Source organism: Bacteroides finegoldii DSM 17565, from assembly GCF_000156195.1.
Lineage (GTDB): Bacteria > Bacteroidota > Bacteroidia > Bacteroidales > Bacteroidaceae > Bacteroides > Bacteroides finegoldii.
Genome location: NZ_GG688325.1, coordinates 52,145 through 161,514 on the forward strand (window position 1 = coordinate 52,145; position 109,370 = coordinate 161,514).

Annotated in this window: 73 protein-coding genes, 1 tRNA gene and 3 pseudogenes; 49 read left to right on the forward strand and 28 right to left on the reverse strand. The window is 41.1% G+C overall.

What is annotated here, in order from left to right; translation table 11 throughout:
• Positions 1-229 precede the first annotated feature (229 nt).
• Both BACFIN_RS08415 and BACFIN_RS08410 read right to left on the reverse strand, forming a co-directional pair.
• Entirely contained in the window at positions 230-1,336 is a 1,107-nt protein-coding gene (locus BACFIN_RS08415) for a tyrosine-type recombinase/integrase (protein ID WP_032532373.1), read from the reverse strand.
• Positions 1,337-1,432: 96 nt separating this feature from the next.
• A complete protein-coding gene (locus BACFIN_RS08410; RefSeq protein WP_007754216.1) occupies positions 1,433-2,047 on the reverse strand; it encodes a TetR/AcrR family transcriptional regulator in 615 nt (204 codons plus the stop codon).
• Between the two features lie 390 nt (positions 2,048-2,437).
• On the opposite strand from BACFIN_RS08410, the gene BACFIN_RS08405 reads away from it, so the two are divergent.
• The 15 genes from BACFIN_RS08405 to BACFIN_RS08335 all read left to right on the forward strand — a co-directional run bounded on the left by BACFIN_RS08405 (position 2,438) and on the right by BACFIN_RS08335 (position 31,303).
• Positions 2,438-2,525, forward strand: a tRNA-Ser gene (locus tag BACFIN_RS08405).
• Positions 2,526-2,704: 179 nt separating this feature from the next.
• Positions 2,705-5,470 (forward strand): heparinase II/III domain-containing protein, encoded by a 2,766-nt coding sequence (locus BACFIN_RS08400; protein WP_032839650.1) that lies wholly within the window; start codon positions 2,705-2,707, stop codon positions 5,468-5,470.
• Positions 5,471-5,667: 197 nt separating this feature from the next.
• The gene (locus BACFIN_RS08395) at positions 5,668-6,225 is read left to right on the forward strand and encodes a DUF3575 domain-containing protein (protein ID WP_032839651.1); all 558 of its coding nucleotides are present in this window, start codon (positions 5,668-5,670) and stop codon (positions 6,223-6,225) included.
• A gap of 30 nt (positions 6,226-6,255) precedes the next feature.
• Positions 6,256-8,310, forward strand: coding sequence for a tetratricopeptide repeat protein (locus BACFIN_RS08390; protein ID WP_007754225.1), 2,055 nt, complete (start codon positions 6,256-6,258; stop codon positions 8,308-8,310).
• Positions 8,311-8,313: 3 nt separating this feature from the next.
• Positions 8,314-10,668: a hypothetical protein gene (locus BACFIN_RS08385; protein WP_032839672.1), complete on the forward strand. Its 2,355-nt coding sequence runs from the start codon at positions 8,314-8,316 to the stop codon at positions 10,666-10,668.
• A gap of 188 nt (positions 10,669-10,856) precedes the next feature.
• Positions 10,857-14,933, forward strand: coding sequence for a hybrid sensor histidine kinase/response regulator transcription factor (locus BACFIN_RS08380; protein WP_007754232.1), 4,077 nt, complete (start codon positions 10,857-10,859; stop codon positions 14,931-14,933).
• Between the two features lie 62 nt (positions 14,934-14,995).
• Positions 14,996-15,358 carry a hypothetical protein gene (locus tag BACFIN_RS08375; protein WP_007754242.1) on the forward strand — a complete coding sequence of 121 codons (363 nt, stop codon included), beginning with the start codon at positions 14,996-14,998 and terminating at the stop codon, positions 15,356-15,358.
• A gap of 260 nt (positions 15,359-15,618) precedes the next feature.
• Positions 15,619-16,149 carry a sigma-70 family RNA polymerase sigma factor gene (locus tag BACFIN_RS08370; protein ID WP_007754243.1) on the forward strand — a complete coding sequence of 177 codons (531 nt, stop codon included), beginning with the start codon at positions 15,619-15,621 and terminating at the stop codon, positions 16,147-16,149.
• Between the two features lie 48 nt (positions 16,150-16,197).
• A complete protein-coding gene (locus BACFIN_RS08365; protein ID WP_007754244.1) occupies positions 16,198-19,458 on the forward strand; it encodes a SusC/RagA family TonB-linked outer membrane protein in 3,261 nt (1,086 codons plus the stop codon).
• Positions 19,459-19,482: 24 nt separating this feature from the next.
• On the forward strand, positions 19,483-21,240 hold the full coding sequence (locus BACFIN_RS08360; RefSeq protein ID WP_007754245.1) for a RagB/SusD family nutrient uptake outer membrane protein: 1,758 nt from the start codon (positions 19,483-19,485) through the stop codon (positions 21,238-21,240).
• A 41-nt stretch (positions 21,241-21,281) separates the two neighbouring features.
• Positions 21,282-22,484, forward strand: a complete 1,203-nt coding sequence (locus BACFIN_RS08355; protein ID WP_007754247.1) for a DUF5013 domain-containing protein — start codon at positions 21,282-21,284, stop codon at positions 22,482-22,484.
• Between the two features lie 20 nt (positions 22,485-22,504).
• A complete protein-coding gene (locus tag BACFIN_RS08350; protein ID WP_007754250.1) occupies positions 22,505-24,559 on the forward strand; it encodes an IPT/TIG domain-containing protein in 2,055 nt (684 codons plus the stop codon).
• Positions 24,560-24,630: 71 nt separating this feature from the next.
• Positions 24,631-25,944 carry an alginate lyase family protein gene (locus BACFIN_RS08345; protein WP_032839652.1) on the forward strand — a complete coding sequence of 438 codons (1,314 nt, stop codon included), beginning with the start codon at positions 24,631-24,633 and terminating at the stop codon, positions 25,942-25,944.
• A 16-nt stretch (positions 25,945-25,960) separates the two neighbouring features.
• The gene (locus BACFIN_RS08340; protein ID WP_007754254.1) at positions 25,961-27,385 is read left to right on the forward strand and encodes a glycosyl hydrolase family 28 protein; all 1,425 of its coding nucleotides are present in this window, start codon (positions 25,961-25,963) and stop codon (positions 27,383-27,385) included.
• Positions 27,386-27,805: 420 nt separating this feature from the next.
• On the forward strand, positions 27,806-31,303 hold the full coding sequence (locus tag BACFIN_RS08335) for a family 78 glycoside hydrolase catalytic domain (protein WP_007754255.1): 3,498 nt from the start codon (positions 27,806-27,808) through the stop codon (positions 31,301-31,303).
• A 403-nt stretch (positions 31,304-31,706) separates the two neighbouring features.
• Here the strand turns inward: BACFIN_RS08335 and uxuA are convergent, their stop codons facing one another.
• Both uxuA and BACFIN_RS08325 read right to left on the reverse strand, forming a co-directional pair.
• Complete coding sequence (uxuA, locus tag BACFIN_RS08330) at positions 31,707-32,894, reverse strand: mannonate dehydratase (RefSeq protein WP_007754256.1); 1,188 nt, start codon at positions 32,892-32,894, stop codon at positions 31,707-31,709.
• Between the two features lie 35 nt (positions 32,895-32,929).
• The gene (locus BACFIN_RS08325; protein WP_007754258.1) at positions 32,930-33,745 is read right to left on the reverse strand and encodes an SDR family oxidoreductase; all 816 of its coding nucleotides are present in this window, start codon (positions 33,743-33,745) and stop codon (positions 32,930-32,932) included.
• Between the two features lie 120 nt (positions 33,746-33,865).
• Here BACFIN_RS08325 and BACFIN_RS08320 point away from each other — a divergent pair, with 120 nt between their 5' ends.
• Positions 33,866-34,747 carry an AraC family transcriptional regulator gene (locus BACFIN_RS08320; RefSeq protein ID WP_032839653.1) on the forward strand — a complete coding sequence of 294 codons (882 nt, stop codon included), beginning with the start codon at positions 33,866-33,868 and terminating at the stop codon, positions 34,745-34,747.
• Between the two features lie 70 nt (positions 34,748-34,817).
• A complete protein-coding gene (locus BACFIN_RS08315; RefSeq protein WP_007754260.1) occupies positions 34,818-36,770 on the forward strand; it encodes a glycoside hydrolase family 97 protein in 1,953 nt (650 codons plus the stop codon).
• A gap of 237 nt (positions 36,771-37,007) precedes the next feature.
• Here the strand turns inward: BACFIN_RS08315 and BACFIN_RS08310 are convergent, their stop codons facing one another.
• Positions 37,008-37,850 (reverse strand): aldo/keto reductase, encoded by an 843-nt coding sequence (locus BACFIN_RS08310; RefSeq protein ID WP_007754261.1) that lies wholly within the window; start codon positions 37,848-37,850, stop codon positions 37,008-37,010.
• A 236-nt stretch (positions 37,851-38,086) separates the two neighbouring features.
• Here BACFIN_RS08310 and BACFIN_RS08305 point away from each other — a divergent pair, with 236 nt between their 5' ends.
• The gene (locus BACFIN_RS08305) at positions 38,087-39,703 is read left to right on the forward strand and encodes an alpha/beta fold hydrolase (RefSeq protein WP_007754263.1); all 1,617 of its coding nucleotides are present in this window, start codon (positions 38,087-38,089) and stop codon (positions 39,701-39,703) included.
• 25 nt (positions 39,704-39,728) lie between these two features.
• Here the strand turns inward: BACFIN_RS08305 and BACFIN_RS08300 are convergent, their stop codons facing one another.
• Complete coding sequence (locus tag BACFIN_RS08300) at positions 39,729-40,112, reverse strand: DUF3037 domain-containing protein (protein WP_004305884.1); 384 nt, start codon at positions 40,110-40,112, stop codon at positions 39,729-39,731.
• A complete protein-coding gene (locus BACFIN_RS08295; RefSeq protein ID WP_004305885.1) occupies positions 40,090-40,872 on the reverse strand; it encodes a HipA family kinase in 783 nt (260 codons plus the stop codon). Before BACFIN_RS08295 ends, BACFIN_RS08300 begins: the two co-directional genes overlap by 23 nt.
• Before the next feature lie 164 nt (positions 40,873-41,036).
• Between BACFIN_RS08295 and BACFIN_RS08290 the strand changes: the two genes are divergently transcribed.
• From BACFIN_RS08290 to BACFIN_RS08240, 11 genes are all read left to right on the forward strand, one after another.
• Positions 41,037-42,971, forward strand: coding sequence for a glycoside hydrolase family 127 protein (locus BACFIN_RS08290; protein ID WP_007754266.1), 1,935 nt, complete (start codon positions 41,037-41,039; stop codon positions 42,969-42,971).
• 15 nt (positions 42,972-42,986) lie between these two features.
• Positions 42,987-44,912 carry an alpha/beta fold hydrolase gene (locus BACFIN_RS08285; RefSeq protein WP_032839655.1) on the forward strand — a complete coding sequence of 642 codons (1,926 nt, stop codon included), beginning with the start codon at positions 42,987-42,989 and terminating at the stop codon, positions 44,910-44,912.
• Between the two features lie 21 nt (positions 44,913-44,933).
• Complete coding sequence (locus tag BACFIN_RS08280) at positions 44,934-47,201, forward strand: heparinase II/III domain-containing protein (protein ID WP_007754268.1); 2,268 nt, start codon at positions 44,934-44,936, stop codon at positions 47,199-47,201.
• Positions 47,202-47,437: 236 nt separating this feature from the next.
• Positions 47,438-50,266, forward strand: coding sequence for a ligand-binding sensor domain-containing protein (locus BACFIN_RS08275; RefSeq protein WP_007754269.1), 2,829 nt, complete (start codon positions 47,438-47,440; stop codon positions 50,264-50,266).
• 703 nt (positions 50,267-50,969) lie between these two features.
• On the forward strand, positions 50,970-51,485 hold the full coding sequence (locus BACFIN_RS08270) for an RNA polymerase sigma-70 factor (RefSeq protein ID WP_004308586.1): 516 nt from the start codon (positions 50,970-50,972) through the stop codon (positions 51,483-51,485).
• Positions 51,486-51,554: 69 nt separating this feature from the next.
• Entirely contained in the window at positions 51,555-54,857 is a 3,303-nt protein-coding gene (locus tag BACFIN_RS08265; protein ID WP_007754293.1) for a SusC/RagA family TonB-linked outer membrane protein, read from the forward strand.
• Between the two features lie 10 nt (positions 54,858-54,867).
• Positions 54,868-56,619: a RagB/SusD family nutrient uptake outer membrane protein gene (locus BACFIN_RS08260; protein ID WP_007754305.1), complete on the forward strand. Its 1,752-nt coding sequence runs from the start codon at positions 54,868-54,870 to the stop codon at positions 56,617-56,619.
• A gap of 48 nt (positions 56,620-56,667) precedes the next feature.
• Positions 56,668-58,104 carry a DUF4979 domain-containing protein gene (locus tag BACFIN_RS08255; RefSeq protein ID WP_007754308.1) on the forward strand — a complete coding sequence of 479 codons (1,437 nt, stop codon included), beginning with the start codon at positions 56,668-56,670 and terminating at the stop codon, positions 58,102-58,104.
• Between the two features lie 7 nt (positions 58,105-58,111).
• Positions 58,112-59,467, forward strand: coding sequence for an alginate lyase family protein (locus tag BACFIN_RS08250; RefSeq protein WP_007754310.1), 1,356 nt, complete (start codon positions 58,112-58,114; stop codon positions 59,465-59,467).
• Between the two features lie 205 nt (positions 59,468-59,672).
• A complete protein-coding gene (locus tag BACFIN_RS08245) occupies positions 59,673-61,319 on the forward strand; it encodes a glycoside hydrolase family 43 protein (RefSeq protein ID WP_007754315.1) in 1,647 nt (548 codons plus the stop codon).
• Positions 61,320-61,360: 41 nt separating this feature from the next.
• Positions 61,361-62,581 carry a glycoside hydrolase family 88 protein gene (locus BACFIN_RS08240; protein WP_007754317.1) on the forward strand — a complete coding sequence of 407 codons (1,221 nt, stop codon included), beginning with the start codon at positions 61,361-61,363 and terminating at the stop codon, positions 62,579-62,581.
• 94 nt (positions 62,582-62,675) lie between these two features.
• On the opposite strand, the gene BACFIN_RS08235 is transcribed toward BACFIN_RS08240, so the two are convergent.
• The 4 genes from BACFIN_RS08235 to BACFIN_RS08220 form a co-directional block, all read right to left on the reverse strand.
• A complete protein-coding gene (locus BACFIN_RS08235) occupies positions 62,676-63,152 on the reverse strand; it encodes a copper resistance protein NlpE (RefSeq protein WP_007754320.1) in 477 nt (158 codons plus the stop codon).
• A gap of 53 nt (positions 63,153-63,205) precedes the next feature.
• Positions 63,206-64,492: a hemolysin family protein gene (locus BACFIN_RS08230; protein ID WP_007754323.1), complete on the reverse strand. Its 1,287-nt coding sequence runs from the start codon at positions 64,490-64,492 to the stop codon at positions 63,206-63,208.
• A gap of 182 nt (positions 64,493-64,674) precedes the next feature.
• A complete protein-coding gene (locus tag BACFIN_RS08225) occupies positions 64,675-65,460 on the reverse strand; it encodes a M48 family metallopeptidase (RefSeq protein WP_007759054.1) in 786 nt (261 codons plus the stop codon).
• A gap of 19 nt (positions 65,461-65,479) precedes the next feature.
• Positions 65,480-67,858, reverse strand: a complete 2,379-nt coding sequence (locus BACFIN_RS08220) for a TonB-dependent receptor (RefSeq protein WP_007754327.1) — start codon at positions 67,856-67,858, stop codon at positions 65,480-65,482.
• A gap of 190 nt (positions 67,859-68,048) precedes the next feature.
• Between BACFIN_RS08220 and BACFIN_RS08215 the strand changes: the two genes are divergently transcribed.
• Complete coding sequence (locus BACFIN_RS08215) at positions 68,049-68,861, forward strand: alpha/beta hydrolase (protein WP_007754329.1); 813 nt, start codon at positions 68,049-68,051, stop codon at positions 68,859-68,861.
• Between the two features lie 91 nt (positions 68,862-68,952).
• On the opposite strand, the gene BACFIN_RS08210 is transcribed toward BACFIN_RS08215, so the two are convergent.
• Both BACFIN_RS08210 and BACFIN_RS08205 read right to left on the reverse strand, forming a co-directional pair.
• Entirely contained in the window at positions 68,953-69,825 is an 873-nt protein-coding gene (locus BACFIN_RS08210) for a DUF4595 domain-containing protein (RefSeq protein ID WP_007754331.1), read from the reverse strand.
• Between the two features lie 11 nt (positions 69,826-69,836).
• Positions 69,837-71,306 (reverse strand): S41 family peptidase, encoded by a 1,470-nt coding sequence (locus BACFIN_RS08205; protein WP_007754333.1) that lies wholly within the window; start codon positions 71,304-71,306, stop codon positions 69,837-69,839.
• A 176-nt stretch (positions 71,307-71,482) separates the two neighbouring features.
• Here BACFIN_RS08205 and mnmA point away from each other — a divergent pair, with 176 nt between their 5' ends.
• Positions 71,483-72,550 (forward strand): tRNA 2-thiouridine(34) synthase MnmA, encoded by a 1,068-nt coding sequence (gene mnmA / locus BACFIN_RS08200; protein ID WP_007754334.1) that lies wholly within the window; start codon positions 71,483-71,485, stop codon positions 72,548-72,550.
• A 173-nt stretch (positions 72,551-72,723) separates the two neighbouring features.
• On the opposite strand, the gene BACFIN_RS08195 is transcribed toward mnmA, so the two are convergent.
• The 9 genes and pseudogenes from BACFIN_RS08195 to BACFIN_RS21820 all read right to left on the reverse strand — a co-directional run.
• Positions 72,724-73,383 carry a response regulator transcription factor gene (locus BACFIN_RS08195; protein WP_007754337.1) on the reverse strand — a complete coding sequence of 220 codons (660 nt, stop codon included), beginning with the start codon at positions 73,381-73,383 and terminating at the stop codon, positions 72,724-72,726.
• An 89-nt stretch (positions 73,384-73,472) separates the two neighbouring features.
• The gene (locus tag BACFIN_RS08190; protein ID WP_022275085.1) at positions 73,473-74,063 is read right to left on the reverse strand and encodes a DUF4251 domain-containing protein; all 591 of its coding nucleotides are present in this window, start codon (positions 74,061-74,063) and stop codon (positions 73,473-73,475) included.
• A 67-nt stretch (positions 74,064-74,130) separates the two neighbouring features.
• On the reverse strand, positions 74,131-75,558 hold the full coding sequence (locus tag BACFIN_RS08185) for a Na+/H+ antiporter NhaC family protein (RefSeq protein WP_007754342.1): 1,428 nt from the start codon (positions 75,556-75,558) through the stop codon (positions 74,131-74,133).
• Between the two features lie 126 nt (positions 75,559-75,684).
• Positions 75,685-76,119: a hypothetical protein gene (locus tag BACFIN_RS08180; protein WP_007754344.1), complete on the reverse strand. Its 435-nt coding sequence runs from the start codon at positions 76,117-76,119 to the stop codon at positions 75,685-75,687.
• Positions 76,120-76,188: 69 nt separating this feature from the next.
• The gene (gene pbpC / locus BACFIN_RS08175) at positions 76,189-78,534 is read right to left on the reverse strand and encodes a penicillin-binding protein 1C (RefSeq protein ID WP_007754346.1); all 2,346 of its coding nucleotides are present in this window, start codon (positions 78,532-78,534) and stop codon (positions 76,189-76,191) included.
• Between the two features lie 33 nt (positions 78,535-78,567).
• A complete protein-coding gene (locus tag BACFIN_RS08170) occupies positions 78,568-84,168 on the reverse strand; it encodes an alpha-2-macroglobulin family protein (protein ID WP_007754347.1) in 5,601 nt (1,866 codons plus the stop codon).
• A gap of 57 nt (positions 84,169-84,225) precedes the next feature.
• Positions 84,226-84,624, reverse strand: a complete 399-nt coding sequence (locus BACFIN_RS08165; protein ID WP_007754348.1) for a LytTR family DNA-binding domain-containing protein — start codon at positions 84,622-84,624, stop codon at positions 84,226-84,228.
• A gap of 148 nt (positions 84,625-84,772) precedes the next feature.
• Positions 84,773-85,873 carry a helix-turn-helix transcriptional regulator gene (locus BACFIN_RS08160; protein ID WP_007754355.1) on the reverse strand — a complete coding sequence of 367 codons (1,101 nt, stop codon included), beginning with the start codon at positions 85,871-85,873 and terminating at the stop codon, positions 84,773-84,775.
• A gap of 313 nt (positions 85,874-86,186) precedes the next feature.
• A pseudogene (locus BACFIN_RS21820) lies at positions 86,187-86,351 on the reverse strand (GGGtGRT protein); the annotation flags it as partial.
• Positions 86,352-86,497: 146 nt separating this feature from the next.
• On the opposite strand from BACFIN_RS21820, the gene BACFIN_RS08155 reads away from it, so the two are divergent.
• The 5 genes from BACFIN_RS08155 to BACFIN_RS08135 all read left to right on the forward strand — a co-directional run bounded on the left by BACFIN_RS08155 (position 86,498) and on the right by BACFIN_RS08135 (position 91,560).
• The gene (locus BACFIN_RS08155; RefSeq protein ID WP_007754364.1) at positions 86,498-87,712 is read left to right on the forward strand and encodes a site-specific integrase; all 1,215 of its coding nucleotides are present in this window, start codon (positions 86,498-86,500) and stop codon (positions 87,710-87,712) included.
• A gap of 78 nt (positions 87,713-87,790) precedes the next feature.
• Entirely contained in the window at positions 87,791-88,789 is a 999-nt protein-coding gene (locus BACFIN_RS08150) for a hypothetical protein (protein WP_232281656.1), read from the forward strand.
• 248 nt (positions 88,790-89,037) lie between these two features.
• The gene (locus BACFIN_RS08145) at positions 89,038-89,526 is read left to right on the forward strand and encodes a hypothetical protein (RefSeq protein WP_007754370.1); all 489 of its coding nucleotides are present in this window, start codon (positions 89,038-89,040) and stop codon (positions 89,524-89,526) included.
• 68 nt (positions 89,527-89,594) lie between these two features.
• On the forward strand, positions 89,595-89,771 hold the full coding sequence (locus BACFIN_RS08140) for a hypothetical protein (protein WP_007754371.1): 177 nt from the start codon (positions 89,595-89,597) through the stop codon (positions 89,769-89,771).
• Positions 89,755-91,560 carry a DEAD/DEAH box helicase family protein gene (locus BACFIN_RS08135; RefSeq protein ID WP_007754381.1) on the forward strand — a complete coding sequence of 602 codons (1,806 nt, stop codon included), beginning with the start codon at positions 89,755-89,757 and terminating at the stop codon, positions 91,558-91,560. Before BACFIN_RS08140 ends, BACFIN_RS08135 begins: the two co-directional genes overlap by 17 nt.
• A gap of 152 nt (positions 91,561-91,712) precedes the next feature.
• Here the strand turns inward: BACFIN_RS08135 and BACFIN_RS08130 are convergent, their stop codons facing one another.
• The gene (locus tag BACFIN_RS08130; RefSeq protein ID WP_007754384.1) at positions 91,713-92,531 is read right to left on the reverse strand and encodes a helix-turn-helix domain-containing protein; all 819 of its coding nucleotides are present in this window, start codon (positions 92,529-92,531) and stop codon (positions 91,713-91,715) included.
• 208 nt (positions 92,532-92,739) lie between these two features.
• Positions 92,740-92,985 (reverse strand): hypothetical protein, encoded by a 246-nt coding sequence (locus BACFIN_RS08125; RefSeq protein ID WP_007754387.1) that lies wholly within the window; start codon positions 92,983-92,985, stop codon positions 92,740-92,742.
• A 760-nt stretch (positions 92,986-93,745) separates the two neighbouring features.
• Here BACFIN_RS08125 and BACFIN_RS08120 point away from each other — a divergent pair.
• The 4 genes from BACFIN_RS08120 (at position 93,746) to BACFIN_RS08100 (ending at position 97,134) form a co-directional block, all read left to right on the forward strand.
• Positions 93,746-94,771, forward strand: coding sequence for a DUF3871 family protein (locus BACFIN_RS08120; RefSeq protein ID WP_007754390.1), 1,026 nt, complete (start codon positions 93,746-93,748; stop codon positions 94,769-94,771).
• 283 nt (positions 94,772-95,054) lie between these two features.
• Positions 95,055-95,690: a recombinase family protein gene (locus BACFIN_RS08110; protein ID WP_007754395.1), complete on the forward strand. Its 636-nt coding sequence runs from the start codon at positions 95,055-95,057 to the stop codon at positions 95,688-95,690.
• Positions 95,691-96,268: 578 nt separating this feature from the next.
• Positions 96,269-96,682, forward strand: a complete 414-nt coding sequence (locus BACFIN_RS08105) for a lipocalin family protein (protein ID WP_007754398.1) — start codon at positions 96,269-96,271, stop codon at positions 96,680-96,682.
• An 80-nt stretch (positions 96,683-96,762) separates the two neighbouring features.
• Positions 96,763-97,134: a hypothetical protein gene (locus BACFIN_RS08100; protein WP_007754401.1), complete on the forward strand. Its 372-nt coding sequence runs from the start codon at positions 96,763-96,765 to the stop codon at positions 97,132-97,134.
• Between the two features lie 362 nt (positions 97,135-97,496).
• On the opposite strand, the gene BACFIN_RS08095 is transcribed toward BACFIN_RS08100, so the two are convergent.
• Together BACFIN_RS08095 and BACFIN_RS08090 are read right to left on the reverse strand one after the other, a co-directional pair.
• Complete coding sequence (locus BACFIN_RS08095) at positions 97,497-98,507, reverse strand: GGGtGRT protein (protein WP_007754403.1); 1,011 nt, start codon at positions 98,505-98,507, stop codon at positions 97,497-97,499.
• A 19-nt stretch (positions 98,508-98,526) separates the two neighbouring features.
• Positions 98,527-99,228: an iron-sulfur cluster assembly scaffold protein gene (locus BACFIN_RS08090; protein ID WP_007759112.1), complete on the reverse strand. Its 702-nt coding sequence runs from the start codon at positions 99,226-99,228 to the stop codon at positions 98,527-98,529.
• An 888-nt stretch (positions 99,229-100,116) separates the two neighbouring features.
• Between BACFIN_RS08090 and BACFIN_RS08085 the strand changes: the two genes are divergently transcribed.
• The 7 genes and pseudogenes from BACFIN_RS08085 (at position 100,117) to BACFIN_RS20840 (ending at position 106,560) form a co-directional block, all read left to right on the forward strand.
• The gene (locus BACFIN_RS08085; RefSeq protein ID WP_032839677.1) at positions 100,117-100,617 is read left to right on the forward strand and encodes a DMP19 family protein; all 501 of its coding nucleotides are present in this window, start codon (positions 100,117-100,119) and stop codon (positions 100,615-100,617) included.
• A gap of 82 nt (positions 100,618-100,699) precedes the next feature.
• Complete coding sequence (locus BACFIN_RS08080) at positions 100,700-101,488, forward strand: hypothetical protein (protein WP_022276093.1); 789 nt, start codon at positions 100,700-100,702, stop codon at positions 101,486-101,488.
• Between the two features lie 32 nt (positions 101,489-101,520).
• Positions 101,521-102,066 (forward strand): Yip1 family protein, encoded by a 546-nt coding sequence (locus BACFIN_RS08075; RefSeq protein ID WP_007754408.1) that lies wholly within the window; start codon positions 101,521-101,523, stop codon positions 102,064-102,066.
• 10 nt (positions 102,067-102,076) lie between these two features.
• Entirely contained in the window at positions 102,077-102,529 is a 453-nt protein-coding gene (smpB, locus tag BACFIN_RS08070) for an SsrA-binding protein (RefSeq protein WP_007754410.1), read from the forward strand.
• Positions 102,530-102,542: 13 nt separating this feature from the next.
• Positions 102,543-105,290 carry a methionine synthase gene (gene metH / locus BACFIN_RS08065; protein WP_007754413.1) on the forward strand — a complete coding sequence of 916 codons (2,748 nt, stop codon included), beginning with the start codon at positions 102,543-102,545 and terminating at the stop codon, positions 105,288-105,290.
• Positions 105,291-105,402: 112 nt separating this feature from the next.
• On the forward strand, positions 105,403-105,528 hold the full coding sequence (locus tag BACFIN_RS23610; protein ID WP_007754416.1) for a symporter small accessory protein: 126 nt from the start codon (positions 105,403-105,405) through the stop codon (positions 105,526-105,528).
• Positions 105,525-106,560: pseudogene (locus tag BACFIN_RS20840) on the forward strand (sodium:solute symporter family transporter). Before BACFIN_RS23610 ends, BACFIN_RS20840 begins: the two are co-directional and overlap by 4 nt.
• A 3-nt stretch (positions 106,561-106,563) precedes the next feature.
• Here the strand turns inward: BACFIN_RS20840 and BACFIN_RS08060 are convergent.
• Both BACFIN_RS08060 and udk read right to left on the reverse strand, forming a co-directional pair.
• Positions 106,564-107,955, reverse strand: a complete 1,392-nt coding sequence (locus tag BACFIN_RS08060; RefSeq protein ID WP_007754426.1) for an MltF family protein — start codon at positions 107,953-107,955, stop codon at positions 106,564-106,566.
• Between the two features lie 17 nt (positions 107,956-107,972).
• Entirely contained in the window at positions 107,973-108,584 is a 612-nt protein-coding gene (gene udk / locus BACFIN_RS08055; protein ID WP_007754428.1) for a uridine kinase, read from the reverse strand.
• A gap of 100 nt (positions 108,585-108,684) precedes the next feature.
• On the opposite strand from udk, the gene BACFIN_RS08050 reads away from it, so the two are divergent.
• Positions 108,685-108,984 carry a Dabb family protein gene (locus BACFIN_RS08050; protein ID WP_007754429.1) on the forward strand — a complete coding sequence of 100 codons (300 nt, stop codon included), beginning with the start codon at positions 108,685-108,687 and terminating at the stop codon, positions 108,982-108,984.
• A gap of 17 nt (positions 108,985-109,001) precedes the next feature.
• Positions 109,002-109,370 (forward strand): annotated as a pseudogene (locus BACFIN_RS23330) (protein-disulfide reductase DsbD family protein); the annotation flags it as partial.

The following is a 109,370-nucleotide window of genomic DNA, read 5'->3' on the forward strand; positions in this document are numbered from 1 at the left end:
CATACTACGTGTGCCTGAAACGATAAATAAGTCTATACAATCTGCAATCGGTGTTGCATTCTCCACTATATCAGAATAGATATACCGTTGTTCGTTATTCGTACAACAGTAAACTTGAAAGTCGTCTATATTTTTAATATCGTCTATATTCATACTTTGTCAGAATTACCATTAATTTTTCGATAAACGCACCTTATGGTGCAGTTCCTATTCACTATTAAATCACTGCCTAATCATCATCTAAACAATCCAGCGGATTGGGTATTTTGGCTTTATGGGCGTTCGACACGTGCAGGTAAATTGCTGTTGTTTTTATGTCGGTATGTCCCATAAGTTCCTGTATGGTTCTTAGGTCAGTCCCTTGTTCAAGTAGGTGGGTGGCAAATGTATGCCGGAGCATGTGCAGGTGTACCCGGTGCTTTATTCCGGCTTTTCTTGCCGCTTCTTTCAACACCTTAACCAGTGCGCTGGGTGAGTATTGTTCGCCCGACTGTTCGCCCTCAAAAAGCCATTTCTGCGGTCTGTATTCCCGGTAGTAAGCCCTTAATTCGTTGAGCAACTTTTCCGACAGCAAGGAATATCTGCATTTCTTCCCTTTCCCGGCAATCCTGATTAGCATACGTTCGCTGATGATGTCTTTCGGGGTAAGGTTCAAAAGTTCGCTTCGGCGTAGTCCGGCAGAGTATATAAGAGAAATCATACACCGATGTTTTCGATTGGGCAACTGTGCGAAGATGCTTTTCATTTCTTCCCGGCTTAATACTTCGGGCAACGCCTTGTACTCTTTCGCACGGGCTATCCCGCCATAATATTGCCGCCTGCCTTTCCGCACTTTCTCGTAATAGAACTTGATAGCATTGATACGCATATTCTGCTGGGTGGCGGATATATGTTTTTCCTTTACCATATGGAGCATATAGCTGTTGATGTCCTCGACCGTCAGCAGGTCAAGGTCATGCCCCTTGTGGTATTCCATGAAGTCGCTGAAATAGATTTTATAGGCTTTTATGGTGGAAAGGCTGTACCGCTTCTGTTCCAGCAGTTCCAAGTAGCCTTTCGGCAGTGTGTATTCCCTTTTGGGTTTGGGATGCCGCACGTAAACCCGGCTGTAATCAATATAGGCGTGGGGTGAATAGCGGTCGTAGAAATCCGGCAGGCTGAAAGCGGCTGACGCTATGTATGCAGAGCCGTTACCAGCCATTTCCATGCCCGTGTCTTGGGCGAGCAGCAGGGCGACAGCCTGACTGTTCGCATATTCTATCCGTATGTAGTCCGTACCGTCCCTTGTTTCTTTGTGTAGCACGATGCTTCCTCTTTGTTTCTGAACCTTATTCATGTCGCTGAATTTTGCTTCGCTCCAAAGATAAGATAAAAATACCATTATTTGAACATCTGTTCAAAAATAATCGAGGTTAAAAAAAACAAAAGAGTATCAGGCTTTAAGCAGCGAATAGATATGACGAAAATTTTCTGCCAGTTCGTCCACGTTCAAACCGTTTAGAAATGCTTGTTCGTATGACAGTCCTAAAAACATTTGCCGGAACATGATAGCCGTTTTCTTCACGTCCGTGTTGCTCCTGATTTCCCCGCTTTCTTTTGCCTTCTGTATGACTTTCTCCCATAGGTCATAGTCTTGTCGGTAGATTTTCTCAATTTTCTGCCTGATGTCCGGATAGTACATGCGCACTTGTGACAGAAAGTGAAAGTAGTAGAAGTTAGGACTACAATCATGCGGGCTGCTATTATCGCCAATTAGTTCAACAATCCTTTTCATGGAAGCGGCTACCCCCGCCACGTATTGCCCGATGAACTCCGCCAACGTATCGGCAGGAGCGGCAAACTTGTTTTCCGGTTCGTGCATTTGCAACACGTATTTGTCCGCCACAGCCATGAATAAATCCAGCTTGTGCGGAAAATAATAAACGATACCCGTTTTTGTCACCCCGCAGGCTTTGGCAAGCATGATAATGCTTGCTTTCTCGTAGTTCATCCTGACAAATACGCCGAACGCTTTATCTATTACTTCTTCACGGTTAGTTATTATCATACACGTTTGTTTTTAATCGGTTACGAAGATACGGATTTTGTTTTAAGCATTTGTACCCCAGTGCTTTTTTTTAGTGCAAGGTGCAAGTATATATTTATATATATAGCTTGCACCTTGCACTAACCCAAAAATATTTATTATCAGATATTTGCGAGTTTCAAAAGAAAGCCGTATCTTTGAACCCGAAAGTTAGGCAGACAAACAGCGGTCAAAGTTGGACAAGCCCAACATCTGAAAATCGTTACTGTTTCGTTACCTATTTGAAATTTTGAAAGCAAAGTAGCTGAAATATAAGCGGTTAGATTTGTAGGTTCAAAACCCTGTCTCTCCGCTGAAAAGCAGCAAGTTAGCTGCTTTTTTATTTTATAGGGAAGCGAATTTTCCTCTTAAGGAGAGGTGCTCGAGTGGTTGAAGAGGCACGCCTGGAAAGCGTGTATACGCCAAAAGTGTATCACGAGTTCGAATCTCGTTCTCTCCGCATTTTCATTATTTTTTTGATTATTTGATGAAAACGGCTGTCTTGATTTGTCAGGAGAGTCGTTTTTTGTGTTGTATAGAGATACCGGGAAAATAAACCTGCCTTTGGCGGGGACTTTAGGTAAATAAATGTTTATCTTCGTATTTAATAGGTAGCAAACCTAAAAAAGATATTGAAGTATGAGACGAATTTTACTGGGACTATGTTTTTTATCTTTCCTCAATAGTGCGTCCGGACAAGAAATTCCCTTGCCGGAGAGTATGCCGCAGGCTCATCCGAGAGTGCTGACTACACCGGAAGGGAAGCAGGAAACGTGGAACTTGATTAAGACCGAAGAATGGGCAAAGGATGTTTTCGATAAGCTGAGAGAGCGTACGGAGAAATATACCGATCTGACGGCCACCCGGCCGGATTGGTTGTTGTCGCGTCTGGCTATGTATTGGAAATCCCATGCTACTGAGGTATATATAAAAGGTGAAACTTTCGACCATGCGGGCGGTGAGAAAGCTCCGTATCCTACCGTGCGCTATACGGGAACACGTGGAACTGCCGCTACTCACGGCCGTCCCCGACTGGCGGATATTGTGCCGTACGATGATGATGATAACGGGAATGTGACATTCTGTAATAATGCGCTTCCCGACCGTCCTATGGAGAGTGTGCATCCGTCTAAAACCGGGCGTAACATCGAAAGTCTGAATTGTGAGATATTGGGAATCGCCCGTGATGCTGCTTTCCTCTATTGGATGACGGAGGAGGAGAAATTTGCAAAGTTGGCAGCCGGAGTGTTCGATACTTATATGACGGGTATTTATTACAGAAATGTTCCGGTTGATCTGAATCACGGCCATCAGCAGACACTGGTGGGACTGACTTCCTTTGAAGTGATCCATGAAGATGCGTTGCATATCGCTGTCCCTCTATACGACTTCCTGTATGATTATCTGAAAGCAAACTACCCGCAGAAGATGGAAATCTACGCCGGAGCATTCAAGAAATGGGCGGACAATATCATAGCGAACGGAGTGCCGCATAATAACTGGGATTTGTTGCAGGCACGGTTTATCATGAATGTGGGGCTGGTGCTGGAAGACAACAAGGCGTATGCCGACGGGAAAGGACGGGAATATTACATAGACTATGTGATGAACCGTTCCAGCATTCGTCAATGGAGCTTGACGCGTCTTGCCGAATATGGTTTTGACTCTAAAACGGGTATCTGGGCGGAATGTCCGGGATATAGCAGTGTGGTGATTAATGATTATGCCAATTTTGTGAATCAGTTTGACAACAACCTGCGATATGATTTGGTGAAGGCGATGCCTGTATTGTCGAAAGCGGTAGCGACAACCCCTCAATATCTGTTTCCCAACCGTATGATTTGCGGTTTCGGAGATACGCATCCGGGGTATCTGAACACTAATTTCTTTGTCCGTATGATACAGAATGCACAGGCAAACGGGAAGAAGGAACAGGAAGACTATTTCACTGCCTTGTTGAAATGCCTGAATCCCGGTGCCGGAAATGAGAAAGCGGAAAAGAAGAATGTGCGGGTGTCTGTCAATTCTTTTTTTGAAGATAAGCCATTGACGCTGAATCCGGAGGTGCAGGCGGGAAAGATAGAAGAATATGTCTCTCCTTTGTTCCATGCGCCTAACGTCTCTTGGCTGGTGCAGCGAAATGGTATGGATCCGCGCAGCAGTCTGATGATTTCGCAGAATGGAAGTGAGGGCAACCACATGCACGCCAACGGCATTTCTATGGAACTTTACGGAAAAGGATATGTGCTGGGACCCGATGCGGGTATCGGTCTTTTCCTGTATAGCGGGTTGGATTATGCGGAATATTATTCTCAGTTTCCGAGTCATAATACGGTTTGTGTAGATGGAATATCGAGTTATCCGGTGATGAAAAGCAATCATTCTTTTGAGTTGCTCTCCTGTTTCCCGGCTTCGGCGGAACCGGGTGGGGAGTTTACCTCTGTCACATACAGCAACCTCTATTTCCGCGAACCGGAAAGCAGGGCGGATCAGACGCGTATGATGAGTATCGTCACCACTGCTCCGGAAACGGGGTATTATGTGGATGTGTTCCGCAGTCGGAAAGAAAAAGGAGGGGACAAGATGCATGATTATTTTTATCATAATCTCGGGCAGACGCTCACATTGACCGCTGCCGACGGAACGGATCTGAATCTGCAGCCTACGGAGGAACTGGCGTTTGCCGGTGCGCATCTTTATGCCTATTCTTATTTATATGATAAGAAAGTGGCGGCTACCGGCAAGGATGTGAAAGCGACCTTTACCATTGATATGAAAGATAAGGGAGGCGATGATATATCCATGAATCTCTGGATGAAGGGAGAACCGGACCGTGAAGTCTTTACGGCTCTGTCGCCTATGACCGAAGGGTTGAGCCGTACACCCGGTATGCCTTATAATATAAAGGAGCAACCTACATTGACTTTTGTTGCCCGCCAGCATGGAGAGGCTTGGAACCGTCCTTTTGTCGCTGTTTATGAACCGAGTACACGGAAAGAGCCGTCGGCCATTCAGGCTGTGTCCTACTTTGATGCGGAGGAAACCGCTCTGACGGATTTTGCCGGAATCTGCGTGAAAAGCAAGAATGGGCGTACAGATCATATCTTCTCGCTTTCCGACGCTACGCAGACGGCTACTTATCAAGGGATGAAAGTAAAAGCGGATTATGCGGTAATCAGTAACCGGTATGCGGGAGATAACCGTACGCTGTTTATGGGTAACGGAACGCAACTGATAGCACCGGGAGTCAGTATCCGTACTTCTGTTCCCGCCAATGTTCTGCTCGAACAGAAGCAAGGGAAATGGTATATCTTGTCTTCCGCTTTTTGCACGGTGGTGATCGGCGGCAAGAAGATGAAAGTGGAAGCTGCACAGAAGACAAAAAGATGTATATCCTGTCCATAGATTGATAATATTGTAATGTATTGGCAGACTGCTAAGGAAATATTGCAATAAAAAATAAAAAAAACGTAGGCAAACGTTGTGAATACCATATTTTTTCTAATTTTGCGGTTTCTTGTCTGATTCGGAAGAAACGGACAAGAAGTCCTTATTTATATAGGGCGGATATTTAGTGGGAAATATTTAGTGGGAAAATAATTATGGTATATGCACTGAGAAATGGTCGCAGAGTGGTCGCTCTGTTGTCATTTCTGTTATTGTGTTGTGGGGTACATGTACACGCACAACGAATGGCTGTGAAAACGAACACGTTGGGATGGCTGACTGCCAGCCCTAATGTCGAGGCCGAATTTGTTTTGGGTCGTCATATCTCTCTCAATATGGGAGTCGCTGCGAATCCGATCAGTACAGACAATTTTAAAACTACTTTCACACATTTTCAGCCGGAAGTACGTTATTGGTTAAACCGTCCGATGGTGAGCCATTTTCTAGGTGTCACCGCTTTCGCGAACAATTTTAATATGCTGGTTAAAGATGTGCATCACAAAGGCGATGCGCTGGCAGTCGGTTTGACGTACGGTTATGCTTGGGTGCTGAACGATCATTGGAATATTGAGGCGACGGCAGGTATCGGGGTGATGCGCTACCGTCAGTTTAAGTACGACAAGGGTGCTCCGAAACCGGATGCGGCGAATGACAGTAAGACAACGCTGGCGCCAGTGAAGCTGGGAGTGTCTTTTGTGTATATTATCCGGTAACGGAACGAACATTTATAGTTAGAAAAGAGAATGAAAATCAATTGTAAACGTGATAGATTAATCGGAATCCTCCTGGCAGCCATGCTGCTACTCGGTGCGGATGCGTACGCCCAACGTATGCGTGTGCAAGGACACGTCACCAACCAACAGGGAAAAAGCATTCCGAACGTGAATATTATAGATCCTGTGACGAATGAACGCATTGAAATCTCCGATGAGGACGGACGCTACAGTGTGCTGGCGGAACGACACGGATCGTTGAAATATACTTGTGTCGGGTATGAAGACAAGACGGTCAAGGTGGGCGGAAAGCAGATTATCAACGTGGTGCTCAAAGATGCGGTCATTGAACTTGACGAGGTGATTGTGATTTCAAAAGTGAAGGATAAAGTGGTGCCCGAGCCTACGGACATTGAGATAAAAGGCAATTACTTCCATCTGAAAACCCGTGTGCCGGTGCCTAAGGAGATGTTCACTTCCAACCGCCGTTTGGTGTTGCAACCTTCTATCTATGATGTGACACAGAAGAAGCGTTTGCTGTTACGTCCCGTGGTGTTCGACGGAGGTACGTATAATACTACCCAGCGGCGTATGTATGATTATAATATCGAACAGGACCCGCTGCACGAATACATACAGGTGAAGACTACTTCCTCGCGGAACGGGGATATTATCGCCTATCATGATTCTATCTATATAGAGTATCTGCAACATGATTATCGTGCGGATGTACATCTTGCGATGGAGAATTACCGTGCTATTATCTATCGGGATTCTTTCTCTATCGCACGCGGTACTGTCAATCCGTTGCGTTTCCTGGAATATAAATTCTCCGCTTTCAATCTGACGGATAAGAAATATCTCCCCAAACCTGTGATGCAATTGAGGGATACCAAAGGAGAAGTCAACTTGACTTTCGTTGTGGGAAAAGCTGATCTGGATGATAAGAATCCACAGAATCAGGTGGAACTGAATCGCTTGAATCAAGAGTTGCACGCTATCGAGATGAATCCGGAGGCTTCATTGAAAAGTTTCCATATTACGGGTGTCGCTTCACCGGACGGTTCGTATGAATTGAATCTGCGACTGGCTAAGTTGCGTACGGACAAGGCGCTGGACCGTATCTTGTCGCAACTCGACCCGGAGACCCGCAAACTTCTGGAGGTGAAATCGGACGCGTCGGTCGCTTCGTGGAAAGAAGTGGCGGAGTTGCTGCGGAAAGATTCTGGACAGGATACGGCCGACGAGATCACGGAATTGATTAAGCGATACGGAGAAAAGAATTACCAGTTGAATCGCGCGCTGAAATCGAAACCTTTTTATAAGGAGGTTGCTGCTGTGTATCTGCCTAAGTTGAGAAAAGTGCAGTACACTTACGGATATTCTATTTTCCGTTCTTTGACGGATGAGGAAATTATGCAGCTCTATAAGAAAGATCCGAAGGAGCTGACACGTTTTGAATATTACCGGATGATTGCAACGGCTAAAACGCCGGATGAAAAAGAGAGGTATTGTAAAGAAGCTCTTGAATTGTACGATAACTTTACGTATGCGGCGAATGAGCTGGCTGTGTTGAATATTCAGAAAGATACGCCGGACTCCAAGATTCTTGAACCGTTCGTCAGCAAGTCGGCTCCGGTGGAATTGCTTTCCAATCAGGCGATTGCCCTGTTGCATGAAGGTAAATATACGAAGGCCGATTCTGTGTTGACACTGCTTCCGGAGGGAGTTGTTGCCGATGATTTGCAGGCGATCGTTCAGGCGATGGCAGGCTATTACGACGATGCGTTTGAGAAAGTGGCGGCTACCAGCCCTTTCAATGAAGTGATCATGTTGCTGGCGATGAAGAAGAATAAGGAAGCATGGGAGAAGGCTTCGCAGCTGGATACGGGCTCGGCTCGCGAGTATTATGTGAAGGCTATCGCTGCCAACCGTATGGAAAAGGTGGGTGAAGCACTTATGTATATTGAGAAAGCTTTGGAACTGGATCCTTCCTTGCTGGAGACCGCGAGAGTGGACGGTGACATTATTGACCTGTTGCCCGAAGAGCAGAAAATAAAGAATGATAATACAACGAAAGAGTAAATGATGGATATCCTTAGAATCAAAAATAAATATGCGGCAGTGGCATTGTTCTTGATGTTGTCTGTTGCTTTGCAGGCACAGGATTATGGTGCATTGAAATATATGTTGCAGAAAAGACCTGCCAATGAGAGGTTTGAAAGTAATAAATTCAATGAACACCTCTTTTTCTCTGCCGGGCTGGGACCTTACGGTTTGCTGACGAGCGGAGGACAGGATGGCATGGGAATGACAGCCAATGCTTTTATAGGCAAATGGTTCACTCCTGTTCACGGGGCGCGTCTGGGAGCGACTTTGGGCTATTTGCCGTCGGAAGTATATAACAGTAAGATAAAAATGGTAGGAGGCAGCTTCGACTACCTGCTGAATATATCTTCTCTTACATTCGGATACAACGAACAGCGCAGGTTCGAACTTTTGGGTATAGCGGGAGTTGAAGCCGGCTATTCCAGGGCCAATGACAATTCGGCCGGTGATAATCCGGCTGTGAAGAATGGACATGAGTTCTATTATGGTGTCCGTATGGGATTGCAGGGGAATATCCGTCTTTCACGGACACTCGATTTATTTGTCGAACCCCGAATCGGATGGTACAACGATGGATTGGGGCATACGGAAAGTTGGAGAAACTATAAAATGGGAGGATCGGTCTTGGTGGGTCTGACCTATATGCCTGCTGCGGCGATGGGTAGGAAGATTCATTTTGACAACTTCGATAACAGCTCATTCCTCAATCATATGTTTGTCTCGTTGTCCGGTGGAATCAGTACGCTGAAAATGCCGGGGATAAAGAATACACTCAAAGGATTCGGACCGCAGTTCTCTGCCGGAATCGGTAAATGGTTCAGTCCGTCGTCGGGAGTACGCTTGTCCGGAACCGTTGGCTACAGCGATACGCCTGCCGGTAGTGCGAGCAGCTATTTCAAGCATATAGACCTGCATGCCGATTATTTGCTGAATATCAATAATATACTTTGGGGATATGACGAACAGAGGCTTTTCACTTTGATCGGTATAGCCGGTGTCAATCTGTCCGGGACAAAAGGAGTGGCGCAGACAGCCAAGTATGCACCGGGATTGGGTATCGGGCTTCAAGGAAGTTTCCGGTTGAACCGTTCCGTAGATTTGTTTGTGGAACCCCGCCTTAATGTTTATCAGAAGAGATATGCCGGTGGATGTGGTTTCGGTAGTACAGACCAGCTCGGAGAACTGAACTTCGGTGTGACGTATCACACAATAGACCGTGCAGCCCGTCCTCAGAATGGATTCTCAAGCAATCATATTGCCGACAATCTATTCATGACGTCAGGTATCGGGGCACAGTTATTCCTGAATAAGACTAATCTGAAACATCTCGCTGCATGGGGACCGCAACTTTCCGCTTCTATCGGAAAATGGTTTACTCCGTATTCCGGTCTGCGACTGGTAGGGACGGGAGGTTTCTTCTCCAATTATTTGCTTCCGACAGATATGGAGGCGGAGAGACTCAGACATATCACCGTAACCGGAGGATTGGATTATTTATGGAATATCACTTCTACCATGAGCGGATATGATCCGGAACGTATTTTTGAACTGATCGGTTCGGTAGGATTTAATCTGGCTTATACGTCGAATTCAGAGCATAAGTTCCAGCCGGGACTCAATGCGGGGGTACAGGGAGTATGGCACATCAATGATTTCTTCGGTTTGTATCTCGAACCGCAAATCCGCCTGTATCGTGATAAGTTTATCGAAGGAAATCTGGGTTTCATACAGAAGGATGTGATGGTGGGGATCAATGCCGGTTTCCATTATCGTTTTGTTCCTTATTCCAAAGCGGCCAATCGCAGTGTGTTTGAGAAAGATGACAAACGGTATTTCATATCGGGAGCATTGGGCGTAAGCAGTCTGCTGGTTGCCAATCGGGATTTGGTAAAGAATATGGGGGTGGAAGCTAAGGGTAGTATCGGAAAATGGTATACTCCGCTTTCTGCATGGCGTGTGAACGGAACAATCATGTATAAGGCGAAAACACCGGATAAGTTGAATCTTCATTATGCTGGGTTAGGAATGGATTATATGATGAGTCTCGCTACTTTGGCGAAGGGATATAGCCGGGATCACGCGATAGATGTTGTTCCTTTTGTCGGAGTGACAGCCGGATTGGTACGTCGTAGAGGTGAATTTAAAGCAGTTCCGGGAATTGACGCCGGTGCGCAAGTCAAACTGAAACTGGGCTCTTCCCTCGATTTCTATGTGGAACCCAAAGTAGGCATTCGCACGGACACGTATGATGGTATGGATCAGGGAAGACCCGACCGCGTTACTTCTATGGTGGGAGGATTGATTTACAAGTTTAAAATGCCTACTTTTAAATAAAGTTAGCATTCTACTTACAAAAATACAGCTGTATATTCGATAAAAACAAATTCAAGAGTGAAAGTTTTGTCGCTCTTTATTTGATTTTGCCTGCTGACTGTTATCTTTGTTTCAAAATAATAGTGGAGTAGGATAAGGGGATTTCATTTTTCGTTCGTACTAATAATAGTACTACAAAAAAGAAAACTATGAAGATTCGAATATGCATATTGATTATTATATGGGGGATATTATATCCGGAGTATCTGAGCTCGCAGGAATCCCCTTACGTATTCCGCCAGATCGGAGTTGTCGAAGGATTACCGGATAACTATGTAAAAAGCGTTTTTCCCATTTCCGACGGACGTATCGGTGTGCGAAGTACTGTGTTATTAAGCCTGTATGACGGTGCGAACTATTCAAATTTTCCTTTCAATATTCATGGTGAATATCCGATAGTATATAACCACATCATTCCCGAACAATATATTGATACCGATAAACGTTTGTGGATGAAAGAACGTAAAAGCCTGCGCGTTTTTGATTTGACTACCGAACAGTATATCTATAATGTAGATTCGCTGTTTCTTCAGTTCGGGCTGAAAGATAGGGTGGAGGATCTGATTATTGATTCCGAGAAGCGTTATTGGTTTCTCACGCCGGGATCTTCTGTCTATACGTATGATACGGAAACGAAATCGGCAGAATTGGTTTGCAGGAATGATGAGTTTATGGAATATTATGGCGGACTGTTGGGAATAGAAAGTCACGGCAACTATAGTTGGATGGTGCATCAGAAAGGGGCTATCCGTTGCTATGATTGGGAGAAGAAACGTTTTATTCAGGAACTCGATTTCTTGAAAGGACAGCTGAAACCGGATGACCGTGTTGTCTTACGGATACTCGATAACGGTGACTTCTGGCTAATGTGGGATCGGGGGATAGGTTACTATGATGTTTATAATAAAAAATGGAACCCGATTTCAAGTATCCGGTTGGGACATTATTCATGGTTCACCTCAATGGATGTGGATAAAGGTGGAAATGCATGGGTAGGAACCGTTATCGATGGATTTTATGTAATTGATATGCATAATTTCTCCATAACTCACACATTGGATATACCTTTGTTGTCAGGCAACAGAGTGAGAAATGCAGTTCAGAGCATTTATTGCGATCATGAGAATAATTCCGTCTGGATGGGGCTTTACAATCAGGGAATGTGCTATTACCATCCCAGCATGAACAAGATAATGCTGTGTAATAAGAAAATGATTCGCGGAGACTGGAAAGGAGAGGAGATCCGTTGTATGTTGGAGACTTCGAAAGGCGAGATTCTCATGGGAACCGCTTCGGGACTGTATCGTTACGAACCGGCAACACGGAGCTTGAACAGGCTGTATAATGAATTCAATCAAAAGAATTGCCGTGTCCTCTACGAAGACAAAGAAAACCGTATCTGGGTGGGGACCTATCATGACGGATTATATTGTATAGAACACGGGAAAGTAAGATCTTATGACTATCCGGACACGGATTATCAGAATGAGTTGGATTTCAGTAATATACGTGTTATGGTTGAGGATCCTTCCGGACGGTTGTGGGTGAGTATATACGGAGGTGTAGGCTTGTTCAATCCGGAGAATGGGCAGATAAAACTATTATCCGAACAGTTTCCCGAGCTGAAGAAATATAAAGTAGCCAATGCGTTGGCTATTGACGACCGGTCCCGATTGGTAGTGGGTAGCGATAATGGCTTGTATATCTATGATCCTGCAAAAAATACAATCTGGATATCCGAACAGGATGGACAAGCCAATTCAATCTTTAATCAAGGAAGTATGAAGTATAACCAGATATTGAAAGATCATGAAGGTACTTTATGGTTTGCTACCCAATACGGTTTGAATGTCCTTACCCATCATGGGCAAAGTTATACATTGGGTAAAGAAGAAGGGTTGTCACAAGCTATCCTGAATGTGGTGGAAGATAAAAATCATGATATATGGATATCGACAGTCACTTCTATCTATAAGATAAAAGTAGACCGTAAGACAGATAAATACAGTTTTCACGTTGTCAGTTATTTGTCCGAAGATGAGATCCGGCAGGATGATTTATATAGCTTTCCTTCTCTGATAACCCGTGACAATCAACTCTTCTTAGGCTTGATGAATGGATTTATTGTCTTTTCTCCTGAGAATATGGTTGATAACCAATGCCTCAATCGGCCTTTATTCACTTCATTCCGCCTGTTCAATGTTCCGGTAGTGTCGGGAGAGGAATATAATGGGCGCATATTGTTTGACAAAGCATTGAGTTATTCGGATGCAGTGCAATTGGAATATGATGAGAATTATGTAACACTTGAATTTTCGGGACTGAACTTCTCTAATCCTTCTCAGACTTCTTTTCGTTATCAGTTGGAAGGCTTTGATAAAGAATGGATTGAAACATCGTTTGAGAATGGACAGGGACGTGTTGTGTATAATAATCTTCCGTCTGGCGAATATGTTTTCCGTGTGTCCGCAGCCGGAAACGACCGGATATGGGGACCGGAGTCTGAATTCAGAATTGTGATTCATCCTCCGTTTTGGGATACATTGGCTGCCCGCATCCTCTATGCCGTTTTGGGTATTTTGTTGGTCTTCGGTCTTATTTATGTGATTAACCGCCGTAATCATCGGAAAATGATCCGTATGCAAGAGGAAGAAGCCCTGAAACAAAAAGAAGAATTAGATCAGATGAAATTCCGTTTCTTTACCAATATCAGTCATGAGCTGCGTACTCCGCTGACACTGATTATCACTCCGTTGGATATGATGATACGCCGTTTGACGGATGATGCAATGAAGAAACAACTGAATACTATCTATAAGAATGCCCAAAACCTGTTGTCATTGGTAAATCAATTACTGGATTTTCGTAAACTTGAAATGAAGGGTGAGAGATTGCATTTGATGAATGGCGATATGGAGGAGTTTATTGTTTCTGCCTACAATAATTTTATGCCGATGGCTGTAGAGAAGCATCTTAACTTTGTAAACCAGTCGGAACACAGAGCGCTTTATATGTTTTTCGATCGGGATAAAGTACATAAAATTGTAAATAATCTCTTGTCCAATGCCTTTAAGTACACTCCAGAGGGAGGAACCGTGAACTTATTACTTGCGACGGAGGAAGTGGAAGGGAGAAACTATGTGAGAATATCGGTATCCGACACAGGAATCGGAATATCCGAGTCCGATCTTCCCTACATCTTTGACCGTTTCTATCAGGTTGGCAATGAAGGGGATGAAAAGATAGGCAGTGGTATCGGACTCCATCTGGTCAGGGAATATGTGAATATTCACGGTGGGCGTATAAAGGTTGACAGTCAGATGGATCGCGGGTCGGTCTTCACCGTTTGGTTACCTATGGATTTGACACCTGAACCGGATGAACTGCCGGATGAAATAACTGATATGGAATCGACGGGTATGAAAGAAAAGGAAACCGTTGTATCTGCGTCAGATGAGAATATAAAGAAATTGTTGTTGGTAGAAGATAATCAAGAGTTCCGTACTTTCCTGAAAGAGCAGTTGGAAGATTTTTATCAAATCATTGAAGCGGCGGATGGTGAAGAAGGGGAAAGAAAGGCGATTGAAGAAAATCCCGATCTCATTATCAGTGATATCATGATGCCGAAAGTGGATGGTATCGAACTTTGCCGCCGAATCAAGACGAACGTGCAGACATCCCATATACCTGTGATATTATTGACAGCCCGTACTGCCGATGATATCAAGATAAACAGCTACGAAGTAGGAGCCGACTCTTATATGTCGAAACCTTTCAACTTTGATATGCTGATGGTACGCATTGAGAAGTTGATAGAACAGCAGGAAAGGAGGAAACAGGAATTCCGTAAGAATATAGAAGTAAATCCGAGTGCTATCACAATTACTTCCGTAGACGAGCAATTGATACAGAAATGCTTGGAATACATAGAAAAGAACATGGACAATCCGGAATATGGTGTAGAGGAGTTGAGTGGCGATTTGGGGATGGTACGCATGAGTCTTTATCGTAAGCTGCAATCCATAACCGGACATACCCCGACGGACTTTATCCGCAGTATCCGTTTGAAACGGGCAGCGCAATTATTGCAAGGAAGCCGATTGCCGATCATCGAAATAGCGAATCGGGTAGGATTCAGCTCTTCCAGTTATTTCTCGAAGTGTTTTAAAGAAATGTTTGGGATGTTGCCTAAGCAATATGCAGAAGAGACTGGAAAAAAAGAATGACATTATAGTTACGTTTATTAGTTTAATTATTACATTTGTGCCAATTTATAATAAATAGTGATATGAAAGTATTAGTTTTAATTTCATTGGTAGGAGGTTTGTTGTTGTCCTCTTGCGGAGGTAGTTCAAAAAATAGTGCGAACAGTCAGGAAGTAAATCCGGCAGATACAATTTATCTGGGTGATTTACGTGAGAAGTTTGCAGGGGATAGTATTTTCTTTAAAGTAGTGGCTCCGGATCTGATGTTGATGGATTATCAATATTTCTGGGCAGCGACGGAATCGGATGCAATAGAAAAAGGTCTGACGAAAGAATATTATAAGCGCGTCAAGAAAGAAATCACCGAAACAAATGAGGCCATTAAAAAAGGTGTCATGAAAGGTGCGGATGTGAAACGTATTCCGGATTTTCAGGCTGCGCAGTAAAGCAAATACCAGAGATAATCTGCATCTGTGGCGAATCATGCCACAGACTTATGCAAAGTACAGAACAGGGGAGTCGCCAAATGTAACGGCCTCCCCTTTTTTTTGTTACTATGAAACCTGCATTTATGCCGATGGAATGGGGATATTTTGCAAAAAAACACGCTTGTTACCATAGTTTTGTTTTCTGTTACTTTTGTGCTATTTGTTTTTAAAACTTGTTTTTACTTTTGTAACATCGTTAAACGGATAAATTTAATGCCATGAGTAAACAACAAGCTACATTTGACGACTTCTTTTCAGAGTGCTACCTGAAATATCGGGAGCATATCAAAAACTATATCGCTCTTCGTATTTGCCGTCCGTATGAAGCGGAAGATTTGGCACAGGATGTTTTTGTCCGCTTGTGGGAATACAGAATGTTTGTAAAACCCGACACTGTCTGGTCTTTGCTTTTTACGATTGCCCGTAATATTGTGACTGATCAGATACGCCGTTATTATAAGCAGGAAGATTTTGTTGCTTATATATATAATAAGGTGAACGACTCTGATAGAAACACGACGGAGGATGTAATCTGTTATCGTGAACTGAAAGAAAAGCATGAGGAGGTGGTGAAAAGTCTTCCTGCCAAGCGCCGCCGGATTTACGAGTTGAGTTTTAATCATGAGCTATCTTGCCCTGCTATTGCAGGAAAATTGTCTTTGTCTCCTCGTACGGTAGAGTGTCAGTTATTGTTGGCGCGTAAGACTGTACGTGGTTGTTTGCGGAATGAATTTTCCCAAGTCGGTTAAATACCGTCTCGGAATAAAGCATATTAACTTTAATAATTTAATAGTATTATGGAAATTAAATCCAAATTCTTATGTAGTAGAGGAGTTGCATTGGCTTTTGCCATATTGCTGGGTGGTTCACCCGGTGTATTGCTCTATGCGAATGATTCTGTAGAAGAGAGTTTGACTGTAGCCCAGACAGGACGTACTATCAAAGGATTTGTTACAGATGTGAATGGCGAACCGCTGATTGGTTGTAATGTAGTGGTTGTAGGAAGTAATGCAGGAGTAATTACCGACATCGACGGTCGGTTTGCATTGAACGTGCCTGCGGATGCTAAGCAAATAAAGATTAGCTATATCGGTTATGTAGACCAGATTATTACTCTTCATGACCGTTCGGATTTTAAGGTTGTACTGAAAGAAGACAATAATGCATTGGATGAGGTAGTTGTTGTTGGTTACGGTACACAAAAGAAAGCTACTTTGACGGGTGCGGTAGAACAAGTAAGTAGTAAGGTTTTGGAAAGTCGTGCCATCACCAATGTTGGTGCAGCTTTACAAGGAGCTACTCCGGGTTTGGTTGTTACCCGTTCCAGCTCACGTCCGGGTAATGAAGGATTGAATTTCCAGATTCGTGGTGCGACATCTGTAAATGGTGGGAAAGTCTTGATTATAGTGGATGGAGTCCCTACACTGAATGATGCCTCTTTCCAGAATCTGAATCCGGATGATATAGAAAGTATCAGTGTGTTGAAAGATGGTTCTGCTTCTATTTACGGTGCTAAGGCTGCCAACGGTGTGATTCTGGTAACAACGAAAAAAGGTAAGGGAAAGGTGACAGTAGACTATAATTTCAATATGCGTTTCACGACTAACGGTATCATGGCTTTCTCTCCAAGTATGGAGGAATATGCTACTATGTGGATTGAAGCGAATAAAGAACAGAAAACAAAAGACTGGTGGAACTGGACTTCTGAAGAGAATATGTTGAAAATGCAACAGGGAATCTCCGGTATTTATCATACGAATGCTAAAGACTGGGGATATGATCTCTTCATCGGAGATGCCAATCGTTTGGAGGAGATGTTTGCACGTCGTTTTTCTTATCAGCATAATTTAAGTTTATCAGGTTCTAATGAGAAAACAGATTATCGTATATCTTTAGCATATGCAGATAATCAGGCAAACTTGGCGACAGCGTATGATGGCCAAAAACAGTTGAATCTGCGTTTAAATTATGGAATCAGACTTACTGACTGGTTTAAATTGGAAACATCGGCTAGTATGATTAAGACTGACACTGAGTCACCTTCTGCCGGTATTGATACATCTTTATATGGAAACGAACCTCCGTTTTTCCCTGCTAAAAATCCCTATGGGCAGTGGTATGCCAATTTTGGTAAAGTTGGAGACCGTCAACCTGTAGCTGCAACCTCTGATGGCGGGCGTGACGAACGCATGAACTTGACTACTCGTGTTGATGTGAAAGCCATTGTTGATATTTGGAAAGGAATCAGTTTTGAAGGTATGGCTTCATTCCAAAATGAAGAATATCGTCGTGACCGTTATGTGATTCCTGTACAGACATATGATTGGTTTGGAAATCCTGCCGATAAAGTTGTGAGCAATACAAATCAGTCATTGATTTATCCGACAGATGTATTGAATATTAAGGATATTCATAATCCTGCTTATTTGATGCAGGCCAATAATATGCAATATCAGTATTATTCTGCCTTACTGAAATACAAACGTACTTTTGCGAAAGTGCATAATGTTGAGGCGATGGCTGGTATCAATGCTGAAAAGTGGGTACAGAAAAAGATGGTAACAGCCCGTGAGAAGATGGAAGATACAGGTGTGTATGATTTGAATCTTGCTTCCGGTGCACAAGGAAATGGAGGAGGTAAGACCCACAACGGTTCTTACTCTTACATTATGAAGTTGAATTATAATTATGCTGAAAAGTATTTGATTGAATTGATCGGACGTCGTGACGGAAATTCTAAGTTCGCAAAGGGACATAAATTTAAAAACTTTGTTTCGGTATCCGGAGGTTGGGTCTTTACGGAAGAGAACTTTTTAAAAGCTATTACTCCTGTTGTTAATTTTGGAAAATTACGTCTCAGCTACGGTAACTCCGGAAATGATGCGGGATTGGGAGATTTTGACTATTTAGTTGCTGTAACACAAGGAAGTACTGTCTTTGGTTATTCTCCTGCAGCACAGGTAAGTACTGGTTTGGGGAATAATGGTATTATCAGTCTTGATCGTACGTGGGAACGGGTAGAGCAGAAAAATGTTGGTATTGACTTGCACTTTTTCAATAGTCGCCTGACTACTTCTTTCGACTACTTCATTAAAGATAATATCGGTATGCTGTCGGAAGTCACTTATCCCGGTGTACTGGGAGGCAAATCTCCGAAAACCAATAGTGGACATCTGAATGTAAAAGGTTGGGAATTTACTATCGGATGGCGTGATCAGATTAAAGACTTCTCTTATTATGCTAATTTCAATATCGGAGATACTAAAAGCAAATTGGAAGAACTGACGGGAGCAGACGGATATGGAGCAGGAGTGAATAAGACTGTCAATGGTTATCCTTTGAATGCATTCTTCCTTTATCGTACAGATGGATACTTTAAGGATCAAGCGGAAGTAGACCGTTATTATGCGTTGTATGCCGAGCAGGTAGGAGCACTAAATAATGTAGGAAAGGGAACGGTTGCCGAACTTCGTCCCGGTGATACTAAACGTCTTGACTTGAACGGTGATTATAAGATTACTGATCTTGGTAATGCCGATAGCGACCTTCAGTATATTGGAGATGCCAATCCGCATTTTGTATATGGTCTTACAGTTGGCGCATCGTGGAAAGGTATTGATGTCAGCGCAATGTTTCAAGGAGTTGCCAAACAATATATTATGCGTAATGATTGGATGGCTTATCCTTTCCGTACAATCTACACAAACCAGAATCCGACTTTTCTCGGACAAACTTGGACGGAAGATCATAAAGATGCCAGATATCCGCGTCTGACAAATAATACAAACCGCTCTGCCTGGAATTACCAGAATAACGACTTCATGTTGCAGAATAGTCGTTATATCCGTCTGAAGACATTGGTGGTAGGATACACATTGCCACAGATATGGACACGTAAAGTGAAATTGGAGAAAGTCCGTCTTTATTTCTCAGGTAACGACCTTTGGGAGGCTACTAGTATTCGTGACGGTTTTGACCCGGAAATGGGTTCCGCTTCCAATACGAGCGGATATCCTTTTGCCCGTACTTGGTCATTCGGACTTAATGTTACTTTATAATCAACCTAAGATATAGACTATTGTATGAAAAAGATAACTTATATATTGGCTTGTGCTTGCATGATGGGATTAACTTCTTGTGCAGATACATTCCTTGATTTAGAACCGTTGGATTCAAGAACTGATGCAGTTTATTTTAAAAAACCGGAACATTTCCGTGAGTTTGCAAATGGATTTTACGGACAGCTGCTTGGCTGGCGCTCGGGTATAATGGAACACATGGACCTGCAGTCTGATTTAGTAAACAGCCGTAATGGAAACCAAGCTTATTTGGGATATGGTACATTGACCCTCGGTTATGATGATGCCCGTTGGGACCATTATAATAACATACGTACTTGTAACATATTGCTTCAACGTGGGGAAGCGTATAGTGGTAACCAGAGTGAAATTGATCCCTATCTTGGCGAAGCGTATTTCTTTCGTGCTTATAACTATTTTTACCTGTTGAAATATTTTGGAGGCGTGCCTATTATTACAGTTCCTCTCGATACGGATTCACCGGAATTGCAAAAACCGCGTAACAGCCGTTATGAGGTAGCGGACCTGATACTTAGTGACCTTCAAAATGCTATCAGCAGATTACCAAAAGAGCAGAACATTGCTACGTCGGATAAAGGACATATAAGTGAGCAAGGGGCAAAAGCATTTAAGGCTCGTGTGTTGCTGTATGAAGCTACTTGGCGCAAATACAATAAAACATCTACCGATTATGAAGGCTCTGCAGGTCCGAAAAGTGATCAGGTAAATGAGTTTTTGGAGGAGTCAATATCTCTTTCTAAAGATGTATTGGATGATGAGGTTTTTAGAATTTGGAACCATAATAACGAACTTGATAATTTGAGCAGTCGTTATCTTTTCTGTTTGGAAGATGGAAGTCAGACAGGAGGTTATGGAAAAGATAGCAATAAAGAGTTTATTATTTACTCTGTTTTTGACCGTGTTCTGAATGCAGGTGCATTTTCCTTGAATAATGAAATGAATTATATTTATCCTACCCGTAAGTTTATTGATATGTTTGTGTGCACCAACGGAATGCCGACAACTAATAATGAACAGTTTAAAGGATATCAGAATGTTACAGATGAGTATCAGAATCGTGATTATCGCCTGATGGCATATGTAGGAGGTCCGGCCGAATCTATTGGTAGCACTTCAGGGTATGGTGACCAGAAGTTCCGTAACCCTATTGTGGGTGATAAAAAAGAATCAGCCAATTATCCGGTACTGCGCTTGGCGGAAGTCTGCTTGAATTATGCGGAAGCTATAATGGAACGTTATGGTGAAATAACGGATGCCCAACTAGGGATATCAATCAATAAGTTGCGTGATCGTGCCGGAGTGGCTCATCTTACCAATGCATTGGTAGAGAAGATTAAAAAACAACTTAATTCAGAAAAGGAGCTTTCAGAGATTATGTTGGACGAGATTCGTCGTGAACGTACTGTAGAGCTTTATATGGAAGGTTTCCGGTATGATGATTTGAAACGTTGGGGAATCTTGGAAGAAACGTTGAACCAGTCCCGTTTGGGAAGAGTAGTCGGAGAAGCAGGATATAGCACTCCGTTTAAAGATGCATCTGGAAATCCAACTTCGAAGTACGATGCTAAATCGTATGTTTATGGTGAGGAAACAGTAATAACAGGAGATGGAAAAGAACATGCTTGTGTTGTGATTTCTCCTAAGGCTAATAGTACTGTACGTAAAGCACATTACCTTTGGCCGATACCTCAACACCAGATTAATCTGAATCCGAATTTAAAACAGAATCCGGGATATTAATTAGCCGAGATCTAATAATCTATTAATTAAAAATAGGATATATGAAACATTTATTGAGAAATATGATTGGAATATTTGCGGTAACATTGTTTGTGTTGCTGTTCTATGCTTGCGAACAAGATCCGCAGATAAAAAAATATGAATATCCGATGCCGGAAGTATCCGGAATGTCACCGAATATCGGATATGTTTCTTCACAAGTAGTTATTACCGGAACAAATTTCGGTGATCGTACGGAACCTGTGAAAGTTTTTTTCGGAAGTGTACTAGCGACGAAAGTATTGATGTGTAAAAATAATCGCATTGTAGTGGAAGTGCCGGACGGAGCTGCAAGCGGTGACGTAACAATGCAAATCTGGACGAATGATGTGGGTGTAATAGGTCAATACAAAGTGTTGCCTACACCATACGTGCACTCCGTTGTCTCTGATAATCCTTTGGGAACAGGAGTAGCGGAAGAGGATGATGTAGTAACGATTACCGGTGAAAATTTCGGAACGGATGTTAATGACATTGAAGTTAGTTTTAACGGGACATCAGCTAAGGAAATACGATTGGTGGATGAGTCTACCATCGAAGCTGTCACCCCCAGAAATTGGGTTTCCGGTAATGTGGTTATTACAATTCGCGGATATGCTATGACAGGAAATGCATTGTTTAATCCTAATGCAAAAGGTGACGTGACTTCTGTTTATCTGAAAAACTATAAACAGCCGTTTGCTAAAGCGAGTGAAGAAAGTTGGAAGAATGGTGAATGGTGGACACCTGCCGATTGGATACAGAATGCGGTGTCTTTTAACGCAGATGGTAGTACGACTGTTTCCGGAATGCAATATAAGGCGGCGGAAGGATATACGCTGGCCTTCCAACACGGCTGGAATAAGAAGCAATATGCTAACGGTAAGATGTACCAACAAGTTAAATTACGTCCGGGGACGTACAGATTGGAAGTGACGTATGCCTATACGAAAGTACTCGACGGAAATTTTGTGGCAGCATTTATTGTAAAAGGAACGGAAGAAAATGATATCCCGGATACTGATCAGGTTGCAACTTTGGATGGTACGAAAGGTGTGTATGCTTCATATAAGACTTCAACAGTTGATGGTGCTTCAGGGCAACTCGTGACTGCTTCGTTCAATTTGGAGGGAGAGACTGATGTGCTGATCGGCTTCCTTACTACAATGAATAGTGGTGCTAATTCTTATTTCAAAATAACAGAAGTGAAGTTGGTTCTTGAGTAAAAATATAAAAAGCAACAAGTATGAAGAAGATATATAATTATATACTGCCGGTTTTGTTTACGGTATTTGCTGCATCGTGCGACGGGGATGATGAAGAAGTCATCCGTATGCAGAATCAGGATCCTGTCGTGACGGTGACATCCGTTTCGGATGCAGTTGGTTACGTGGGAAATGAATTTACTATTTACGGGACAAATTTTGGCATAATCGCAAATGATGTGGAGGTATTTGTCGGCAATACGAAATTGCAACTCATCTCTTGTGAAGATGAAGAACTGACCGTAAGAGTTCCGGAGGGTACCACTGCCGGGCGTATCTCCGTAGTAGTTTACGGGCAACGTGTAGATACGCAATTGATGTACGACGTACTCGGGGTTCCGGGTATTAGGACGGTGATTCCTTCGTATGGTTTTGTCGGCGATGAGATTAAATTTAATGGTCACGATTTAGGAGTTCCTTCAGCTCATTATAAAGTACTGTTTAGTGGAAAAGAGGAAAGTGCTACATTTATGGCGGAACCGGAAATGGAAAGTTTCTCTGTGAAAGTGCCGGAAGGTGCGCAAAGTGGGGAGATTAAACTTAATATTACAGACAAGCCGGTCAATGTGCCCGTCGCATTTACTGTTCTTAAGCATGCCGCATTGGATGCTGTAAAAGGAGAGGCGGCAGGATATGCCACCGGAATGGCTTCCGTCAGCGGAACAAATCTCAATCAGGCGGTGCTGGATGAAACGGTAGTGTTGCAACCAGTGAAAGCATTCTTCACTCCTAAAGCCGGAGGAGATGCTGTGGAAGCCGAAGTGAAAACACAAGAAGATGAACTGTTGGATATACAGATACCTGCCACACTTGCGCCGGGAGATTATACGATTTCTGTAACTACTCCTTTCGAGAAGATAGAAAAGACTTTAGACTTTGAGATTCTTCCGAATCCGGTGCTGACAAGTATTGAGCCATTGAAAGGATACGTAGGTGCAGTGGTGACCGTTGTTGCCGAAAACCTTGGAACGATTGCCAAAGAAGATATTCAGATGATGTTCGGTGAAACTCCGGCTACTGATATAACAATAGTGGATGAAAGCACCTTTACGGTTAAGGTTCCTTCATTGACAACGTTTGGTGAGATTCCTTTGTCAATGACTATTCATGGAGTTGAAATGAATATGGGAGGCTATGCGGCGTTTGAAATATTGGCGTCGCCCGTAATCACTTCCGTTGAGACTGATAATAAGTTCAGTTCAAAAGCTGTTCAAGTAGGTAATACTGTTACTATCAAAGGAACAGGCTTCCGGAATAGTACAATCTCCAGTGCCACGTTCGGAGGACAAGATTTGAACTATACAGTAGTAAGTGATACGGAAATTACTGCTAGCGTCTCTGAGCAATGTGCTGAAGGGGAAGATGTGATAACGCTCAAGTTTGATGATGTTGTGGTGGATGTGGTGAGCGGCGATAAGCTGAATATGTTGAAAGCGGGAAGTGATATTTCGGATTATATATTAACCAATGTGAAACAGCCGTTCGAATCCAAAGAAGGAAAGACGAGCGGACATTGCACACCCGTAGGTTGGAAATTTAACTATGGTGCTGGCAATGATGGTTTCTGCCATAATGAATCTGAAATTGAAATGCCTGGAGAAGGGTTGTATATGAATGATCAAGGGGGATTATTGGTAATCCAAAGCGGATGGGAAGGCCGATCCAAAAAAATGAATGGAAAGATGTTCCAGACCTTTAATATACCTCAGGGCGTCTATGATGTAGTGATTGATGTGGCAGAACTTGCCACAAACGGAAGCGGTCGAAAGAAAGCCGGTTTATTTATCTCTAAGGGAGGGGAAGAGCAAACTCCTAATATGGATGCAAGTGGAAATTGGACAGAAAATACAAACCTACTTAAATCGGTTGATTTTTATATGCCAGGAGAAACTTATAGCGAAAATTACAAAGACCAACGTTTCGTTATTGAAAATCTTACTATAGATTATGAGGGTGAAACGACCCTAGGATTTGCTGTTCATTTTGATAGTAATAGAGCACTAAAAATATCGTCTATCAAAGTTCTGTTGAAATAATCAATTACCCAAGTAATGCAGTCTTATAACGATTGCATTACTTGCACCGAATCTTTAAAATGAAAATTATTATGAGAAAAATATATTGTATAGCAGCCGCATTCGTCCTCTTCTCCTTCGCAGGATGCGGTGATGGCGTTGATTTGCCGAGTTTAGGTGTAGAAACCGATTTAAATAAAATTATTTTGCCGGACAATAATATCAATCTTGTTCAAGTTGAACTGAAAGACAACTCAGTACCTATGGAAAAGGTTGGTATACATTCTGAAGAAGATTTTGCCCGTATTCGTGAGAAAAAAGACATGGAAGAGCCGTGGATCACGGGTTATCAGATGTTGAAAGAGAGTTCTTTCTCTCAGAAAAATACGGATACATATCCGGTTGAGTATATTGTGCGTGGAGCGGCAGTGACTATAAATGGGGCAACGGTAGGGGAAAACTATATCAATGCAGCACGTGGAGCGTCAATAGCTTACCAGCAGGCATTGCGTTGGAAGATAGAAAATGATGATGAATATGCCGCTAAGGCTGTTGAAAACTTGAATAAATGGGTACAGACCTGTGTTGGAGTTACTGGCAACTCTAATGTTTCTTTGGCTGCAGGGCTTTATGGTTATGAGTTCGCCATTGCCGGTCAATTATTGCGGGAATATGAAGGTTGGGATCCCGAAGATTTTCTGGCCTTTCAACAGTGGTTATTAAAAGTATTCTATCCGGCCAATAAGGATTTCCTGGTGCGTCATCATGATACTAACCACTTGCATTATTGGGCAAACTGGGGATTGTGCAACATTGCTTCTACAATCGCTATTGGCATTGTCACCGATAGGCGTGATATTTATAATGAAGGTATTGAACATTTCCAGTCGGGAGTGACAAACGGACGTTTGCGTCGTGCTATCTATTACGACTATTCACCCGAATACAATTTTGCACAATGGCAGGAAAGTGGACGTGATCAGGGCCATACGTTAATGTGTGTCGGTTTGGTTGGTGTTATTTGCCAGTTAGCATGGAGTCAGGGAGATGATTTCTTTGCGTATGATGATAATCTTTTCTTGCGGGGATGTGAGTATGCTGCATGTTGCAACTATACAGAGGAAACCGTGCCTTTCACTACTTATATATGGCAAAAACACAATCAGTGGAATGGCATTTCTCCGGAAGAACAGACAGTTGTAGGAGGTGGAAAGTGGATGAAACGTGCTATTTGGGCATTGCCGTATTATCATTATAAGAGTATCAAAAATATGTCGGATGAAAAACTGAAATATACTAAAATCGCTACGGAATATGTGGGTGTAGAAGGTGGCGGTGGATATTATGATCCCAATTCCGGCGGTTACGATGTATTAGGATTCGGTACATTGATGTTTGCAAGATAAAAGCAGAATGTGTTTAATGAATTTATTTAATATGAAGATATCATTAAAGTTGATAGTTGTATTTTTATTGTTGTTAGGGTGGAATAGTATTTTACGGGCGGAAATACTCGTATACCCTGTCCCGCAAGGTATATACTATGCCCGTCACAACGACGACTACACAGTAAAAGTACGGCAAGCAGGTGAAAAAGATTGGGTAGATCTTTTCGAATATAACGTAAAGGTGGATATGGATACAAAATCGGATGCAACTATGGTGCAGTTTGATTTTTCCGGTAAAGTGGAAGTATTAATACGGAAGAACAATGGAGAGATCCGTTCGGCAATAGTACGTCCACTATCTAAAGGCATTCAGCCGAAGATAGACGGGAACTTTCTGTTGTTCACATTGGATAAGCCACAAAAACTATCTGTAGAATTTAACGGTGACTGTTTGAATAATCTGCACGTATTTGCCAATCCGATAATTAAGGATATACCTGATAAGAATGATCCGAACGTGATGTATTTTGAGTCCGGTATCCATGAACCTACCGATGCGGCAGGCAAGTGTTTCCGTATTCCTTCCAACACTACGGTCTATTTGGAAGGTGGGGCAGTGCTGAAAGGCTGTCTTAATTGTGACAGCGTAGAAAATGTGAAGATTCTGGGATATGGTATGTTGCTCGAACCGCAACAGGGCATATCGGTGGCATATTCCAAAAATGTATTGATTGATGGAATTACTGTTGTCAATTCACGTCACTATACCGTTTCCGGCGGACAAAGTCAAGGAATAACCATCAAAAACCTGAAATCATTCAGCTATCAAGGGTGGAGTGACGGACTGGATTTCATGTCTTGCTCCGATATTGTCATTGATGATGTGTTTCTGCGTAATTCCGATGATTGTCTTGCTTTCTATACTCACCGTTGGAATTATTATGGAGATTGCCGGAAAGTACGTGTTCAGAATTCTACTCTTTGGGCTGATATTGCGCACCCCATTAATATCGGTACGCATGGCAATACAAAGACGGGAGATGAAGTGCTCGAAGATATGTTATTCAAAAATATCGATATCTTGGAGCATGATGAAGACGACCGCAATTATCAAGGATGTATGACCATCAACGTTGGAGACCATAACTTGGCACGCAACATAACGTTCGAGGATATTCGGGTCGAAAATATTCAGGAAGGGCAACTGTTCCATCTTCGTGTGATGTATAACCAAAAGTATAATACCGGTCCGGGAAGAGGCGTGAAGGATATTGTGTTCCGTAATATCTCTTGTACAGGCAAGTATATCAATCCTTCCTTGATAGAAGGTTATGATAAGAACTGCAAAGTAGAGAATATTCTGTTCGAGAATATCGTATTGAACGGTAAACGGGTGACTACATTGGAAGAGTTGAACGTGGATAAGAAAGATTTTGTAGGAAAAGTGAGAATAAAGTAACTTTTCAACTAAAAGTTTTATTCAATTTTGCTGTCATACCCTCATAGTCTCTTGAATCCCCTTATTCATCGGTGCTTGAGCTATGAGGGTAAGTATGATGGTAGCATGAGGGTAACTTTTGCTCTCATACCCCGTTGGATATTATGTCGGCCTGTAGTATTGTAATGATGGCTCCTTATATTCTTCTTGCAAGCTGTCTTGTTTCTCAAGAGCTTACAGGTGTGAATAGACAGGCTCACAGCAGTGGGCTTTTGGGCTTACATTTGTGGATAGAAGAGCTCACTGCTGTGAGCTTCTCTGTTTGATTAAAGGTTAATATATGAAGTATGGGGCAGTAAACAGTTACTCTCATGCTGCCATCATATTAACTCCCATAGCTGAAATGCTCTTATTCTTGCACTATTCTTATACTGATACGAAATGAAAAGATACATTTACCTTCTAGTCCTTACATTGATAAACAATTTACCAAGTGTAGCTGATTCTCCTTTTCAATTGAAAAGACTGCAAGTGGAATATGCTGTGACACCGCTGGGAATTGATGTAGAGAACCCCCGTTTCAGTTGGCAAATGGAGGGAGATACTGATGAAAGAGGTTTATTGCAGACAGCTCGTCAAATCGTTGTAATCGATGAGGCTGGCGTGCAAGTATGGGATTCAAAGAAAATCACCGATGATCAATCTTTGAATATTGAATATGCCGGACTTCCGTTAAAAGCTGCTACCCGCTATCAGTGGACGGTTCATGTATGGGATACGAAACATAGAAAAGTATCCGCTTCTTCCTGGTTCGAAACCGGGCTGATGAGTAGTGATCGTGCCTATGAGGGATGGGGCGGTGCGAAATGGATTGGAGCAGGGGATGAGGATAGGACATTCTATTCCCATTATCTTCCGGTTTTTAAGTTGAACTTCTCCTTGCGGTTGGACGAAACGACAAGGACCACCTGTTCGGGATTTATTTATGGAGCGAATGATGAGCGCTTGATGGAACGGTATAAGAACCTCTATCAGCTGGAAAACAAAAAAGACGAATCATATATAAAGGTTGAATTGAATATCACTCCGTTGCTTTCGGGGCAAGATGCGGTGTTGAATATATATCGTGTAGGCTACCATCCGGATGATAAGAAAGACATTCCTTATAAAAGTTTCGCTATTCCGCAGGAGATGGTCAATGAACATAATAAATACGATTGGCACACGGTGACCCTTCGCTCGAATTTAGGTTTTACACAGTTTTATGTGGACAATACCGACAAGCAGATCGGCTCTGTCAATCTGAATCCTTTAGGGCAGGGCGGTGACTTTATCGCTTTTCCGGTGGTAGGAGATGTGGGGTATTTTGTTCCTGCCGGTCAGGCAGCTTCTTTCTCAAAAGTAGAAATTGCAAACTTTCGAAGTCCGGCGAATGTAATTACTACGTTGCAAGATTCAGTATGCCGTATAGTTGGTAGGATATCGGACACTTTCACTACTTTTGCTCCTGAATCCCATTCGGCTCCCATGCTCAGAACGCTCTTTGCTTCTTCGGAGGCGAAGATAAAGAAGGCGCGGTTATATGTTACTTCACGCGGTATCTATGAAGTATATCTGAATGGCAGACGGATAGGGAATGATTATTTCAATCCCGGAATCACCCAATATAACAAAACGCACTTATATCAGACATTTGACGTAACAGAATATATCCATTCCGGTCAAAATGCACTCGGTGCTTTACTGTCCGAAGGATGGTGGAGCGGAGGAGCAACCTTTACAGGAGATAATTGGAACTTTTTCGGAGACCGCCAGTCATTACTGGCAAAACTGGTAATCACTTATGCAGATGGACAGGAGAAGGTTGTAATAACCGAACCCTCTACCTGGCAATATTACAATAGAGGTCCTATCTGTTATGGTAGCTTCTTTCAGGGAGAAGTATACGACGCTTTGCGTGATGCGAGGGTGAAAGGATGGAGTACGGCTTCCTATAACGCCGTAGACTGGAAACCTGCCTGTGAAGTAGCTTTGGAAGGCAACGTCAGTATGGAAGGAAATCCGGATAAACCTCGGGTAAATGATTATTCCGACTTTGAACTGATAGGGCAGTTCGGCCAGACAGTAAAAGCAAAAAAGGAGCTGACCGCCCTCTCGGTGGAGGAAGTACGCCCCGGTGTATTTGTTTATGATATGGGACAGAATATGGTCGGTGTACCTAAGATAAAACTGTCCGGTATGAAACCCGGAACAAGAATATGTCTGCGTTTTGCTGAAGTGAAATATCCGGATTTGCCCGAATATAAAGGTAACACCGGAATGATTATGTTAGAGAATATCCGTGCTGCCATGGCACAGGACATCTATATCGCTAAAGGAGGTGAAGAAACGATTTTTCCCCGTTTCACCTATCATGGTTATCGCTTTGTGGAAATAACCGGTATTGATGAACCCCTTCCCGCAGCGTCGGTGAAAGGAGTAGTGCTTAGCTCCATTCACGAGCTGGCTTCCCGTTACGAAACATCGGACGAGAAAGTAAATAAGTTGTGGGAGAATATTACTTGGTCTTCCTTTGCCAATTTTATGTCTATCCCCACCGACTGCCCTCAACGGAACGAACGTTTGGGATGGGCAGGAGATATTTCCGTATTCTCCCGTACGGCTACGTACCTGGCGGACGTACCTCAATTTTTGAGAAGATACCTTCGTTCTATGCGTGATGTACAGCGGGAAGATGGTCGCTTTCCGGACATTGCTCCTTTGGGTGGAGGATTCGGTGGTTTGCTGTGGGGAAGTGCCGGAATCACAGTTCCTTGGGAGTGTTACCTGCAATACGGAGACAAAGTTCTCTTGGCTGAACACTATGACGCCATGAAACGATATATTTCCTATATCCTCGACAAGACCATCGACCCGAAAACAAATCTGCTTGTACAGAGCAGGGCATGGGGTGATTTGTGTGATTGGCTCGGTCTTGAAGATAACAGGAATGATAAATCTCTCTTATGGGAAGCCTATTTTATTTATGACCTCGAATTAATGAGCAAGATAGCCACTATCTTGGGTAAGACTACAGATGCGGAAGAATATCGGAAGTTGCACAGCGACAGAAAGGCTTTCTTCAATAGCACTTACCTGCAACCGGAAACCTGCAAGACCATTCACTCCGCTTTCGTACCGAAGAAGCAGGGAACGTTGGTGGATACACAAACTTCTTATGTCCTCCCGTTGGTATTCGGCATCATTGATGAAGAGAATAAACCGAAATTTGTCAAGAATCTGATGGAAACAATTGTCAGAGAAAATAGGACAGAGCAAGGCAGATGGTGTCCTCCTTATTCGTTGATGACCGGTTTTATCGGGACGGCATGGATTAGTAAAGCATTGTCCGATAATGGTTGCAGTGAGGCGGCGTACAAGTTGTTACAGCAGACGAACTATCCGTCGTGGCTGTATTCGGTGGAGCAAGGAGCCACTACCATTTGGGAACGGTTGAATTCCTATACCCATGAAGATGGATTCGGTGGAAATAACCGTATGAATTCTTTCAATCATTATTCTTTTGGTGCAGTTGGCGCATGGATGTACAATTACTCTTTAGGTATAGAACGGGATGAAAACTTCCCCGGATTTAAACACTTTGTGCTGAAACCGGAAGTGGATACCTGTGGGAATATGACTTATGCCAAAGGATATTATGATTCTATGTATGGACGTATCGAAAGTAGTTGGAGAGTAGAAGAAGATGCAGTTATTTATCAGTGTACAGTTCCGGCAAATACAACTGCAACGTTACATCTTCCTGCAACTTCAGTGAAGAACATTGTTGAGGGGAATAGAACTTTAAAGAAAAGCAAAGGGATAGAGTATGTCGGAATAGAAGATGGTAGGTTAGTATTGCGGCTTTTGGCCGGCAGATATTCCTTTGGAATCAAATAAAGACAGAAGAAAGCCCTATATCTTGAAAGAACAGATATAGGGGAATAAGAGGACATCTCACGCGTTGGAAATATTCTTTTGTAACAACTTGCTTTGGTTTTGTGCACAGAATGAATACTTTTTGCTTTGGATTTGAATATAAAAATCTTATATTTTGCTTTGGATTTGCGCTAAGTATGCCATCTTTGTATTGATTATAAATAAGTTAGTTAGCAATGTTTCAACGATTAGCCATAAAAGCCCTTCAGCAATGGGCACAGAAAGAAGAAAGGAAACCTTTGGTTTTGAGAGAGGGCAAGACTAAACAGATATTAATAAAATGATAAATTAAAGGCTTCATGAGATCAAGGCTGTTTTAGCTTTGATTTTCACGAAGCCTTTATTATTGTGAATACTGTGATGATTATAATATTATCTGTCGTTTTTTCTCATCATCCACTACAGCCATCATTCCTTCTACTTGTGCAAGAGCTAGCATACGTCCGTGGAAAGAATATCCCGGGTTGTAGCCTTTATCTTCATCTCCCAGCATCATTCGTCCGTGGTCTACACGCATCGGTAATCCCGGATTCTCATTTTCGAAGATACGGATAAGGTCAATCAGATGTCCTCTTCCCGTAAGATGGGAGCTTTCAATGAAGTTTCCACCTTGCATGGCAGCTGTGCTGCGCAGATGTACGAAATGAGTTCTTTTTGCAAATTTCTTAGCCAACTCACGTGTATCGTTATGTTCGCCTGCACTCAAAGAGCCTGCACAGAAAGTCAATCCATTATGAGGATTATTTACGGCATTCAGGAACCATTCAATATCATTTTCATTGGTAACGATACGTGGTAAACCTAATACCTGGAATGGAGGGTCATCCGGATGTACGCACATATTAACTCCATATTCTTCGCATACAGGCATGATTGCAGATAAGAAATAACGCATATTTTCACGCAAAGCATCCCGGTCTATATCTTTGTACAAAGCAAGTAACCGCTTGAAGATGGAAACCGGATTTTTATCTCCTTCTTTGATATTGCCATTAACAAAACCTTGAGTCTTGACAATGATCGTATCAATCAAAGCGTCTTTTTCTGCTTCTGTGATAACCTTATCCAACTCGGCAACTTTCTGAAGTTCTTCTTCAGTGTAATCTTTTTCAGCTCCTTCACGTTCCAAGATTCGGATATCGAAATAAGCAAAGCGGATATGGTCGTAATACAGAGAACTGGTACCATCCGGCCAAGGGTGTTGCAAGTCTGTACGTATCCAGTCGATAACGGGCATGAAGTTGTAACATACTGTCTTTATACCGCATTTACCCAAATTGGCAAGGCTTATTTTGTAGTTTTCAATTAACTGTTCACGTTCCGCTCCTGCGTATTTGATTGCTTCACATACAGGAAGACTTTCCACTACCGACCAACGTAAACCATAAGATTCGATATATGATTTCAAATCGTTAATAGCTTCCATTGTCCATATTTCACCGTTCGGTACATCATGCAGGGCAGTGACAATTCCTTCTACCCCTATTTGTCGGAGCATCGGCAAGGTTATCTTATCCTTTTTGCCAAACCATCTCCAAGTCTTTTCCATCATAGTCTTTCTCTTTATAACAGGCTATTATTTATTGCTTAAACTCCGCTGAATGCACTGAAACCACCATCAATAGGTAGCATTGCTCCGGTTACGAAGCTAGCGGCTTCACTGCACAGGAATTGTACAGCACCGTTCAATTCTTTGATATCGCCGAAACGATTCATCGGAGTTTTGGCTAACACCTTTTTACTTCTGTCGGTCAATGAACCATCCGGGTTGATAAGTACACGACGGTTTTGGTCACCGATAAAGAATCCCGGAGCGATAGCATTTACACGGATACCATCACCGTATTTCAGTGCCATTTCGCTTGCCAGCCATTGGGTGAAGTTGGCTACTGCCGTTTTAGCGGCCGAGTAACCCGGTACACGGGTGATAGCACTATAAGCAGCCATAGAAGATACATTGATGATGCATCCTTTCTTCTGTTTTGCCATTACCTTACCGAATATCATAGACGGATAAACTGTACCGTTCATATTCAGGTTAGTCACTTTTTCCCAGCAAGAGATGTCCATATCATAGAAGTGCTGATCCGGTTCGAGAGTAGCTCCCGGCATATTGCCACCGGCAATGTTCAATAGAATATCGATCTGTCCCCATTTGGCTACGACTTCTTCGGCTACTTTCTCCAGGCTGGCGGTGTCAAGTACATTACCGATGATGCCGATTACATCGTTACCGTATTGCTTAAGTTCAGCCACACGGTTGTCCAGTTGCTCCTGACGAATGTCAATAGCTACAACTTTTGCTCCCTGCTGTACAAAGTGTTGGGCAATATTTCCGCCCAGTACACCACCTGCTCCGGTAATAACAGCAACTTTACCGGCAATACTAAATAATTCGTTCATGTTTTCTATCAAATGTTTTTATGAATGGATGCAAAAATAGCGGGTTTTTATACATGCTATGATGCGTATTTTTGCAAGATATTTACCTATCTTTGCAAAAGCAGTTTAGAAAGGAGATTTATGAAGAAGATAATGAATGAGAAGTTGACTATTACGACTTCTAATCCCGTCCGTGCCCGCTTTTATGAATATCCACGTTTCACGTATCCGTGGCATTTTCATAGTGAGTATGAAATTATTTATGTGGAGAAGGGAGAGGGGGATTGTCTGGTGGGTGACAGCATTATCTCCTATTCAAAAGGTGATTTGATTCTTTTCGGTTCCGAACTGCCTCATAGTATGCAAAGTCCACCGGACGACGGGGAAGAATCTGATAATGAAGAAAAATCCGAACTGAAAGTAAGAGGAGTCAATATTCAGTTTGAGAAAGATTTTATGCATTATTCTATTTCTCAATACTCCCAGTTTATTCCTATCAGGAATTTATTGGAGGATGCTTGCAGAGGAATTAAATTCACAATTACCCGTTCGGGGAAAATCATTAAGTTATTGGAACAAATTCCTTCTGCCAAAGGAGCGGATCAAATTATCCTGTTGCTTTCACTTCTACAGATGATGGCTACTAGCAATCATAAGAAATATCTGACTACTTCTCATTATACTCCGTCTCCTTCGATTATGCGTAATGAAAGAATGGAAAAAGTGATTGCCTATTTGAATAAACATTATACCGAGTCTATCGGTCTGGATGAAATTGCTTCTTATACAGCGATGAACCCTACTGCTTTCTGCCGATACTTTAAAGAAAACACAGGAAAAACATTCAAAGAGTATGTACTTGATATGCGTATCGGATATGCTTGTAAACTATTGAATAGTAGTATGATGAATATATCTCAAATCAGTGCTACTTGCGGATTTGAATCACCTGTACATTTTAACCGCATTTTTAAAAGGGTGACAGGAATGACACCTACTTTATATAGAGAGCAGATGGAATAAGCTTTTCAGGCAATAAACATTTGAGTATAATTTCTTCCTCGTTCGTATATAATAGAAAAGATGAATAAACATGAGCGTAAATAGAATGAAGAAAAGAATTTTGCTTTTGTTGTTGGTGATACCGGCATTGATAAAAGCGCAAGATGTGATGACAGAAACCCGTCAGGAACTGACGTCTCCCGACGGAGCTTATCGTTTTACCTTTTATCAGCGTGCGGTAGGAGAGGATAATACACAAATGTATTATACCTTGACTTATAAGAATCGTCCGGTGATTGAAGAAAGTAAACTGGGTGTTCTGATTGAAAATCAGTTATTTGAATCAGCGTTGGGTATACCGAATGATACTTGTCATTTTTGGTGTGAGAATTTGAAGTTGACAGGGACTGAACATCAAAAAACGGACGAAATATGGAAACCTGTATATGGCGAGCGTGCGGAGGTTCGTGATTGCTATAATGAGATGACTTTGAAGTTCAAGAAAGGGGAAGGAAAAGGCAATCAGGACGGTGGTTATGATAAGCGTAAGAACTACTTTATGAATGTCATAGTTCGCGCCTATAATGAAGGAGTTGCTTTCCGCTATCATTTTCCGGAAATGACAAACGGGCTTTTCTTGCATATTGTCGGTGAGCAGACTAGCTTCACAATGCCTGAAGGAACGATGGCGTATTATGAACGTTGGGCGCAAGGACCTTATGAATTTCGTCCGTTGAAAGGATGGGGTAAAGAGGAGAGTGAGCGTCCATTGACATTGAAACTTCCTGATGGATTATCAGTAGCTTTGTTGGAAGCAGAAATGGTGGATTATGTTCGTGGTAAATTCCGTTTATCGGCAGAGAAACCTTCCACTTTGGAGACAAGCTTGTATAGTAGCGTCGATATTATTTCTCCTTACAGTACTCCGTGGCGTGTAATCATGGTTGGCGAACGTCCGGTCGATTTAATTAATAATAATGATCTTGTCTTGAATCTGAATCCGGCTTGCAAACTGGCTGATACTTCTTGGATCAAACCCGGGAAAGTATTCCGTTCGGGCGACTTGAAACAAGATAGAGTAAAAGCAGCCATTGACTTTGCGGCAGAACGTGGTATTCAGTATGTGCACATGGATGCAGGATGGTACGGACCGGAAATGAAAATGAGTTCGGACGCTACTACTGTTTCTCCTGATAAAGACCTTGATATACCCGCTTTGTGTAAATATGCCGAATCGAAAGGAATCGGACTTATGGTGTATGTCAATCAGCGCGCATTAGTGCAGCAGTTGGATACTTTATTGCCATTGTATAAGAAATGGGGGCTGAAAGGTGTCAAGTTCGGTTTTGTGCAGATAGGTAATCAGCGTTGGAGTACCTGGCTGCATGATGCAGTTCGTCAATGTGGAGAATATGATCTGATGGTAGATATTCATGACGAATATCGTCCGACAGGTTTCAGCCGTACTTATCCTAACCTGATGACGCAGGAAGGTATTCGTGGAAATGAAGAAATGCCGGATGCCACACACAATACGACTCTTCCTTTTACCCGCTATCTGGCAGGTGCAGGAGACTATACGCTTTGCTATTTCAATAACCGGGTGAAGAATACGAAAGCACATCAGTTGGCGATGGCAGCTGTGTATTACAGTCCTTTGCAATTTATGTTTTGGTATGACAGACCGGAATTCTATCAGGGAGAAGAAGAACTGGAATTTTGGAAAGCAATTCCGAGTGTATGGGATGACAGCCGCGCGTTAGATGGAGAGATTGGTGAATATATCGTTCAGGCACGTCGTTCGGGGAATGACTGGTTTGTAGGAGCAATGACGAATACGGAAGCCCGCACAATTACATTGACTACGGATTTTCTGGAACCGGGTAAGAAGTATATGCTTCACCTGTACGAAGATGACGACAAATTGAATACACGCACAAAAGTACGCAGTACTCATAAGAAGATAAAAGCCGGAGATAAGCTTGTTTTGAAGCTAAAAGCGAGTGGCGGAGCCGCATTGCATTTCACTCCGCTAAAGAAATGACTCAAATTATTTTGATGGTCATTGAGTATGTGAAAATGACAAGTAAATGATAATTTATTGGGGTGCCCTGAAAGGGCTTAATTATATAGCGTAGGGCAACGCCCTACGCTATATAATTAAGCCCTTTCAGGGCACCCCAATAAATATATAATTGTAAAGCTTTCAGCCGAACTGCAAAATTCCCATTTAACCGCTAAATTCCCATTTGTAGTCTTTATTGGGATTTACTACTTACCACTATTTACCATAATTAATCAACCACTTCACCATCTCCGGATCATAGTGGGAGAAAAAGAGTGTTTTAGCTGTATCAAGCGCAGCGATGGCCGCCATGTCATCCGGTGCTAATGAAAAATCAAAGACATTGAAATTCTCCATCATACGTTCTTTATGAGTCGATTTAGGAATCACGATGATATTGCGTTGAATCAGATAACGCAGTGCGACCTGTGCCACTGATTTGCCATATTCTTTACCGATTTCCTGGAGAGTCGGGTTGGTAAAGAAGTCGTTTCGTCCTTCAGCAAACGGTCCCCATGACATAATTTTAGTACCATATTCTTTCATTACTTCCTGCAACTTTATCTGTTGGTTGAAAACGTGTGTCTCTACCTGATTGACGGCAGGAGTAATTTCACAGAATTCTGCCAAGTCTATAAAGCGGTCAGGATAGAAGTTGCTGACACCGATTGCACGGAGTTTACCAGCCTTATATGCTTCCTCCATAGCCCGGTAAGTTCCATAATAATCACCGAATGGCTGATGAATGAGCAGTAAGTCTATATAATCACTTTTTAATTTGTGAAGTGATTCATCAATAGAAGCTTTAGCTTTTTCGTAACCGGCATTTGAAATCCATACTTTTGTAGTGATGAACAGTTCCCCACGTGGTACGCCGCATTTACTGATTGCATTTCCAACACCTTCTTCGTTATGATAGGCTTGTGCCGTATCAATAGAACGATAGCCCACACTGATTGCATCCGACACGCAACGTTCACACTCTTCAGGCGTAACCTGATAAACACCATAACCTAAAATAGGCATTTCAATGCCATTGTTCAATTTTACTTTTTCCATAATCGAGTATATTATTAAAATAAAAGCGTATTCTAATGTTTTTATTATCTTTATTTCCTCTATGCAAAGTTAGTCTGTAAAAGGTAATCTGTTTTTATATAGATTACGGGTTTTGCTACCTTTTTTACGGATAACTCTATCTTTGCATTTAATATCTACTATTATATAGTCGTTTTTTGAGTATTTTGTTCTTCATATTCGTAGTATAGGAAGTTAAATCAATTAAAAGAAGCATTATGAATAAATATTTTCTTGTTGTATTGTTGTCATTATTCATGCAGGTTGCTAAGGTGGCAGCAGCCCCCTGGCAATGGTCAGTGGAAATAAAAGAGCTGATTTCAGAAGAGACAAACGCCCACCCTTCTGCCTATCTATGGATACCGGAAAACTGTAAACAAGTCCGTGCCGTCATCATCGGGCAACACAATATGACCGAAGAAACAATTTTCGAGCATCCTGAATTTCGGAAGAATATGGGCAAACTGGGAATTGCAGAGATATGGATCACTCCCGGAATAGACCAACGCTGGGACGTGACAAAAGGTACCCAACAAATCTTTGAAACAATGATGAAGAACTTGTCTGAAATAAGCGGATATACAGAACTGGAGTTTGCCCCGGTTATACCTATCGGACACTCGGCAATGGCTACTTATCCGTGGAACTTTGCCGCCTGGAATCCTGAACGTACATTGGCCGTACTCTCTATTCACGGTGATTCTCCCAGAACTCATTTGACGGGTTACGGGCGTGCGAATTTGGATTGGGGAACCCGTACGATTGAAGGTATCCCCTCATTAATGGTGATGGGAGAGGACGAATGGTGGGAAGACCGGTTGATAACCTCTTTCGATTATCGTCGTGAATATCCGAATGCTCCCCTTTCATTTCTTGCTGATGCAGGACACGGACATTTCGACATATCCGATGAATTGATTGATTATCTTTCCCTCTTTCTGAAAAAGACAGTGGAATATCGGTTGCCGGAGCATTCGTCATTGGATGCTCCGATTCAGTTAATTCCGGTAGAAGCAAAGAATGGCTGGCTGGCAGACCGTTGGCGAAAGAATGAAAAGCCTACAGCCGAAGCCGCTTCCTATGATAAGTATAAAGGAGACAAGAACCATGCGTTTTGGTATTTTGATAAGGAAATGGCAGATGCCACAGAAAAATATTACGCCAATGAGCGTGGAAAGACAGAGCAGTATATCGGTTTTGAGCAAAAAGGAAAACTGATCACTTTCAATCCGAAATCCCATGTACGTATGTCTCCTTCTTTTCAACCCGAAGCGGACGGAGTCACTTTCCACCTGAAAGCAGTGTACACAGATACGTTAAGGAACGAATATTCAAAAGAACACAGTACGCATCCCATTCGAATGTCGAGAATTTGCGGTCCGGTGGAAGTGGTGAATGATACAACTTTTACTGTTCGTTTCTATCGGATGGGATTGGATAATCCTAAACGTACAGGAGGCATCTGCCTGATGGCTTCCGTAAAACAGGATCATAAATACCGGAGTGCCGTTCAGCAGGTAGAGATTCGTATTCCTTACCGGAATAAGGAAGGGATACCCCAACGTATAATTTTCCCGAAACTATCCGATGTAAAAGCTTCAGTGAAAGAAATAAGTTTAAATGGAACTGCTGACTCCGGCCTTCCGGTTTACTATTATGTAAAAGAAGGTCCGGCAGAGATAAAGGGAGATAAACTGGTATTGACTAAAATTCCCCCACGTGCAAAATTTCCGGTAAAGGTGACAGTGGTAGCCTGGCAATATGGGCGTAGCGGAGAACCTAAAGTGCAGACTGCTGAAGCAGTAGAACAGAGCTTTTATATTACTGCCCGTTAGTTTGACAAAGAGATTGTTCAAGGAATCAGAGTACTAATTCCTTGAACAATCTTTCCAAAGTCTTATCTAAATCAGTAGAAAATCCCGGATGTGGGCGAGATACTTGTATGCAGGAACTTTTTACTGCAGTCAGCCAACGAAATCTGTCAGGAATATCCATATTGGCTATGGCTCCTCCCTCTTTATTTCCCATGCATATCTTGTCAAAGACTTGTAACCCTTCTTTCAGGCAATTCATATCCAGTTCGGAAGAAAATAGTTTTAGTTTGTTCTCATCTATCGTATAGAGGGATTTCAGGTATTTAGCTTGTTTGGAAAACAACACAATCCCCATATTGATAAACTCCTCCCGTTCTACTTTAGGAACGAAACGGATGACTGCGTATTCATATAAGTGCCTTTCTTGCATTTTGCGCTTCATTTACAAATGTTTCGGAATGTTTCATCCTTTCTTCTAAAAATCGAATATAAATGTCTCTCAAATCCTGTGGAGTTTCTGTGCCTTCTGTCCAGTTCAACCAGTCGTCGGGAATAGCATTGACTATCTCACGGATTTTATCCGAAGTCAATATCTGTCTGAATTCGATATCTACCTCTTCCAGTTTATCGGCAAACGGCAATAATACATGGTCTTTTATTTGTACAAAAGGAACCAGTGCCTGTTTTTGCCAGTTAGTCCAGGAATGGTGGAAATAAAGGGACGCCCCATGATCTATCAGCCATAGTTCTTTGTGCCATATCAACATATTGGTATTTTTAATGGTACGGTCTACGTTAGTCAGCAAGGCATCCAGCCATACTACTTGCGAAGCCGTTTTTCCATCTACTTGATGTACTATCGGATCAAAAGTCAACGAACCGGAAAGGAAATGCAATCCCATATTCAGTCCTCGACTCCATTGAAGTAAATCCTGTATCTCTTCGTCTGCTTCCGTTCGTCCGAAGGCCTCGTCCAGATTCAGAAAAACTATTTCGGGGACTCTGAAACCCAGTGCACGGGCTATCTCCCCACCAATCAGTTCGGCAATCAGCGCTTTTGTTCCGTGTCCTGCCCCTCTGAATTTGACTACATACTTAAATTCATCGTCAGCTTCGGCTAGAGCAGGCAATGAGCCTCCCTCACGCAGAGGAAGAATATATCTTGTAACATTTGCCGTACGTAAATCCATGTAGCTCCTTTCTTTAATTTGGGGAATAAAGATAGGACGTTTCAGATGAATTTTATAAGAAAGTGGGCTTTAAATTAAAGAATTGTAGCTTAATTAAATAATTTTGTGGCTTTGAGTGTTTAAGGCACCTTGTTCGTATCTTATAGATAAAAGATAGAAATAATATGAATAAGAAAGTTTTAGTTACGGCAATCTTGTTTGGTTCATTGACAGTATCGGGTATAGTGTCAGCTCAATCTGTATATCCCGGACAACATCAGGGAAAGTTGAAAAAGGAAACAGTGGCTCCCCTTCAGGCGGAAAGTTTTGATTTGAAAGATGTTCGCCTGTTGCCAAGTCGTTTCCGTGATAATATGCTTCGGGATTCTGCCTGGATGACGTCAATAGATGTGAATCGTCTGCTACATAGCTTCCGTACCAATGCCGGTGTATTTGCCGGACGTGAGGGCGGATATATGACAGTAAAGAAACTGGGTGGTTGGGAATCTTTGGATTGCGAACTTCGCGGACATACTACCGGACACATGCTCTCGGCACTTGGTTTGATGTACGCAGCTACCGGCAGTGAGATATTCAAACTGAAAGGCGATAGCTTGGTTAACGGATTGGAAGAAGTGCAGAATGCACTGAAAAACGGATATTTGAGTGCCTGGCCCGAGGAACTGATAAACCGGAATATTCAGGGAAAAGGTGTATGGGCTCCCTGGTATACTCTGCACAAACTTTTCTCCGGGCTGATAGATCAGTATCTGTATGCGGATAATAAGAAAGCATTGATTATCGTCACCCGAATGGGGGATTGGGCATACAATAAATTGAAACCCCTTAGTGAAGAAACACGTAAGCTTATGATCCGCAATGAATTTGGTGGTATCAATGAGTCATTCTATAATTTATATTCAATAACGGGAGATGAACGTTATCGCTGGCTGGCGGAATATTTCTACCACAATGACGTAATCGACCCATTGAAAGAACTTCGTGATGACTTGGGAACGAAGCATACCAATACTTTCATCCCGAAAGTGATAGCCGAAGCCCGTAACTACGAGTTAACCCGCAACGAGACAAGCAGGAAACTATCGGAATTCTTCTGGCACACCATGATTGACCATCATACTTTTGCTCCGGGATGTAGCAGTGACAAAGAACACTACTTTGATCCGAAGAAGTTATCCCAACATCTGACCGGCTATACCGGAGAAACTTGTTGTACCTATAATATGCTCAAACTTAGCCGCCATCTTTTTTGCTGGACGGGCGATTCATCTATTGCGGATTATTATGAAAGGGCATTGTATAATCACATCTTGGGACAACAAGACCCTGAAACAGGTATGGTAGCTTATTTTCTGCCTTTGCTTTCCGGGTCTCATAAACTGTATAGCACAAAAGAGAACTCTTTTTGGTGCTGCGTAGGTAGCGGATTTGAGAATCATGCAAAGTTTGGAGAAGCCATCTACTACCATAACAATCAGGGAATATATGTAAATCTATTTATCCCTTCACAGGTAACCTGGAAAGAAAAAGGACTGACAATCCGTCAGGAAACGGAATTCCCACAGGAAGAAACAACACGTTTTACTCTTCAGGCAGAAAATCCTGTCCGCACGACTATTTATCTGCGCTATCCTTCGTGGAGCAAGGATGTAAAAGTGTTGGTAAATGGTAAGAAAATATCTGTGAAACAGAAACCTGGTTCTTATATTGCCATTACCCGTGAATGGAAAGATGACGACCAAATCTCGGCTACTTATCCGATGCAAATCAAACTGGAGGCTACCCCGGATAATCCGAACAAGGCAGCTTTATTATATGGTCCGTTGGTATTGGCGGGAGAACGGGGAACTGAAGGTATGCAAGCACCTGCTCCTTTCTCAAATCCTGCTCTTTATAATGATTATTATACCTATAATTTTCATGTCCCTGCACATTTGCGTACCTCTTTGAAACTAGATAAGAAACACCCTGAACGTGCTTTGCAACGTGTAGGAAGTGATTTGAAGTTTACGACAGAACAAGGAGATGTGATTCGTCCGCTATACGATTTGCATCGCCAGCGCTATGTCGTATATTGGGATTTACAATCAGAAAAATAGATAGTAAACAACGAAATGAAGAATCGTTTATTAATTGCCGCTTTTGTAAGTATCTGCTTTTTGTCCGGTTCTTGCAAAATATCATCCGGTCAGGGAAGTCGGTATAACTTCTCTTCTTTGGATTCTGTTATCCAAGGATGGGTAGACAAGGGATATTACCCCGGAGCATCCATTTGTGTAGTGAAGAATGATACCGTCATTTTTCAGAAGAACTATCGGGATTATACACCCGATACAAAAGTATATGTCGCTTCTGCCGGAAAATGGGTAGCGGCTGCTGTCATAGGCGCGGTGGTAGACCGTACTGATTTGGGATGGGATGATCCGGTAGAAAAATGGTTGCCGGAATTTAAAGACGATGCTAAAGGTAAGATTCTTCTCCGGCAATTATTATCCCATACATCAGGAGTACGTCCATATCTTCCCGAGCCCCGTGTAGATAACTATAATCATTTGGATTCGGCAGTCACTGAAATTCTTCCTTTGGATACAATCTTTACTCCCGGCACTCGTTTTGAATATGGTGGACTTGCCATGCAAATTGCCGGAAGAATGGCAGAAGTGGCGATGGGAGAGGAGTTTGAGACTCTTTTTCAGGAACTGCTGGCACAACCTTTGGAAATGAAGAACTCTCATTTTACCCCAATCAACACGGACGGCGGACATGCACCCATGTTAGGGGGCGGACTGTGTACTACAATGAATGATTATCTTCACTTCCTGTCCATGATTTATCACGATGGAATGTATAATGGCAAGCAAATTATATCAGCAGAAACTGTGAAAGAAATGCAGGCCGACCAAGTGAAAGGCGCCATAATTCCTTCGAATGACTCGGATAATTATGTAGCGAAAGGACTGGGACAATCCCACAATGGAATCTACGGATTAGGAGAATGGCGTGAATTAATAGATAAAAAGACAGGCGAAGCTTATCAGATTAGTTCACCGGGATGGGCCGGTGCTTATCCGTGGATAAATAAACACGATAAAGTTTACGGGTTCTTCATTTCTCATGTAACAGGTTCTTCTGCTAAAGAAGACGGTTTCTCTTCTTTCTTTGGCAGCCCTGTCATTTCACGGACCGTTTCGGAAATACTGAAAGGGAAGCCATTGGTTGTCAAACAAGGACGTATCAATGTAGGAAATGGCTCTCTATACTATGAGGAAGCCGGTCAGGGTGAACCGATCATCTTTGTACACGGTCATTCGCTTGACCATCGTATGTGGGATGAGCAATTTTCTGTGTTTGCGAAAAAGTATCATGTCATTCGCTATGATTTAAGAGGATACGGCATTTCTTCTTCCCAAACAGAAGATTATCAATTTATGCATGTTGAAGATCTGGTTACTTTGATGGACTCTTTGCACATCAAGAAAGCGCATATCGTCGGACTTTCTTTGGGGGGATTTATCACTGCTGATATGTTGGCGTATTTCCCAGACCGGATGTTATCGGCTTTTTTAGCCAGTGGAAACATCCGAAAGTCCAAAGGTCCCAGTGAACCGATGACTAAAGAGGAAGCAAAGGTACGTGATGACGAAATAGCTGCCCTGAAAAAGAAAGGAGTGGAAGTGATGAAGAAAGAGTGGTTTGAAGGATTAATGAAATCCGGTGGTAGCCAGCGTGAACGGATGCGTGTGCCTTTGTGGCAGATGATTGACGAATGGGATGCGTGGCAACCGCTACACAAAGAAGTACGGGTAGTAGCAGGGCTGGATGCTATTGAAGAATTGAAGAAGAGTCACCCTGCTGTACCTGCCTTAATTGTAGAAGGTCATTCTTCTGATAACAAATTTTCAAAAAATCCTCCCATATTGGAATATCTACCTAATGGAAAGCTGAAAATCATAGAGGATTGCGGGCACATGATGAATATGGAGCGACCGGAGGAATTCAATGCAGCTTTAGAAGAATTTTTAATCAATATTGAACAGTAAAATGAAAAAGCAATAAATATCATGAAACAAATAGTTCTATGCCTGATCGGAATATTATTAGCATCGTTTGTATCTGCACAAAAGATAAATCATCCTTCACTTTTGTACACCCCTCAACGCATTCAGCAGGTAAAACAACGTATGCAGAATGAACCGAAATTGCGGGAAGCCTGGGAGGATATTCAGAAAACCGCCGATGAAGCTTTACAAAAGAAAGATTTCAATCGGTTGGATTATTTGTCGTTGGCTTATCTGATGACGGATAATAAAGAGTATGCAAATATAATCAAAGAGATTCTTTTGAAAGCTGTGGAAGCCGAATCCTGGGGAGATATGGAAATGATGGCACGTATTCCAGTCTGGCGTTCGCAACTGGGCATGGCACATAAGAGCTTCCTTTCTGCCATAGGATATGATGCGGCTTATAACATAATGTCTTCTTCGGAAAGAAAAAAGATTGCCGAAGGCTTGAAACGATTGGCTGTAGAGCCTGCCTTGGGCGACTGGCTGTTGGAACCTACCCGAATCCATTCTTTGAACTCTATGGGACACAACTGGTGGACTTCCTGTGGATGCCAGGGTGGAATATTAGCATTAAGCCTACAGAATGAACTTCCCGAAGTAAAAGATTGGGTGGAGCAACTTCATGAATCACTTCCCGAATGGTTTGACTTTGCCGGCGATGCCTTGCAACAGAAAACAAAGAGTTTTGATGAGGCCGGAGGAATGTATGAAAGTTTGAATTATGCAAACTTTGGTATTCAGGAAGCCCTATTGTTTCGAATCGCTTGGATAAACACTCATCCGGGACAAAATCCCGGCAATATACCCCAATTGGCAAAACTTCCGAACTACTTTTCTCAAGTATGCTATCCTCGTACAGGTATGCTGTATAGTTTGAATTTTGGTGATAGTCATAAGAATGTATCAGCAGAATCCAGTATGATGTTATTGTATGCATTGGGACTGAAAGACCCGACTATTCTGTGGTATATAACCCAAGTAGAGCAAGGACAGCATCGCGATGGATTTTTCCTGAATCGTCCGATGGGCTTTCTCTATACCCCTGATTTGAGTAAAGCTCCCGTAACTCCCGATTTGAAAACCTCACAGCTATTCTCGGATTTCGGTTGGGCCACCATGCGTACTTCTTGGGAGAAGGATGCTACGATGCTTGCTGTGAAAAGCGGTCATACGTGGAATCATTCCCATGCGGATGCCAATTCCTTTATTGTTTTTCATAAAGGCGTCGATATTATCAAGGATGGAGGAAACTGCTGGTATCCCAATCCTGCCTATCGCAACTATTTTTTTCAAAGCCAGGCACATAATGTAGTCCTGTTCAACGGGGAGGGACAACCTCGTGAACAACAGTATAGCGGCTCTACTTTGCGAGGAAATCTTTATCATCTTTTGGATGCGGGTAATGTGAAATATGTTTTGGCCAATGGAACAGGTCCTGTCTCTAATAATTTCAGCCGTAACTTCCGTCATTTCCTGTGGATGGATAATGTGATTTATATGATCGATGATTTGAAGACACATAAGGTAGGACAGTTCGAATGGTTATGGCATACCAATGGAACTTATAAGAAATCGGGCATTGACGTGAATGTGACAAACGGAAATTCTTCAGTAGTCATCCGTCCTTTATATCCCCGCATGTTGGCTAAGTCCGATTTTGTGCACGACTATCCCGAAGATTTATATTGGGAAGAAATAGAAGCTCCTACGGAAGATTTGAAAGGAACCGAAAAATATTATTCATTCCATTTACCAGCCGAGGTGAACCGTGTGAAAGGACTGACAGCTATTATTCTGAAAGACGCTCCCGATGAAAAAGACCTGCCTCAAATGGAAAGACGTGAAGGGCAGGACTGGATAGGGCTTCGTATCCGTCATAAAGGTAAAATTACCGATTTATATATCAACCAACTGGCGGATGGAAGATTAATGCACAGTAATTCATGGATTATGCCCGACGGCTGGATGACAGATGCTTATATGTTTGCAGTTTCTTACCCAGAAGGTACTGAAGCAAAGAACGCTAAGGACTTCTTTATTGCTTATGGAAGTGCATTGAGACGGGGTAATGAAACTTACTTTTCATCATTGGCTAAGCTGTTCGTTATTCAGAAAGCAGAAGATAAGAAACTTGATCTTTGGATAAACGGACAGCCGAAGATAAATACCACCTTTAGAAGCACAAAGAAGCCTGTGTCTGTAGAAGTGAATGATAAGAAAATCCCGGTAGTTTATCAGAAATCGCAGGTGAAAGTGAAATTATAAATTCTACAACATCGTTCTTGTATATATGCTGTTATCTTTTTCTAAGGTAGTAAATTCTTTATTTTTGTTACTCAAATATTTTTCAAATAACATTGAGTAAATAATTTAATCCCTTCGTATTTGTTTATGTGCATATAGAGAATACGAAGGGATGACTTTTTTAATTATAAGTACTTCCTTTTGGAGATTTTTATGTATGTTTGTCACATGTTTAATATGAAAGGAAGCAGTTGTAAGTGAAAGACACGATTAAATATCTGATTCTTATATTAATATATTTGGCTTGTGGTGTGGAACTACAAGCTAAAGACTATATATTCCGTAATATTGTCATGTCCGATGGGCTGTCAGGACTGTTGGTCAATGCTATTTATAAAGATTCCGAAGGTTTTGTGTGGTTAGGGACAGATAATTGTCTCGACCGTTTTGATGGAGTAAAAGTACGCCATTTTGAATTCCGGGGTATTGAATCAGGAAGAAAGAAACGGGTAAACAGCGTTACAGAAACAGCCAACAAACAACTGTGGGTGGGAAATGGAATCGGACTTTGGCGTTTGAACCGTGCGAACAGTCAGTTGGAAAGAATTGTCCCCGAAAAGATTGATTTTGCCGTAAATACTTTGTTGGCTAATGAGGATGGTCTTTATATCGGCACAGAGAAAGGCTTATTCATTCATAAAGACGGTCAATTACTACAGGTCTTGACAGACCGGAATATGCTTGCTGCCTGTAACAGAATCATGGATATTTGTCTGAATGAAGACAAAACCGTATTATGGCTGGCTACGGTGCAGGGGCTGTTCTCTTATTCACTGAAAGACGGAAAGATTGATTCCTGGCATTTTCAGGAGAATGTGCCCGAAGCCGATTATTTCCGTTGCCTGACCCGTATTGGAGAAACGCTTTATCTAGGCACAATGAGCCAAGGTGTAGTACGTTTTGATATAAAAAAGGAAACATTCTCTCATACAGTATCTTTAGGCTGCGATGTCATTTCTGATATATCCAGCGATGGGAAAGAAACTGTGTACATAGCTACTGACGGTAATGGCGTCCACTTCCTTTCACACAAAGACCAACAAGTGACACGTCGTTTCTACCATGATGTCAATGATAAGGAAGGAATTCGCAGTAATTCTATTTATTCCTTACTTGTAGATGATAGAGGTGCCGTCTGGGTGGGGCATTTTCAGGCAGGGCTGGATTATTCACTCTATCAGAACGGCCTTTTCCGTACGTATGCCTATCCACCTTTATTCAATTCGGCAAATCTTTCCATTCGTTCTTTCGTAAACAGAGGACAAGAGAAAGTTATCGGTTCACGTGACGGTTTGTTTTATATAAACGAAGCTACCGGAGTAGTGAAAAGTTTTGTAAAGCCCGTTTTGACTTCAGATCTGATACTGACAATCAGCTTCTATCAAGGAGAATATTATATCGGTACGTATGGTGGCGGTATGATGGTACTGAATCCGGGAACATTATCTCTGAAATATTTTGCACAGGGCGATACGGAGCTTTTTCAAAAGGGACATATATTCTGTGTGAAACCGGATGCAAAAGGAAATCTTTGGATAGGGACTTCACAAGGACTCTTCTGTTATAACGGACAGACCAAACAGATCAAACACTTTACTAGTGCTAACTCCCAACTGCCGGAGGGCAATGTGTATGAAGTAAGTTTTGATTCTACAGGCAAAGGATGGATTGCTACCGAAACCGGTATGTGTATTTATGATCCGGCTTCTCAAAGTTTACGCTCTAATGTGTTTCCGGAGGGATTCGTTCATCGGGATAAAGTGCGTACTATCTACGAAGATGCTGGACACAATCTCTATTTTATCCGTGAGAAAGGGAGCTTGTTTACATCTACTTTAACGATGGACCGTTTCCAGAACCGCTCTATCTTTTCTACTCTTCCGGACAATTCGCTAATGTCTGTTGTAGAAGATAACCAAGGCTGGTTGTGGGTGGCTTGCAATGACGGGTTATTGCGTATCAAAGAAGAGGGAGAGGAATATGATGCTTTCACTTTTAATGATGGAGTGCCGGGACCAACTTTTACGAATGGAGCTGCTTATAAAGATGAAAAAGGACTATTGTGGTTTGGTAACACTAAAGGACTGATTTATGTCGATCCGAAACGTGTGGACGAGGTGCGTGGCAAGGTCCGTCCGATCGTATTTACTGACATATTAGCTAATGGTGTCCCTTTTACCAGCTCCTCTTTGAAATACAATCAGAATAATTTGACTTTCTGTTTCACAGACTTTGCTTATGGTCTCCCATCTGCCTTACTATATGAATATCGATTGGAGGGAGTGGACAAGGACTGGAAACTATTGGCTGCGCAGAACGAAGTCTCTTATTACGGACTTTCTTCTGGAACTTATATTTTCCGTGTACGCCTTCCGGGAAATGAGCAATCGGAAGCTATCTGTCAAGTGACAGTACGCCCTATGATACCTTGGTGGGGATGGACGCTTTCCATTTTATTAATCGTAGGAATTATAGCCTTTATACGGTATTATGTCTGGAAACGTATGCGTCGTTTGCTTGTTTCTTCTGCTTCGCTGGTTTCGGCATCATCAGTAGAGGAGGCGATACAACAAAGAGAACAGTCTGTAGAACATCCGGAAGTAATTTCAGAGCAACAACCTTCCGTTGTTGAAGAGAAATATAAGACCAATAGACTGACTGAAGAGGAATGTAAAGAACTCCATAAGAAACTGGTGGCTTATGTGGAGAAAGAAAAGCCATATATCAATCCCGACTTAAAAATGGGTGACCTGGCTGCTGCATTGGATACTTCCTCACATTCATTATCGTATCTTTTGAACCAGTATCTTAATCAGTCCTATTATGACTTTATAAACGAATACCGTGTCACTCAATTCAAGAAAATGGTGGCGGACAGCCAATATTCACGTTATACATTGACTGCATTGGCGGAACTTTGTGGATTTAGTTCGCGTGCTTCTTTCTTCCGGTCATTCAAAAAGAGTACGGGAGTTACTCCGAATGAATACATCCGTAGTATTGGCGGCACAGCCAAAGAAGAGTAACTTTTCGACTTATTATCCCTGAAATCTATTTTGCATCCATATTCCCTTCACCCTTCACTTCTCCCTGTTCATCGGGGTTAGAGGGTGAACCCTGCCCTTTCACTTGGTGAACCCCTTCTCTTTTATTCTTTTCCTATCTCCAATCTGTTATTAGATAAGTTCTTCTTCTCCCCATCTAAACTTCCTTTTCCTTAATTGCAAAGTTGTTTTTTATAGGAAGCAAACTTTAAATGCAAGTTTTGTTTTTATAATCAAAGCTTGCATTTATAAAAACAAAGCTTGCAATTATATAATCAGAACTTTCATTTATAGTTTATCATTAACCAAAAGCAACTTTGCAACAAGGGCAAAACAAGTTTATCATTAATGAAAAGGAACTTATCTCTTAATGTCCTGCATCATCATTAGCCTGAATGTAAGATAAAGGGAAGGCCAAAATGGTGAAGAAAGGGACTAAAGAGGTGAAGGGGGTGAAAGCAAATGGGTATAAGGAGAGCGAAAATACATTGTTTTTTAGTAAACAGAGTATCAGATTATAAAATGAGACTCTGTTTGTTGTGAGTGTAACTAGTTGATATTTAGTGAAATATATGCGAATAAGTCTATCTGGATTCTCAGAGATTACTCCGCCCTATTTTCAAGCTGTTATATCCGAAATCCCCTCTATATTTGCATCGTGATCAAAACCGAAAAAGATAGTATTATGGAGACAATAGCTAACACTTACAACGACATTATCACCCGTTCTTATGAAGAATATTATCAGGTGATTCTTACCTATATTACTTATCGTATCACTCATCGCTACGAAGCGGAGGATCTAACCCAAGATGTATTTGTACGTCTGCTGGACTACAAACAAATGCTCCGTCCGGACACTGTGAAATATTTCCTGTTCACTATTGCCCGCAATATTGTAATCGACTATATCCGTCGTTATTATAAGAAGCAGGAGATAGACAGCTATATCTATGACACTATGTCCACTTCTACCAATGAAACCGAAGAAAAAATTATCGGTGATGATTTAATGACAATGGAACGGACCCGTTTGGCTGCCATGCCCGAACAACGTCGGTTAATTTATACATTGAACCGCTTCGAAAATAAAACGTCTCCGGAAATCGCAAATGAACTGAATCTAAGCTGCAGGACGGTGGAAAACCATCTGTTTCTGGGACGTCGTGAAATGCGCGAGTTTTTCCGGAATTGTATATAATCTTATTCATTAATAAATAACCCTTTGTGCTTATGGAAAAGGAGTCAGAATTTACAAAGAGGTACTTGTATGCCTCACCTTATTTTAGAGAACAAAAATTTAATACTATTTTTAAACCTCAAATTTAATTTTATGAAACGAAGAGGATTAATATTTAATTCGCGACCTAACAAAACAGCGGTGTTTGCGTTAGGATTAATGCTGGGACTTTGTCCTGTTTCAAAGGCGTGGGCTGATGCGGATTTAAGTGACAATCAGGTAGTAATGCAGACGCAAAAGAAAGTGAAAGGTCAAGTGATTGATGCGACTGGCGAACCATTGATTGGTGTGAATATTAGCGTTATTGGTGGAACTGAAGGCACGATTACTGATATTGACGGGAATTACACGGTCAGTGTGCCGACAGGTGCAAAATTGAAGTTTAGCTATATAGGCTATAAAGACCAGCTAGTGGAGGTGGGTACGCAAACTATTGTCAATGTGAAAATGCAGGAAGATAGTGAAGTTCTGGATGAAGTAGTTGTTGTGGGATATGGTTCACAGAAGAAAGAGACATTAACTGGTGCGGTGACAGTCGTTTCCGATAAAATGCTGGAAAATAAAGGTGCTATGTCGAGTCCTGTACAGGCATTGCAAGGGCAAGTACCGGGAGTTATTATTACCCGTTCCTCCGGTGCTCCGGGTGATGAAAGCTGGGGAATGAAACTGCGTGGTGCTGTATCGGCCAATTCCACAGACCCGTTAATCATTATTGATGGAGTAGAATACGAAAGTGTGAATGAACTTCGTTTGCTTAACTCTGCCGATATTGAATCCATCAACTTTTTAAAAGATGCTTCGGCGGCTATCTATGGATCGAAGGCAGCAGGTGGTGTTATTTTGGTGACTACCAAACAGGCTAAAGAAGGAAAGGCTAAAATAGAATATAGTGGTTCTTATACGCATAAATTTGTCGGTTTACAGCCTAAAATGATGAGTATTGACCAATGGAGTGAAGCTATTATTACTACTCGTCACAACGATGGTTTAGGTGATGATGACCAATGGATTAAATATGCACAGCTTGCTCAAGCTTATAAAGGTGGATATATTGATTTATCTAAAAATCCGAATCCGATACCCGCTTTCGGTGATGTGGACGATTATGTCTTTATGGATACTAACTGGCAGGATGTATTGTTTGGCAATGCAGGTTCTACGCAGCACAATTTGAGCGTATCCGGTGGAAACGAAAAGTCGTTGTATCGTCTTTCTGTAGGTTATATGTATGATGATAGTACCTTGAAATGGGGAAATAATAATAATAAACGTTTCAATGTTCGTTTGACGAATACGGTAAAGTTGACGGATAGGTTTACTATCGAATCCGTGATGGCTTATAACCGCCAGGATCAGGTGTCTCCAACGATGATTGACAGGGTTCTGACTTCCAGTTATCCCCAGCCGGGATTGCCTTCCTCTACTATGGATGGCAAACCTTATCATTGGGGTGGAAATTATACTCCCAACTGGTATGCAGAACTGGGAGGTGATAATAAATTGAAAGTATCCGGTATTAATATTAGTGAGAATTTGAAGTATCAATTTACTTCTTACTTGGATGCAGTAGTCAATTTAGGTTACAATACATCTACTGCGACACGTGATGGAGTAAAGAACAGCATTACTTGGTACACCTATGACGGAACGTTGAGTACGGCAAAGACAAATGCTATCAATAATCCTAATCAGGCCTCTACGGAATATTCGAAATCTTTTGCCCGTACTGATTACTACTCTGTTTCAGGCTATTTGAATTATCACCAGACATTGGGAGAAAAACATAATGTTACAGCTATGCTTGGTGCACAATATAATTTGAAAGAGTATGATTATACAGTGGTGACAGCGAAGGATGTGCAGAGTTCATTGGAAATATTGAATGGATCGGGTGAAATAACATTGAAAAACTCGGCAAAAACCTCCGGTCCAAGTAAATGGCATGAAGCTATGATGTCATATTTCGGACGTTTCAATTACAATTATATGTCTAAGTATCTGTTGGAAATGAATCTCCGTTATGATGGTTCTTCTAAGTTCCGTCCTGAGAACCGATGGGATTTCTTTTATGGATTCTCGGGTGGATGGCGTCTTTCCGAAGAGGAATTTATGAAAAACGTGAAATTTGTCAATGAACTAAAATTGCGTCTTTCTTATGGAGTCGTTGGTAATCAGTCAGGTATTTCACGTTATGATGGTATGCAGTTATACAACTTTAATTCAGTCAATGGGGCTTACATTGGTGATGGAAGAATCTCCTATATTAAGACTAGCGGTGAAATTGCTACTATGGGACGTAGTTGGGAACGTATTCATAATTATAACTTAGGATTGGACTTTCATTTGTTTGACAGCCGCTTGCAGGGTACGGTAGAATTGTTTATGAAGAAGAATAACAATATGCTGATAGCAGTTGCTTATCCGGGAATTCTGGGAGATAAAGCTCCTGCTTCCAATAGTGGAAAATTTGAAGCAAAAGGATATGAAGGAACTGTGACATGGTCGGATAAAATTGGAAAAGTGAACTATCATGTGGGAGGTACATTTACCTATGCTGATAATAAACTGGTAGACTATGGTGGAGTGACGGTATTTAAATCCGGCTTTGTAGACAAACAACAGGGATACTCGTTGAACTCGGTATTCGGTCTGAAATATTGTGGAAAGATTCAGACAGAAGAACAATTGCGCAAGTACATTTATAAATATTATAATAGTAACGGTATAGGTATGCCGAAGGATCTCCGTTTGGGTGATAATATGTATGAAGATGTAAACGGTGATGGTAAGTTGGATGAAAAGGATTATGTTTATTTGGGTTCGGATGATCCGAAAATTTCCTATTCGTTCAATGTCGGAATAGAATGGAATAATTTTGATTTGTCTGCTGTATTCCAAGGTACGGCCAAACGAACCATTTTCCGTGACGAAAGTAATGATAATTATCGTATACCGATGCGAGCCGCTCACTTGAATTCAACGACACAATCTGTGGGAAATGTGTGGAGTCCTGATAATAGAGACGGACGCTATCCGACATATACTAATATTAGTACGATTAATAATTATAATTATCAGTGTTCTTCTTGGTCGGTAGAAAATGGTAATTATCTGCGTCTGAAGAGTTTGACATTAGGCTATAACTTCCCAGCTTCATTGCTTAGCAAGACGAAAGCGATCAGCAGACTTCGTATATACGTATCTGGAGCCGATTTGTGGGAAGTGAGTAAGATTAACGATGGATGGGACCCCGAAGCTTCACGCAAGGTATCCGGTAATGGACGTTTCCCGTTCAATCGTACTTGTACTGTCGGATTAGATGTAACCTTTTAATACTTAGAATATGAAAATAGTAAATACAATAAAAACTATATTGCTGCTTTCGGTAGTCGTGATTTTACCGTCTTGCCTTGATCTTGATCCGCAAGATCAAATGTCGGATGCAAATTTGTGGCAGACTCCAAATGATTATAAACTGTATGCTAATCAGTTTTATGAATGGACTCGTGATTTTTCGAGTGCCGTATATGATGGTCCTCATAGTGATACCCGTTCGGACTTGATGACTTCAAGTAGCTACAATGAATATAGTAAGGGAATTAATAATATTCCGGTGTCGGATGGAAATTATACGGGAGCTTATACAAAGATTCGTTATGCTAATATTTTGTTACAAAAAGCAGAAAGTTATCCTAACCCGACAGACATAGCACGCTATGTTGCTGAAGCTAAATTCTTTCGTGCATACGAATATTTTGATTTACTTCAGTTATTTGGAGATGTAATTGTGGTGACTGAACCTATTGATATCACCGATCCGAAAATGAATGCCCCTCGTGATGACCGTTCGAAAGTGGTAGACCTGATCATTGAAGATTTGAAGCAAGCCATTCCTGATTTACCGAAAGAGAATGCTATTGCAACAGCTGATAAGGGACGTGTTTCACAGGGAGCTGCCCAGGCTTTTCTTTCTCGTGTGGCGTTGTATGAAGGTACATGGCAGAAATTTAGGACAGGGGATGTAACTCGAATCAATGATTTGCTTGATATTGCTGCTGAGTCTGCTTGGGAAGTAATTGATAGTAAGCAGTATGAAATATTTAAACCGGCGGAATTAGGTACAGATGCTTATAAATATCTATTTATTTTAGAAGATGTTCAGTCCAATCCGGCTAATATTAAGAAAGATAAAAATAAGGAATATATTTTCTCACGTCGTCATGATGAAGTGATTGCTCCAATCGGTAAGAATATTACTAAGAATTGTTTTGCCAATGTACAATGGGTAACTCGTAAATTGGCGGAAATGTATTTGGGAGCGGATGGACTTCCAATTGACAATGCGCAGTCGACTGCCGGTGTTGACTATTCTACTCCAGACAACGAGTATGCAAAACGTGATAACCGCATGACGAATACTTTAATGGCACCGGGACGGAAATATTGGAATAACAATGCTTCTCATACCACTTGGACAGATGCGGATAAAGCTGCTTTTGATAATAAAGATTTCTATCCGACTAGTGGTAGTGGATATAACAATCAAAAATGGGCAACGGAACGTAATGTGAAAGATGAATATGAAGGATATGACTTTCCGATTATTCGTTATGCTGAAGTGTTACTGAACTATGCCGAAGCGGTATTTGAGAGAAATGCGGATGCAGAAGGTAACATCATGGATGCTTCTAAAGTGGATGCAGCATTGGTATATTTGAATGAGGTTCGTCAACGTGTGAATCCGAATATGCCGGGACTCACTACTTCTTTTGCTACTACTCATAATCTGAAAATGCGTGAAGAGATTCGCCGGGAGCGTACAGTGGAACTTTTCAATGAGGGCTTCCGTATTGATGATTTGAAACGTTGGAAAATTGCTGAAACGGAAATGCCGGAGAATATGTTAGGCGTAAAATGGAACACGTCCGGTGATTGGGCAACGTGGGCCGGAAAATGGTCTCCTTCTTATTCGTTGGAAGATGGCTGTTTGCTTATCGAAACCAATCGTGTGTGGAGTAATAAAAATTATCTTTATCCACTGCCGTCAGACCAACGTCAGTTGAATCCTAATATCGGTCAGAATCCGGGATGGTAATGTCGGGAAAAACTGATTTTATATGTTGAACATTAAAAGAATAGAATTATGAAATATACATTATTGAGTCTAGGCTTAGTGGCTGTTTTCTCATTGTCGGCATGTGATGACGGTAAGGTATTTGGTGATGGGCTGGATGAAAAGACACTAATCTCCGAGATTGAATTGACCAATGTGGAGAATGGAAAATTAACATTGGCTGCAACTGTAGATTATACAGACTCTTTGATTACTTATAAATATTCTCCGGAACAACCGAGTAACCCTAAGGTTAAATGGACATCATCGAATGAAAAAGTAGCTACTGTGTCACAGGATGGACTTGTGCATGCTGTAAGTGCAGGTAAGGCAAATATTATGATTACTCCGGAAGTAGGCTTTGGTGCAACAGCTCTTTTTGAATTGACTGTTGTGCCTGAATTTAAGCCGATTACAGATTTTGAATTTACGGAAGCCGATAAGGCTGAGCTATTTGCTTCAGAAGAAAGGACATTGAAACCAACCATTCTTCCGGCAGACCGTACTTATTCTACGATAACATGGAAAAGTAGTGATACGTCTATTGCGACTGTAACGAAGGATGGTGTAGTGAGAGGCGTTGATGGTGGAGAAGAGGGAAGAACTGTTACCATTACTGCTGTTTCTTTGGATAGAGGAGGGTATGAGGAATCTTTTGAATTAAAGATAATGCCGATAATCTATATTGATGAAATCACATTCGGGACACAAGAAGATTTGTTGCCGGGTGAAAGTGTGAAACTGAATTTCACTACCTATCCGGAAAATGCAACCGTAGCTTCTTTGACGTGGACTAGTAGTGATCCGAATGTTGTAGAAGTAAGTGACCAGGGAGTTGTAACTGCCAAGAAATATGGTGAAGTTACTATTATGGCTGCTACAACTATGGGACAGGAGTTTTCCACAACTGTAAAAGTTCCTAAGGGCTTGATAAAGGAAGACTTTGATGGAGAGACTACTTCTTGGTTTACAAACTTCAAGGGAGCATCAGGAGAAATCAAAGATGGTAAATTTGTAGTGACAATGGGATCACAAAATAATGAAAAATGGCGTGGAGATATCGCTTTGAGTCTAGATGGCAAGAAGACTGAGAATACATTTGTAGATCCGGATAACTATCCGTATGTTGCGATTAAAATTAGTGGCATAGGTTTTGAAGGTGGCACTGGTAATCTTACTTTTGATACGTCTTTGGGAACATATAAGAAGAATGGTGCTAATGGACATGAAATTATGTACGGTACGGATCAAATACCTGTTTATTATTATGATCTTACAATAGAAAATACGTTTGTAAATAAGTCAGGAGCTACTACATTAGATGGAGTAACAGAATTCAAAACGTTCCAGTTTAAGGTTGCTGATGTCTTGAAGTCTAAATATCCGGCTGGTAAATATGAGGTATATTGGATTAGAACATTTAAAACTAAAGAGGCTTTGACAGAATATGTAAATGCTAATAACTAATTGAATCATGGGAACAAAAATATATATATTATCAACGATGCTTGCACTCAATTTGAGTGCATGCACCGATATCCAAGATGGCACTACTGATATTGATTCATGGCCAGCTATAAATGAATATACATTGAATCATCCTTGTATGCTTCATACGGATGCTGATTTTACTTATGTGAAGTCTAAATTAACTCGGACTCCTTGGAGCGAAGGATTGGATAAATTGAAAAATTCGGGATATTCTTATTCTAATTATACTCCTGAAGCACAAGAAATCTTAGGGCGTATGGATGACAAGAATTGGTCTGCTACATTTCCCGATTGGTGGAATAATTATACTTATTTCTATGAAGATGCAGCAGCGGCTTATCAATTAGCCCTTCGCTGGAAACTAGAAGGTGACATAGCTTGCGGACAAGCTGTAGTTAGAATCTTGAATGAATGGGCTACTACTTGCAAAGGACTTGTTCGTGTCAAGAGTCTTGCCAACGATAGAACGTATGATCCGAATGGAGAAATTGCGGACCCGAATGAATATTTGATTTCTATTAATGTTCATCAGATGGTAAATGCTGCAGAAATCATGCGTACAGACGAAACTCTTTTCAAGAAGGATGAATTGGCTGCATTTCAAACAATGGTAAAGAATGTTTTTTATCCGGCTGCTTCTGATTTTCTGGCTCATAGAGAAAGTTGCAAACAGCACAGTTGGTTAAATTGGGATCTGGCACAGATGACTTCTATTTTGTCTATTGGCATTCTTTGTGATGATCAGGATATGATTAATGAGGCTATTCTTTATTTTAAATATGGAGTAGGAAATGGTTGTATTGACAATGCAGTACCTTTTCTTCATCAAGATCCGGATGGTCATGGAATGTTAGGGCAAGGACAGGAGTCCGGTCGTGATCAGGGTCATGCAACGCTTTGTGTTTCTTTGATGGGGGCATTCTGCCAAATGGCATATAATATCGGTGAGGATTTGTTTGCTTATGATGGAAACAAGGTGCTTGCTATGGCTGAATATACGGCTAAATATAATTTGTGGAAAGACTTTGATGATACTTCTTCCACATCAGATGAGAAATTTGTGTATCGTAAAAAAGATTTCCCCTATACCTATTATGAGAATTGTAGCTGGCAGTGCCCTGAACTTTCTTCTCAGGAAAAGAATGATAAATCGAGAGGTGAAATACGTCCTTGTTGGGCTTTGATTTATAATCATTATAAAACCAAAGGCTTGGATGCATATTATACCAAACAGTTTATGGATGGCATGGGTGTCGAAGGTGGTGGAGGACATTACGGAAGCACAAGTGGTGGATTTGACCAATTAGGGTTTGGTACACTAATGTACACAAGAGAATAAAATATTATTTTCTAAAAATAATTATGAGGGGATTAGGTATTTACCTAATCCCCTTCGTATATATAAGCAAATAGGTCAGTAAATAGATTGTTTGAAAAGGAAATTAGATTCAGTTTTCTGAGAGATTAGTTTTATCTATGAGGTAGAAAGAATCTGTTTTTAGGAATAACATTTGAATTTAGAAAAGAATTATTAGTTAGGTACTATGCGTAAAAAGATTCTGTTTTTAGCAGGAATGATGGCTTGCTGTTCATTGGCAGGTGCACAAGAAATTTCTAAGACCTGGGTGGCTGATAAGGGAAATGGAACTTATCAGAACCCGGTTCTTCATGCAGACTATTCGGATCCGGATGTATGTGCAGCCGGAGATGATTTCTATATGACAGCGTCCAGTTTTAATTGTATTCCCGGAATTCCTATTCTTCATTCCAATGATTTGGTTAATTGGTCGTTAGTAAACTATGCGTTACCGGTTCAGGAGCCGGAAGCCTTCTTCGATAAGGCACAGCATGGCAAAGGCGTATGGGCGCCGGCCATTCGTTTTCATAACGGAGAATTTTATATTTACTGGGGGGATCCGGATTATGGAATCTATATGATTAAAACCAAAGACCCGAAAGGAAAATGGAGCAAGCCGGTATTAGTGAAAGCAGGGAAAGGAATGATTGATGCAACTCCTTTGTGGGACGAAGACGGGAAAGTATATTTGATACATGCTTATGCCGGAAGCCGTAGTGGAGTGAACAGTATCCTCGTCATTTGCGAACTGAATGCGGAAGGAACAGAAGTTATTTCCGATCCGGTGATGGTGTTCGACGGAAATGATGGAAAGAATCATACCGTAGAAGGACCGAAGCTCTATAAACGCAACGGATACTATTATATTTTTGCTCCGGCAGGAGGGGTAGCAACCGGTTGGCAATTGGTACTTCGCTCAAAGAACATCTATGGCCCTTACGAATCGAAAATCGTGATGGCACAAGGAAAGACAACGATAAACGGACCTCATCAGGGTGGCTGGGTAGACACCAATACAGGAGAATCCTGGTTCGTCCATTTTCAAGATAAAGGCGCTTACGGACGTGTGATTCATCTGAATCCGATGATGTGGGTAAATGACTGGCCTGTAATCGGAGTGGACAAGGATAAAGACGGTTGCGGTGAACCTGTAACGACTTATAAGAAACCGAATGTGGGAAAGACCTATCCGATCGTTACTCCGCCGGAGAGTGACGAATTCAATACCCGGCATTTGGGATTACAATGGCAATGGCATGCCAATAAAAAAGACACTTACGGGTTTACTACCGATTTGGGATTTATCCGTCTTTATGCAGGCAGCCTTTCGAAAGAGTTTGTGAACTTCTGGGAAGTTCCTAATCTGTTGATGCAAAAGTTCCCGGCTGAAGAGTTTACAGCTACGACCAAGCTGACATTTACTGCCAAGCAGGATGGAGAACAAACCGGAATTATTGTGATGGGATGGGATTATAGTTATCTTTCTATTCGCAAGGCGGGGGATCAGTTTATTCTGCAACAGGCAGTTTGTAAGGATGCGGAACAGCAAAATCCCGAACAGATAAAAGAATTGGCAAACATTCCGGTAAAATATCTAAAGATGCCGGGAGTAGCAGATAATGAATGGCAAACAGTTTATTTACAGGTAAAGGTTCGGAAAGGAGCCATTTGTACATTTGCTTATAGTCTGGACGGGAAGAAATATACGACAGTGGGAGAGTCTTTCACAGCCCGTCAAGGCAAATGGATCGGAGCCAAAGTTGGAGTATTTTGTGTAACTCCGAATGAGGGCAATCGTGGATGGGCAGATGTAGACTGGTTCAGAGTCAATTAAAAATTAAGAATTAGAAATTAAAGTAGATATATCAGATTAAGATGAAAAAGATTGTAGTAGGTCTGGCTGTGGTGTTAGGTTTCTGTACGTGTGCTCATCAGCCTTCCGGTACATTGGATGTGAATAAGGCATTGGACTACTGCGCAAAGCAGACACAACGTACACTTACGGAACTGAAAACAGATTCCGGAATTGACTATACAATGATGCCACGCAATATCATGGCTGACGAACAACATTGGAATTGTCGTAAGGCGACGAAGGAGGAGTGGTGTGCTGGTTTTTGGCCAGGAGTACTTTGGTATGATTACGAATATACAAAAGATAAGCAAGTGTTGGAAGAAGCGGAGAATTTCACTCACTCATTGAAGTTTCTTTCTCATATTCCAGCTTACGATCACGATTTGGGATTTCTTGTATTTTGTAGCTACGGAAATGGTTATCGTCTGACTAAGAATCCGGCATATAAACAGGTGATATTGGACACTGCCGATACATTGGCTACCTTGTTCAATCCAATTGTAGGAACAATTCTTTCATGGCCTCGTGAGGTAGAACCGCGTAATTGGCCTCACAATACAATCATGGACAATATGATTAATCTGGAAATGCTTTTCTGGGCAGCTAAGAATGGCGGTAATCCTTATTTGTATGACATTGCCGTGTCTCATGCGGACAAAACGATGAAAAGCCAGTTCCGTCCTGATTATACTTCTTATCATGTGGCTGTATATGATACAATCACAGGCAATCTGATTAAAGGTGTTACTCACCAGGGATATGCAGATAGTACAATGTGGGCGCGTGGACAAGCATGGGCTATTTATGGATATACTGTGGTCTATCGTGAGACAAAAGATCCTAAATACTTGGATTTTGCTCAGAAGGTAACGGATGTTTATTTGGATAGACTCCCTGAGGATAAAGTTCCTTATTGGGATTTTGATGATCCGAGTATACCGAATGCTCCCCGTGATGCTTCGGCAGGAGCGGTGGTTGCTTCTGCTTTGCTCGAATTGTCTACCTATCTTCCTAATGGAACAGGAAAACGTTATAAGGATGCGGCAATCGAGATGTTGACAAGTCTCAGCTCCGACAGTTACCAGAGTGGTGAAAGTAAACCTTCTTTCTTGCTTCATAGTGTAGGACACTGGCCGAATCACTCGGAAATAGACGCTTCTATCATTTATGCTGATTACTATTATATCGAAGCGTTGTTGAGGTTGAAACGTCTGCAAGAAGGATACGGAGTGCTTGGATAATAAGGCTCTTTTGAATACTGGTAAGAATAATAAATGCTCTGCAAGAAAGATTCATTCGTTGCAGAGCATTTTTACTGGTTAGGTTTAGGGCTATTTATTGTTTTACCTTAATGATGTCATAATTCAAATCACTAACGGCTTCCTGTAGGCTGTCATTTACCAATCGAAGAGTTGTATCATTCACAATTACGAAATACATGGGAGCTTCACCACTTTTCGGGGTTAATTTGACTGCAGTAACAGGTTTTTTGTTTACCACCTTATGTATTGTCTGTTGCTTTCCATTGGAAGTGAAAGTCTTGTTCTGACCTTGGCCTTGAGCGTCCAGGTAAGTCATATCCAGTGTGTAAGTAGTATCAACACCATCAGTTGCAGCATTCAGGGTTAACACATAATCGATACCCGGACCGTCGGCAGCAGGAAGAGTACCGGCATAGACTTCTGTCATTTCGGTAATCGGAGTCATAGCGAGGGCAAGACTGTCTGCTTGTGCCTCTGCGGCTTTGTTGGCTTTTGATTGGCAAGATGCCAAAGCAGCTACGACGGCTGCTAACATAATTACTTTTTTCATTGCTAAGTGCTTTAAGTTAATATAAATATAGTGAGCTATCGCTCGGTTTTACTTTATTCCTCTTCCCGTTTGATGACAAGTAGTTTGTCTACTCGTCCCCGATCCATATCCACTACTTCGAATTGCAGATTCTTGTATGTGAAGATGTCTCCGGCTTTCGGGATACGACCAATCAGGAACATTGCCAGTCCGCCTAAAGTTGTGAAGTCTTCGGATTTCAGGTCTTCGTATGATAAAATTCCCATCTCTTCCATAAAATCGTCAATGTTCATTGAAGCTTCTACCAACATCGAACCATCCTGCCTTGTGATGATTTCTTCTTCTTCCGTTTCGTCCTCTTCAAGGATGTCTCCGAAGATACTTTCCGTCAGGTCGTGCAGTGTGATAATACCTTCCGTACTACCATACTCGTTAACAACAACTCCGAACTTGTTTTTGTTCTTCTTAAATAGCTCTAAAACTTTATTTGCATACAAACTTTCCGGAATAAAGAGAGGGGGACGGGCTATTTCACATAAGTTAAACTTCTGCTGGTTACCGACCATCAGGATAATATCTTTCACGGACACTACACCGATAATCTCATCTTTCCGCTCGTCTACCAATAGATATTTGCTGTAATGTTCCTCTTCGATCACTTTCATTACCTTTTCCCGCGTATCATCCGGATGAAGGATAATGAGATCCCTGCGGTGTGTCATCAACTCATTGGCTCGCTTGTCCGAGAAGCGGAACACATCACGTATCATTTCCGTTTCCTCTTTGTCAATCACACCCTGTTCCGAGCTTTGGTGAAGAATCATCTTAATCTCCTCCTGTGTCATAGGGCGTTCTTCACTTTTCAGACCGATGAGCTTATTCAACAAACGGGTGGATATACTGAGTAACCAGACAAAGGGGTAGGAGACTTTTGTCAGCAGAATCATAATCGGACTGAATAAGATGGCATATTTCTCCGGATTACTAAGAGCAATGGATTTAGGGACCAATTCTCCGATAATGAGAGAAAGATAGGTAATGACTGCTACCGTAGTAATCATGGCAAGATTACGCGCATAAGCTTCAGCTCCCGGAATAAGGGAGAATAGAGGAACGAGATCATCGGCAATGGCTACTCCACCATACGCACCGGATACGATACCGATCAGGGTAATACCTATCTGGATGGTGGATAAGAACTTTTCCGGTTCTTCCAACTGTTTCAGAACTCCGCGTGCGGATTTGTTACCTTTAGCGACAAGTGTTTCAAGACGTGCTTTGCTGGATGATACCAGCGCAATTTCATACATGGCAAAAATGCCATTCAGTATGAGTAAGAAAAGAATTATAAGAAATTCCATAAATGGATTAAAATGGTTATTGCTTCGAAATTACATGAAATCAAGACACTATGCAAATCTGTGTAATAGATTAATGATTTTTTAATACTAGTGGATTCTTTTTATCGGAAAAAGAAAAGGAGATACAAAGGTTGTAAAACCAACGTATCTCCTTTTTCCGTCCAATTCAGGAAGGATGTCTGTTATTTTTTAGCATAAGTATCCGCCTTTGCTTTGGCTCGCTCGATTCGCTTCATTGTATCGGGATGTGAAGAGAACATCTTTTGGAGATAAGAAGGTTTTTCTGCACCTTCTGAGAGTTTCGCCAGCTTGGTCAGCGAATTAGCCATGGCATAAGGGTCGATACCATTCTTTACACAGAACTCTACACCATAATCGTCGGCTTCGCCTTCTTGTTTTTGTGAATATTGCGCACCTGCCAATGCTTCGGCCATAGCTCCGAGTTCAGAGTCGGTCAGTTTGGCAACCTTGTCGCTGGTAGCACCGGCTGCATTCTTTACAGCCGAACGAAGGTAGGCGTTCTTCATGGCGTCTTTTGAATCGGTATGAACTACATGACCGATTTCGTGACCTACTACGGCCATGACTTCTTCGTCAGTCATTACATCCATTAGTCCGGCACAGATACGTACACTACCGTCACCACAGGCAAATGCATTGATATCTACTACTTCATATACGCCGAAGTTCAGTTTTAGCCCGTCTACTTCTTTAATATGACCGGTCAGTTTTTCCAGGCGTTTGCCGTATTCCGTATCCGGTTTGGTTAATGGATTGTGAGTGTCCATCCATTCCATGTATTCCTTACTCATGTTGGCAATATCGGCATCAGATAATGTTACGGCTGATACTACGTCTTTGCCGGCTTGTAATGCTTTCCCTAAATTAAACTTTTTGCCGAACTGTGCAGATGCTGTCATGCCCATTCCTAAGAGGATAAAGGCGATCATAGTAATTTGTCTTTTCATACTTTTAAAGGTTTTTATATTAATATTCAAATGTAATTCCTAAGGTAGGGAGTAAGGTCCCACTTGACTGCTTGATACGTTTCATTCTATAATGCTGACTATCGGCTGGAGCTTCCGGGTTATCGATAACACCGGTACTCATCAGTACGTCCTGTTGTTTTAGTTTGCTTACGGTGATATTCTGCAAATCCAGATAGAATCCCAGCATACAGTGTTTCAGGTAAAAAGTCTTATCCACACGGATATCTACTTGGGCAAAGGCGGGAAGGCGTTCCTTATTATACCTCGAATAGTCATAATATGCCTTTCCTTGTGCATCCCAGGCAGATACCAGAGAGGATTTCTCTTCATCGTAGGGGGTATAGGGAGCACCACCGATACAACTGACTTTCATTCCGACACTCCATAGATGCGGGAGATTGTAAGTTCCCCGTAGATTGAAGATATATCGGTTATCCCATGCGGATGCGATGTATTCACTTTCTTTATTGTTACGGTATTCACTTTTGAACAGGGTGAAAGAAGAAGCCAGGTTCAACTTTTTGGCAATTAACCATTTTACTAAGATTTCTGCTCCATAAGAACGCCCTTGTGCGGTGGAAGTTAGCAGTTCATTGCCTATCACTCCGTAATCATTTCCTTTGCAGGCCAGTGGAATGCCGTCTACAACGGAGAGCGGAATCTTATCATAATCTTTGTAGAATCCTTCAATGGAAACTTCAAAAGTATCTCCTTTCCGCCAACTGACTCCCAAACTTTCCTGACTGACTTTCATATAGCGGAGGTTGTATTTGTTGGCGTATGCTCCATGATTGTTTTTAAATCCAAGCGCCGTATATGGAGGAAGCTGATAATAAAGTCCGGCATTGCCGCTTACAAACCAGTGATCGGTTAATTGGTAAGAAAGTGATATACGGGGTGATAATTGGTCGGAGAGGGATTTCATTGCCGATGAATAGTTATTGGCATCGGCCCGTAACCCTAAAGAAGCAGTGAAACGTTCATCCATTGAAGAATAATTGACAGTACCGAAAATTCCCCATCGTAAAATATCCAGATAGGTGTGATAGTCGAATATTTGTGCCTGATTCGTGTATATCTTTTGAAAGGTTGTATTAGAGTATTGGCTATAATCTAAGTTCACTCCAAGATTGATTTTCCAGTTTCGGATAGAGGATTTGTTCTCGAAACGGAACTTCGTTTCTTGTTCGGTAGAACGGAGGCGAAGCATTAGATTGTCCGGAACACTTTCGTCATTCTGGCGGTATTTCGTGTTACGGTTGTTCAGATAACTGTGGCTGACGACTATTGATTGTACATGTGCTCCTGCGTAGTGTCGGTAAACAGAGCCCAATGTAAACGTCTCCTGCTTGATCTTAGGCAGGTAGCTGAGAATGTATTCGTTGTCTTCACTATCCGCTTTTGTGTTCAAGCGCATATTGTCGATTCCTCCCAATCCTAAAATAGTCAGTTCATTTTGTTTGTCGAACCTGGTTTTCAATTTGAACTGTACGTCTGTGAAGGTCGGCAAGAAAGGGAGGTCAAGCATATCAAAAAGGAATTGCAGATAGGATTGGCGTACGGATACCAGATAAGAAGTTTTTTCCCCGATATGCCCGTTGGAAGCAAGGGAGACTTCAGAAGCTCCAAGTGTTGCTTTCAGCGAGTTGCGTTCCATATCTCCGTCACGTAATTTGAAATCTAGGACAGAACTGAGTGCATTCCCTTTATCTGTAGGAAAAGCACCGGTATAAAAATTGACTTCACGTATCAAGTCGGCATTGAGGATGCCTACGGGACCACCGGAAGCTCCTTGCGTGCTGAAATGGTTGATGTTGGGAATTTCTATTCCGTCCAGATAAAAACGGTTTTCAGAAGGGGAACCGCCACGTACAATCAAGTCGTTGCGGTAGCCTATTGGTGAAAAGGCAACTCCGGGATAAGACTGTACGATTCGTGAGATGTCCCGGTTGGCTCCCGGACTCTTTTCTATTTCTTGTAGTCCTATGATACGCAGGCTGACAGGGCTTTCCAAATCACGCCGAAAAGGGGAAGCAGTGACAGTAATGCCTTCGAGCTCCGTCAGGTTCTCTTCCATCTCTATCGAGATATTTAAATTCCTGGTGGACAAGATATATTCAGGCGTAGTGACACTTTTGTAGCCGATAGCTGTTGCTTGTAAACGATAGATACCGGGAGGTACCTGCTCTATTGTAAAGTGTCCTTCTGCATTGGTTACGCCACCTTTATTCAGTCCGATGACCGTTACATTGATAAACTCTAATGGTTGACGGCTGTTTTTGTCTATTACTGTTCCTTTTATCTGATGCACAGGTTGAGCTTGAATCAGGAGAAGCAGAAAACTGCAAAAAAAGAAAAAGGTAAGAAGTCGCTTCATACAATTAGAGTTTAGTGGTGCAAAAATAATTAAATTGTTTTATTTCTCGTTTATAAGTTCTATTTTTGTGAGACCTATTAGACAGATTCTTTGATGAAAATGTAAATTTGATTACTGGCAATGATGCGATGAAGGCACACATTGTTCAGAAGACACGGAAGAATTATATATTAAAATAAAATAATACACAATGAAAAAACTTCTGTTAATTACTCTTTTTCTTGGTTGGGCAGCTCTCTCTTTTGCTGCCAAAGTAGATACCTTATTGATTAAAAGTCCTTCCATGAATAAGGATGTGAAGGTGGTGGTAGTAACTCCAGATGTAGCATTGGGGAAAAAAGCGCTAGCTTGCCCCGTTCTTTATCTGCTACACGGCTACGGAGGAAATGCCAAAACATGGATTGGAATAAAACCGAATCTTCCACAAATAGCGGATGAAAAGGGAATGATTTTTGTTTGTCCTGATGGGAAAAATAGCTGGTACTGGGATAGTCCGCTCAATCCGTCATATCGTTACGAGACGTTCATTTCATCGGAGTTGGTTAAGTATATTGACGAGCATTATAAAACGATTGCTGATCGGAAAGGACGTGCCATTACCGGATTGAGTATGGGTGGACATGGAGCAATGTGGAATGCGATCCGTCATAAAGATATATTTGGCGGTGCTGGAACGACAAGTGGTGGAATGGATATCCGTCCTTTCCCGAAGAATTGGGAAATGTCCAAGCAGTTAGGAGATTATGATTCAAATAAAGAAGTGTGGGATAATCATACTGTTATCAATCTGATCGATGGTCTTGAAAATGGAGATTTAGCCATTATAATCGATTGTGGTGAGAGCGATTTCTTCCTGAAGGTGAATCAGAATTTACACCATCGTTTGTTGGAGAAAAAGATTGACCATGATTTTATTACCCGTCCGGGAGCGCATAACGGACAATATTGGAATAACTCTATTGACTATCAGATACTTTTCTTCGATAAGTTTTTCAAGAAATAAATTGTATTGATATGATTGGTGCATTATATTAGTGCCATGATTGTGCCGCTTCTTTGTCACAGTTATCTTTTTAGGAGCCCAATGGGGCTCCTTATTCAATGGCAATTGATATGTTCTGAGTATTGATCTTATTGGAATAATGTGTGCGGCTATAAATGCTCGTAGGTTTTCCTTCGTTGTCGAATGTATAAGAATAAGTAGTATATTCATTATTATTGTTTTCAGGAGTGGAGCGGGCTACCAGATGTTGTGTCGGCTTGCCTAAGATTCCGGCAAATAGGGCGCATTGGTGGAATGAAAGCGGATAAGTTTCTAATAAATCCAAACAGGGCAGGCAATAGTAATTGATTGTTTCTCCGGCTTCATACATTATTTTATTTTCTCCGTAATCAGTGAAAGATTCATTTGTCAGTGACGGGGAAGTAACACTGATCAGCTCTCCGTATTGATAAACAAGCGACAGGGTATGGGAAGCGTTTTCGGGCTGTAGTGTACCATTTATAGATGTAATATTTTCATGCAGTTGAGTTAAGTATCCGTCTGTATATGTAAAATTATATTGGCGTACTTGGGAAATGGTCGTGTATGTACATTGAGTTGCATAACCTTGTTCATTCAATGTATATATCCATTTGTTATCTTCACTATCTATCATGGTGACAAGGTTGTTCTCATATTGTAAAGTTACCTGATGAGAAAGTTCCTGTACAATTTCCTCACCAATGCTGATTGACTGTGTATTGGTATAGGATGTGAGCTTATTATCCGTATATGCATACTCATTCTTTATAGTGTTGATAGCAGTGGAGGTGGTCATATATGTCTCTTCAACTTCGGTCATTACCATTTTAGACATTGTCGGAACAGGTATATTAATCTCATTCCACGTCTTCTCTTTCTCATCATCGTCGGAACAACTGAAAAGTAGAATAGTGGTGATAAATAGTAGAACTACTTTTTTCATTTTAAATGTTATTAAAGCCTTAGCCCTTTACTGCTAAAACGTCGGCTGGCTGGACTGCTTACACTCTTTTCGACCTTGAAGCGAGTCTGTGTTGTACTTTCTTCTGGAGTTTCGTCATCTTTAGGCGGATATGTACCGTCCAATACTCCTATGGCGATCTTCAGCAATCTTTCACTTTTACCATCCTTGTCGAATGTACCGAATGGTAGGAATTCACTGTAATTTGTACTCCCAGCTATTGTGGTTTCACTGACTTTTAAATCGGTAGCTGGAGAAATGGCACCATAAGTATCGTGTTGGGAATTGTAAACTGTACATACTACCGGGTTGACCGACCATAGAAATTCTTCATTAATAAACTGTTCTGTTGCTACATTTTGTCCCTTCGTCGAACTGCCTACAGTAGCAATGGGATATGTATCCTCTAAAAAAAGACTTCTAATGAGCATTTCCGGTGCTCCCATTGTCGTTCCGCTGGTAATGGCGATTAAACTGTGTAAGTTTAAATTAATCTCCCTATCTGTACCGAACAGAATAGTGGCGTCTTTATCCGTATTTTTATCATTATATTCAAGATAAGCCATTGGCTCTCCTAAACGGTCGGCTGAGGTCAGAATAGTACCTAACAACTGAACACAATCCATTGAACCTCCCTCATTGTAACGAAGGTCAAGAATAACAGCTTGTACGCCTGCTTCCTTAAACTTTTGCGAGACACTGCGTAATTCATTGTTGTATTTTTCCGGTTCGGCTTTTGTACCGGCTGTGAAGCTATTGTACATGAGATAGCCTACCCTTATCTTTTTGACCGGCGACTCAATAATCTCATATTTATGTACGGGATTGTCTTCTACTATCTGTGCTGCAGGCATTTCAACGGGGTCATCTATTGGAACAACTCTATATTCCATCATCGGTCCTTCATCTTCCCCGTCACCTCCCTCATTTCCGTCTTCTTCATCTTCTATTTCCACCTCTTTCCACTCGCCCAAAGTCAGTTTTACGGCTTTAGTTCCTTGCAATAAATATGTCTCATATTTCTTACTAATGTAGGAAGTGTCTACTTTCATGATCCAATCACCGCGTTCTAAACCCGCCTGTGCGGCAGGGGAACCTGGAATAACGTAAGTAATCAAAGCGTTGTAGGCAGTGTCAATATCCGGATTTCTAACTAATGAATAATCAAATCCATATGTGGGCAATGGGGTTGCCATAACAGAGTCTACAAATGAATAACTATCCTGCTTCGATTTCACTTTAGACAGGAAAGAGGCAGGTTCTACAAATAAATTTACATCATCATAGGAAGGTAGCTCCTGATACCATAGATAGTTCTGTTGCATGATGTCTAATATCCATGTATCCAATGCTGTTTGGTGGGCATACTCCGGCCAGCGGTCAACACCACAGGAGAAGAAGCCACTGAGAGATACGATGGTCAGGGCGGGTATAAGGATTATCTTTCTTAATTTCGTCATCATAAAAAGCTTTTCACGTTGCAAATGTAGGAAATACTTTGCTTATCTACCACATTTATGGTATAAAAATGCCTTTAATGTGTGATTGGCTGTTAGAGAATCCTGCGTTATCTTTGTGCTTCCAAAATTATCAATAGGCATTAGTAAAATAGAATAAGTGATTAATAAACGGTAATTTCATGAATATAGCTGCATTGTTATCGGGAGGTGTTGATAGTTCGGTGGTTGTTCACTTGCTTTGTGAGCAGGGCTACAAACCGACTCTTTTTTATATAAAGATCGGTATGGAAGGAGCGGAGTATATGGATTGTTCGGCAGAGGAAGATATTGAATTATCGGCTGCTACTGCCCGAAAGTACGGTTTATCTCTTGAAATAGTTGATTTTCATAAGGAATACTGGGAAAATGTAGCGACTTACGCCATTGGTAAGATCCGGCAGGGATTGACACCGAATCCGGATGTGATGTGCAATAAACTGATAAAGTTTGGTTGCTTTGAACAACGCATCGGGAAAGAGTTTGATTTTACGGCTACCGGTCATTATGCTACTACGATACAGCGTGATGGAAAAGTGTGGCTGGGTACGGCAAAAGATCCCGTAAAAGACCAGACGGATTTTCTTGCACAGATTGATTATCTGCAAATTTCCAAACTAATGTTTCCCATTGGAGGATTGACGAAACATGAGGTGCGTGAAATTGCAGATGCGGCTGGATTACCCAGTGCCAAAAGAAAAGACAGTCAAGGCATTTGCTTTTTGGGAAAGATAAACTATAATGATTTTGTCCGTCGTTTTCTTGGCGAGCGGGAAGGAGTGATTGTAGAATTGGAAACCGGAAAGAAACTAGGTACACATCATGGTTATTGGTTTCATACTATCGGGCAACGGAAGGGGCTTGGTTTGAGTGGAGGTCCTTGGTTTGTTGTTAAAAAGGATATTCAGGAAAATATCATTTACGTATCTCGCGGCTACGGTGTAGAGACCCAATATGGGAATGAATTCCAAATGCGTGATTTTCATTTTATAACGGATAATATTTGGAAGGGTCAGGATAAGGAAGTGGATATAACCTTTAAAATTCGTCATACTCCTGAATTTACTAAAGGGAAGCTCATTATGAAGGGAGATAATCAGTTTCATATCCTATCTTCTGAAAAGTTACAAGGCATTGCTCCGGGACAGTTTGGAGTGATTTATGATAAAGAAGCGCGGATTTGTGTGGGAAGTGGAGAGATTATCTGTTAAATATTTTTTTTGAGTGGCGAAGATTGAATAAACAAGATTATTTTCATTACTTTTGTTTCGTAGAATTATAAATAAAGGAGGTTTGATTATGACAACGATGGAATTCCCAACAAGATGCGGTGTTAAACCTTCTTTATATCTATGATAAGGCGGATAAGGCTCTTGAAAACACATCAGATATAGTATTCCGCTAAATCAACAATTCCCGCCCGCATGGCATATTTGGTGGCTTCATGCACATTATTTACGCCTAACTTGCGGAAGATATTTTTACGGTGGCTGTTAATCGTATGAAAACTAAGGTTTTTCTCTGCTGCAATCTCTTTTGTCGTTTTGCCCAGTGCGATTTCTTTTAGAATATTCTTTTCTGTTTGCGTTAGCAAATGATTGTCTGTGGATGAGGTAACAGACGGAGAGCCAGTTCCCGAAAGCAATAGGTTGCTGACATGATTGCAGATATATCTTTGTTTGCGGATAGCGCATTGAATAGCAGTGATAATTTCTTCTTTGGAATTATCTTTCATTACTACTCCAAAAGCCATGCTGCTAAATAATATTTGTCGAAGGAAGTTGAGACTTAGCTCATCGGAGAATAGAATCCAATCGGCCTTTTTAAACCTTTCCTGCAGAACGATCAGTTCATCTGCCCCGGCAAAATTGAATAGTGTGTAATCAAGAATAACCACTGCTTGCGGATACAATCGCAGCAACTGAATCAGCTCTGCTTTATTATCAGCTTCTAAAAGCGCGGATACATCTTTTTGCTTGGTCAGTAGGAACATCATTCCCGCTTTGCTGATATCTTGATTGTCTGCAATGATAAATTCTCTCATAATAGGAATAGCTAAATAAAAACTCCGCTACAAATGTACATATTTTGTACGATTTGTAGCGGAGTTTTAATTAGATTCTTGAATTCAGATTACCAGGAACGTCCTTTGAAAATGTTGGATTGGTCAAGCGGAACGATATTTCCGTTCAATGTCAGATTGTTGTTATTGAAGTTCGGGCTGATTGTAACCGAAGCTGTATTATTTCCACTGCTCATGTTGATAAAGACCTGAGCGGAAATACCAATACCTTGAACGCTGAATGAACAGTTCACATTTCCTTTCTTGTCAATGTTCATTTTCATATCAGAAGAATTACCATCTACAGTGACACCACCGATCCCGTTAGGGCCTGGATAAGCTGTATTGAAAGCAGTCTGCACAGTGGCTCTGTTGCCATTCATCAAGACGAAGTTGGTGTTTGAAGTCACGAAAGCACTCATTCCATTGCGGAAGATTACTTGATTGGCTTCCAATACAAATTGCTTGTTCTTTAAAGCCTGTACAGCTTGTTGATAGGCTGCCATGTCCTGTACTTGTTCTTCGGCGCGGAGTTTCGCTCTTTCTGCGTCTCTTTGAACTTTTCGTTCTGCGCGGCGGGTTGCTGCGTTACTTTCCTGTGCATACATCATCGTGCTTGCACTTACTAATACTAATGCTAATAATGCAATAAACTTTTTCATAACTTTTTTTTGTTTAGGTTTAATACGTTGTCCGTTTATTGCAAAAACAAAGAGTATGCCGGATTGTTCACGAACGTCGTGCAATTTTGTATCCGATAGCTGCGACGGCAATACTCATTAAAGGGCTGATAATGTTGAAAAAGCAATAGGGAAGATATACAAGTGTGGGCACACTTAAAATGGTGGCCTGAGTCATCCCGCAACTGTTCCATGGGATCAGTACGGATGTAACGGTTACTGCATCTTCCGTCGTGCGGCTTAGTAAGCAACTTTCATATCCTTTCTTGGCATATATGTCACGAAACATATTCCCCGTCAGAATGATACTGATATATTGGTCGGCTGTTGCCAGATTAAGAAACAAGCCTGAGCAAACCGTACCTCCTACCACACTGACCGTCTTTTTCATAAATCGAACAAAGATTGAAGTGATACTACCCAACATACCGCTGGCCGTCATTGCTCCACCAAAACACATGGCACACAGAATGAGCCAAATCGTATTCAGCATTCCGGACATGCCGCGTGTGGCAATCAAATCTGACAGAACGGCATTGTCTGTGTGCAGACTTGTACTTCCATATATCGTTATCATTAATCCTTTGAACAATGAATCGAAGCCGGAAGTTGCCATTCCGGAAACCTCCTGTAATAACTCCGGCTGGAAAATCAAAGCGAAGACTCCTGCCAGCAGTGTCGATAAGAACAGGGTAATGATGGAAGGAATCTTACGGGCGATTAATATGCCTGTTGCAATAGGTACAATCAAGAGCCAGGGAGTAATGTGGAACTTTTCATTCAAAGCAGTTGCCACTTCGGTGATATGTTGTGTATTGCTGGCATCGTGTGAGAATCCTGCCACAGTAAAAATAATCAAAGTGATTATGAGGGAAGGAACTGTCGTTATCATCATGTATCGGATATGCCGGAATAGTGGAGTATCAGTTACGGAAGCTGCTAATATGGTTGTTTCCGATAGAGGCGAGACCTTATCTCCAAAATAAGCTCCGGAAATAATGGCTCCTGCAATCCATCCCTCTTCAAATCCTTGTGCCCTGCCGATACCCATCAGTGCGATTCCAATGGTAGCAATGGTAGTCCACGAACTACCGGTCATAACGGAAATAAGTACACAAATGATACAGGTGGATGCTAAGAAGAAACTGGGATGTATGATTTGCATTCCATAATAAATCAAAGTAGGTACTACTCCGCTGATCATCCACATTCCACTTAATGCACCGATAATCAATAGAATGATAATAGCCGTTGCCACTCCGGCCACATTGTTTGTGATGGCAATCTCATAATCTTTCCAAGGAATTTTGTAGAATGCCATACCGATAAGAATACAAATAGCGGTAGTGGTGAGTAATGATACTTGACTTCCTCCACTTAAAGCATCACTACCGAAAGTATGGATAGTACCGAATAATAATAGTATAAGTACGATAATTGGTATCAGGGATACAAAAGGGGAGGGGGCTTTTTTCATATTAAGTTCTTTAATGCTCTATATTATTTTGGTTTGCAAAGATATAACAAAATGATCGAAATTCTTAGCGTTATGGAACGAAGCAATAAAAATTAGTATAAGTTTATATATTCTTGGTACATAGAATCAGCCCCAATTTACCTTACGTTTTAGCCACCAATATCGTATGAAAAGTATTCCGGTCAGAATCAGAGCGATAGATAGTCCGGTGTAGAAAACGGAAATAAAACTGTCGGGTAATAGATGGAAACTCCGGATGGTAATGCCTAGAGAGATCATGAATATCATAATGATCCAACTCTTTACATCAAAAAAAGAAAAAGGGCAGTTACGGGTTTTCTTTTTCTCGTCAATTCGCCGGGTGTGTTTATAATAAAGTCTTTTAAAGATGAGTACGAAGAATAACAGGAAAACTACAGTTGCTTCTCCGATTTTGAACATCCAGTCTTGGGAGTTGTTTAACCATGTAATGATTCCTATTCGTAATATATTGATACCGGCTGTAATCCATACTGCGCCGGCTGTAATGAGTAAGATTTGTTTGTTGACTCCGTATTTCATTCGCTTTACTTTTTTGCTATAAACGGTTTTACTGCGTATTTTGTTGAGTCATTTCTTATGATTTATAATTCATTTTATGAAAAAAGTGGTGGAAACCGTATTCCCTTCCCCATCAACGGCTGTCAGAGAGTGTTTTCCCGGTTCAGGTTGCAAGGATATTTTATGAAAATCCTGTGTTTGCATCATATATATATCATCGAGATGCCAGAAAACGATTGCTTCGGGATTGTTGTGAGCCAGTTCGACAGTGATGAATCCTTTGTTACCATCCAATTGTTTCGGTAGCTTGATTCGTGCATTCATCGGAGGATAAATGAATTGCATGGGTTGGAAACTATCTTCTCCGCAACCTGATTTGAACGGAGGAAGAGGCTTGTATTCCGGATGATGCTGTTTATAATACCATTCCCACACAGGAGGCAGTGCGAACCATGACCTTTGGAAAGTAGGCTCCGTATTGGCACAATTCTCATAAATACGATATTTCTCGTCGGCAGATAAAGTAATGAAGTGATGATATGGGCAGGATTCCGTTCGCAGTCCGGAGGGAAGTATAAGCACTGTGTCCGTCTCCTCGCAGAAGCGTCCTTTCAAATGACCGGACTGACGGCATACCTCTGCATCAATAAAAACACCGGTCGGACGTTCAAACCACGATGAAGAGGGAAGATAGTTGAATACATCGAATAATACGGGACCTGCCGTTTGTGCGCCCACTAATCCCGGTTTTCCTTCACCGGTTGCGTTTCCTACCCATACGCCGACTGCGTAACGAGGAGTGACGCCTACCGCCCAAGCATCCCGGAATCCATAACTCGTTCCTGTTTTCCAGGCGATGGTCTGCATGGAAGGGATGGACTTCCAATCGATCTCTTCGGGGCGGTTGACTTCTTTTAGCGCGTCGAAAGTTTGCCACACTGCACCCTTGTCCCAAGTGAATTTTTGTTGTATCGCTTCGTTTTTGTTCTCTTCTCCCATTAAGATGTCGGCTTCTTTTTGAGGGACTGCATCACTATGCTGATTCGGAATCAGGCTTCGTCCCATTTGTGCGTACGCATTTGTTACATCCCATAAAGTGGCTTCTGCTCCTCCCAGAATCAGGGATAAACCGTAGTGGGACGATGGACGGGTGATTGTTTTGAATCCAGTCTGTTGCAGGAAATTATGAAATTTGGGAACACCATATTTTTGTAACATTGTCACAGCTGGAATATTCAGTGAACGGGAAAGTGCTTCCGAAGCGGGCACAGCCCCCTCATACTGCCTGCTGAAATTCTGCGGACTGAATCCGTTTATGTTAATGGGGATGTCAGGAAGTAGCGTATGTGGCAATAATGCCCCCTCCTGCAACATCGCATAATATAAAAAAGGTTTCAAAATACTTCCTGTGCTTCTGGGAGCTTGAATTACATCCACCTGATTACCTCCTTGCCGATGGTCGAAATGTACATTCCCGCAATAGGCTATCACTTGATTGGCAGGGAGGTCGATTACTAAAATGGCTAGATTGCGGATATCGCTTCGGTTAAATTCATTGCTCCAACGTTCAGCGATGTTTTCTATATGCATTTGAATCCCCCGGTCAATGGTGGAATGTGAGTACTGTCCATTTCTTTCTTTGTAGAAACGGCTGACTAAGTGGGGAGCTGTTTGCGGAAGAAGATGTGGCTCTTCGGGAAGAGGCTCGCTGACAGCCAACTCATAAGTAGACGAATCTATGATTTCTTTCTCATGGAGCAGTTTAAGGACCCGGTTACGTTTGGCAAGTAATGTCTCCCGTCCTTTGGATAGGTGAATCATGGCTGGAGCATTGGGTAATACGGCAAGCATGGCCGATTCCGCCCATGACAACTCTTCGGCTGAATGACCGAAATAACGCCAGGCGGCCGCATCCAGTCCTACCACATTTCCTCCGAAAGGGGCATGAGATATGTACATGGATAGGATTTCTTCTTTAGAAGCCCTGAATTCCAAACGTGTAGCCCAGATCATTTCGATTATTTTCTCTCCGAAAGTTCTGGGCTTGTTTCGTGCAAGCCGGATAGTTTGCATGGTCAGTGTGCTTCCTCCGCTTACAATACGTTTGTTCTTGATGTTTTGATAAACGGCTCTTCCGATGGCAAGTGGATTAACACCCCAATGATGATAGAAATGTTTGTCCTCAAAAGTGATAAGGCAGTGTTTTATTTTCTCCGGTGTCGTATTCCTCGGAGGGAAACGCCACTGCCCGTCGGAAGCGATACGTGCCCCCAACAGTTCTTCGTTCCTAGCAGTGACGACAGTCGAGTAGGGGACATGAAAGAGTTGTCGGGGAAGACAAAACATATATCCCATCACCAAGAGAGTAATACTGCCAAGTATTACTCTCTTGGTGATGGATAAATTTCTGAATACCTCGGATATCTTAACTTTCATGAATTGCGTTTGTTCTTACCAACAGAATTCGTATTAGCGACTCACCGTTGTTCTTCCTGCTTTGCTTCGTGCCTGCACGGTTGTATCATACATGGCTTCGCACTGAACAGCCGGAAGAATGAAGTTACCGGTGTATGCCGCTTGCAATCTGATAGTAAATACCTTTGTCTCACCACGGTACAAATTGAAATAGGTCAATACACGATCGTCGCGGATATCCTGATAGGAGTAATTGATAGCTGTACCGGCAGTCGCCATTCGTTCATTATATATTTCCCATCCGGATGGTATAATATGTGTCAATGCCAGATTGGTATAATCCGATGTTCCGCTAATATTGGATATGGAAACGACAGCGGTAAAGTCAGTTCCTTGTTTAATTTCTTCTGCGGATATGGGCGTGCCGTTCAGAGTTGCATATCTTATATCCATCCGAAGATTGTCTGAGATGGCGGGCAACGTATCGTTCAGCAATTGTGTGCGCGTGATAATGTCTACTCCCAATGCTCCCTTGCCTTGATTCTTTACAGAGACTGTTCCGGATTTCGGTGAAGTAGGAATCTCTTTGTCAAATACCGCTTTGGCAGATTTCACGGCAGGTTGTTGCTTGCCGTTCCATCTCCATGTGAAATCAAGTGTGCCTGATAACTTTTCTGCCAAGCGTCCCATTGCCATGAGGGCAAATGCGGTAGACTGAGTACTGAAATAGTCCTCTAGTGACAGATTCTGCGAGACTTTCTTTGCTTGTTGAAGTGCATCCCGTTCCCGGTTCATCAAGATTAATGTTTCCAGAATCATTGCTTCATCCCGGTCGGACGAACCGTAAATAAAGTTCATTGAAGAATAGGGAGTGACACTGGTTGCTGTCTTATATGCCAATTCCTCGGCTGGTTTCATTTTTCCTGTCAATGCGTAGGCGGCTGCCAATCTCCATTTGGCTTGAATAGATAATCCTTGCTGTTCCTTCATTCTGTTCATAGCTCCGTACTCCGGCATACCGGCCAATGCCAGCGTGTATAGGCGGAAGGCTTGCATCAGCTCCGACTGCCATAGTTGCCAGCTGTTTGCATCCTGTGGCATACGCCAGTTCTGGGCTGCTGCACGTTGGAAGTGTTTCCACTTATTCAATACGTTTGAATGGACGGCATATCCCTTTTCTTGTGCCAATGTCAGGAACATTCCGGTATATGAACTGATCCATTCGTCTGCGACGGCATTCCCCGGCCAATAGACAAAACCGCCATTGGGAAGTTGCCGGGCATAAATCTGACGGATAGCCTCCTGTACATTTGTTTTTATTTTCTCTGCTTCCTGTTTGTTTACCGTTTTAAATTGAGAGATAAACAAAAGCGGCAATGCTTTGGAAGTCAACTGCTCCGTACACTGATGTTGGTAATTGTATAAGAAGTCGAATCGACGTGTGATATCTACGGATGGGATGCGGGATACTTCCAACTGAATATGATTGTTGTCGGAAAAACCGCTTAGGCTATACGATACCTCTCCACTTTGTCCGGCTTCCACCCATTGGCTGTTGCGCAATGTCACGACCGGATTCGGATTGCGTATGTCTATTTCGATGGTTTCTTTAGTTTGCTGTCCACCACCGTTTGCCGTCAGATGGATAGTTGCTTTACCTGTTTTGTTTCCGGTCTTCAATGTAAAGAATGTAAGCTGGTCGCCCGGTTGATTGAAGGTTAGCGACTGTTGCGAAGGTCCGGCAATTTGTACTCCTCCACCGGAAACCTGAATAGATACGGTGACATTCTTTACCTGATTTTCCATTGCAAAGATATTTACCGGAACAGTGATTTCCTCTTGAATACTAAGCACGCGCGGCAAGGTGGAAAGCAGCATTAACGGTGTCCGTACATAGGCCGTCTTTTCTGCATTTCCATAAGCACCGTCCTGTCCTGCCACTACCATAGCGCGTACAGAACCTACGTACATCGGAAGTTTCAATGTATGTGTCTGATGTTTGCTTTTTCCCAGATAGAAAGGGCCTATGAATTTAACGACCGGTTTGAACCGGTTTGCTTTTGCATCTGCCGGTTTCAAAACTGCGTCCCCACCTGTACTGAAAAGAGAACCGTAACTTCCGGCGGAAGCTCCCAATACGTTGTCGTACATATCCCATGTCCGGATACCGAGCGCTTCGCGTGAATAGAAGTCATTCCAAGGATCGGGTGTCTTGAAGTTCGTAAGGTCCAGCAGACCGTCGTCTACGATAGCCAATGTGTAAGTCATCGGTTTCCCGCTCTTTTCGCTGACGGTCACATTGAAGTTCGTTTCCGGTCGTAGCACTTCCGGCATTTGTATTTGCGGTCTTAATATTGTTTGACTGTTAGTTACGAATACCGGGACAACACCATGCATACGGATAGGCAAGTCATTCACTGTCTGCGCATGAGGCTGCAACAAGCTGATGTGCAGATATACATTCGGAGCCATTTCTTCTGTGACCTTGAACGTATATTTTGTATCTCCTTTGCTGGAAACTTCGATCCATTCCTGTTTGAGTACCGTCGATCCGTTTTCGATGGATACCAATGCACGTCCGTTGGCTGCTGCGGGGATAATAGCCATAGCTGTTTCTCCTATCTCATAGGAATCTTTGTTCAATGAGAAAGCAAGCATTTTAATACCACTGGGGTCCGATTTACTTGAACGTCCCCTCCATTCGGGCCAGTCTACGTAGACAGTACCTCCGGTGGCATGTCCGCTTTCTTTGTCTTTCACATAGACCAGATAACGTCCCCAATTGGGATAATCGACGCGGAATTTGAAAGAAGCCTTTCCATTGTTGGTTTGCAGACTCCCGCTGGCTACCGGAGTGATGGAAGTTCCGTTTATATAGGAACTGAAAGATTCTTCATTGTTTTCCCACCACCAGCTCCAACTGATACGGTAGATTTTATATTCCAGATTTGAACGGCTCACCGCCTGTCCTTCCGGATTCACTGTCACAATGTCAAATACATGATCTTTGTCCGTTTCTATGTATTTGCCTTTTGGCTGATTCAAGTTAATGCCCACATACGATGTGAACGGAGAGAAAGGAACGCTTTGGGTATAGATACTGGCATCTCCTCCCGGTTCGAATACACGGGTGGTGAAAGATGCGTTTAGCATACCCGGCGCATTGGTTGCTGCAGGGAGTTTTAAAGTGACTCCCGCTCTTCCTTCCGCGCTGAGCATTCCGTCAAACATATTTGTCTTGATGGTAGTGAAATCTGTAGCCGGATTATTGAAAATATACTGTCCGTAGTTTTTAAATTGTGTATTTACTTTAGACAGTGACATCTCTACTTTGGTTTTCAGATGTGAAGCCTTAGCCCCTGTCATCCAGGCAGAAGTGAGTGGAGCATAGACTTCTTTGTCTGTTGCTTGAAGAATTCTAGGCAATGCCAACATTATTTTAAGTCGGTTGGGTTTTATTGTTTCGATGCGTATCCCTTTATGGAAAGTCGAACCGCCTACTTTTACGTATGCGTTCCACAGACCGGTAGGGGCATCTGCCTGAGTAGGGACAGTAAATGTGTAAAAGCCATTCATCCCTTGTGTTGAGATCATTTTGGTATAGAATTGGCCTTTCGGATTGTAGATTTCCAGCGCTACCGGATGTTTGTCCGGTATTCTTTTTTCCCGGTCTTCCAGAATGAAAGATATATGTAAGGTGTCTCCCGGTCTCCATACTCCTCTTTCACCATACATAAATCCTTTTAAGCCTTTTTGAATATCCTTTCCACCCACATCGAAGCGGCTGACCGATTGCTCTTCACCGTCTGCAACACGTACGTAAGCTTTTTGTCCGTCTGCCTCTGCTACGATAATGAAGGGAACTCCTTTCGGAGCGATTTCCGCCAAGCCTTCTCCGTTTGTTTCTCCTTTACCGATGGTTTGTAACTGGAAATTGTAAACAGTTACTTGCGCCTTTCCGACAGGTTTTGTGTCCAAAATGTTGTTTACTGCAATCCACAGATTGTTCAAGGAGTTCTTCTTTACGAGCATTCCCAGATTAGAGGCAAAGACATTGCAGGTAGCTGTCCGGTCTGCTCCCATATAATAGGACGGGTGGCACGGATTATCCCGTTCTTTCCACTGATACAAACTCCAGTCCATAGTTTCGCCGTTGTAATAATAATAAGCCTCAGGAGTGTCCCATACAGCTTCGTCTGCCTCTGACAAAATACTACCGCTAACTTTTGTCAGACCGTCGGAAGTCGTGTCGGAAAACTTCATTTCTTTGTTTTCTTCACTTCCACCGCAAGGATAAGCGGAATATTCTTGGCGGAAAGACAGGATAACCCGGTAGATGGCGCCCGGTTCTTGATGAATCAGTCCGGCAAGGTCGATAGAGTAATCTTCCCATTGATGAATATCTTTTGATGAATCCTTGCTTAGCCACAATGTTTTCTTATAAACCAGGCGTCCCGAACGGCGCAACTCATTGGCAGAGGCCAGAGAGTTGTTTTGCATGAACATCAAGATGTTACTCTCAAAGATGCGGATAACCTTTAAATCTACTGCATACAGATTGACAGCGCGGAATGGAATAATCAGGCTTTTCGAATCGGGAAGAATAGCGGCTGAGGTAGCCATCTCTACTTGCGGTTTCAGATTCAATTCGCTGAATGAGATAGAGTGGGAAGTCCCCAGACTACGGTCTTGACTGCTTTTTATTCCTTCATGGATATTCAAAGTCAGTTTATTTATTTTATTGGTTTCAAAATAGATAAGAACCTGATTATCCTTAATTTGGGTGATGCAAGAAGATACTTCCGGTATCTCGATCAGTCCTTTCAGATCTTGCATATTGGATATGGGAGCAGAGAATACGACTTCGATCCCGTTTTCCGGTTGGTCAATGCGTTTGGCGGTCAGAAAGCGGAAACTATCTTTTGCCGGAATCATGATTTCTTCGATTTGCGTATGGTCAATTCCGGCGGGATTGCCGTTTGCTGTCAGTTGGATTTGGTAATCTTCCGCTTCCCGCAAGATCCGGTTGATACTGAATTCATAACGAGTCGGATTGTTGGTGGAGGTAATATCGACCGGATAATTTTTACTTTTGCCATTGCCGGCTATCAGCATTTTCTCGACTTCTTCTTTCTTTACAACGTCACTAAAGCGTATTTCTCCTTTTATGTTCACTTCGTCGGGTTGAGTAGCTGTAATCGTTATAGGTTCTGTATGAATTGTGAAGTTACGTTCCTGCACCCGGAATGAGAAGTTAAATTCCTTTAGCTTTTTATCTACCTCGATAAAATCTCCAAGCTGGAAAGTTCCTTCGTAGAATGCTCCCGGTTTTAAAGTACCTTCTTCCGGAACAAATTCGATGGTGTTATTGCTAATCCAATATGCTTTTCCTTTCAAAGACGGTGAAAAGCTGAACGGATTATCTTTTAACTCATTATTTACGTCAACCATAGGTTGATCGTGTGTCAGCTCGATGCGTATAGTCGAACTTTGGGAGATGACTCCTCCTGTGTAGGCATTTACATAGGGGGCATATTTTGCAGAGGGGATGATGTCTTTCGGACTGTGCATACATGCGGAAAAGGTCACAATCCACATTATGAAAAAGAATAGTTTGGTAGCGAGGCTGCTACGTCCAGTTTTTATTTGTCCCATAGCAAAGAGTTTTTATTGGTTCAGTGGACAAATATACTGTTTTTATAATAGATTCTTTTATAGACAGGGGTATTTTTCCTTCAACTTTTTCATGAAGGACTTGCTTACTTGTAGGAGCTCGGCGTCATTAAAAGGGGGGAGTAATACACAATTATTGTCTTCAATTGATGCCAGATAGCTGATATTAATAATGTAGGATTGACTGATCTGAAGCAAATAAGGGTGTAAACTCAATATCTTTTGCGAGTTCGTGTTTCTTTTTAATATCAGAGTATGTTTGTTGGATAACATGACTTCCCACAATTTGCTTTTTGAGTTATAGCGGAAATAACCGATTTCTTCCAAGTGAATCAGTTGCAAATTTCCGGTAATAGTGGTATATAAAAATATGCTTTCTTGATGTTGCGTAATTTGTGTCTGGTCGCAATGTTCAATGTTTATGTGTTGATTGTTCATGATATTAATTTATTAATTTCCCGTGTCGTAATTTTTATTTTCTGTCAAAAGTAACAGATTACTCTTAATTATAAAAATGAAAAGTGTCTCATTATAGAAATGAGACACTTTTATTATTAAGATTTGTACGTTACAGAATAGAATTATTCTATTTACTTTGTTGATATTCAATGAATTTACTAGGAGAAATACCATATCTTTCGGAAAAGTTCCGGTAGAAGGTTGCCCGTGAGCTAAATCCGCATGCAAACATCAACTCTTTCACATTCTTTTTCGGATTTTGGGCGATTAGTTGTTTGAAATGCTCTAGTCGGATATAATTAATATATTCACGGAAACCTGTAAATCCCTGACTTTTGATTGCATCCGAAATATTGCGTTCTTTGTCATTTAAGGCTTCTGCCAAATCTTTTATATTGTATTTCTGATCTGTGTAAGGATGTTCTTTCTTTAAATAACTCTCGATTGTGGTGAAGAGTGTGAGTGGCTGAAATGAGTTTCTCATTTCTTCAGGATTTTCTTCTTCTGTATTATACACCATACTGATATGGTCTGAAAACGGATTCTCATATCGTAAATATAGCATTGAGAATAAAGCAGTAAAAACGATTGCTGTAATACCGAATAAATTGAAGATAAACTCATTAATGCTTAATGTGAATAGGATGTATATACCAAGAAATAGGAATAAGAATCCCATGAATAGATACATGTTTCTATTCATCTTACGATGTGTCTTAACACGGCTGGTGACATAAATGAGAATAAAGAGAGGAGTGATGACAGAAAGCAGAAATATACTGATTCTGAGTTTGACATCCATATTACCGATATTGGGCATTATCTCATTTAGTGAATGGATAGCCGTTATGTTGCCATTGAAGTACAGATAGCAGATTCCTACCGTTATGGTAATGATAGGAGGCAATAAGAAGGTGAATATTCTGAAATGGTTGAAATATCCCGGAGATAAGGATGCGATGGGAAATAGTGCTACGATATTGGCCAAAGCGTACCATTTAAGCATTTTATCAATATTGAGCAATTCTGTGAAGTCATATTCCGGGGTGTCCGTGACAATCGTCAGCCATCCGATGTTTTCCCATGAAAACATGAACCCTATACCGACTGCTATGACTCCCCAATATAATTGAGGATAATTGTCTTTGGCACGAATGATAAGAATAATCCCCGATATAAGGGCAATCAAATCAAGTGCTAGTTCAACTGATAAATGTAGTATTCCCATGTTTATAAGTCTTCACCTGCATATTTAAGGCTATTAAGTTTAATAACGTGATTATGAGTTTATGCAAATGTAGTTGTTTTGTTTCTATCCAACAAAATTCGGTTGATAAATTGCATTTATTTGCGTACTTACAAAATATAATTAGTTAATTCTAAAACTGATCTTCGTAGCGTTTCCAATATATTAGGATGATATGCCAAAATTTGTGACCGTTTGTTAGAATTGAAATAGAAGTAAGCATTATAGGTATATAAACAATAAATCCCCATAACCTTATTAGTTACAGGGATTTAGTATATAGCAATTTATTAAATTACTTGCTCAAAGCCTGAGCTACGTCAACCGCACAAGCTACAGTACAACCTACCATCGGGTTGTTACCAATTCCCAGGAATCCCATCATTTCTACGTGAGCAGGAACTGATGAAGAACCAGCGAACTGAGCGTCAGAGTGCATACGGCCCATTGTGTCTGTCATACATAAACTCGTGACGGTTTAGGAATATACAATATATTGTAATTTGCTATTATATAATATGTTATGCTCTTATTTTTATTAACTAGATGTATATTGGTGACGGTAATTTATTTGTTCCGTCACTGTGACGTCACAAATAATAGAGTATGATAAATAAGAGTAATTATACATTGTCATTTACTGTTAGAGCAAGTAAAATGAATAAAGCAGGCAAAGCACCTATTGAGGTATTAATATCTGTGGGAGAAGAACGTACTGTATTTTCTACAGGTAAGTTAGTGACATTAGAAAGTTGGAATAAAGATAAGCAGTGCGTACGTGGTACAAATTCAGAAGCCACGGCTTTAAATGAATTTCTTAAAAATTTAAGAGTACGGATTTATGAAGAGGAAATAAAATTGGTAAAGCATGGTTTTGCTGTAACCGCTGTATTACTTCGTGATGCACTATTAAATAAGGTGGAATTAATAAAAGAAGAAACTATACTTAGTGTTTATAGAAAGCATAATGAGATACAGTACAAACAGATTGGTTGTGGAGTCTCTAAAGGGACATACGCTAATTCAAAACATGGATTGTCACTTTTAGAGAATTTTATTCAATTTAAGTATCATCGGGATGATATGTTTCTAAGAGAATTGAACCGTGATTTTATAGAGGAATTTCGTATATGGCTATTATCAGAACATGGGCTGTCTCATAATGGAGCGGTGAAGTATTTAGCATTATTAAAGAAAGTGGTAAATCGTGCAGTTGCTAATAATAAGATAGCATTTAGTCCTTTTGCAGCGTACAAATTAGAGAGACAAGAGGTGTCTCCCGATTTTCTGAATGAAGATGAATTGCGTAGAATTATAAACTTCAATTCTCCTTTACCAAGACTTGAAAGGACTAGAGACATGTTTTTATTCGCTTGCTATACAGGTTTGTCCTATGTTGATGTTAAGACTTTGCGAGCTGAACATTTGGAACGTGATAATGAAGGAAGAATATGGATTAAGAAGAAAAGGATTAAGACGGGTGTACTTGCTCGTATTCCATTATTGCCAAGTGCTAAGATGTTAATTGATAAGTATTCTGGTGGAGATACTTTAATACCTATATATTCAGCTAAAGATATAAATCTTTATTTGAAAGATATAGCTATTTTGTGTCATATTGATAAACGAATAACCTATCATACAGCCCGCCATACTTTTGCGAGTACTGTTACTTTGGCAAATAATATATCATTAATTGCGGTATCCAAGATGTTGGGACATTCTAATACACGAATGACTGAACACTATGCTAGATTGGTTGATAAGTGTATAGGCGAAGAAATGGATAAGCTAATGGATACATTTAATTGTGAAGAATAGAATCTTCTTTAAAATAAAATGTCGCTTTGCTTTTATGGTGAAGCGACATTTTTTATTTTTGTGACAAAGTTTGAAAATATGGAATATCAGATAATACCAATCAATACGATAAAACGAATCGAATCATGGCTGAATAGTGAAGTGGGATTCAGCCGTTCAATGTTTCATAATGAACTGGACTATATATCTGATGTATATCTTTTGGGTAATAAGTTCCCAATGGAAATACAGGATTTGTACTTGTCAATAAAGAAGGAAGAGCAGGAGATTCCCTATCCTAATTGCGGGACAGATGAGGACAAATATGAATTTAGCATGACTGTGGGAAAGAATTTAGTCCTTGAAAGTGGTAATTTTAAAGCCGAGTATATTGAAACATTGTGGAATACATACAATAAAAATGAGGACGAAGCCTATGAACAGCAAGACCAAGATGTATTTTACGCTATTCTTCTTATTGTAAGTATCTACTATAAATACACACAGACCAATGGCTATTTTGATTTTGAGGATTATATTGCTGATCCAACACAGATAAAGTATAGTTATTCTGTCAGACCGGATATGCTACGTCTTTACAAGATGTTTCATGAGAAGAAAAAGACCAAGAGTAATATTGTCACGATTGAATATAACAAACAGAAAATAGAACTTACGAATGATGATAGTTGGTTTCTCAATATGATAACTCCATATCTTGATAAATATTTAGGAGTTTCAACTTTGGAAGAAGCGGAAACGGAATTGGATAAAGATTATCCCAGTATAGGTAAAAGAGGCAGGAAACGTGAAAATGCAATACTTGATACGGTAACTCTTAGTATATATAACCTACTATGCCACTCATCATTTGCAGCCAAAGGTAAAGGATTAACAGATAACGAGGGGAATTTTATTCTTGAGTTACTGAAATATCTCAAACTGATTGATGAGGACAGTCCTAAAAATGACATATTGAATTTGCGGGCTACAATCAGGAACTTGCAAAAATATGAAGTTCGTCCAAATTGGTGGAAAATCCCCATGTGCAAAACGTCTCCCAATAATCCGGTTGAACATTTAAAATCATATTGGTAAAACATATAAAGATAAAAAATGATAGCCTTTATTAAATTGATGATTATTGTGTAAATATACATAATTTATTGATATATTGTGATTTATGATATTTGTGATTACATAAAGAATTAAGCAATAAAAAAGGGATTTCTTTATGTTTTTTTCTTCATTTCATACGCTTCTATTTCTCCGTAGTTTTGCAGCGTAATCAAAAACAAAGGTGCGCACCTCGTTTGAGATTCATTAATGTTTAAATTTAAAAAAAAATGAAGATTATGAATTTGGAATTTGTAGAAAAGAAAGTAGTTAAGTCTTATGATAATGAAGGTGCAATGCAAACTGTAAAGGCAATGATGAAAAGAGGTGAGCAATTGAATGTTAAGTTTTACACTAACAAGGATAACTATCCATGCGCTTGGATTGAATCCAAAAAGATTCAAGGTTTCTGTTTGATATTGAATCAAGAAGGATTAAGTTGGTTACGTACTTATTTGGAAACAGGAGAAGCGGAAGATTTTGGTTTTAATCCTAATAGTGTTACGGCTTATGGTGAAGGAGAAGATAAGGATTTTCAACTATCAATTTTTAAGCAACTGATTTTAGCGGGAAAAGCATTACAATTTGTTCCTACGTTTCGTGAGTATGGAGCGAAAATTACTGCCAGTGCTTTTTTCAGAAAAGGAAAGATTTTCTTCCGGTTGGAAAGGACAGAAGAGTTATATGATTATTTATTGGAAAAAGAATTGATAGCATAATTGAATTATTAACGGGGGAAGGTGCAATTCCTTCCCTCATATTTATAAATCTATTAAAATTTAAGATTATGAAAAAGTTAAATGTAAAACCAGTAGAAGAATTGTCCCAGTTCATTAATGAAGCTAAAACTCCTGGAAATTTGTTGCAAGATGCACCCGATTTTGATGCAATCAAGCAGGAAGAGTACGAGAATGAAGGAATGGATGTGATAGACGTTAATGAGGAAGATGACAATAGAAATTAATCTTAATGAACTCGGTAGGGTGCAATACCTTACCGAAGTTCTTCCCGAAATTCCCACGAATACAATTCTTTATAAGAAGTTGACCGGACTTGGTGCTACCTATGGAGAAATCACCGCAAAACGTAACTCGATTATCATTGAGCCGAATGTTCCTGTTATTATCGGTAAATGTAATGACCCTAAACATAAAGATGATAATCTGTTCGGAGTATATGAAGGTGTATATACTGACGATATCGTAAAATATTTGGAGAAGAGTAAGAATAAGTATTATAAGATACTTACTACTCCCGAAAGTTTCCAGAAAGTAAAGGACGCATTTGAAGAACTGGAAATGAGTGTGCATTGTTCTTGTTTTCTTCTGTTTGATGAATGTCATAAGCTAGTGAAGGATGCGGATTACCGGAGTGACATAACACTACCGATAGATGATTTCTTTAAGTTTGACAAAAAAGCACTGGTTTCTGCCACACCGATAGAATTGAATGACCCTCGATTTAAGGAGCAGAACTTTCAGACGATAGAAATACAACCGACTTTTGATTATAAAAAGGAGATTTGGCTTCATCATACGAATAATACGCTGCAAGCATTTAAAAATGTGCTATCCAAGCTAAACAATGAGGAAGCTGCACCACTTCCGATTTGTGTGTTTATCAATTCAACCGATATTATATATTCATTGATGAAGCAACTAGACCTGTTGGAAGAATCTGCTGTTTTTTGTGCTCCGAAAAGTGTTGATAAACTAAAAAAGAACAGATTTTGTAATGTTTACGAACAGTGGAACAAGGATAAAATGAAGCGGTACAACTTTTTCACAAGCCGCTTTTTCAATGCTGTGGATATGGAGTTGGAAGAGCAACCTCATGTTATAATGCTGACCGATGTCTATTTTGCGGAACATACTATGATAGATCCATATACGGACGCAATTCAGATAGTAGGACGATTCAGAAATGGAGTTTCGTCAATTACCTATATAAGTAATACCAAAAAAGGATTGCCCCAAAGAAGCAAAGAGGAGATAAAAGGTTATCTTATTTGCAGCAAAGAAATATACCGAACTATGAAGAACTTTTATGATTGTGCAACAGACAGGGCTTCCCGTGATGCTTATCGTGCTGCATTGGAAAGTCTTCCTTTCAATAGGATGCTTGATAGGAACGGGAACAAAAATTGGTTTGCAATAGACAATTACATGGATGAGGAATTGATGAAAAATTATTTCCATGATGAAGATTCTCTATATAAAGCATACGATAATTGTGATTCTTTTATTGTTTATCATGCGGGACACTATTGTCCATTGGGGGATAGCGAGCGGCTAAAGAGGGAAAATAAATCTCAATCCATTAAAGACAAGCGTAAGGAGATAGTCCGCCAGTTGGAGATGTTGGGAGATTGTGTTACTGAAATGGAGCTGGAATACAAGCGGGATTTGATTGCGGCTGATTCATTTATTGTTGAAGCTTATGATATGGTAGGTAAAGAAGTGATTGAACAACTCAAATATTCCAAAAAGAAAATCACGGAAGCCATGATACAGAAGCAATACAGTGAGAAGGCAACCGGAACAGAGGTAATCCGCTTAATAAAGAACTCATTTACTGTTGGTCAAAAATACACTCGTAAATATACCAAAGAAGAAATAAAGAGAATTTATGCTCTATTGAATATACATCCCCCTAAAGCCATAACAAGTAAGACTATAAGCGATTTTTTTATGGTGTCCGAATGCAAAGTCAGAGGTGAAAGATGTTATTTGCTGATTGAGGAAATATTATAATGCGAAGGACATTTTTTGAAGAAAAACACTTTTATAGACCCTGTTCGAAAAATGTCCCTTACTTTGAAATAATCGACTAAAAGAATAACTTAGTAGCAAAAAGGAGATTCACTCATCACGGAGCGAATCTCCTTTTTTGTAAAGGTTGATTTTTACATGATAAGAGTAACCTTTGGTGGTATGGGACGAGGTTTTTCCACAATATTTACCTTCAAGACTTTAGCTAAATACTTCCAAGTACAAACAGTTCCTTCCGGTATTTTTCGTTTTTTTAGTGCTGCTGCTAAAAATGGTAATGCGCTATAATGGTCGATGATTTTTCCTACTATTTTTTTATTATATGGTGGTATTGTAATGTTTTGTGATGCGAAAAAATCAGCCATTGGTATATATACCTTTGTATAAACTTCGTCATCATCCTTTCCTTTGACAATATCTATTTTGAATAAATGTGTGTTTGTAAGTGTGTATCCGTTTTGTTCTTCTTTTATCAGTTCTTTGTCGATACACTGATTGAGATAAGAATCTAAGGTCGGTCGGGATATATTTAGTTTCTTGCAGATTTCACTTTTGTTGTATCCTGTGTAATTGGTGTTGTTTAGGCAGATACATTTTAATAAGATGAGGAAAGCTTTGAGTTTGTTAGGAATGTTTTCTTCCAATAAATCCAAGTCAATTCTAATCCAGTCAATTTGCGGTTTGTATAGATAATACGTACAGGTATTGAACACGCCTTTGTTACCAATGTTCTGTTGTGTATCTTTCCGTAGTAACCCTTTCTTTATTAGTTTCTCGATATGCTTGGATATATATTCGGTCTTGCTTATTCCTGTCAATTGGGATAGCGTTTCAAGCTTTACGTGTGAAATGTAAGTGTTGTAATCAGATTTCGCTAATAAACAAAAATAAGTATATGCTTCATTTGTTGTAAGCCCTATGGCTAGGCTTGCCGGTATTATTCTGTATCCCATAGTTGGCAAATGGTTGTCCGTTGATAAAATAAATAATCTTCTTTTTTAATAATCTGTTGAAATTGGAAGTTCCGAGACTTATTTTGGCTTCCTTTCTGTCTATATAAGTTTCATTGGTTAGTTGATTTACATACATGAAAAAAATAAGATTTAGAATGTGCTTTTGACTTCTGAAAGAAGGCAATGCTTATTAGTTATTTTCCAATGGTTAGTAGTATAGTCCACCCTGTTTTTTTACATGAGCGTGCCCCTGTTTTTTTACAAGTTGTTTTTTCGGAGTATAAGGATATTTTTCTGCAACTTTTGCCAGTTGTTCGTATAGTTCTGCATACTTCTTTTTTAAATAATCTCTGTCTATTTTGATTGTTACCTTGCGATTAACAATGTGCTCTGTTATTTCATCCGTAAGGGTGGTACTTGTGTCAGGTGCTATTGGGATTCTTGTCTCAATCATGGGATTTTAAATAAAATGTTTTTCTAATGTGGTTAATCTGTATTCTTTGTTTCTGATAGCCTTGTGTCTGTAACCATACACCGATATGGACTTTATTATCTCTGATTCCGTGTTTCAAGGCTAATTCACGTAATTCTTGATAGGTATATACTTCTGACATGGTAGGTAATAAGAAGAAATTTTCATAACCACAAGCGGTAGGGCAGACGTCAAATTGCCCTACTTTTTATGGTTATACTACAAAAATGAAAAAGGTCGTCTAATACTAGTATATAGGCGACTGCAATAAAATCTATCAAACATGGCTTTATCTATGAAAGACTGCGAAGAAATGAATTTACCACATTGATAGTAATTGGGAAATGGAGATAATAAGCCCTCGATGCAATACGGTAATCCTTCCTTCATGGGATACACAAATTTACGAATAATTGGGGAAGCTAAAAAATGAATGATACTCATTCTTCAAACATTGGTTGTATGTTTATGCCACATTCTGTAATGGTCTAAAGTAGTTCCATTTATGGAGAGTAGAAAGATATGCGTGCAATAAAGTACAGGTACTTATATATAATCCCCCCTACCTATAAAAATAGGATCTTAAATATATATCAGCTTACTTCTCCTATGATTTACTGAATTGAAAGTTACGTACGAATGAGCAGAGTAGCTCTAACGTCCCCCTAGGGTAGTTGGAAGAAAAGTGAAATATCTATTCTCCACGTAATCAATTTATAAATCATTTAAAATTTTATTTGTTATGAGAAATCTACAAATTATTGGCAATGTGCCACAGGTAAGAAGAGAAAGTAACTTTGGTGAATATGCAGAAGAAGCAACAATAATCGAAGAACAACCAAAAGTTAAAAAAGAAAATCCTCATTTCTTGGAAGCTAATACGCTAGAGGTAACAATGCAACATTTGAAAGAAGATTGTATTACACCTGTATTTGCCAAAGACAATGAGCTTACAATTCCTCACCCTGCATTTATTGATACTGTTTATGACGCTGCAAATACTTTTTTCAGTGGTGAAAGCATTGATAAGCCCGATATTCGTGTTAGTCATGTGATTAAGGGTCGTATTCCGGAAGCGATACATAAGCCAGCCAATCAGTTATTGGAATCAGACAAAACAATCTACTATGAGAGGGCAGCTTTCAGCATTGACATTCCTACAATCTATGAAACGGTTGAGGGTAACAAGTTGAACCTTTCAATAGTAGGGGTTAGAGCCTATAATCAAATGAATCTGTATTCAAAGAAAGTTCCAGAACTATTTAGGTTGGCTATTGGCTTTAAAAACCAAGTTTGTTGCAATATGTGCATCTTTACAGACGGTTACAAGGATGATTTAAGAGTGAGCAATACAAGTGAACTTTACCGTTCTGCTTTGGAACTGTTCAACAACTACAATCCTGCCAAACATCTGTATTTGATGCAACAGTTAGGCAATACATCCATGAGCCAACATCAATTCTGCCAAATATTGGGTAAAATGAGACTTTATCAGTGTTTACCCAGTGGCTACCAAAAGAGACTGCCAAGAATGTTACTTACTGACACACAAATAAACAGTGTTGCAAAAGCCTACATTAATGATGAGAACTTTGGCAGCTTTGGAAATGACTTGAATATGTGGAAATTTTATAATTTGCTCACTGGAGCAAATAAGAGTTCATATATTGATTCATTCTTAGACCGCTCTTTAAACGCTACTGAAATGGCTGTTGGAATTAATGCCGCTTTGCATGGAGACACTAAATATAAGTGGTTTATTGATTGATTAAACAGGGGAATATTCAGAAATGGGTATTCTCCTATTTTATTAACTACGTAAAACAAAAAATCATGTTTTATTATAAGATACTTGTTTGGCTCTTTTGGGTGGTATTGTCTTTTATAACAGGTTGTGTTCCGTTAATCCTACTTATTCTTTTAGTTGGCTTATGGGATATTGAGGAAGCGAATAAACCTCGTTAGTGTTCAAAACAGGAATGTGTTCAAATAAATCTGTAAAGGTGGTTTGAACACATTCTTTCATGTTATCAATTTAATCAAAGAATAAAATGAAAACAGCCGTAATATACGCTCGTGTTTCGTCAAGTAATGACAGACAGGACACGAGCAGACAAATAGAGGATTTAAAGAAATATGCTATTTCACAGGATATAGAAATAGTGAATATATTCCAGGAGCATATTTCAGGTGCAAAGAAAATAGAGGAAAGACAGATTTTAGGGGAATGTTTAGAATACTGTAAACGTGAATCTGTGAATATTCTACTTTTGTCTGAATTGTCAAGACTAGGAAGAAGTACATTACAGGTTCTTCGCTCTTTAGATATATTGCATGAATCGAAAGTATCGGTTTACATACAGAACTTGGGCTTATATACTTTGCAACCAAATGGGGAAGTTAATCCAATAGCTTCTATCATGGTGACAGTACTTGCAGAAATGGCAAATATCGAAAGAAGCAATATCCAATACCGTTTGAATAGTGGTAGGGCAAATTATATTGCCAAAGGTGGTAAACTTGGCAGAAAGACAGGTTCAACCAAAACGGATGATAAGAAAAAAGAGGAATATAAAGAAGTCATTGCTTTACTAAGAAAAGGCTATTCAATCAGAAATATAGCTAAGCTACAAAGTATTGGTATTTCCACCGTTCAACGGATCAAAAATCAGTTTATAAAGCCATAATCATAAAATATCGGTGGGGTGGAAAAATTCAGAGATTTAGTTTTTATATGGGTGGTCTTGAATTTTTCCACTACCATGGATTTATAAAGAAGGGATAGCTCTCAACTTTTAATAAACAATAGTTCTTGCTATTACAAACGCTTTTCGTAACTTTGTGGCAATTTCAGATGCCTAATGTGTTAGGTCTGAAAGGACATATTAGTTAACGAAGAGCGTTTAAGATATTACCTTGTTCAGAAAATCGCCAATTTAATGAACAACTCAAGGTGATAAGCAAGAACGCTCACGTCAATGTTATATACCTATCTTGTTAAGATAGTCTATATATCGTTTGGCGTGGGCTTGTTTATCATTGAGTTGTGGGTGTTTGGCGATACCTCTGAACTGTGATATTCAAGTTCCCACGCTTTTCTCATTGTATAATACTATCCAAAGGGGACAGGGTAGATAAAACGATATATAACTACGAATCAGACATTAAGAAACAACTTTTGCTACTATCTTTTAAGTAGCCAACTCAATTTTTGAGCAGCTTATACTACAAATTAAATTATTAACAAAAAGATTATTTACAGAATATGAAAACATTTAGATTTTTTGCGACTTTATTGGTTATTGCTTTATGTGCAGGTTTTACTTCTTGTAGCGATGATGATGATGAAAATCTGTTAGTGGGTACTTGGGTAAATATAGAGGATGGGGGCTCTGTGCAATATAAGGAGGTAATGACTATTAATGCAGACGGTACAGGTTCATCAACTTCAAGTGCGATTTATGCTGATGGTTATATTCCTAAAGAAGAAGTAGATAACTTCAAATATACTTATGATGAGAATAGTAAAGTTTTCACTTTTATTTGGGAAGAAGATAGCGACGGAAATATAGATATTTATTCTATGCACGTTAAAGAACTGACAAACTCCAAATTAGTTTTCATTGATGATATAGATGAAGAAGGTGAAGGAGAGGTAATAACATACATAAAACAATAATTGGGATTAACAGCATAGTGCTAGTCTTATAGATTGGCATTATGCTTACAATATTCTAAGATGATAATAACAAATAATGTATGATGAAAAATATTATTTATTTATTTATTTGCCTTTTTTCTTTTATGGTTAGTGAAGTAATGGCACAATCTTCACAAAAGAAAACGGTTTTAGATTTTACTCCTAAAGTTCCACAAGAAGTCATTAATCTTGCATTGGAAAGAGTTAAACAGAAAGAAGTTGCTTGTTTTAATAATGGAACAATTCAAAAAAAGAAGTATAAGATTATAAATTATACTACTTCAGTAGCTGTTGATATGAAATATAATGTTTGGGTAGAAGTCGTTGACCCTTGTAATGATATTGTTAAGAAACTTTGGATTCAATATAAAGAAACCAAGGAGGGACAGTACGTTTGCACAAAAGATACTTTTTATACAAGTAAGAACTAAATTATAGCTACTTCAAGGAGGGAGGTATATAAAATTTAAAACGGTCACAGAAAAATAATAGGAGGTGTGAATATGAGGAGTGGTTAATTAAAAACAGCGTTGATAATTAGTAGTTTATAGACTATTGATTTCTTGTGACGGTATAAAAAGTCCGTCACAGATACGTCACAGAATTACTAAGAATGTGACGATTTATAGAGAACTTATAGAGTATAACATACGATACCGTCACAGTTGGTTGGACGATGATAGAATAGGAGGTAGGTACAAATGAGTAGGGAACAGGATAGAGTATAGTTATATAAAAAAGAAGAGCCTTCCGAAAAAGAAAGCTCTTCATATATAATCTGTATATCAGATAATTACTTGCTCAAAGCCTGAGCTACGTCAACCGCACAAGCTACTGTACATCCTACCATCGGGTTGTTACCAATTCCTAGGAATCCCATCATTTCTACGTGAGCAGGAACTGATGAAGAACCAGCGAACTGTGCATCAGAGTGCATACGACCCATCGTATCAGTCATGCCGTATGAAGCTGGTCCGGCAGCCATGTTATCCGGGTGAAGAGTACGGCCTGTACCACCACCGGAAGCAACTGAGAAATAAGGTTTGCCTGCAAGAACACGTTCTTTCTTGTAAGTACCAGCAACCGGGTGTTGGAAGCGAGTCGGGTTAGTAGAGTTACCTGTGATAGATACGTCTACACCTTCTTTCCACATGATAGCTACACCTTCGCGAACATCATCAGCACCATAGCATTTCACTTTTGCACGAGGACCGTCAGAGTAAGCGATTTCGCGAACAACTTTCAGTTCACCTGTAAAGTAATCGAATTGAGTTTGAACATAAGTAAAGCCGTTGATACGAGAGATGATCTGAGCAGCGTCTTTTCCAAGACCGTTCAGGATGCAACGCAACGGTTCTTTACGTACTTTGTCTGCTTTTGCAGCGATTTTGATAGCACCTTCAGCAGCAGCGAAAGATTCGTGACCTGCCAGGAAAGCGAAACATTTAGTTTCTTCGCGCAGCAACATGGCAGCCAGATTACCATGACCGATACCAACCTTACGGTCGTCAGCTACAGAACCCGGAATACAGAATGCTTGCAGACCGATACCGATAGCTTCAGCAGCTTCAGCAGCATTTGTGCAGTTCTTCTTAAGAGCGATAGCAGTACCTACTACATAAGCCCATTTTGCATTTTCAAAACAGATAGGCTGAGTTTCTTCACACGTTTTATAAGGATCAAGTCCGGCAGCTTCGCAGATTGCGTTAGCTTCTTCGATATCTTTGATGCCGTTAGCGTTCAAGGCTTCGATAATGCCTTTCATACGACGGTCTTGGCTTTCGAATTTTACTTCTCTAATCATAGTTTCTTTCCTCCTTATATTATTCGTGACGTGGATCAATAGATTTAACTGCACCCTGTTCTGCTGTTACGCGTCCATAAGTTCCTGTAACTTTTTTCAAAGCTTCGTTCGCATCGGTACCTTTCTTGATTTCGTCCATGAACTTACCCATGTGTACGAATTCGTATCCGCAGATTTCGTCGTTCTTGTCCAAGAAGATTTGTTTGATATAACCTTCTGCCATTTCGAGGTAACGAGGACCTTTAGCCAAAGTACCATAAAGAGTACCTACCTGGCTACGCAGACCTTTACCCAAGTCTTCTAGACCTGCACCGATGATCAAACCACCTTCAGAGAAAGCTGATTGGGTACGTCCGTAAACGATTTGCAGGAACAGTTCGCGCATAGCAGTGTTGATAGCGTCGCAAACAAGGTCGGTGTTCAATGCTTCAAGGATTGTTTTTCCCGGAAGGATTTCAGCAGCCATAGCAGCAGAGTGAGTCATACCGGAACATCCGATAGTCTCAACCAAAGCTTCCTGGATAATACCTTCTTTAACGTTCAGTGTCAGTTTACAAGCACCTTGTTGAGGAGCGCACCAACCGATACCGTGTGTCAAACCTGAAATATCAACGATTTCTTTAGATTTTACCCATTTGCCTTCTTCGGGTATGGGAGCCGGTCCGTGATTAGGACCCTTCTTTACAACACACATGTGTTCCACTTCGTGTGAATAAGTCATAATTAGCTCTTTTTTAAGTGATATAATTAAAAATACGTAGTCACGATTCTCTAAATCGCCCACAAAGGTAGTCGATTTATTTGTTTCTGCAAACCGCCTTTTATTACTTTTTTGTGAAAAGAGATAAATCCCTTTATGTTTTTCTCAGTTTGTAAAGTCGGGATTGCATTTGCCGAACTACTGCTATTATTGACATTGTCTATTAAGGGTAAACTTGTTTTCTTCTTATCGTAAAGTTCTTTTCACTTAATCTCTAAGTTGCTTTAGACTACTGCTAAACTGTAAACGAAGGCTTCGTTTTTATAAACGCAATCTTCATTTGTATAATCAAAGCCTTTGTTTTTATAAACGGAACTTTCATTTATAGTTTGTATGCAATCGAAGTAAATTAATTATCAGTTGAAAGCAACTTTGTCTATGCTGGAGTGAGACTTATCTGGTAATAAATAAAGGTGATGAACGTGTCGATTTTCGGAAGAGAATAGCAGGATATATTTGTTAAATGGTCTAAGTATGATCATTTGTGAGCCGAAATTGAAGTTTTGGTGGAGAAAAGTGCAATTCTTAGAATAAACGGATAAAAGATGACTTTTTACTGAATTGATTGATTCTCAATATGATAGTTTGATGTGGCGAACGTTGAAAGTGATAATATAGTTCGTTTGTCACTTTATTATCATCCTATTGTCAGTGTCTATTGTCATTTTTATCTTTCTTATTATCAGTTGATTAACTCGTGAAAATGACAAATGACAATAAAACTGGCGTTTTAAAACCTTATGTAGATATTAGCTTATAATTCGTAGGGCTGCAAATTTATTTATGTTTTTCGTACTTGGATATAGGATGAAATTCGTAGCTTTGCACATCATTTATTTGGAAAGAACTATGATAGAAGTAATGGAGTCCGCTTTGCAAAAAGCTGCGGGTGAGGGAATGGATGAATTCATCCAAGTGTTTACCGATAAATATAAGGAGGTGATTGGTGGTGAACTGACTGCCGAAACTATGCCTTTGTTAACGGGGGAACAACATTCTTTACTCGCTTATCAGATTTTTCGTGACGAGATAATGGTTGGCGGATTTTGTCAGTTGATTCAGAATGGCTATGGCGGATATATTTTTGATAATCCGTTTGCTAAAGTAATGCGTTCATGGGGAGCGGATGAGTTGTCGAAATTGGTCTATAAAGCAAAAAAAATATATGATGTCAACCGAAAAGATCTGGAGAAGGAACGGACGGATGATGAATTTATGGCTATGTACGAGCAGTATGAGGCTTTTGATGAGTTGGAAGAGGCTTATTTGGAGATGGAGGAACAGGTTACGGCATTGGTCGCAAGTTATGTGGATGACCATTTAGACCTTTTTGCAAAAATAATAAAATGATGAATGCAGTATTTTTTAAGTCTTTGCATTTAGTAAGTGTGAATCAGAATTTATATCTTTGCAAAATCTAAAAAATATGTTTATGAAACAGATGAAATTTTTATTGGTAGCTTTGATGGCTGTGGTGATGAGTGTGTCGGTGACTTCTTGTATGAATGGAGAAAATAATCCAGTTTATACAGGGTTGGCTGTAGCTGAATGTGTTAGTACATATCCTGCTACTTTCGCAGTCTCAAACAATCAGAAATTAGTTGTAAAAGATGCGACCTTGCTTGACTTAAAGTATGGGAAAACGTATATGTTTTATTATCAATTTAATACAGAGGAACAATCTGTTTCTGCAGCTTCAATAACTGTGACACTCTATCAAGGAAGTGCTCCGGTAGCAATTGATGCTGATGATGACGAGGGACCGGTGGCAAACTCTGCGGATTACGAGGCTGATGCAGCATTGTATTCTTTGGGTACATCTTTATTTCCATCTTCTTTTTTACTTTATAATAAAAAATTGCTGGTTCCCTTTGGTTATTGGGTAAAAGTAGAAGAAAATACTGATAAGCAAAAAGAAGAATTGAATAAGCACTCTTTTGTTTTAACGTATGATGTTACTAACATAGCAAGTGGTGCGAAAACATTTGAATTGACACTTAATCATAAAATTAGTGACGCAGAAGGTGAGAAAGTTACTCGTGACAGGTGGGCGGAAGGCTATAAAGTGTACGATTTGACTGCAGCTATAACAGCTTTTAGTGAAAAATCGGGAACAGTACCTACTACTATAAAAATAAAGACGAAACTTAATACATCTACTGGCGGCTCTTTGGAAGGGGCGATAGATGGTACGAACGAGGTAACTTATACTACTGAATAACATTGAACTACAAAGAACTATTTAGCATAGCAATGAAATTGATTTCCTCTCCGGCTAAGGCTTGGGAGGAAATTTCTATGGAAGAGGATAGGCGAAAAGTATATATGGCTTTTGTTTATCCTATGATTGGTTTATGCGGTCTGTCCGTATTCATTGGTTCGTTACTGACCAATGGATGGGGAGGTCCGCAAAGTTTCCAGATAGCTATGACCAATTGTTGTGCCGTAGCGGTAGCCCTGTTCGGAGGCTATTTTCTGGCAGCATACGCCATAAATGAGATGGGGACGCGAATGTTTGGTATGCATAGTGATATACCATTGGCGCAACAGTTTGCAGGATATGCGCTTGTTGTACCATTCCTGCTCCAGATTGTAACCGGACTATTACCTGATTTTAGAATTATTGCTTGGCTGCTGCAATTCTACATCGTATATGTGGTATGGGAAGGAGTTCCCGCATTGATGGGCGTAGAAGAAAAATTGCGATTGAGATACACCCTTTTCTCATCTGCGTTGTTAATACTATGTCCGACGGTGATTCAGATTGTTTTCAATAAACTGACAGCCATACTTAATTAAATGTGTGAAGATGAAACAACCCTCTGTAAATATAAAAAATAAACGGGCTACGTTTGATTACGAACTGATAGATACCTATACGGCAGGTATTGTGTTGACAGGTACGGAAATCAAATCCATTCGTTTGGGAAAGGCAAGCCTGGTAGATACGTTTTGTTATTTTGCGAAAGGCGAATTATGGGTGAAGAATATGCATATTGCCGAGTACTTCTACGGTTCGTATAATAATCATACGGCACGTAGAGAGAGGAAGTTGTTGCTTAACAAAAAAGAATTGGAAAAACTCCAAAGGGAAATGAAGAATCCCGGCTTTACGATTGTTCCTGTGCGTTTGTTTATCAATGAGAAAGGGTTGGCGAAACTCGTAGTTGCCTTGGCGAAGGGTAAGAAAGAATACGATAAACGAGAATCGATCAAAGAGAAAGACGACCGCAGGGATATGGCAAGAATGTTCAAACGATGACATGATAGGATAAATGAAAAAGACAATTTCTCAGATTGTATCCGAACGCATCCTTATCCTAGATGGAGCAATGGGTACAATGATTCAACAATATAACCTCAAGGAAGAAGATTTTCGTGGTGAGCGGTTTGCTCATATTCCCGGACAATTGAAAGGAAACAATGACCTGTTGTGTCTGACACGCCCGGATGTGATTCAGGATATTCACCGTAAATATCTTGAAGCCGGTGCGGATATCATCGAAACGAATACATTCAGTTCGACCACTGTTTCTATGGCTGATTATCACGTGGAGGAATACGTGCGTGAAATGAACCTTGCCGCAGTAAAACTTGCCCGCGAACTAGCCGACGAGTATACAGCGAAGAATCCCGAAAAACCGCGTTTTGTAGCGGGCTCTGTCGGACCTACGAATAAAACCTGTTCCATGAGTCCGGATGTCAACAATCCGGCTTATCGCGCTTTAAGCTATGACGAATTGGCTGCATCCTATCAGCAACAGATGGAGGCTATGCTTGAGGGGGGAGTAGACGCTATCCTGATTGAAACCATATTTGATACGTTGAATGCTAAAGCGGCTATTTTTGCTGCCGGACAAGCAATGAAAACAACAGGTGTCAAAGTACCCGTTATGTTGTCGGTGACCGTATCCGATATCGGTGGAAGAACCTTATCCGGACAGACGTTGGATGCGTTTCTTGCTTCCGTTCAACATGCCGACATCTTTTCCGTCGGTTTGAACTGTTCGTTCGGTGCCCGCCAGCTGAAACCTTTTCTGGAACAATTGGCGGCACGTGCACCTTACTATATAAGTGCTTATCCGAATGCCGGTCTGCCGAATAGTCTGGGCAAATATGATCAGACTCCTGCGGACATGGCCCATGAGGTGAAAGAATATATTCACGAAGGATTGGTCAATATTATCGGGGGCTGTTGTGGAACAACCGATGCTTACATAGCCGAGTATCCGGCTTTGGTGGAAGGTGCGAAACCCCATATTCCTGTTGCCAAGCCGGAATGTATGTGGCTCTCCGGACTTGAACTGCTGGAAGTGAAACCGGAAATCAATTTTGTGAACGTCGGCGAGCGTTGTAACGTGGCAGGCTCACGCAAATTCCTCCGGCTCATTAATGAGAAGAAATATGATGAGGCCCTTTCCATAGCCCGCCAACAAGTGGAGGACGGAGCTTTGGTGATTGATGTGAATATGGACGACGGACTGTTAGACGCAAAGTCGGAAATGACAACTTTCCTGAATCTCATCATGTCCGAACCGGAAATAGCTCGTGTTCCGGTGATGATCGACTCTTCTAAGTGGGAGGTAATAGAAGCCGGATTGAAATGCCTTCAAGGTAAATCGGTTGTCAACTCTATTTCTTTGAAAGAAGGGGAAGAAGTCTTTCTTGAACATGCCCGGATTGTCAAACAGTATGGCGCTGCTGCCGTAGTAATGGCTTTCGATGAGAAAGGACAGGCGGATACTGCCGTCCGTAAGATAGAAGTTTGCCAACGTGCTTACCACCTTTTAGTAGATAAGGTGGGGTTCAATCCGCATGATATTATCTTTGACCCCAACGTGCTTGCCGTAGCTACAGGGATTGAAGAGCACAATAATTACGCGGTAGATTTTATCGAAGCTACCGGATGGATTAAACGGAATCTTCCCGGTGCCCATATCAGCGGGGGAGTCAGTAATCTTTCTTTCTCGTTTCGCGGCAATAATTATATTCGTGAAGCGATGCACGCCGTATTCCTTTATCATGCTATTCAGCTGGGAATGGATATGGGCATTGTGAATCCGGGAACCTCTGTTCTGTATAGCGACATCCCGACGGACGTACTGGAGAAGATTGAGGATGTCGTGTTGAACCGTCGTCCGGATGCAGCCGAACGTCTTATTGAGTTGGCGGAGTCTTTGAAAGCGACCATGAACGGAACAACCGGACAGACAGCTGTCAAGCAGGATGCATGGAGGGAGGACTCTGTTCAAGAACGTTTGAAGTATGCTTTGATGAAAGGTATCGGTGATTATCTCGAACAGGATTTGGCGGAGGCTTTGCCACTCTATAATAAAGCGGTCGATGTGATTGAAGGTCCGTTGATGGATGGAATGAATTATGTCGGTGAACTTTTCGGGGCGGGTAAAATGTTTCTTCCTCAGGTTGTAAAGACTGCGCGTACCATGAAAAAAGCCGTTGCCATCTTGCAACCCATCATCGAATCGGAAAAGACGGAGGGAACGACCTCTGCCGGAAAGATATTATTGGCAACCGTGAAAGGCGACGTGCATGATATTGGAAAGAATATCGTTGCCGTAGTAATGGCTTGCAACGGTTACGATATTGTTGATTTAGGAGTGATGGTCACAGCCGAAACCATTGTGCAGCGGGCTATTGAAGAGAAAGTGGATATGATCGGATTGAGTGGGCTGATTACGCCGTCTCTCGAAGAAATGGCTCATGTGGCAGGTGAACTTGAGAAAGCGGGATTGGATATTCCTCTTTTGATTGGTGGAGCCACCACGTCGAAGATGCATACGGCATTAAAAATAGCTCCTGTCTATCATGCTCCGGTAGTGCATTTGAAAGACGCTTCCCAGAATGCGGGCGTTGCCGCCAGATTGTTGAATCCACAGGCGAAAGCCGAATTGGTAAATGAGTTGGAAACGGAATATAGAGCGCTTCGTGAAAAGAGTGGTTTGCTGCGTCGTGAAACCGTCTCATTGGAAGAGGCCCAGAAGAACCGGCTGAATCTGTTTTAGCATTCTGTATAAGAAAAAAGATACGTTATAATCAGTATTAGTAAGCAAAAGTTTTGTCTTTTCGATAAATTCCTTACATTTGCGTTCTGATTAATTCATATCTAATACGTAAATGTTTGGAATAGACGACCCTTTTATCATTTTGCCATACCTGCTTTCAGTGGTATGCGTGGTGTTTGCGGCCTGGTTCGGGCTGGAATGTTGGAATAAGGACGACGAAAAAGACGAAACACGATGAATACATTTATACTTGGACTGATTGTGGTAGCCTATCTGCTGTCACTCGCTTATTTAGGCTTTCTGGGATATAAGAAAACGACGTCTGCCAGCGATTATCTGGTAGGTGCCCGTCAGATGAATCCTATCGTTATGGCACTTTCCTATGGGGCTACTTTCATTTCGGCGTCCGCTATCGTTGGTTTCGGGGGAGTGGCTGCTGCTTTCAGAATGGGAATCCAATGGCTGTGTTTCCTCAATATGTTTATCGGAGTTGTCATTGCCTTTATCTTTTTAGGTTTGCGTACCCGACGTATGGGGGTAAAACTGAACGTGAGTACTTTACCGAAGCCAATAAGGAATTGACGGCAATTGCTCCGTTAGTTCCGGAAAAGTTCAGGGTATTGGGACATCAAGGTTGGAGGGCAATGCCAGTGACCGGTTCTCCGCAATGGTATTCATTGGTTACTTCCCTTATTCTGGGAGTGGGAATCGGTTGTCTTGCACAACCTCAGCTGGTGGTTCGTTTTATGACTGTGGAGAGCAGCAAGCAGTTGAATCGCGGGGTGTTCATCGGTTGTTTTTTCTTGATAATAACCGTAGGAGCTATCTATCATGCCGGCGCATTGAGCAATCTATTCTTTTTGAAGACGGAGGGTGCGGTAGCAACGGAGTATGTCTACGCTCAGTTCATAATTCCATACGATGGGGGCTTCCGTCGGTTCCGATATTTATGGAACGTACAAACCCCGTTCGCGTGATAAGTTGACTAACGTTATTCGTCTTGGGGTACTGTTTTCTATCTTGGTCAGTTATATTATTTGTTATATGCTTCCGCATGACATCATAGCACGTGGCACTTCTATCTTCATGGGAATCTGTGCCGCTGCTTTCCTGCCCGCCTATTTCTGTATTGGGTATCTGTAAGGCGCTGTTTGGCAGGGATGTGCTGATCTCCACCTATCCTTTTTCGATCATAGATCCGATATTGTTTGCGTTGCCTCTGTCTGTGTTGGCTATTATCGGAGTCAGCATGATGACCTATAAGAAATAAGTATTACGCTTTGATTTTCTTTTTGTAGGATTCATAGCGCGACAGGATGTCACGGACAAAATTATAAGTTTCTATGCCACGAAAATATCCGTTTTTACAGATCGGGTCGGTGAAGTACTCTTCATTGCTCTTGAGCAAGATGAAGTTTTCTACATTGTCTTTCCATACCAGTTTGTTCTTACCGTATTTCTCGGCCAGTGCCATCGCATCATAAATATGTCCTAATCCGGCATTGTAGGAAGCCAGGATAAAACTGAGACGTTCCTGCTTATCGGGAATCATGCTGAGACTACGGTCGGTAGCTGCGATATATTTGACTGCCGCTTTGACGCTTTCTTCCGGATTCTGTTCCTTTCCGGGCGGAACTCCCATAGCCCGTGCGGTAGCGGGCATTAATTGCATCAGCCCTTTTGCTCCGGCCCAAGACACGGCTGTGGTATCGAAATTGGATTCCGTGTAAGCCAATGAAGCAAGCATACGCCAATCCCAACCGATATCTTTGGAGTACTTCTTGAATAAATCATCATAGTGCGATATCTTCCCCTCTCTTAGTGAAAGGATAGGAGAATGGGGCATCATTTTGCTATTCTCGAAGTAGCGTTTCATACTGGCTGTATAGGCAGGAGAGGTCATATTTTCCTCATGCCATTTGGTGGCTGCTGCCGCCAGCTCGGGACAGTCTTTTCTCACAGCCCATGATGAACGTTGGTCAAAACTGATAGACAAGTCAATATTTAAGTTGGGATAATACGTTTTATTAAGCTTGGCCAAATCGTTGTCGGCTACCGTGTATGGAATCTTGCCTTGTGCTACTTGTGTGATCAGGTCTTCGGTAGTGATACTGTCATTGGTTACCTTATGGATTTGAATGCCGCCTCCCAATTCGTTGTTCAGGTTGACAAGACGGTCGTAATACTTTCCGGGCTTTACATAGATATCTTTCCCTATCAGTTCCGTTACATCTTTCAAGGGTTTTTGTTTTCCTTTTCCCTGTTGCACAATAACCTGATGGGTGATGATATCCTCACCGCAATAGATAAGGCTGTCTTTCCATTCCTTTGTTACGGGTAGATTGTAGGCAATCATGTCTCCTTCGCCTGCCAGTAATTTCCGGATCAGTTCATCGACACTGTTAGCTACTTCGATCCTAAGTTTTAATCCCAGACTTTTGGCAAACTGACCGCTAAGTTCGTATTGAAATCCCATTTCCTGTCCCCGATAAATGAAGTAGGAAGTAGAACTGTATAGTGTCAATACGACCAGTTCGCCGCTGTCTTTTATCTGCGGGAGGTCGTATGCGTTCTCGCTTACAGGATTGGGTCGCGTGTTCTTACATCCGAACACGCAACAGAATAATATAAGGAATAAAGGAATAATCAGTGTCCTAACGCCCATTCTTTAATTTTCAATTTTTAATTCTTGAGGTGCTTCTTGATATACATTGTCAGAATATCAATAGCTACCTTATTGTTTCCACCTTCCGGTACAATAAGATCGGCATAACGCTTGCAAGGTTCGATGAATTGTAGATGCATTGGTTTCAGAACCCGTGTATAACGTTCCATGACCGCTTCGGCAGTACGTCCGCGTTCAATCACGTCTCTTTGGATAACACGTATCAGTCGTTCGTCAGGATCAGCGTCTACAAATATTTTAAGGTCCATCATGTTGCGCAATTTTTTATCACATAAAGCAAGGATTCCCTCAATGATAACCACTTCGCGAGGTTCGATGTGAATCGTTTCGGGCTGCCGTGTACATGTAAGATAAGAATAGGTAGGCTGTTCAATGCTTTTCCCTTCTTTCAACAGCATGATATGCTTAGATAGCAAACTCCATTCGAAAGCGTCCGGATGGTCGAAATTGATATTCTGACGTTCTTCCACCGGGACGTGGCTGCTGTCTTTGTAGTATGAGTCCTGAGGTAGTAACACCACTTCTCCTGTGGGGAGACTTTCTATGATTTTCCGTACAACGGTGGTCTTTCCGGAACCTGTTCCGCCTGCTATGCCTATTATTAACATCTCTTTAAGTATATATTTAAACTAAATGGAGTAAATTTGCATTGTTTATACAGTATATAGAAGACAAATATAGAAACAATTCATTAAAATAGCAACGGTAATGGTAAAACACATTGTATTATTTAAGTTAAAAGACGATGTTCCCGCTGAAGAGAAGCTGGCAGTCATGACTAAATTTAAGGAAGCGATAGAAGCACTTCCCGCTAAAATCTCTGTAATCCGTAAGGTAGAGGTCGGATTGAATATAAATCCGGGTGAGACTTGGAACATCGCGCTTTACAGTGAGTTTGATACTTTAGAAGATGTGAGATACTATGCAACGCATCCGGAACATGTTGCGGCCGGTAAGATTCTGGCTGAAACAAAGGAAAGCCGTGCGTGCGTGGATTATGAGTTATAACCCCCAATAATAAAAGAATGAAAAAACTATTTTCTTTTCTGCTTTTAAACTTTGTGGTCTATGTGTTGCAAGCGCAGATACAGGATCCTGTGAAATTTAAAACGGAGTTGAAATCTCTTTCCGATACGGAAGCGGAGATTGTATTTACTGCAACCATTGACAAGGGGTGGCATGTATATTCTACTGAGCTTGGGGACGGAGGACCTATTTCCGCCACATTCAACGTCGATAGCAAATCGGGGATTGAACCGGTAGGAAAGTTGAAACCGGTAGGTAAGGAGATAGCTACTTTCGACAAGTTGTTCGAGATGAAAGTACGCTATTTCGAGAACACGGCTAAGTTTATCCAAAAGGTGAAGTTCACAGGAGGGGCTTATGCGATAGAT

Bases quoted from the DNA above. Each gene is read 5' to 3' on its own strand.
- BACFIN_RS08185 (WP_007754342.1), bottom strand. From the start codon at position 75,558: ATGAAAAAAGCCCCCTCCCCTTTTGTATCCCTGATACCAATTATCGTA.
- BACFIN_RS08125 (WP_007754387.1), bottom strand. From the start codon at position 92,985: ATGATTGAGACAAGAATCCCAATAGCACCTGACACAAGTACCACCCTT.
- BACFIN_RS08280 (WP_007754268.1), top strand. From the start codon at position 44,934: ATGAAACAAATAGTTCTATGCCTGATCGGAATATTATTAGCATCGTTT.
- BACFIN_RS08240 (WP_007754317.1), top strand. From the start codon at position 61,361: ATGAAAAAGATTGTAGTAGGTCTGGCTGTGGTGTTAGGTTTCTGTACG.
- smpB (WP_007754410.1), top strand. From the start codon at position 102,077: ATGAAACAACCCTCTGTAAATATAAAAAATAAACGGGCTACGTTTGAT.
- BACFIN_RS08355 (WP_007754247.1), top strand. From the start codon at position 21,282: ATGAAACATTTATTGAGAAATATGATTGGAATATTTGCGGTAACATTG.
- BACFIN_RS08210 (WP_007754331.1), bottom strand. From the start codon at position 69,825: ATGAAAAAAGTAGTTCTACTATTTATCACCACTATTCTACTTTTCAGT.
- BACFIN_RS08235 (WP_007754320.1), bottom strand. From the start codon at position 63,152: ATGAAAAAAGTAATTATGTTAGCAGCCGTCGTAGCTGCTTTGGCATCT.
- BACFIN_RS08415 (WP_032532373.1), bottom strand. From the start codon at position 1,336: ATGAATAAGGTTCAGAAACAAAGAGGAAGCATCGTGCTACACAAAGAA.
- pbpC (WP_007754346.1), bottom strand. From the start codon at position 78,534: ATGAAAGTTAAGATATCCGAGGTATTCAGAAATTTATCCATCACCAAG.
- BACFIN_RS08390 (WP_007754225.1), top strand. From the start codon at position 6,256: ATGAAAATCAATTGTAAACGTGATAGATTAATCGGAATCCTCCTGGCA.
- BACFIN_RS08410 (WP_007754216.1), bottom strand. From the start codon at position 2,047: ATGATAATAACTAACCGTGAAGAAGTAATAGATAAAGCGTTCGGCGTA.
- BACFIN_RS08140 (WP_007754371.1), top strand. From the start codon at position 89,595: ATGAAAAAGTTAAATGTAAAACCAGTAGAAGAATTGTCCCAGTTCATT.
- BACFIN_RS08145 (WP_007754370.1), top strand. From the start codon at position 89,038: ATGAAGATTATGAATTTGGAATTTGTAGAAAAGAAAGTAGTTAAGTCT.
- udk (WP_007754428.1), bottom strand. From the start codon at position 108,584: ATGTTAATAATAGGCATAGCAGGCGGAACAGGTTCCGGAAAGACCACC.
- BACFIN_RS08320 (WP_032839653.1), top strand. From the start codon at position 33,866: ATGAAGAAGATAATGAATGAGAAGTTGACTATTACGACTTCTAATCCC.
- BACFIN_RS08400 (WP_032839650.1), top strand. From the start codon at position 2,705: ATGAGACGAATTTTACTGGGACTATGTTTTTTATCTTTCCTCAATAGT.
- BACFIN_RS08350 (WP_007754250.1), top strand. From the start codon at position 22,505: ATGAAGAAGATATATAATTATATACTGCCGGTTTTGTTTACGGTATTT.
- BACFIN_RS08170 (WP_007754347.1), bottom strand. From the start codon at position 84,168: ATGGGACAAATAAAAACTGGACGTAGCAGCCTCGCTACCAAACTATTC.
- BACFIN_RS08215 (WP_007754329.1), top strand. From the start codon at position 68,049: ATGAAAAAACTTCTGTTAATTACTCTTTTTCTTGGTTGGGCAGCTCTC.
- BACFIN_RS08205 (WP_007754333.1), bottom strand. From the start codon at position 71,306: ATGATGACGAAATTAAGAAAGATAATCCTTATACCCGCCCTGACCATC.
- BACFIN_RS08230 (WP_007754323.1), bottom strand. From the start codon at position 64,492: ATGGAATTTCTTATAATTCTTTTCTTACTCATACTGAATGGCATTTTT.
- BACFIN_RS08120 (WP_007754390.1), top strand. From the start codon at position 93,746: ATGAGAAATCTACAAATTATTGGCAATGTGCCACAGGTAAGAAGAGAA.
- BACFIN_RS08345 (WP_032839652.1), top strand. From the start codon at position 24,631: ATGAGAAAAATATATTGTATAGCAGCCGCATTCGTCCTCTTCTCCTTC.
- BACFIN_RS08165 (WP_007754348.1), bottom strand. From the start codon at position 84,624: ATGAACAATCAACACATAAACATTGAACATTGCGACCAGACACAAATT.
- BACFIN_RS08270 (WP_004308586.1), top strand. From the start codon at position 50,970: ATGGAGACAATAGCTAACACTTACAACGACATTATCACCCGTTCTTAT.
- metH (WP_007754413.1), top strand. From the start codon at position 102,543: ATGAAAAAGACAATTTCTCAGATTGTATCCGAACGCATCCTTATCCTA.
- BACFIN_RS08265 (WP_007754293.1), top strand. From the start codon at position 51,555: ATGCCTCACCTTATTTTAGAGAACAAAAATTTAATACTATTTTTAAAC.
- BACFIN_RS08090 (WP_007759112.1), bottom strand. From the start codon at position 99,228: ATGACTTATTCACACGAAGTGGAACACATGTGTGTTGTAAAGAAGGGT.
- BACFIN_RS08315 (WP_007754260.1), top strand. From the start codon at position 34,818: ATGAGCGTAAATAGAATGAAGAAAAGAATTTTGCTTTTGTTGTTGGTG.
- uxuA (WP_007754256.1), bottom strand. From the start codon at position 32,894: ATGATGGAAAAGACTTGGAGATGGTTTGGCAAAAAGGATAAGATAACC.
- BACFIN_RS08225 (WP_007759054.1), bottom strand. From the start codon at position 65,460: ATGAAAAGACAAATTACTATGATCGCCTTTATCCTCTTAGGAATGGGC.
- BACFIN_RS08050 (WP_007754429.1), top strand. From the start codon at position 108,685: ATGGTAAAACACATTGTATTATTTAAGTTAAAAGACGATGTTCCCGCT.
- BACFIN_RS08300 (WP_004305884.1), bottom strand. From the start codon at position 40,112: ATGCAAGAAAGGCACTTATATGAATACGCAGTCATCCGTTTCGTTCCT.
- BACFIN_RS08180 (WP_007754344.1), bottom strand. From the start codon at position 76,119: ATGAAATACGGAGTCAACAAACAAATCTTACTCATTACAGCCGGCGCA.
- BACFIN_RS08290 (WP_007754266.1), top strand. From the start codon at position 41,037: ATGAATAAGAAAGTTTTAGTTACGGCAATCTTGTTTGGTTCATTGACA.
- BACFIN_RS08155 (WP_007754364.1), top strand. From the start codon at position 86,498: ATGATAAATAAGAGTAATTATACATTGTCATTTACTGTTAGAGCAAGT.
- BACFIN_RS08260 (WP_007754305.1), top strand. From the start codon at position 54,868: ATGAAAATAGTAAATACAATAAAAACTATATTGCTGCTTTCGGTAGTC.
- BACFIN_RS08110 (WP_007754395.1), top strand. From the start codon at position 95,055: ATGAAAACAGCCGTAATATACGCTCGTGTTTCGTCAAGTAATGACAGA.
- BACFIN_RS08100 (WP_007754401.1), top strand. From the start codon at position 96,763: ATGATGAAAAATATTATTTATTTATTTATTTGCCTTTTTTCTTTTATG.
- BACFIN_RS08255 (WP_007754308.1), top strand. From the start codon at position 56,668: ATGAAATATACATTATTGAGTCTAGGCTTAGTGGCTGTTTTCTCATTG.
- BACFIN_RS08135 (WP_007754381.1), top strand. From the start codon at position 89,755: ATGACAATAGAAATTAATCTTAATGAACTCGGTAGGGTGCAATACCTT.
- BACFIN_RS08380 (WP_007754232.1), top strand. From the start codon at position 10,857: ATGAAGATTCGAATATGCATATTGATTATTATATGGGGGATATTATAT.
- BACFIN_RS08335 (WP_007754255.1), top strand. From the start codon at position 27,806: ATGAAAAGATACATTTACCTTCTAGTCCTTACATTGATAAACAATTTA.
- BACFIN_RS08190 (WP_022275085.1), bottom strand. From the start codon at position 74,063: ATGAAAAAGTTTATTGCATTATTAGCATTAGTATTAGTAAGTGCAAGC.
- BACFIN_RS08160 (WP_007754355.1), bottom strand. From the start codon at position 85,873: ATGGGAATACTACATTTATCAGTTGAACTAGCACTTGATTTGATTGCC.
- BACFIN_RS08360 (WP_007754245.1), top strand. From the start codon at position 19,483: ATGAAAAAGATAACTTATATATTGGCTTGTGCTTGCATGATGGGATTA.
- BACFIN_RS08365 (WP_007754244.1), top strand. From the start codon at position 16,198: ATGGAAATTAAATCCAAATTCTTATGTAGTAGAGGAGTTGCATTGGCT.
- BACFIN_RS08395 (WP_032839651.1), top strand. From the start codon at position 5,668: ATGGTATATGCACTGAGAAATGGTCGCAGAGTGGTCGCTCTGTTGTCA.
- BACFIN_RS08325 (WP_007754258.1), bottom strand. From the start codon at position 33,745: ATGAACGAATTATTTAGTATTGCCGGTAAAGTTGCTGTTATTACCGGA.
- BACFIN_RS08375 (WP_007754242.1), top strand. From the start codon at position 14,996: ATGAAAGTATTAGTTTTAATTTCATTGGTAGGAGGTTTGTTGTTGTCC.
- BACFIN_RS08150 (WP_232281656.1), top strand. From the start codon at position 87,791: ATGGAATATCAGATAATACCAATCAATACGATAAAACGAATCGAATCA.
- BACFIN_RS23610 (WP_007754416.1), top strand. From the start codon at position 105,403: ATGTTTGGAATAGACGACCCTTTTATCATTTTGCCATACCTGCTTTCA.
- BACFIN_RS08295 (WP_004305885.1), bottom strand. From the start codon at position 40,872: ATGGATTTACGTACGGCAAATGTTACAAGATATATTCTTCCTCTGCGT.
- BACFIN_RS08095 (WP_007754403.1), bottom strand. From the start codon at position 98,507: ATGATTAGAGAAGTAAAATTCGAAAGCCAAGACCGTCGTATGAAAGGC.
- BACFIN_RS08220 (WP_007754327.1), bottom strand. From the start codon at position 67,858: ATGAAGCGACTTCTTACCTTTTTCTTTTTTTGCAGTTTTCTGCTTCTC.
- BACFIN_RS08245 (WP_007754315.1), top strand. From the start codon at position 59,673: ATGCGTAAAAAGATTCTGTTTTTAGCAGGAATGATGGCTTGCTGTTCA.
- BACFIN_RS08060 (WP_007754426.1), bottom strand. From the start codon at position 107,955: ATGGGCGTTAGGACACTGATTATTCCTTTATTCCTTATATTATTCTGT.
- BACFIN_RS08305 (WP_007754263.1), top strand. From the start codon at position 38,087: ATGAATAAATATTTTCTTGTTGTATTGTTGTCATTATTCATGCAGGTT.
- BACFIN_RS08195 (WP_007754337.1), bottom strand. From the start codon at position 73,383: ATGAGAGAATTTATCATTGCAGACAATCAAGATATCAGCAAAGCGGGA.
- BACFIN_RS08340 (WP_007754254.1), top strand. From the start codon at position 25,961: ATGAATTTATTTAATATGAAGATATCATTAAAGTTGATAGTTGTATTT.
- BACFIN_RS08085 (WP_032839677.1), top strand. From the start codon at position 100,117: ATGATAGAAGTAATGGAGTCCGCTTTGCAAAAAGCTGCGGGTGAGGGA.
- BACFIN_RS08370 (WP_007754243.1), top strand. From the start codon at position 15,619: ATGAGTAAACAACAAGCTACATTTGACGACTTCTTTTCAGAGTGCTAC.
- BACFIN_RS08130 (WP_007754384.1), bottom strand. From the start codon at position 92,531: ATGGGATACAGAATAATACCGGCAAGCCTAGCCATAGGGCTTACAACA.
- BACFIN_RS08385 (WP_032839672.1), top strand. From the start codon at position 8,314: ATGGATATCCTTAGAATCAAAAATAAATATGCGGCAGTGGCATTGTTC.
- BACFIN_RS08250 (WP_007754310.1), top strand. From the start codon at position 58,112: ATGGGAACAAAAATATATATATTATCAACGATGCTTGCACTCAATTTG.
- BACFIN_RS08285 (WP_032839655.1), top strand. From the start codon at position 42,987: ATGAAGAATCGTTTATTAATTGCCGCTTTTGTAAGTATCTGCTTTTTG.
- BACFIN_RS08105 (WP_007754398.1), top strand. From the start codon at position 96,269: ATGAAAACATTTAGATTTTTTGCGACTTTATTGGTTATTGCTTTATGT.
- BACFIN_RS08075 (WP_007754408.1), top strand. From the start codon at position 101,521: ATGAAATTGATTTCCTCTCCGGCTAAGGCTTGGGAGGAAATTTCTATG.
- BACFIN_RS08080 (WP_022276093.1), top strand. From the start codon at position 100,700: ATGAAACAGATGAAATTTTTATTGGTAGCTTTGATGGCTGTGGTGATG.
- BACFIN_RS08310 (WP_007754261.1), bottom strand. From the start codon at position 37,850: ATGGAAAAAGTAAAATTGAACAATGGCATTGAAATGCCTATTTTAGGT.
- mnmA (WP_007754334.1), top strand. From the start codon at position 71,483: ATGAATATAGCTGCATTGTTATCGGGAGGTGTTGATAGTTCGGTGGTT.